General features: G+C 29.3%; 95 protein-coding genes, 2 pseudogenes and 1 other annotated feature. Of the genes and pseudogenes, 74 read left to right on the forward strand and 23 right to left on the reverse strand.

What is annotated here, in order from left to right:
• Positions 1–147: 147 nt before the first annotated feature.
• Positions 148–462 (reverse strand): DUF5661 family protein, encoded by a 315-nt coding sequence (locus HBE96_RS03620; protein WP_169296401.1) that lies wholly within the window; start codon positions 460–462, stop codon positions 148–150.
• A gap of 368 nt (positions 463–830) precedes the next feature.
• On the opposite strand from HBE96_RS03620, the gene HBE96_RS03625 reads away from it, so the two are divergent.
• The 5 genes from HBE96_RS03625 (at position 831) to asnA (ending at position 6,037) form a co-directional block, all read left to right on the forward strand.
• A complete protein-coding gene (locus HBE96_RS03625; RefSeq protein WP_169296402.1) occupies positions 831–2,072 on the forward strand; it encodes an ammonium transporter in 1,242 nt (413 codons plus the stop codon).
• A 69-nt stretch (positions 2,073–2,141) separates the two neighbouring features.
• Positions 2,142–2,525 (forward strand): P-II family nitrogen regulator, encoded by a 384-nt coding sequence (locus HBE96_RS03630; RefSeq protein ID WP_169296403.1) that lies wholly within the window; start codon positions 2,142–2,144, stop codon positions 2,523–2,525.
• Positions 2,522–3,856: a type I glutamate--ammonia ligase gene (gene glnA, locus HBE96_RS03635; protein ID WP_169296404.1), complete on the forward strand. Its 1,335-nt coding sequence runs from the start codon at positions 2,522–2,524 to the stop codon at positions 3,854–3,856. The genes HBE96_RS03630 and glnA overlap by 4 nt, the downstream gene beginning before the upstream one ends.
• A gap of 42 nt (positions 3,857–3,898) precedes the next feature.
• A complete protein-coding gene (locus tag HBE96_RS03640; protein WP_169296405.1) occupies positions 3,899–4,468 on the forward strand; it encodes an ANTAR domain-containing response regulator in 570 nt (189 codons plus the stop codon).
• Between the two features lie 226 nt (positions 4,469–4,694).
• Positions 4,695–4,941: a binding site (T-box leader), on the forward strand.
• Between the two features lie 73 nt (positions 4,942–5,014).
• A complete protein-coding gene (asnA, locus tag HBE96_RS03645; RefSeq protein WP_169296406.1) occupies positions 5,015–6,037 on the forward strand; it encodes an aspartate--ammonia ligase in 1,023 nt (340 codons plus the stop codon).
• A gap of 310 nt (positions 6,038–6,347) precedes the next feature.
• Here the strand turns inward: asnA and HBE96_RS03650 are convergent, their stop codons facing one another.
• Together HBE96_RS03650 and HBE96_RS03655 are read right to left on the reverse strand one after the other, a co-directional pair.
• On the reverse strand, positions 6,348–7,736 hold the full coding sequence (locus HBE96_RS03650) for a DUF4179 domain-containing protein (protein WP_169296407.1): 1,389 nt from the start codon (positions 7,734–7,736) through the stop codon (positions 6,348–6,350).
• A gap of 13 nt (positions 7,737–7,749) precedes the next feature.
• Positions 7,750–8,283, reverse strand: coding sequence for an RNA polymerase sigma factor (locus tag HBE96_RS03655; RefSeq protein WP_342590148.1), 534 nt, complete (start codon positions 8,281–8,283; stop codon positions 7,750–7,752).
• 174 nt (positions 8,284–8,457) lie between these two features.
• On the opposite strand from HBE96_RS03655, the gene HBE96_RS03660 reads away from it, so the two are divergent.
• The 21 genes from HBE96_RS03660 to HBE96_RS03760 all read left to right on the forward strand — a co-directional run bounded on the left by HBE96_RS03660 (position 8,458) and on the right by HBE96_RS03760 (position 33,070).
• On the forward strand, positions 8,458–9,360 hold the full coding sequence (locus HBE96_RS03660) for an ABC transporter ATP-binding protein (protein ID WP_169296408.1): 903 nt from the start codon (positions 8,458–8,460) through the stop codon (positions 9,358–9,360).
• A complete protein-coding gene (locus HBE96_RS03665; RefSeq protein WP_169296409.1) occupies positions 9,353–10,084 on the forward strand; it encodes a hypothetical protein in 732 nt (243 codons plus the stop codon). The genes HBE96_RS03660 and HBE96_RS03665 overlap by 8 nt, the downstream gene beginning before the upstream one ends.
• An 11-nt stretch (positions 10,085–10,095) precedes the next feature.
• On the forward strand, positions 10,096–11,586 hold the full coding sequence (locus HBE96_RS03670) for an ABC transporter permease (protein WP_169296410.1): 1,491 nt from the start codon (positions 10,096–10,098) through the stop codon (positions 11,584–11,586).
• 18 nt (positions 11,587–11,604) lie between these two features.
• Positions 11,605–12,471 (forward strand): ATP-binding cassette domain-containing protein, encoded by an 867-nt coding sequence (locus HBE96_RS03675; RefSeq protein ID WP_169296411.1) that lies wholly within the window; start codon positions 11,605–11,607, stop codon positions 12,469–12,471.
• A gap of 116 nt (positions 12,472–12,587) precedes the next feature.
• Positions 12,588–13,574 carry a hypothetical protein gene (locus tag HBE96_RS03680; protein WP_169296412.1) on the forward strand — a complete coding sequence of 329 codons (987 nt, stop codon included), beginning with the start codon at positions 12,588–12,590 and terminating at the stop codon, positions 13,572–13,574.
• A gap of 170 nt (positions 13,575–13,744) precedes the next feature.
• Complete coding sequence (locus tag HBE96_RS03685) at positions 13,745–14,308, forward strand: RNA polymerase sigma factor (RefSeq protein ID WP_169296413.1); 564 nt, start codon at positions 13,745–13,747, stop codon at positions 14,306–14,308.
• Entirely contained in the window at positions 14,289–15,155 is an 867-nt protein-coding gene (locus tag HBE96_RS03690; protein ID WP_169296414.1) for a hypothetical protein, read from the forward strand. The genes HBE96_RS03685 and HBE96_RS03690 overlap by 20 nt, the downstream gene beginning before the upstream one ends.
• 196 nt (positions 15,156–15,351) lie before the next feature.
• Positions 15,352–15,948, forward strand: a complete 597-nt coding sequence (locus tag HBE96_RS03695; protein WP_169296415.1) for a class I SAM-dependent DNA methyltransferase — start codon at positions 15,352–15,354, stop codon at positions 15,946–15,948.
• A gap of 730 nt (positions 15,949–16,678) precedes the next feature.
• A complete protein-coding gene (locus tag HBE96_RS03700) occupies positions 16,679–17,029 on the forward strand; it encodes a PadR family transcriptional regulator (RefSeq protein WP_169296416.1) in 351 nt (116 codons plus the stop codon).
• On the forward strand, positions 17,016–17,933 hold the full coding sequence (locus tag HBE96_RS03705; RefSeq protein ID WP_169296417.1) for a permease prefix domain 1-containing protein: 918 nt from the start codon (positions 17,016–17,018) through the stop codon (positions 17,931–17,933). The genes HBE96_RS03700 and HBE96_RS03705 overlap by 14 nt, the downstream gene beginning before the upstream one ends.
• A gap of 325 nt (positions 17,934–18,258) precedes the next feature.
• Positions 18,259–19,308 carry a carbamoyl phosphate synthase small subunit gene (locus tag HBE96_RS03710; protein WP_169296418.1) on the forward strand — a complete coding sequence of 350 codons (1,050 nt, stop codon included), beginning with the start codon at positions 18,259–18,261 and terminating at the stop codon, positions 19,306–19,308.
• 46 nt (positions 19,309–19,354) lie between these two features.
• Positions 19,355–22,561, forward strand: coding sequence for a carbamoyl-phosphate synthase large subunit (gene carB / locus HBE96_RS03715; RefSeq protein WP_169296419.1), 3,207 nt, complete (start codon positions 19,355–19,357; stop codon positions 22,559–22,561).
• 310 nt (positions 22,562–22,871) lie between these two features.
• The gene (locus tag HBE96_RS03720) at positions 22,872–23,447 is read left to right on the forward strand and encodes a helix-turn-helix domain-containing protein (RefSeq protein ID WP_169296420.1); all 576 of its coding nucleotides are present in this window, start codon (positions 22,872–22,874) and stop codon (positions 23,445–23,447) included.
• 21 nt (positions 23,448–23,468) lie between these two features.
• Positions 23,469–24,371 (forward strand): trans-4-hydroxy-L-proline dehydratase activase, encoded by a 903-nt coding sequence (locus tag HBE96_RS03725; protein WP_169296421.1) that lies wholly within the window; start codon positions 23,469–23,471, stop codon positions 24,369–24,371.
• Positions 24,372–24,377: 6 nt separating this feature from the next.
• Positions 24,378–26,756, forward strand: coding sequence for a trans-4-hydroxy-L-proline dehydratase (gene hypD / locus HBE96_RS03730; RefSeq protein WP_169296422.1), 2,379 nt, complete (start codon positions 24,378–24,380; stop codon positions 26,754–26,756).
• Between the two features lie 78 nt (positions 26,757–26,834).
• Positions 26,835–27,641: a pyrroline-5-carboxylate reductase gene (proC, locus tag HBE96_RS03735; RefSeq protein ID WP_169296423.1), complete on the forward strand. Its 807-nt coding sequence runs from the start codon at positions 26,835–26,837 to the stop codon at positions 27,639–27,641.
• 263 nt (positions 27,642–27,904) lie between these two features.
• Entirely contained in the window at positions 27,905–28,462 is a 558-nt protein-coding gene (locus tag HBE96_RS03740; RefSeq protein ID WP_169296424.1) for a class I SAM-dependent methyltransferase, read from the forward strand.
• A gap of 191 nt (positions 28,463–28,653) precedes the next feature.
• Positions 28,654–29,337 carry a response regulator transcription factor gene (locus HBE96_RS03745; RefSeq protein ID WP_169296425.1) on the forward strand — a complete coding sequence of 228 codons (684 nt, stop codon included), beginning with the start codon at positions 28,654–28,656 and terminating at the stop codon, positions 29,335–29,337.
• Positions 29,334–30,431, forward strand: a complete 1,098-nt coding sequence (locus tag HBE96_RS03750; protein WP_169296426.1) for a HAMP domain-containing sensor histidine kinase — start codon at positions 29,334–29,336, stop codon at positions 30,429–30,431. Before HBE96_RS03745 ends, HBE96_RS03750 begins: the two co-directional genes overlap by 4 nt.
• A 103-nt stretch (positions 30,432–30,534) precedes the next feature.
• Positions 30,535–31,164 carry a TVP38/TMEM64 family protein gene (locus HBE96_RS03755; RefSeq protein WP_169296427.1) on the forward strand — a complete coding sequence of 210 codons (630 nt, stop codon included), beginning with the start codon at positions 30,535–30,537 and terminating at the stop codon, positions 31,162–31,164.
• Positions 31,165–31,462: 298 nt separating this feature from the next.
• The gene (locus HBE96_RS03760; protein ID WP_169296428.1) at positions 31,463–33,070 is read left to right on the forward strand and encodes a gamma-glutamyltransferase family protein; all 1,608 of its coding nucleotides are present in this window, start codon (positions 31,463–31,465) and stop codon (positions 33,068–33,070) included.
• A 60-nt stretch (positions 33,071–33,130) separates the two neighbouring features.
• Here the strand turns inward: HBE96_RS03760 and HBE96_RS03765 are convergent, their stop codons facing one another.
• Entirely contained in the window at positions 33,131–33,853 is a 723-nt protein-coding gene (locus HBE96_RS03765; RefSeq protein ID WP_169296429.1) for a hypothetical protein, read from the reverse strand.
• 428 nt (positions 33,854–34,281) lie between these two features.
• Between HBE96_RS03765 and HBE96_RS03770 the strand changes: the two genes are divergently transcribed.
• From HBE96_RS03770 to HBE96_RS03800, 8 genes are all read left to right on the forward strand, one after another.
• The gene (locus tag HBE96_RS03770) at positions 34,282–35,433 is read left to right on the forward strand and encodes a GGDEF domain-containing protein (RefSeq protein WP_169296430.1); all 1,152 of its coding nucleotides are present in this window, start codon (positions 34,282–34,284) and stop codon (positions 35,431–35,433) included.
• Positions 35,434–35,675: 242 nt separating this feature from the next.
• A complete protein-coding gene (locus HBE96_RS03775) occupies positions 35,676–36,320 on the forward strand; it encodes a type I phosphomannose isomerase catalytic subunit (RefSeq protein WP_206154821.1) in 645 nt (214 codons plus the stop codon).
• An 11-nt stretch (positions 36,321–36,331) separates the two neighbouring features.
• On the forward strand, positions 36,332–36,616 hold the full coding sequence (locus HBE96_RS25955) for a cupin domain-containing protein (RefSeq protein WP_206154822.1): 285 nt from the start codon (positions 36,332–36,334) through the stop codon (positions 36,614–36,616).
• A gap of 539 nt (positions 36,617–37,155) precedes the next feature.
• A complete protein-coding gene (locus HBE96_RS03780) occupies positions 37,156–40,275 on the forward strand; it encodes a methyl-accepting chemotaxis protein (protein ID WP_169296431.1) in 3,120 nt (1,039 codons plus the stop codon).
• A 208-nt stretch (positions 40,276–40,483) separates the two neighbouring features.
• A complete protein-coding gene (locus tag HBE96_RS03785) occupies positions 40,484–41,605 on the forward strand; it encodes a C40 family peptidase (protein ID WP_169296432.1) in 1,122 nt (373 codons plus the stop codon).
• 24 nt (positions 41,606–41,629) lie between these two features.
• A complete protein-coding gene (uvsE, locus tag HBE96_RS03790) occupies positions 41,630–42,589 on the forward strand; it encodes a UV DNA damage repair endonuclease UvsE (protein ID WP_169296433.1) in 960 nt (319 codons plus the stop codon).
• 942 nt (positions 42,590–43,531) lie between these two features.
• On the forward strand, positions 43,532–44,506 hold the full coding sequence (locus HBE96_RS03795; RefSeq protein ID WP_169296434.1) for a glycosyltransferase family 2 protein: 975 nt from the start codon (positions 43,532–43,534) through the stop codon (positions 44,504–44,506).
• Positions 44,496–47,570, forward strand: coding sequence for a GtrA family protein (locus HBE96_RS03800; protein WP_169296435.1), 3,075 nt, complete (start codon positions 44,496–44,498; stop codon positions 47,568–47,570). The genes HBE96_RS03795 and HBE96_RS03800 overlap by 11 nt, the downstream gene beginning before the upstream one ends.
• 57 nt (positions 47,571–47,627) lie before the next feature.
• Here the strand turns inward: HBE96_RS03800 and HBE96_RS26605 are convergent, their stop codons facing one another.
• Positions 47,628–48,665, reverse strand: coding sequence for a PocR ligand-binding domain-containing protein (locus HBE96_RS26605; RefSeq protein WP_169296436.1), 1,038 nt, complete (start codon positions 48,663–48,665; stop codon positions 47,628–47,630).
• 510 nt (positions 48,666–49,175) lie between these two features.
• On the opposite strand from HBE96_RS26605, the gene pepV reads away from it, so the two are divergent.
• Together pepV and HBE96_RS03815 are read left to right on the forward strand one after the other, a co-directional pair.
• Positions 49,176–50,567 (forward strand): dipeptidase PepV, encoded by a 1,392-nt coding sequence (pepV, locus tag HBE96_RS03810; RefSeq protein ID WP_169296437.1) that lies wholly within the window; start codon positions 49,176–49,178, stop codon positions 50,565–50,567.
• A gap of 346 nt (positions 50,568–50,913) precedes the next feature.
• Positions 50,914–51,306, forward strand: a complete 393-nt coding sequence (locus HBE96_RS03815; RefSeq protein WP_169296438.1) for a bacteriohemerythrin — start codon at positions 50,914–50,916, stop codon at positions 51,304–51,306.
• Between the two features lie 160 nt (positions 51,307–51,466).
• Here HBE96_RS03815 and HBE96_RS03820 read toward each other — a convergent pair whose 3' ends face one another.
• From HBE96_RS03820 to HBE96_RS03835, 4 genes are all read right to left on the reverse strand, one after another.
• The gene (locus HBE96_RS03820; protein WP_169296439.1) at positions 51,467–52,363 is read right to left on the reverse strand and encodes a cyclic di-GMP-binding domain-containing protein, MshE-related; all 897 of its coding nucleotides are present in this window, start codon (positions 52,361–52,363) and stop codon (positions 51,467–51,469) included.
• A 4-nt stretch (positions 52,364–52,367) separates the two neighbouring features.
• Positions 52,368–52,748, reverse strand: a complete 381-nt coding sequence (locus HBE96_RS03825; protein WP_169296440.1) for a response regulator — start codon at positions 52,746–52,748, stop codon at positions 52,368–52,370.
• 834 nt (positions 52,749–53,582) lie between these two features.
• The gene (locus HBE96_RS03830; RefSeq protein ID WP_169296441.1) at positions 53,583–54,863 is read right to left on the reverse strand and encodes a right-handed parallel beta-helix repeat-containing protein; all 1,281 of its coding nucleotides are present in this window, start codon (positions 54,861–54,863) and stop codon (positions 53,583–53,585) included.
• Between the two features lie 25 nt (positions 54,864–54,888).
• Positions 54,889–59,730, reverse strand: a complete 4,842-nt coding sequence (locus HBE96_RS03835) for a DNRLRE domain-containing protein (RefSeq protein ID WP_169296442.1) — start codon at positions 59,728–59,730, stop codon at positions 54,889–54,891.
• A gap of 160 nt (positions 59,731–59,890) precedes the next feature.
• On the opposite strand from HBE96_RS03835, the gene HBE96_RS03840 reads away from it, so the two are divergent.
• The 12 genes from HBE96_RS03840 to HBE96_RS03895 all read left to right on the forward strand — a co-directional run bounded on the left by HBE96_RS03840 (position 59,891) and on the right by HBE96_RS03895 (position 72,820).
• Entirely contained in the window at positions 59,891–61,618 is a 1,728-nt protein-coding gene (locus HBE96_RS03840) for an ABC transporter transmembrane domain-containing protein (protein WP_169296443.1), read from the forward strand.
• A 46-nt stretch (positions 61,619–61,664) separates the two neighbouring features.
• The gene (locus tag HBE96_RS03845) at positions 61,665–63,461 is read left to right on the forward strand and encodes an ABC transporter ATP-binding protein (RefSeq protein WP_206154825.1); all 1,797 of its coding nucleotides are present in this window, start codon (positions 61,665–61,667) and stop codon (positions 63,459–63,461) included.
• 70 nt (positions 63,462–63,531) lie between these two features.
• Positions 63,532–64,764, forward strand: coding sequence for a DUF4317 family protein (locus HBE96_RS03850; RefSeq protein WP_169296445.1), 1,233 nt, complete (start codon positions 63,532–63,534; stop codon positions 64,762–64,764).
• Positions 64,765–64,928: 164 nt separating this feature from the next.
• Complete coding sequence (locus HBE96_RS03855; RefSeq protein ID WP_243186829.1) at positions 64,929–65,516, forward strand: TetR/AcrR family transcriptional regulator; 588 nt, start codon at positions 64,929–64,931, stop codon at positions 65,514–65,516.
• 16 nt (positions 65,517–65,532) lie between these two features.
• Complete coding sequence (locus tag HBE96_RS03860) at positions 65,533–66,081, forward strand: flavodoxin family protein (RefSeq protein WP_169296446.1); 549 nt, start codon at positions 65,533–65,535, stop codon at positions 66,079–66,081.
• A 7-nt stretch (positions 66,082–66,088) separates the two neighbouring features.
• Positions 66,089–66,679: a CDP-alcohol phosphatidyltransferase family protein gene (locus tag HBE96_RS03865; RefSeq protein ID WP_169296447.1), complete on the forward strand. Its 591-nt coding sequence runs from the start codon at positions 66,089–66,091 to the stop codon at positions 66,677–66,679.
• Between the two features lie 28 nt (positions 66,680–66,707).
• Positions 66,708–67,046: an arsenate reductase family protein gene (locus HBE96_RS03870; protein WP_169296448.1), complete on the forward strand. Its 339-nt coding sequence runs from the start codon at positions 66,708–66,710 to the stop codon at positions 67,044–67,046.
• A gap of 303 nt (positions 67,047–67,349) precedes the next feature.
• Positions 67,350–68,357 (forward strand): FAD:protein FMN transferase, encoded by a 1,008-nt coding sequence (locus tag HBE96_RS03875; RefSeq protein WP_243186830.1) that lies wholly within the window; start codon positions 67,350–67,352, stop codon positions 68,355–68,357.
• A gap of 23 nt (positions 68,358–68,380) precedes the next feature.
• Positions 68,381–69,982, forward strand: a complete 1,602-nt coding sequence (locus HBE96_RS03880; protein WP_169296449.1) for an FMN-binding protein — start codon at positions 68,381–68,383, stop codon at positions 69,980–69,982.
• A 438-nt stretch (positions 69,983–70,420) separates the two neighbouring features.
• Positions 70,421–71,410 carry an ABC transporter substrate-binding protein gene (locus HBE96_RS03885; RefSeq protein WP_169296450.1) on the forward strand — a complete coding sequence of 330 codons (990 nt, stop codon included), beginning with the start codon at positions 70,421–70,423 and terminating at the stop codon, positions 71,408–71,410.
• Complete coding sequence (locus tag HBE96_RS03890) at positions 71,382–72,125, forward strand: ABC transporter permease (protein ID WP_169296451.1); 744 nt, start codon at positions 71,382–71,384, stop codon at positions 72,123–72,125. The genes HBE96_RS03885 and HBE96_RS03890 overlap by 29 nt, the downstream gene beginning before the upstream one ends.
• An 83-nt stretch (positions 72,126–72,208) precedes the next feature.
• A complete protein-coding gene (locus tag HBE96_RS03895; protein ID WP_169296452.1) occupies positions 72,209–72,820 on the forward strand; it encodes an ABC transporter ATP-binding protein in 612 nt (203 codons plus the stop codon).
• A 174-nt stretch (positions 72,821–72,994) separates the two neighbouring features.
• On the opposite strand, the gene HBE96_RS03900 is transcribed toward HBE96_RS03895, so the two are convergent.
• Positions 72,995–75,640: a LuxR C-terminal-related transcriptional regulator gene (locus HBE96_RS03900; RefSeq protein ID WP_169296453.1), complete on the reverse strand. Its 2,646-nt coding sequence runs from the start codon at positions 75,638–75,640 to the stop codon at positions 72,995–72,997.
• A 341-nt stretch (positions 75,641–75,981) separates the two neighbouring features.
• Here HBE96_RS03900 and HBE96_RS03905 point away from each other — a divergent pair, with 341 nt between their 5' ends.
• From HBE96_RS03905 to HBE96_RS03925, 5 genes and pseudogenes are all read left to right on the forward strand, one after another.
• Complete coding sequence (locus HBE96_RS03905) at positions 75,982–76,152, forward strand: carbon storage regulator (RefSeq protein WP_169296454.1); 171 nt, start codon at positions 75,982–75,984, stop codon at positions 76,150–76,152.
• A 240-nt stretch (positions 76,153–76,392) separates the two neighbouring features.
• A pseudogene (locus tag HBE96_RS26940) lies at positions 76,393–76,843 on the forward strand (flagellin N-terminal helical domain-containing protein); the annotation flags it as partial.
• Positions 76,844–78,402: 1,559 nt separating this feature from the next.
• Entirely contained in the window at positions 78,403–78,876 is a 474-nt protein-coding gene (locus HBE96_RS26945) for a flagellin (protein WP_425350701.1), read from the forward strand.
• Between the two features lie 304 nt (positions 78,877–79,180).
• Positions 79,181–80,530 carry a Kelch repeat-containing protein gene (locus HBE96_RS03920; protein ID WP_169296455.1) on the forward strand — a complete coding sequence of 450 codons (1,350 nt, stop codon included), beginning with the start codon at positions 79,181–79,183 and terminating at the stop codon, positions 80,528–80,530.
• 351 nt (positions 80,531–80,881) lie between these two features.
• A complete protein-coding gene (locus HBE96_RS03925) occupies positions 80,882–81,073 on the forward strand; it encodes an alpha/beta-type small acid-soluble spore protein (protein ID WP_169296456.1) in 192 nt (63 codons plus the stop codon).
• 435 nt (positions 81,074–81,508) lie between these two features.
• Here HBE96_RS03925 and HBE96_RS03930 read toward each other — a convergent pair whose 3' ends face one another.
• The 4 genes and pseudogenes from HBE96_RS03930 to HBE96_RS26825 form a co-directional block, all read right to left on the reverse strand.
• On the reverse strand, positions 81,509–82,390 hold the full coding sequence (locus HBE96_RS03930; RefSeq protein ID WP_169296457.1) for an SPL family radical SAM protein: 882 nt from the start codon (positions 82,388–82,390) through the stop codon (positions 81,509–81,511).
• A gap of 14 nt (positions 82,391–82,404) precedes the next feature.
• Positions 82,405–82,573, reverse strand: a pseudogene (locus HBE96_RS26185) (VOC family protein); the annotation flags it as partial.
• Positions 82,574–82,602: 29 nt separating this feature from the next.
• Positions 82,603–83,313 carry a zinc ribbon domain-containing protein gene (locus HBE96_RS03940; RefSeq protein ID WP_169296458.1) on the reverse strand — a complete coding sequence of 237 codons (711 nt, stop codon included), beginning with the start codon at positions 83,311–83,313 and terminating at the stop codon, positions 82,603–82,605.
• A gap of 114 nt (positions 83,314–83,427) precedes the next feature.
• A complete protein-coding gene (locus HBE96_RS26825; RefSeq protein ID WP_169296459.1) occupies positions 83,428–84,372 on the reverse strand; it encodes a WYL domain-containing protein in 945 nt (314 codons plus the stop codon).
• An 842-nt stretch (positions 84,373–85,214) separates the two neighbouring features.
• Between HBE96_RS26825 and HBE96_RS03950 the strand changes: the two genes are divergently transcribed.
• Positions 85,215–86,537 carry a hemolysin family protein gene (locus HBE96_RS03950; RefSeq protein ID WP_169296460.1) on the forward strand — a complete coding sequence of 441 codons (1,323 nt, stop codon included), beginning with the start codon at positions 85,215–85,217 and terminating at the stop codon, positions 86,535–86,537.
• Between the two features lie 87 nt (positions 86,538–86,624).
• On the opposite strand, the gene HBE96_RS03955 is transcribed toward HBE96_RS03950, so the two are convergent.
• The gene (locus HBE96_RS03955; protein WP_169296461.1) at positions 86,625–87,062 is read right to left on the reverse strand and encodes a DUF1259 domain-containing protein; all 438 of its coding nucleotides are present in this window, start codon (positions 87,060–87,062) and stop codon (positions 86,625–86,627) included.
• Positions 87,063–87,397: 335 nt separating this feature from the next.
• Here HBE96_RS03955 and HBE96_RS03960 point away from each other — a divergent pair, with 335 nt between their 5' ends.
• The 10 genes from HBE96_RS03960 to HBE96_RS04005 all read left to right on the forward strand — a co-directional run bounded on the left by HBE96_RS03960 (position 87,398) and on the right by HBE96_RS04005 (position 95,490).
• Positions 87,398–87,538 carry a hypothetical protein gene (locus HBE96_RS03960; RefSeq protein ID WP_169296462.1) on the forward strand — a complete coding sequence of 47 codons (141 nt, stop codon included), beginning with the start codon at positions 87,398–87,400 and terminating at the stop codon, positions 87,536–87,538.
• A 293-nt stretch (positions 87,539–87,831) separates the two neighbouring features.
• Positions 87,832–88,314 carry a Fur family transcriptional regulator gene (locus HBE96_RS03965; protein ID WP_206154823.1) on the forward strand — a complete coding sequence of 161 codons (483 nt, stop codon included), beginning with the start codon at positions 87,832–87,834 and terminating at the stop codon, positions 88,312–88,314.
• A gap of 95 nt (positions 88,315–88,409) precedes the next feature.
• The gene (locus tag HBE96_RS03970; protein ID WP_169296463.1) at positions 88,410–88,838 is read left to right on the forward strand and encodes a flavodoxin; all 429 of its coding nucleotides are present in this window, start codon (positions 88,410–88,412) and stop codon (positions 88,836–88,838) included.
• A gap of 36 nt (positions 88,839–88,874) precedes the next feature.
• Positions 88,875–89,480, forward strand: coding sequence for a DUF3793 family protein (locus HBE96_RS03975; RefSeq protein ID WP_169296464.1), 606 nt, complete (start codon positions 88,875–88,877; stop codon positions 89,478–89,480).
• 73 nt (positions 89,481–89,553) lie between these two features.
• Positions 89,554–89,763: a FeoA family protein gene (locus HBE96_RS03980; RefSeq protein ID WP_169296465.1), complete on the forward strand. Its 210-nt coding sequence runs from the start codon at positions 89,554–89,556 to the stop codon at positions 89,761–89,763.
• A gap of 18 nt (positions 89,764–89,781) precedes the next feature.
• Positions 89,782–90,003, forward strand: a complete 222-nt coding sequence (locus HBE96_RS03985; protein WP_029159555.1) for a FeoA family protein — start codon at positions 89,782–89,784, stop codon at positions 90,001–90,003.
• A gap of 15 nt (positions 90,004–90,018) precedes the next feature.
• The gene (feoB, locus tag HBE96_RS03990; protein WP_169296466.1) at positions 90,019–92,169 is read left to right on the forward strand and encodes a ferrous iron transport protein B; all 2,151 of its coding nucleotides are present in this window, start codon (positions 90,019–90,021) and stop codon (positions 92,167–92,169) included.
• Between the two features lie 34 nt (positions 92,170–92,203).
• Positions 92,204–92,356 carry a FeoB-associated Cys-rich membrane protein gene (locus HBE96_RS03995; protein WP_169296467.1) on the forward strand — a complete coding sequence of 51 codons (153 nt, stop codon included), beginning with the start codon at positions 92,204–92,206 and terminating at the stop codon, positions 92,354–92,356.
• 94 nt (positions 92,357–92,450) lie between these two features.
• Positions 92,451–93,740, forward strand: coding sequence for a cell wall-binding repeat-containing protein (locus HBE96_RS04000; protein ID WP_169296468.1), 1,290 nt, complete (start codon positions 92,451–92,453; stop codon positions 93,738–93,740).
• Positions 93,741–93,762: 22 nt separating this feature from the next.
• Positions 93,763–95,490: a hypothetical protein gene (locus HBE96_RS04005; protein ID WP_169296469.1), complete on the forward strand. Its 1,728-nt coding sequence runs from the start codon at positions 93,763–93,765 to the stop codon at positions 95,488–95,490.
• 254 nt (positions 95,491–95,744) lie between these two features.
• On the opposite strand, the gene feoB (HBE96_RS04010) is transcribed toward HBE96_RS04005, so the two are convergent.
• The 7 genes from feoB (HBE96_RS04010) to HBE96_RS04040 form a co-directional block, all read right to left on the reverse strand.
• Entirely contained in the window at positions 95,745–97,895 is a 2,151-nt protein-coding gene (gene feoB, locus HBE96_RS04010; RefSeq protein WP_169296470.1) for a ferrous iron transport protein B, read from the reverse strand.
• 54 nt (positions 97,896–97,949) lie between these two features.
• Positions 97,950–98,189: a FeoA family protein gene (locus HBE96_RS04015; RefSeq protein WP_169296471.1), complete on the reverse strand. Its 240-nt coding sequence runs from the start codon at positions 98,187–98,189 to the stop codon at positions 97,950–97,952.
• 133 nt (positions 98,190–98,322) lie between these two features.
• Complete coding sequence (locus HBE96_RS04020; RefSeq protein WP_169296472.1) at positions 98,323–99,234, reverse strand: AEC family transporter; 912 nt, start codon at positions 99,232–99,234, stop codon at positions 98,323–98,325.
• 146 nt (positions 99,235–99,380) lie between these two features.
• Entirely contained in the window at positions 99,381–101,342 is a 1,962-nt protein-coding gene (locus HBE96_RS04025) for an FtsX-like permease family protein (protein WP_169296473.1), read from the reverse strand.
• Positions 101,329–102,096: an ABC transporter ATP-binding protein gene (locus HBE96_RS04030; protein ID WP_169296512.1), complete on the reverse strand. Its 768-nt coding sequence runs from the start codon at positions 102,094–102,096 to the stop codon at positions 101,329–101,331. Before HBE96_RS04030 ends, HBE96_RS04025 begins: the two co-directional genes overlap by 14 nt.
• 166 nt (positions 102,097–102,262) lie before the next feature.
• Entirely contained in the window at positions 102,263–103,315 is a 1,053-nt protein-coding gene (locus HBE96_RS04035) for a sensor histidine kinase (protein WP_169296474.1), read from the reverse strand.
• 19 nt (positions 103,316–103,334) lie between these two features.
• Entirely contained in the window at positions 103,335–104,024 is a 690-nt protein-coding gene (locus HBE96_RS04040) for a response regulator transcription factor (protein WP_169296475.1), read from the reverse strand.
• Between the two features lie 124 nt (positions 104,025–104,148).
• Here HBE96_RS04040 and HBE96_RS04045 point away from each other — a divergent pair, with 124 nt between their 5' ends.
• Both HBE96_RS04045 and HBE96_RS04050 read left to right on the forward strand, forming a co-directional pair.
• Complete coding sequence (locus HBE96_RS04045; protein ID WP_169296476.1) at positions 104,149–104,559, forward strand: DUF5391 family protein; 411 nt, start codon at positions 104,149–104,151, stop codon at positions 104,557–104,559.
• 229 nt (positions 104,560–104,788) lie between these two features.
• Positions 104,789–105,355, forward strand: coding sequence for a nitroreductase family protein (locus HBE96_RS04050; protein WP_169296477.1), 567 nt, complete (start codon positions 104,789–104,791; stop codon positions 105,353–105,355).
• A gap of 53 nt (positions 105,356–105,408) precedes the next feature.
• Here the strand turns inward: HBE96_RS04050 and HBE96_RS04055 are convergent, their stop codons facing one another.
• The gene (locus tag HBE96_RS04055) at positions 105,409–105,783 is read right to left on the reverse strand and encodes a metal-dependent transcriptional regulator (RefSeq protein ID WP_169296478.1); all 375 of its coding nucleotides are present in this window, start codon (positions 105,781–105,783) and stop codon (positions 105,409–105,411) included.
• 408 nt (positions 105,784–106,191) lie between these two features.
• Here HBE96_RS04055 and HBE96_RS04060 point away from each other — a divergent pair, with 408 nt between their 5' ends.
• The 8 genes from HBE96_RS04060 to HBE96_RS04095 all read left to right on the forward strand — a co-directional run bounded on the left by HBE96_RS04060 (position 106,192) and on the right by HBE96_RS04095 (position 115,287).
• Positions 106,192–106,542 (forward strand): helix-turn-helix domain-containing protein, encoded by a 351-nt coding sequence (locus tag HBE96_RS04060; protein ID WP_169296479.1) that lies wholly within the window; start codon positions 106,192–106,194, stop codon positions 106,540–106,542.
• 238 nt (positions 106,543–106,780) lie between these two features.
• Positions 106,781–108,151, forward strand: coding sequence for an MATE family efflux transporter (locus HBE96_RS04065; protein WP_169296480.1), 1,371 nt, complete (start codon positions 106,781–106,783; stop codon positions 108,149–108,151).
• 592 nt (positions 108,152–108,743) lie between these two features.
• Positions 108,744–109,340 carry a TetR/AcrR family transcriptional regulator gene (locus HBE96_RS04070; protein ID WP_169296481.1) on the forward strand — a complete coding sequence of 199 codons (597 nt, stop codon included), beginning with the start codon at positions 108,744–108,746 and terminating at the stop codon, positions 109,338–109,340.
• Between the two features lie 57 nt (positions 109,341–109,397).
• A complete protein-coding gene (locus tag HBE96_RS04075) occupies positions 109,398–110,117 on the forward strand; it encodes an alpha/beta fold hydrolase (protein ID WP_169296482.1) in 720 nt (239 codons plus the stop codon).
• 3 nt (positions 110,118–110,120) lie between these two features.
• Positions 110,121–110,633: a hypothetical protein gene (locus HBE96_RS04080; RefSeq protein ID WP_169296483.1), complete on the forward strand. Its 513-nt coding sequence runs from the start codon at positions 110,121–110,123 to the stop codon at positions 110,631–110,633.
• Positions 110,634–110,664: 31 nt separating this feature from the next.
• Entirely contained in the window at positions 110,665–111,633 is a 969-nt protein-coding gene (locus tag HBE96_RS04085; RefSeq protein ID WP_169296484.1) for a helix-turn-helix domain-containing protein, read from the forward strand.
• Positions 111,634–111,761: 128 nt separating this feature from the next.
• The gene (locus HBE96_RS04090; protein ID WP_169296485.1) at positions 111,762–113,546 is read left to right on the forward strand and encodes an ABC transporter ATP-binding protein; all 1,785 of its coding nucleotides are present in this window, start codon (positions 111,762–111,764) and stop codon (positions 113,544–113,546) included.
• A complete protein-coding gene (locus HBE96_RS04095) occupies positions 113,539–115,287 on the forward strand; it encodes an ATP-binding cassette domain-containing protein (RefSeq protein WP_169296486.1) in 1,749 nt (582 codons plus the stop codon). The genes HBE96_RS04090 and HBE96_RS04095 overlap by 8 nt, the downstream gene beginning before the upstream one ends.
• The last annotated feature ends 56 nt before the right edge of the window (positions 115,288–115,343 follow it).

Below are 115,343 nucleotides of genomic sequence, written 5' to 3' on the forward strand. Positions count from 1 at the left end.
AATTTTGAGCTTAGAATAATTAAAAACATTTAGCAGTGATGAAACACTTATTATATATCACGTAGTAAAAGTTAAAATACAAACTACTACCGCACTTCAATATCTTAGTTGCGTCGCATTATTTTTATATTAAGTCAAAACTTTATATTATTTGTGTTTTCTTTCATGTTTCTTTTCATTTTTTTTGCTACATCTTTGCATATCTTTCTTTGCTTTCTTTTCCATTTCATCTAATCTAGTATAATAATCTGGTATTTCAAGTAAATGTGCAAGGGCAATTCTTCCTGATATTACTGGACTGTCACTAGTTACATTAGTTGTAGAGCCAAATCTTGATCCGTGTTCTAATTCAACATTTATTCCCATGTAAAATTGTTCAAAATCTATTCTTCTCCAATCTATCCTTAGAATTGAACCCACTTCTCTAGCAACATTTTTACTAAAATGTAATTTATCACTCATAATATGCTTCTCCTTTTATCATCTTTATATTTTAAGGTTTATACTGCTAATACATATTATTCAAATGAAGTTAAAATGCTACAATATCTTTAAGCTGAGATTTAATAACTCACAGATTAAATATTTTTATTAAATTATCATTTTAAGAGCTATTTATTTTTAAATTTGATAAAAAACCATATTGACATTTATCAATAAAGGTAATATAATCTTAAAATACAATATAAAAGTTAATAGTTTTAAAAGGCAATGGCGTCTGAAATAATGAGGATTTTCAATTCTCTTATTTGCAGGCGCTTTTTATTTTTAATCTATTTCTTTAACAAGGTTTAATTAATTTCAAAAATAAAAATTAAGGGGGCGTGAAAATGAACAATATAAACGCAGCAGATACAGGTTTTATAATTTTTGCAACCACACTAGTTATGTTAATGACTCCAGGATTAGCTTTATTTTACGGAGGAATGGTTAGAAGAAAAAATGTACTTAGCACAACAATGCAAAGTTATGGGGCAGTTGCAGTAATATCAATACAATGGGTATTAATAGGTTATACCTTGTGTTTTGGAAAAGATATTAGCGGATTTATAGGAAATTTTCAATGGTTAGGATTAAATGGGGTAGGTTTTAAACCTAATGCAGATTATGCAGCCACTATACCACATCAATTATTTATGTTGTTTCAGCTTATGTTTGCAATAATAACTCCTGCTTTAATATCAGGTGCCGTTGCTGAAAGAATGAAGTTTTCTGCATTTATAATATTTATTTTAGTTTGGTCAACACTAGTTTACGATCCAATTGCACATTGGATGTGGGGAGTTGGAGGTTGGATAAGAAACTTAGGTGCCTTAGATTTTGCAGGTGGAAATGTTGTGCATATTAGTTCAGGTATATCTGCATTAGTTGCAGCTATAATGCTTGGAAAAAGAAGAAAGTTGGAAAGTATTACACCTCACCATATACCAATGACAATTTTAGGAGCAGGTATACTTTGGTTTGGTTGGTTTGGGTTTAATGTAGGAAGTGCATTATCAATTAACGATGTAGCACTAAATGCTTTTATAACTACTAATACCTCAGCAGCAGCGTCAGCTATATGTTGGAGTTTTTGTGAATACTTATATAGAAAAAAGATAACATCACTTGGACTTGTAAGTGGAGCAATAGCAGGACTTGTAGCTATAACACCAGGAGCAGGTTTTGTAACTCCACTAGCATCTATATTAATAGGTAGTATAGGAGGCTGTATATGTTTCTGTTCTGTAACATTTATTAAACAGAAGTTTAAATATGATGATTCATTAGATGCTTTTGGATGTCATGGTGTTGGAGGAATATGGGGAGGAATAGCTACTGGAATATTTGCTTCAAAGGCTATAAATTCAGCTGGAGTAGATGGATTATTATATGGTAACCCAAAGCTTCTTGGAATACAATTAATAGCTATTGCGGTAACTATTATATATGCGGCAGTTATGACATTTGTAATATTAAAGTTAATAAACATGTTCTTAAAAATAAGAGTAAGTGAAGAAGAAGAGAAAAATGGATTGGATGTATCAATACATGAAGAAGAAGCGTATGGTTCTACAGGGACACAATTTTAATTCTATAATTTTTTAGTTTGAATATTTGGATATATGATATATAATAATAAAAAAAGAGGAGGAATATAAATGGATAAAAAGTTGACTAAAGTTGATATTATTACTTCTCCAAGCAAGTTTGAAGATTTAAAAGATGAATTAAGTAAAATTGGTATTGCAGGTATGACAGTTTCTAATGTACTGGGATGCGGAATGCAAAAAGGTCACAAGGAATTTTATAGAGGAAGAACTGTAGATATTAATTTACAACAGAAAATAAAAATAGAAATTGTAGTTTGCGAAGTTCCAGTGGAAACTGTAGTTGAAACTGCAAAAAAAGTACTTCATACAGGTAATTTTGGAGATGGAAAGATATTCATTTACGATGTAGCTAATGTTATACGCATAAGTAATGGAGCAGAGGGAAGAGATGCTCTTCAGTATGAAGATAAAAAGGCAGGGGAAAAAATTTGAAAAACCAAGGTGCTAAAGAGGAACTTTTAAGAAAGGTTAATGACCTGGATATAGAATTTATACATTTACAGTTTACAGATATAATGGGTGTTATGAAAAATGTGTCTATTACAGTGGACCAATTGGAAAAAGCATTAAATAATAAGATGATGTTTGATGGATCTTCAATAGATGGTTTTGTGAGAATTGAAGAATCAGATATGTATCTAAGTCCTGATTTATCAACTTTTACTGTTTTTCCATGGACAAATATTCATAAGGAAGCACGATTAATATGTGATGTATACAATATTGATGGTACTCCCTTTGAAGGCTGCCCGAGAAATATATTGAAAAAATTAATAAAAGAAGCTGAAGAAATTGGATATAAAATGCAGGTTGGGCCGGAGTGTGAATTTTTCCTATTTCATACAGATGAAAAGGGAAATCCATCTCTTGAAACTCATGATGACGCAGGATACTTTGATCTTGCACCTATAGATTTAGGGGGAAATGCAAGAAATGAGATGACTATGGCACTTCAGCAAATGGGATTTAAAATTGAAACATCACACCATGAAGTGGCACCAGGACAGCATGAAATAGATTTTAAGTATGAGGATGCACTTAAAACAGCAGATAATATTATGACTTTTAAAATGGTGGTTAGAATTATTGCTCAGAGACATGGACTTCATGCTACGTTTATGCCAAAACCTAAATTTGGTATTAGTGGTTCAGGTATGCATCTTAATATGTCATTGTCTACATTAGATTTAAAAAATGCTTTTTATGATGAAACAGGTGACCTTCAGCTTTCAAAAATTGCCTATTACTTTTTAGGTGGATTAATGAAACATGCTAGAGCTTTTACAGCTTTGACTAATCCTACAGTAAATTCTTATAAAAGATTAGTTCCTGGATATGAGGCACCAATATTAATTGCATGGTCTGCAAGTAATAGAAGTCCATTAATTAGAATACCAGCAGCAAGAGGTGCAAGTACAAGAATTGAACTTAGAAGCCCTGATCCTTGTGCTAATCCATATTTGGCTTTAGCTGCAACTTTAAAATCAGGTTTGGATGGAATAAAAAATAAAATAGATCCTCCAGATCAAGTTACTAGTAATGTTTATGAAATGGAAAGTGATGAAATTAAAGAAAGAGGCATAGAATTAATACCTACTAATTTACATGAGGCAATAAAAGCTTTATCAGAGAATGAAGTAGTAAAAGGGGCTTTAGGACATCATGCTTACAGAAGGTTTGTTGAGGCAGCGTTATATGAATGGAATGAGTATTCTAAGCATGTATCTCAATGGGAGATTGATAGGTATTTAAGAAAATTTTAACTCATTGCTATCAGATAGATTAGTTCGTTTCGGAGTGATATTATGAATAGTTATAAGATAGTAGTTGCTGATAGTGACAGTGCATGTAGAAAAATTGTTAGCGATCTCCTAAAAAAAAGGGGATATAGTGTTTATCAAGCAGCTGGTAGTGCTGAAGTTTTAAGAGTTAGCAGAAGTATATATCCACATTTGGTAATTATGGATATTAATTTACAGGGGATTAATGCATATGAAACAGCTAAAATAATAGAAGAAGATAGGGTGTCCAGTGTCATATTTATTACTAACAATACCAATTCTGGATTTTATGAAAAGCTAAAGGTAATGAATATATTTGCATATATAATTAAGCCCATAAATTCAGAACAGCTATATCAAACTGTGGAGTTTAGTATAAATAATATTAGTAAAGTTAATAGTCTTCAAGAAAAAATTCAGCATCTGGAAACTGAATTAATCAATAGAAAAAAGATAGATAAAGCAAAGGGAATAGTCATGGACAGACTAAGGGTTTCGGAAAATGAAGCTTATAAATATTTAAGAAAAAAAAGTATGGATATGTGTATATCTATGGACGTACTAGCAGATAAGATTATAAAAAAGTATGGATAAAAAATGCTTCTTAGGTTTTTTAAGGAGCATTTTTTAATGCAGTTATATGGAAAATTATATAAAAGCTTAATAAGAATTTATTAATAAAATTGAAATAAAAGTAACAATAAGCAATTAAAATGAAGCATTAAATTAACATTGTTTAATAAAATTATTTATAAAATATTAAATTAATATATTGACATATTAAAAAAATACTATTATAATCAAATTCATAGAATTAATACTAAATACTGTGAAGAGAAGAGTAGCTATATAAGGATTTTTAGAGAGTCAAGGATGGTGGGAACTTGATATGAGGTTTATAGTGAAGAACATCTCGGAGTTTCTAACCGAAATTTTTTAAGAGTAGGCTTAGACGGAATCAAACCGTTATGAATTGAATAGTATCGAATTTTATTCTGTACTTATTTAAGAGAGCTTTTAAGCTAATATGGGTGGTACCGCGGAAATATATGTCTTTCGTCCCTTTGTGGGATTGAAGGACTTTTTTTATTTAGTATAATCATAATAATTTAAATAACTAGATGCAGGAGGAATAAAATTATGGAACTAATGTATAGCTCATTAATAAAACCAAAGGGATATAAGTCAAAAAATAACATAATAGAAACTGAGAGGGCAATAAAAAAGGTCAAAGACTTTTTTCAAAATAGATTGTCAGAGGAACTTAATCTTACTAGAGTTTCAGCACCTATATTTGTAAAATGTGCTACAGGAATAAATGACAACTTAAATGGAGTAGAAAGGCCTGTATCCTTTGATGCAAAGGCAATAGATGATTCAAATATAGAAATTGTTCAATCACTTGCAAAGTGGAAAAGAATAGCACTTAAGAGATATGGCTTTGAAGCTGGAGAAGGACTTTATACAGATATGAATGCTATAAGAAGAGACGAAGAATTAGACAACCTTCATTCTATGTATGTTGATCAATGGGATTGGGAAAAAATTATAGATAAAAAGGATAGAACAGAAAAAACTTTAAAAGCTACAGTAGAATCTATATACAAAGTGTTTAAAGACACTGAAAACTATGTAAATAGTTTATATCCTACTGTTGAAAAAATACTTCCAGAGAAAATTACATTTATAACTACACAAGAATTAGAGGATACATATCCAGACTTAACTCCAAAACAAAGAGAAGATGCTATAGCAAAGAAATTAGGAGCTGTGTTTATATCACAAATAGGTAAAACTCTAAAATCTGGAGAAAAGCATGATGGTAGATCACCAGACTATGATGATTGGAAATTAAACGGAGATATATTATTCTGGTACCCTATTCTTGATAGAGCTGTTGAATTGTCATCTATGGGAATAAGAGTTGATGAAAAATCTCTTGAAGAACAATTAAAAATAAGCAATTGTGAAGATAGAAAAGAACTTCAATATCATAAAATGCTTCTTGATAAAAAACTTCCATATACAATTGGTGGAGGAATAGGACAATCAAGAATTTGTATGTTCTTCTTAAGAAAAGCACATGTAGGAGAAGTACAAGCAGCAATATGGCCACAGGAAATGATTGAAGAATGTGAAAGTGAAAGTATATTCTTGTTATAATATTAAATGTGAAAATCAATGAATCTTGATTGGCGAGAATTACGGTAAGTAGATATGGGATAAATATTAGTTGTTTTAATAGAAAATATATTTGCAGTTTATGTATAATAAGCTGCAAATATATTTTTTTATTATATTATGAAATTTTTGAATTTTAGTTAATAGTATAACTTGGATTTGCAAGTAATTTTTATAATTATTGATATGACCATATTCTATTGCAAGAAAAATTTTATGAAAAAATTAAGTGTCATCAATAATTTTGGGGTTTACTTGCCAATTAAATATATTTATAGAAACATAATTTTGATTATTTAATTTTAATAGTAAACTTCATATCTTCTTTAACTGTATATTTCTTTTCAAGATCGACAGCTTTTAATTTAAATTGGTCATTTTTATTCAAAACAGGTAATTCTGCTGTATATTTATGATTTAAAGGATCTACTTCTTTTACAATATCCTTAGTTAAATTATACTCTTTACCATTAGAATCTATTATATCCAATCCGTAAGGAGATATTGCAGAGAGAAGATTAGTACATTCATAGTGAAGTAATGTTTTGTCATTTAAAAATTCTACTCCAGTTACTTTATATTCACCCATTTTTCCTTCTGATAGAGTAGTACCATTTGAAATTAATGGGGTTTCTTTAGTAGCAAAATGAAATACTCCATTGTTATGATTACTTTCCAATTTTAAGAAATCCTCTGAATTGATAACATAAGGTACAAAAGTTAAAGTTTTGCTATCTTCATATACATTTCTAAAAAGAGTTTGTGAATAATAAGTATGAGTATTTGCTGAACCGCTTGTGCTGCTTCCCTTAGTTGATAAATTTCTTCCTTTATCATCAAAAACAATGTAACCGGCATTTGAATTATTATCTTCTGTTTCTGAAGTTCTTAAAGCTGTATTTATTGGGGTTACTAAAATTTCATTTACTTTCAAACCTGGTCTTAAAGAAGATAAATCTATATTGGGCTTTATGGATTTTACATTAGACTTAATTTTTTCATTGGATACTTTAAATTTGAAATCCCAATTTCCTGTAATATTATTGGAAAGCTTCTTTATATTAAAATCCATTAGAAAATTATCTGGTATAGTAACGTTTCCACCTACTATGAAATTACGATGCTCTTTTGGAAGATAGTCCTTTGCCATATCAATACTAGCTACTCCAATATAAGTTTTTTTATCTTTGAATTTACCAGTGTCTCCTCCGCCAAAACCTATGTCTTTTCCGTTAATTTTCATACTTGTTTCATGTATTATAACAGGCATATCTTTAATTTCATTTTTACTTTGAATAGTATAACCAATGTTTAAGTTTATACCATCATAAACTATGTTGTTTATTGTTACAGTAATATCCTTAGAGGTTTTACTCATATTTAGATCAGAACTGTATGTTACATAATCTTTATTAATAATATTATTTTCACTTAAAAATTGAAAAACTGAACTTTCTACAGGCAAATTTCGTGCAAGAGCAGGATTTGCTGTAGCAATACCTATTCCACACAATATCATAATTGTTGCTGTAACTGTATATTTTTTTAAAGTCCTATTTTTTCTTTTAGGTAAATTATCTAAAGTATCTTTTATTTTTAAATTTAGGCTTTCTGATAATACAAGTTTTTCATTTTCTGCCTTTTCCTTCAATATATCATCAAAGATTGAATTCTTGTCCATTTGAAAATACCTCCTATTTTTCTTTCAATATCTCATAAAGTTTATTTCGTGCTCTTGAAAGTCTGGAACGAACGGTTCCCTCAGGAATATCTAAAATTTTTGCGATATCCTTTTGAGGAATGTCTTCAAAATAAAAAAGGGTTGTTACAACTCTTAAATCCTCAGAAAGAGAGTTAACAGCACTAGTAAGTTCTAACTTAGAAAATTCAGTTGAAACTTTAGCATCACTTTCAACTTCTTCTATAGGAATGACCCTATGGTTAGATCTTAATATGGCATTACATTCATTTATTAAAATTCTTATAAGCCATGTTTTAAAATATTCATTTTTCTTCAAATAAATTATGCCTTCATAGGCTTTTATTATAGTGTTTTGAAAAGCATCTTCTACATCCTGCGGGTTATTCAGAATGCTTACAGCTATTCTATACATAGATGCTTTATTACTTTCTATTATTCGTATAAAAGCATCTCTATCACCTTTTTTAGCTAGCTTTATATACGTTTTTATATCTTTACTAGAATCCATTTTTGAAACTAATTCCACGCCTTTACCTCCTTTTGTCTGTTTCCCTTAGCTAAGGAACTTTACACTTATTAGATGAATAAAGCATACCAAATGTTCACAAAAAAAAAATTTTTTTTAAAAACTTTTAGTTTGCTTTTTTCGTATTAAATAATTGAGATACAAAAAATTATTTAATTTAGGAGGTCATAGAAAATGAAAGATATAATTGCGTTTGAAAATGTGTGTAAAATATACAATAAGAAGTTTTATGCATTAAATAATGTAAATTTAAAAATTGGAGATGGAATGTTTGGACTTTTAGGTCCTAATGGAGCAGGTAAGAGTACACTTATGAAAAGTCTTATTACACTTATTATACCAGACAAAGGCAGTATCATGGTGAATGGTTATGACACAAGAACCCATTCGCTGGAGGTTAGAGATATAGTAGGATACTTGCCGCAGGATTTTTCAATATATCCTAATTTAACTGCATTTGAATTTTTAGATTATATGGGTCAAATTAATAATATAGGCAGCAAGAAAACTAGAAATAGAAAGATAGAAGAAGTATTAAATAAGGTAAATCTTTGGGAGGCAAGAAATAAAAAGGTTGGGGGTTTTTCAGGTGGAATGAAGAGAAGACTTGGTATTGCCAATGCTATATTAAAAGATCCTAAAATTTTAATTGTAGATGAACCAACTGCAGGTCTTGATCCTGAGGAAAGAGTTCGCTTCAGAATGCTTCTTGTAGAGCTGAGTAAACAAAAATGTGTTATTTTATCAACTCATATTGTTGAGGATATATCAAGTTCTTGTGAAAGAATAGGACTTCTTAATAAAGGTAGTATAGAATATTTAGGATCTCCAATGGATTTTATTCTAGAGGCTAAAGGAAAAGTAAGAGAATTTAAAGTTTTAAGTGATGAAGAAATACTAAAATTAAAGGATAAATATGAAGTTATTTCTGTAAAAAGGACATCCTCTGGCAAATTTTTAAGAGTTGTAGGTGAGGATTTTCAAGAGGAGGGTTATGGAATAGATATGGAGCCTAATCTAGAGGATGCTTATATGTATTTTATGAAATATGGAAAAGGAGAAAAGAATTATGCTTAAACAGATTTTTGTAATAACAAGACAGGAATTCAAAAGTCTTTTAAAAAGTTGGATTACAATTATTTGCATTATTGCATTAGTAATAGCACCTATTTTTGTATATAGTCCTATTGAAAGTAAAGAGGTGTGGAATAGTCCATATGCTGCATATCAATGTAATCATGCATTGGTTATTTTAGGCGTTATGGTTATACCTATTATAGTTATGTCAATTTACTATAAGGATGAAATAACGCAAATGCCAGTAATAATTTTTTCGCAGCATATTACAGGAAAAATATATGCTGTAGGTAAATTTTTGGGTTCCTACTGCTATTGCTTATTTTTCTGTATTTTAGAAAATGTAATATGGATGTTAATGCCTTTATATTTTAAACAAGCATTATATTCACCAATTCCGTTTTTTAAATATTTTATGCTTTATTCAGTAACTTCATATTTAGCAATGACAGCTTTTGCATATTTTATTGACATTATGTTTAATATTAAGCCTTTAACAATATTCATTCCTATGCTTTCATTTTTATCTTTAGGTGGTGATAATACTCCTAAAATTAGTTTAATGATATCTGGAATTTATATGGAGAATTTATACGTTGGAAAGGCTCTTTCGTCTGATACGGTAAATCTTATTATTATAAATAGAAGTTTTATAACAGTATTAGGTATTATATTAATTTTAGCTTCCATATTGAAGTTTTCTACCAAAAAATTTGTGAGATAGAAGGTGATTTTATGATTTTAAAATATTATTTAAAACAGCAGCCTAAAATTATGTTTGGAATTGCAGCAGTATTTATGTTAATAGTTTTGGCATTTAATATAAGCAATATGGTTCAAGAATGGTATATTTTGAGTTCTATAATAGCTCTTTTAACTATTTTTTTTACTGGAAATATTTTTTCAAGTGAAATTGAGAATAAAACGGATTTTCTTATTTTTACCTCAAGAACTCCAAGATATAAAATATTGATACAAAAGTATTTATCAGCTTGGATTATATGTGAAATTGTAGTTGCTGCTATATATATATCTGCTGTGATTATGGAATTTGAAAAGTCTTTTTTTGGACTTATGGCTTTAATATTATATTCTACAGTTTTAAGCTTAATAGCGCTTTTATTTAGTAACATTACGGGGAAAACTCTAGTTGGTTATGGTGCAGCTTTAAGCTTATGGTCTTTGGAGATGATGTTAAATACTAACTGGCATGAAAGTCATCCTCTATTAGCACTTAATATAAATTTACTGGAAAAGTCTGTTCAAGTTTGGTCAAATATATTATTTATGATTGTGCTAATATTAGTACTTGTTATTTTAAATCTTTTCCTTGTAAGTAAAGGTGAACATTTAAGAAAAAATCTTGTATATAAAGGCACATCAATTGTAATAATAATCTCTTTAATTTGTTTGTTTTCATATAATTATTTTTTCTTAAAATTAGAGTTTTGGAATGATAACAATTGGAAGGTGTTAAAGGAAGAAAATATTATTTTACACTATAAAAATTTAGATAATAAACGTGGGGCAGAATTATTAAGAATATGCAGTGCAGAAGTAGCAAGTCTTGAAAATATGTATCATGAAAATATATGCTTTAGTGAATTTTACACATTTAATGTAAAAGATAAAATCTCTTTAAAAAAGGGGTACATGAATAATGCATATGTAATGCCTATAAAATCTTTAAAATCTTTTAATAGTGTTGATTATCACGGAGAATATTGGTATCAAAGTGTAAGCAGAATTTTAATGGAGCCAGTATTTAAAAACATTAAGAACACTAATGAAAATGAAATATTAAAAGATGCCTGGGAAAATTACATTTACTTTTCATATATAAACCATAATATAGAAAATAAGCTAAAGGAAAATATTATGCTTGTTCAGCCAATTTATTATAGCAAAGGAGATTATGCAAAAGGATTAGAAGATGATTTTAATAGCGTTAAAGAAAGTGAAAAAGAAAAACACAGTATTCACAGTTTGGGTACCATGTCCCGGGTTTTATTGTATAAACTAGACAAGGAAAATCATGAAGATATGATAAAGTTATTAAAGGATATACAGAACAGTAAAAAAAGTCTTTCCTATAACGATATACAAAATATTATAAAGAAGTACTATAAGAGCAATTCTGTAAATGAAGTTCTTAAAATTTATAATGAAGTTAAAATTTATCATGAAAAGTATTATAATAACAAAGGAGTAGTAGTTGAATCTTAATATACAGGAAGTGATAAAGTGGAAATTGAAATAAAAAATCTTAATAAGAATTATGGTAAAAAGGCTGCTTTAAATAATATATCCTTAACATTAAAAAATGGTATTACAGGAATTTTAGCACCTAATGGAGCTGGTAAAACTACGCTTCTTAGAATTTTAGCTACTATAAGTGCTACAAACAGTGGAAATATATTTTTTAATGGAAAAGATATATTTGAAATGGGAAAAGGTTATAGAGATATAATAGGATATTTACCTCAGGATTTTGGGGTATATCCTAATCAAACTGCAGAGAAGTTTTTGAGGTATTTTGCTGTTTTAAAGGGAATAAGTAAAGAAAAAATGGATTATAGAATAGATGAAATTTTGGACATTGTATCTCTTTCACATGTGAAGAAAAAGAAATTAAAGACATTTTCAGGAGGTATGAAAAAGAGAATAGGAATTGCACAAGCGCTTTTAAATGATCCTAAAATATTAATATTGGATGAGCCTACAGCTTCTCTAGATCCAGATGAGAGAATAAAATTTAGAGATTTTTTAATTACAATAAGCAAAAGCAGATTGGTTATTTTATCAACTCACATTGTATCAGATTTAGAAGCAGCAGCTACAGATATAGTATTTATGAGAGAAGGAGAAATTATTTCACATATATCACCTGAAGAAGCTTTATCAGAATTAGAAGGTAAAGTTTATGAAGTATTGACAAGTTTGGAAATGGTACCAGAATTGAAAAAGAAATATATCGTAAGTCACAGCATGAACAAAAAAGATGGTATAGCAGTTAGAATATTAGGTGAGAAACCAGAAGAAAAGTCAACAATAGTGGAGCCTAACTTAGAGGACGTTTATACTTATTATTATAAAGTGAAACTTTTTTAGATAATTATGAAATTAAGGCATTCTTAGAAGAACTTATCCAGTGGCATACCAGCCGTTAGATATAACCTAAAGGGATGGTTGCCATCAGATAAATAGTTTAAATTAGGAGAAATACAATGTTTTTAAGTGTATATAAAGCTGAACTCTATAAAATAATAACATCTTACAGATTTAAAATAGCTTTGGTAGGAATACTTATGTTGTCTACTTATAATATTTTAAGTGAGTATAAAAAATTTCCAAATTACAACTCTATATATGAGGTTAATAAGAAGGCATATAGTACTAAAATTGATGATTATAAAAAAAATTTAGAGGAATTAAATAATGGAGTTCATTCAGCGTTTTATGATAATGCTACGCCTAATGAATTGAAAACGGAGAAGTATATAGATAAGTTTTATTTACAGTTTTATGAAAATCATAAAATTCCATCACTTAAAAAAGACTTTTCCTGTGGATTATATAAGTGTATTTTCGATTATTATTACTGGCTTCCTATAATATTTTTATTTTGCTGTGATATTGTATGTATTGAAAGAAGAAAAAATATTATAGAAATGCAGTTTTCTTCATATACAAGTAGACAAACTTTATATCATTCAAAGTATATGGCTATATTAACAGCTATGGGCTTGATATTTCTTTCTAATTTATTATTTTCTTTTATTTTCAGTGGGTGCCTAATGGGATTTTCCGATTTATCTGGCTCTATGAGATCTATATTAGAGTATGGAACTGCAGTTGTAGAGAGAAGTATAAAGGAATTATTGTTATTAAAGATTGCTTTTGCATTTATAATTTGTGCATCAGCAGCAGTAATGTTTATTTTTATTTCAACAGTTGCTAGAGATGCTGTAACTTCTTATATAATAGGAGCACTAATGGTAATTAATGCTGCTGATTTTTATTTTACTATAGAAAATGGCATAGGAATTTCAAAATACTTTTTCATTTCATTTTATTATGTAAGTGAAGGATATATAAGAGGAGAACCTACCTATGATATAAAAATTGGATTAGCAACTTTTTTAGTTCAAAATGTTATTTTATATTTATTAGGAGTTCACATTTATAAAAGTATAGAATCGGGAGGCAATTGATTTATATATGATATAAAATTAACAAGCTCATAAATTTTATGATGCCATTGGATTAAAAGTAAAAAGTACACATATGGAGTTTAAATTAGATGAAATTTAATATACATAAGAAAGGAAGTGAGTTTTAGTGAGGGGGTTGTATTTGGGTATTCAATCACTAAAAATAAATTATGGATTCTATAAGTGATGAGGAGTTATTTGAGGGAGTTAAAGCTGGAAAAAAGCAAAATATGGAATGTATTGTAGGTCGTTATTATAAAATTATTTTTAGATATATATACAACAAAATAAGTGACTATCATATGGCACAAGATTTATGTCAGGAAGTGTTTTGCAAGATTTATGAAAAAAGAAAAAATTATTCAAGAGAATATTTATTTAAGCCTTGGCTATATAAAATTGCATATAACTCTATTATTGATTACACTAGAGGAAAAACTTATAAGAATAGAAATAAAGTTATGGCTTTAGATGAGAATATAAAAGAAAAAACTAATGTTATTGAGTATAAACTTTTTAATAACAATATAGATGATATGCTTGAAGGGCTTAGTGATGCACAAAAGGAAGTAGTTAGGCTTAGATTTTGTGAGCAGTTATCCATTGAGGATATTGCCATTATTACGGATAATAACATAAATACAGTAAAAAGTAGATTATATCAAGGTATAAAGTTGATAAAGAGCAGACTGAATAAAGTAGGAGGTGGTTTAGATGAAGCAAAATCTCAATAAGGATATTTTAAAAGATATAGAGCATGAAAATGCAGATGAAGAAATAAGTTTACAGGATATTGAGGATATTGAAGCTTTTTTTAGTACACAGCCTGAAATAGAACCACCAAAAAACTTGTTTAATAATATAATGGAGGCAGTAGAGCTTAAGTATGAAGAAGAAAATGTTCAAGTAGAAACACATAGTAAGGAAAATGCATGTATCAGCATAAAAAAATTGCTGTTTAATATAAGACATCAAAGTTCACTTCTTGATGCAAGATTTTGGCTAGCTTCATTTATTATTTTGGTATTAGGATATTTTATTTTAAGATATCCTCAAGGATTTACATTTATGCTTATAGCACCTACAGCTTCAGTGTTATCTACATACTATTTGTATAGGGGTAGTTATTATAATGTGTTTGAAATGGAAATGGCTTGTAAATATTCATTATATGAAATTACATTAGCAAGAACTGTTATAATACTTGTATATAACATAGCTTTTGTAACTGTTATGGCAGTTATTAATTATACAATGTGGCATGTTAGCATGTGGACTTTTTTAATTTTAACCTGGCTTTCTCCACTTTTAATATCCTATTGTATTGCACTTTACTTTTTTTATAAAAAGGGATTAATTCATAGTATTATAGCAAATATAAGTGCTTGGTTTATATATGCTATATCCATTAAAGTTTTTTCGAAAATTAATTATAATAATGGAGATTTTGAAAAAATAATTCAAATGTATAATAATTTAAATTATGTTATTGTAAATTTAATCTTGATTTTAATTTCAGGTATTATGCTTTATAATATATTGAAAAGTATGAAAAAAATCTATGGATCAAGTGATTCTTAGACTCAGATAGAGTTTGCCTGTGAGGAATACCTCTTACATGAGCAAGCTTGTAAAATGCCATTTAGACATTTAACCCATCTGAGTCTTAGAAGAACTTATCCAGGCGCGTAGCAGTGCTTATTCCCCCATTTGAAGAAGGTGGGGGGATTAGCAATGGTAGCGATCGGATAAAATCACTTAAGGAGGAGAGGATATTATGGATAACAGAGAGTTTTTTAACAACATAGCAGAAAAGTGGGACAGCATGTGTTGTCATCCAGAAGAAAAAGTTAATCATGTTTTTGACAAAATTAAGTTAGAAAAAGGAAACTATGTTCTTGATATAGGAAGTGGTACAGGCATAATTATACCTTATATCGAAAAAGAAATTGGTGAAGGTGGAAAACTGGTAGCTTTAGATTTGTCCGAAAAAATGATAGAAGTATCCAAGAAAAAGAATGATTATAAAAATTTGAGTTTTCATGTGGGAGACTTTAATCTTTATAATCCTTCGGAAAAATATGATTGTATAATAGCTTATTCATGCTATCCTCACTTTAATGATAGAGAGGCTTTTTTTAAAAAAGCCAATTTTCTTCTTAAGAAATATGGAAAAGTAGTTATTGCTCATATTGAAAGTAGGCAAAAAATAAACAGTAGACATAATGACATAGAAGAGCATATTCATTCTAATGATCTTGTGGAAGTAAATGAAACTTCTAATGTGATGAAAAAGTTTGGATTTGATACAATGTATACTGAAGATAATAAAGAATACTACATATGTATTGGGAAAAAATCAAGAGAAGTTTGATTTAAAGTATAATTTGTAACATACAATTTATTATAAATCAATAAGTTGTTATATTATGAGGTTAATGGCAATGGACAAAAAATACTGTGTACTAATTTTACTAGTGCACAGTATTTTTTTGTATATTCTCAGCTTCAGTAGTTTAAGAATAATGAGATACAAAGTGCAGTGAAAGTTTTGATTTTAACGTTTACTACGTGATATAGGATAAGCGTTTATTCACTGCTAAATGTTTTCAATTAGTCTAAAGCTCAAAGTTTATGAAAACCTAAGAACTTTGCCAAACTCGGTTCCCTCAAACAAGGCTAAAGTTCTAAGGTTTTCCTTAACGTTTCGCTAAGACTAATAAGAAAACAATTTAGCTAATGTGAATAAACGCTTATCCTATATCCCTACGTAAAAGTTAAAATCAAAACTAGTAACTTCAGTTGTACATGTAATTATTGATAATTTTATAATTTAGATCTTAAAAATTAGGGCGAATGCTGCTATTTTATTATACTAAATTTAAAACAGATTATTTTTTATTTTAACTAATAGATACTATTTACTGCTTTTACAAGATGTGCTTTAAGTTATATTTAAATGTGTGAATACTTTATTTGATAACTTTATAGAAATATTTTACATAAACTACTTGATAATATAAAGTACATAGTGATACAATATAAATAACTTAATAATATAAAGTACTTGATTAAATAAAGTAAGTTATAAAGGGGGTAAAGTGTTGGAGTTTCAAAAGGAACTATTAAAAGGTTATATTGACATAATTATAGTATCAGTTCTTCAGAAAAAACCTATGTATGGATATGAAATTTCAAAAGCCATAAAGGAAAAAACAAATGATAGATTTGAAATGAAAGAAGCAACATTATATGTATCTTTAAAAAGACTTGAAAAGAGAAATTATTTAGAAGGATATTGGAATGATGATAAAGGTACGGGGGGAGGAAGAAGAAGATATTACAGAATTACAAAGGATGGCAGAGAATTTTTTAAAGAAAAAGTAAGTGAGTGGGACTTGTTAAAAGAATTATTAAGTACCTTTATGGAGGTGTATCGTGATGAAAAAGATTGATATGTATGTTGATGAAATTTGCCATAACTTTGATGAATCAGATGAGGAAATAGAAACTATAAAAGAGGAGATGAAATCTCATTTATATGAAGAAATAGAAGAATTAAAAAAGCAGGGATTTAGTGAGGAAGAAAGCATAGAAAAGTCAATAAAGGCTTTTGGAAAAGAGAACAATGTAGTAAAAGAAATGAATACTATTTGGAAAAAGGAAAATGAGTTTACAAAGATTATTTTAAAAGGTGCTCTTGCTACGTGTATAACTGCATGTTTATTTATGATTGTGGGGGTATTCTATAGAAGTAATAATTCAGTATATGTAAATAGCACGTCAGAATATACAATAAATGAAGTGCTAAAACAGATAAGTGATAATGATAATTTTAAAAAAGATGAAATTGATAAAGTTTTAAATAAATTTAATAATAAAAATAATGATGGATTGTATTATGTAAGAATAGAAAAGCTTAAGAGTACAGAATATGAGTATAAAAAGGACATATCTAAAAATATGATTGAAAATGCCTATGAAGGTAAAATAATTAAAGGAAACATTGGAATTTATTATAAGGAAACAGATTTACAAAAGGAAAAAGATTTAAAAAGCTTATATAAACTTATAGAGACAAAACAAAATCCAGTTAATGTAGCATTTAAAGAAATTGCATATATACTATTCTTATTTTCGGGCTTTATTTTATGTATGGCTTTTTATAGTTATATAGGAGAAGTTAGCAAAATTGTTTGTGGTATAGCTATTTTAGATTTTGGACTTTCAGGATTTATAATAGCATCGGTTGATTTTCCTGGAAACGTAAAATTGGCTACAATTTGTATATGGACAGCTTGCTTATTAGCATTTATAATATTTAAGATATGTTTTAATAGAAAGAAAAATCCTGAGTAAATATATAATCAAAATTATGTATATTTATGCTTGACATATCTTAAATTATAAATTAAAATTATGAATAAGGAAAAATCAAAGTAAAGAAAATACACTTTAAATTGGTCCAGAGAGGCCAGAAAGAGGTATGATGATGTGTTTTTGTTATATAAAAATAAAATGTATAAATTTGAATATTGTTTTTAAGGGTAATAGGAAGATTGTTTTTTAAATAGGTAATCTTTTTATTACCCTTTTCGTTTAAAGGGTATTATAAGGCCTTCATCAAAGTGTGTTTTATTGAAAGTGTATTTTTACTAGAGAAAAATTAAGGGAGGGCTATTATATGAAAGCAAGACTTATATTAGAAAATGGAACAACATTTTATGGCAATGCATTTGGCTACTTAAAGGATGGTATTGGCGAGGTTGTATTTAATACTGGAATGACAGGATATCAAGAAGTTCTTACAGATCCTTCTTACTATGGTCAAATTGTAACAATGACATATCCCCTTATAGGTAACTATGGAATAAACTTAGATGATATGGAATCAAAAACACCAAAGGTTAAGGGATTCATAGTTAGAGAAAAGTGTAACGCATCAAGTGATTTTAGATCTGAATTGGAATTAGAAGATTACCTAAAACAAAATAATGTTATAGGCTTAGAAGGAATAGATACGAGAGCTTTAACTAAAATTTTAAGAGATAATGGTACTATGAAAGGCATAATTACATTAGAAGATGTTACTTATAGTGAAGTTAAAAGTAAAATAAAAGCTTTTTCAAATAGAGGAGCTGTTCAAAGCGTAACTGTTAAGGAGAAGTACGTATTAGAAGGTAGTGGCAAACACATTGCTATTATGGATTTTGGAATAAAACAAAATATAATAAGATCATTTTTAAAAAGAGGCTGCAAAGTAACTGTTTTACCAGCAAGTACAAAAGCAGAAGAAGTTTTAGAATTAAATCCTGATTTAATTTTCCTATCTAATGGGCCTGGAGATCCACAGGATTTGAAAGATGTAATAGAAAACATAAAGAAGATGGTAGGTAAAAAGCCTATTGTAGGAATATGTTTAGGACATCAACTTTTAGCTTTAAGCCTTGGAGGAAAAACAGCTAAACTTAAATTTGGACACAGAGGCTGCAATCATCCAGTTAAAGATTTAGAAGAAAATAAAGTTCATATAACTTCTCAAAATCATGGTTATTATGTGGACCTGCTTCCAAAGGATATGGAAGTAACTCATGTAAGTGTTAATGATGGGACTATAGAAGGAATGAAACACAAAAATTTACCTATATTCTCAGTACAATTCCATCCAGAAGCATGTCCAGGACCTAAGGACAGCGATTATATATTTGATAGATTTATGAAGTACGCAGAATAAAAAGTATAGGTAGTATTTAAATACGTAATTTTGGGAGGTAGCAGATATGCCATTAAATAGAGATATAAAAAAAGTTTTAGTTATAGGTTCAGGTCCAATAGTTATAGGACAAGCAGCAGAATTTGACTATTCTGGAACTCAAGCTTGTGAAGCATTGAAGGAAGAGGGAGTAGAAGTTGTATTAATAAATAGTAATCCAGCAACCATAATGACGGATAAAGAGACAGCGGATAAAGTTTATCTAGAACCATTAACAGTAGAGTTTGTTGAGAAGGTGTTAGAAAAAGAAAGACCAGATAGTTTACTTGCAGGTATGGGCGGACAGACAGGACTAAACCTAGCAGTGGAACTTTATGATAAAGGAATACTTGATAAGTATAATGTAAAGGTAATTGGAACATCTATAGAATCAATAAAAGAGGGTGAAGATAGAGAACTCTTTAGAAATATGATGAATAGAATAGGTCAGCCAGTTATTGAAAGTGAAATAATAACTGACATGGAGAGTGGTAAGGCCTTTGCAAATAAAATAGGATATCCAGTTATAGTTAGACCAGCTTATACTTTAGGTGGTACTGGTGGCGGAATAGCAGAAAATCAAGAAGAATTAGAAGAAATATTGGAATCTGGACTTCAATTGAGCACTATAGGTCAAGTACTTCTTGAAAAAAGTGTTAAGGGATGGAAAGAAATAGAGTATGAAGTAATGAGAGATAGCTTTGGAAACTGCATTACAGTATGTAATATGGAAAATATAGACCCAGTAGGTATTCATACAGGAGATAGTATAGTGGTAGCGCCAAGCCAAACTTTATCAGATAAAGAATATCAAATGCTTCGATCTGCATCTATAGATATAATAAATGCTGTAGGTATAGAAGGCGGCTGTAATGTACAGCTTGCACTAAATCCCAATTCTTTTGAATATGCAGTTATAGAAATAAATCCGAGAGTAAGTCGTTCTTCAGCATTAGCTTCTAAAGCAACTGGTTATCCAATAGCAAAAGTAGCAGCAAAGATAGCTTTAGGATATGGCTTAGATGAAATATTAAATGCAGTTACCCAAATGACCTATGCTTGCTTTGAACCATCACTAGATTATGTAGTAGTTAAAATTCCAAAGTGGCCTTTTGATAAATTCCAGGGAGCAGATAGGGTACTTGGAACAAAAATGATGGCTACTGGAGAAATTATGGCTATAGGAAGTAACTTTGAAGCAGCATTTTTAAAAGGAATAAGATCTCTAGAAATAGGAAAGTATTCATTAGATCATAAGAAATTTAAAGAATTAAGTATGGCAGAATTAAAGGAAAGAGTTGTGTCGCCTGATGATGAAAGAATATTTGCCTTAGCAGAAATGCTTAGACGTGAATATAGAATAGATAAGATTGTTCAAATAACAGGTATAGATAAATTCTTTATTGAAAAGTTTAAATGGATTGTTGAAGAAGAACAAAGATTGAAGCTTAGCAGAATAGATGACTTAGATAAAGAATGGTTTTATAAATTAAAGAAGAAGGGCTTTTCAGACAAAGGTATAGCAGATATGCTCAAAGTAAGCCCTGAAGATATATATAAACTCAGACATATATGGGGTATAAAACCAGTTTATAAAATGGTAGATACTTGTGGAGGAGAATTCGAAGCTCTTTCACCATATTATTATTCAACTTATGATACTTATGATGAAGTGAAGGTGTCATATGAAAAGAAGGTAATGGTTATTGGATCAGGACCAATAAGAATAGGGCAAGGTATAGAATTTGATTATGCTTCAGTGCATTGTGTAATGGCTCTTAAAAAGTTAGGAATAGAAACAATAATAGTAAATAATAACCCAGAAACTGTTAGTACGGATTTCAATATATCTGATAAATTGTACTTTGAACCACTTACAGAGGAAGATGTATTAAATATAATAGAGAAAGAAAATCCTAGTGGAGTAATTCTTCAGTTTGGAGGACAAACAGCTATTAAGCTTGCAGAGTTCTTAAAAGAAAAAAATATACCAACACTTGGAACTACTGCAGATCAAATAGATATGGCAGAAGATAGAGAAAAGTTTGATGAGTTGCTTGAAAAATTAGAAATATCAAGACCTAAAGGAAAAGGAATCTGGAGCATAGAAGAAGGATTGGAAGAAGCTAAAAAACTAGGATTTCCAGTACTTGTAAGACCTTCATATGTAATTGGAGGACAGGGTATGGAGATAACTCATGATGAAAAAGAGCTTATATACTATTTATCAAATGCTTTTGAAAAGGATAAGAAAAACCCAATACTTATTGACAAGTATTTAATGGGAAGAGAAATAGAAGTAGACGCTATATCAGATGGAGAAGATGTTTTAATACCAGGTATTATGGAACATTTAGAAAGAGCAGGGGTACACTCAGGAGATAGTATAACTATTTATCCAAGTCAGAATATAAGTTCTGATATAAAGGGAAAAATACTTCAGTATACTAAAAAACTTGCTCTAGGAATAGGTATAAAGGGTATGATAAATATACAATTTATAGAGTTTGAAGGAAATCTTTATGTAATAGAGGTTAATCCAAGAGCATCAAGAACTGTACCATATATAAGTAAGGTTAGTAATGTACCTATAGTAGATTTGGCTACTAAAGTAATGCTTGGACATAAACTAAAAGATTTGGGTTATGGCGTAAATGTATATAAAGAACCAGAACTTGTATCTGTAAAAGTTCCAGTATTCTCAACACAAAAGCTTCCTAATGTTGAAGTTTGTTTAGGACCTGAAATGAGATCTACAGGAGAAGTTTTAGGAGTTGGAAAGACAATAGAAGAGGCTCTATATAAAGGTTTTGAAGCGGCTAATATGCTTGCTAAAAAAGAGAAGATCACTGTACTTGCTACTATAAATGATCATGATAAGAAGGAATTCTTATCAATAGCAAAAGAAATGCACAAATTAGGAGTTAGGTTTGTGGCAACTAAAAATACAGCAAAGTTTTTAAAAGATGCAGGTTTAAAGGTTAAAGAAGTTAGAAAGCTTTCAGAAGAACATCCTAATATAATAGATGCCATAAAAAATGGAGAAGTGGATTTGGTAGTAAATACTCCAACTAAAGGAAATGATTCCAAAAGAGATGGTTTCCATATAAGAAGAGCTGCTATTGAAAGAAATATAGGAGTAGTAACAGCTTTAGATACTCTTAAAGCAATGGTAGATGTTAAAATCAAAGGCATAAAATATGAAAATTTAGAAGTATTTGACTTAGCAAAATAAGGTTTAGTTTAATGAAGAAGAGTGATGATGGTTATAGCCATCATCACTTTTTTATATTAGTAGAAGTTTCAATTTTAAATTTCATATATATGAAACTTAAAAATAAATTTTTGAATATATAATGAATATATAAACCTTATATTGATTTTTGTTTACAAATATGAAAATATTTTTAATATATTAAAAAACAAAGTAGACTTTCTAATAAGTGCATATTATAATATTATTGTAAATATTAAGAAAATTACGATGAATAAGAAAATAAAATGATATTTTATTTTTTATGGTTAAGAGGAAATGAGGCAATATTATGATAGAAGATGTAGGTAAAAAAATAAAAGAACTTAGAACTAACAAAAATTTGACCTTGAAGGAATTAAGTGTAAAAACCAATTTATCTATTGGATTTTTATCACAATTAGAAAGAGGGCTGACAGCAGTAGCTATAGATTCTTTAAACAATATTGCAAAGGCTTTAGATGTTAATTTATCGTATTTCATAAATGAAGCAAACCATAATAAAAAAATTATACTTAGAAGTTATGAAAAAGAAGTATTTCAAGTGGAAAATAATCAATTCATACATTATCATTTAACTAATGATATAGAAAATAAAAATCTTTTACCAAGGTTAATAGAAATACTTCCAACCAGCAGTAAAGAAAGTTTAACTTCTTATCAGCACGAAGGTGAAGAATTTGTTTATGTTTTAGAAGGAATCCTCACATTGTTTATCAATAATGAGCAGCAAGAATTGTTTCCTGGAGATAGTGCTCATTATGATTCAAACCTTGTTCATAATTGGGCAAATTATACAAGTAAAATAGTTAAGCTACTTACAGTACATACTCCGAATATGTTTAAGAAGGAAACTGAAGAAATGTAGTACATTAAAGGGGGAATGGATGTGAATTCAAGTACTATAATAAATATCCAAAAATATTCTATACATGATGGACCGGGTATTAGAACTACAGTTTTTTTTAAGGGCTGTCCACTTAAATGCTGGTGGTGTCATAATCCTGAAACTCAAAATCCCCGGCATGAAATAATGTTCTTCGAAGAAAGATGTACAGGATGTGGTATTTGTGCAAAAAGGTGTCCGCAAAATGCTATTTCCATTAAGGAAGGTCATTCTGTTGTTGATGAAGAAAAGTGTATACTTTGTGGAAAGTGTACTGATTTTTGTCCAAATACTGCAAAAGAGTATGTAGGCCGAGATGTTACAGTATCAGAACTCATGAAGGAAATAATGAAAGATGAAGTATTTTATGATGAATCTGGTGGAGGTGCTACATTTTCAGGAGGAGAACCACTAATCCATATAGAGTTTTTAAATGAGATTTTAAAAAAATGTAAGGAAAAAGGAATTCATACTACAATTGATACCAGTGGCTGTGTGCCTTGGGAGAACTTGGAGCAGATATTAGATAAAGTAGATTTATTTTTATATGATATAAAACTTATGGACAATGAAAAACATATTAAATATATTGGCTCAGAAAATACTAATATTCTTGAAAACTTAAAAAAGCTTTCAGATAATGGGTGTAGAATATTTGTTAGAATGCCTATTATTGCAGGAGTTAATGATGATGATGATAATATAAATTCAGCTATTGAATTTTTATCCCATATAAATGCAGAACAGATTAATTTATTGCCATACCATAAAATGGGCATGGATAAGTATAGAAGACTAAAAATGACCTATAAATTAACTGGAATGGAAAAACCATCAGAGAAAAGTATAGAAGAAATAGCAGATAGGTTTAAAAGATTTGGAATGAAGATTAAGATTGGGGGGTAATTAGTTATGATCACTGAAAGAGTAAAAAAATTAAGACAGCAGAGTTTAAATGCAATTCCATGCATTTCAATGGAAAGAGCGCAAATTGAAAGTGAAGTTTACAAAAAATATGAAGGTAAGGTATCTATTCCTGTGCTTAGGGCGTTGGTTTTAAAAGAACTAATGAGCAAAAAAAAGCTTTATATTAATGATGGAGAATTAATAGTTGGAGAAAGAGGAGAAGAACCTGCAGCAACTTCAACTTATCCAGAACTTTGTTGTCATACTCTAGAGGATTTTGAGATAATGGACATGAGAGAAAAGATATCCTTCAAGGTAGATGAAGAAGCTAAAAAGATACAAGAAGAAGTCATAATTCCATATTGGAAAGAAAGATCCATGAGATATAAAATTTTAAACAGCATGACTGAAGAATGGAAGGATTGCTATGCAGCAGGATTATTTACGGAATTTATGGAACAAAGAGGTCCAGGTCATACTGCAGGAGATGGAAAGATATATAAGAAGGGATTTTTAGATTTTAAAAATGATATTGAAAAAGCTATTTCAAAGCTTGATTATTATGAAGATGATGAAGCTTTAGATAAAAAAAATCAATTGGAAGCTATGAGTATAGCTTGTGATGCAATAATGATTTTAGGTAAACGATATTCAGATTATGCTAAAGAATTAGCACAAAATGAAAAAAACGAGGAAAGAAAAAAAGAGCTTTTAAAGATTTCAGAAGTGTGTAAAAGTGTACCAGCAAATGCTCCAAAAAACTTTAGAGAAGCTCTTCAGATGTATTGGTTTGTTCACTTATGTGTTATATCAGAATTAAATCCATGGGATGCTTATAATCCAGGAAGATTAGATCAACATTTAATTCCATTTTATGAAAAGGAAGTGGAAGAAGGTACTTTAACTCGTGAAAAAGCAGAAGAATTACTGCAGTGTTTCTGGGTTAAATTTAATAATCAACCAGCACCTCCTAAGGTTGGAGTAACTTTAAAGGAAAGTGGAACCTATACGGATTTTGCTAACATTAATATAGGTGGAGTAAGAGCAGATGGCCTAAACGGGGTTAACGATGTAAGTTATCTTTTACTTGATGTAATAGATGAAATGAGATTATTACAACCAAGCTCCAATGTACAGATAAGTAAGAAGAGTCCACAAAAATTTGTAAAGAGAGCTTGTGAAATTTCAAGAAAAGGATGGGGGCAACCATCAATGTTTAATGCTGATGCTGTAGTTCAAGAGTTAGTTAGAGCAGGTAAAACTATAGAGGATGCTAGATGTGGTGGAACTAGTGGATGTGTTGAAGCAGGAGCCTTTGGCAAAGAAGCTTATATTTTAACTGGATACTTTAATCTTCCAAAGATACTTGAAATAACATTAAATAATGGTGTTGATATAATGACAGGTAAAAAACTTGGTGTTGAGATAGGAGATGTTACAAAATTTGAAAGTTATGAACAAGTATTTGATGCTTTTAAGAAACAGCTAAAACATTTTGTTGATATAAAAGTTAAAGGAAATAGGATAATTGAAAAATTATATGCTACATTAATGCCAGTTCCATTCCTTTCTATAATAACAGATGATTGTATTTCAAAGGGAAAAGATTATAATGTAGGTGGTGCAAGATATAATACCAGCTACATTCAAGGAGTTGGTATAGGAACTATTACTGATAGCTTATCAGCCATAAAATATCAGGTATTTGATAAAAAGAATATAACTATGAAGGAATTAATGGAAGCATTAGAGAATAACTTTGAAGGTCATGAAGATATTTTAAATTTAGTAAAGAATAAGACCCCTAAATATGGCAATGATGATGATTATGCAGATGATGTAATGAGAACAATATTTAATGTTTACTACAATGAAGTAAATGGAAGAAAAAATGGAAGAGGTGGAGTTCATAGAATAGATATGCTTCCAACTACATGTCATGTTTACTTTGGTTCAGTTATGGGAGCTAGTGCTAATGGAAGAGGCGCTCATGTTCCAGTTTCAGAAGGCATTTCACCTGAAAAAGGTGCAGATGTAAATGGACCTACAGCAGTAGTTAAATCAGCATCTAAGATGGATCATTTGAGAACTGGAGGAACTTTATTAAATCAGAAATTTGATCCAAGTGTAGTACAGGGAGAAGAAGGATTAAATAATCTGGCAAGCTTGGTAAGGTCATATTTTACACTAGATGGACATCATATTCAGTTTAATATAGTAAGTAGAGAAACTCTTTTGAAAGCTCAAAAAAATCCTGATGACTATAGAGATCTTATAGTTCGTGTTGCAGGATATAGTGATTATTTTAATAATCTTGATAAGGTATTACAGGGGGAAATAATAGAAAGAACTGAACAATCCTTTGATGGATGTTCTGTTTGTTAATTTAATATATTTAGGAAAGGAAGTGAACTTTAGTAAGAAATTAATATTTATGGTATGTTTTCTTACTAAAAATAAGTTATGAATAAAGTTATAGGTTTTATAGGTTGTGGAAATATGGGTGGAGCAATGATAGGTGGAATAATTAAAGCAAATTTATCTTCCCCAGATAGTGTAATAGTAGGAGATTTAAATGAAAAGAGTTTAGAAGCATGTGCTGAAAAATATGGCATAAAAATTACTACAGATAATAATGAAGTAGCTAAAGTTTCTGATATTTTAATTTTATCAATAAAGCCTAATTTGTATCCAGTGGTAATTGAACAGATAAAAAATCAAATTAAGAAAGATGTAATAATAGTAACCATTGCAGCAGGAAAGGCTATAAGTGGCACTGAAGAAGCTTTTGGAAGAAAGTTAAAGGTAGTCAGAGTAATGCCAAATACTCCAGCTTTAGTAGGAGAAGGAATGGCTGCATTATGTCCAAATGAAATGGTAACTAAAGAAGAAATAGAAGAAATAGTCAGCATTTTTGAAAGTTTTGGCAAAGCAGAAATAATACCTGAAAAATTAATGGATGCTGTAACATCAGTAAGTGGTTCGTCACCAGCTTATATATATATGTTTATTGAAGCTATGGCAGATGCTGCTGTACTGGATGGTATGCCAAGAGCTCAAGCCTATAAATTTGCAGCACAATCAGTGCTTGGTTCAGCAAAAATGGTTTTGGAAACAGGAATGCATCCAGGAGAATTGAAGGATATGGTTTGTTCACCAGGAGGAACTACAATAGAAGCAGTAGAAGTATTGGAGGAAAAAGGCTTAAGAGCTGCAGTTATGGCTGCTATGAAGAGCTGCACAAAAAAATCTAAGGAAATGTCAAAATAAATTTATGCTTAGTTATTTAGAGGCACTTATAGTTAGTGTCTTTTTTTTATTTAGTAGGAATTTAAAACTTTTTTCTGAAAAAACAAGTTGTTAGGTATTGAAAATAAAGTTGTAGCATATTCACCCTCTATACAATAAATATACTATACTTTCTATGTATAGAGTAAAATTAGAAATTCTTAAGAATTCTTAATATTTTTTTGCGTAAAAGCTTAATATTTCCATTTTATACTTGTCTCATATTAACATAGGGGGAAGATAAAATGGAAATTAGTAATTTTATAAAACAATATATAAAAAATCCTAAAACAGTAGGAGCCATAGCGCCAAGCTCAGAGAAATTAGCATATAGAATGGTTGAGGACATTGATTTTTTAAATGCTTCCTGCATTGTTGAATATGGACCAGGGACAGGGGTTTTTACAGAAAAAATATTAAATAGAAAAAAGGATAGCACCATATTTATAGTTATAGAATATAATGTGGATTTTTATAAAATTTTAAAAGACAAGTTTAAAGATAGAACAAATTTCATACTTATAAATGATTCAGCAGAGAACTTGAAAGAATATTTAGATAAGTATAGTATTGATAAAGTTGACTATATAGTTTCAGGGCTTCCATTTGCAAGTTTACCACATGACATGAGCAAGAAAATATTATCAGTTACAAAAGAAACATTAAAAGGCAAAGGAGAGTTTATAACTTTTCAATATACTTTGTTTAAAATGAAGCTTTTTAGAGCATATTTTGATAAAATTAAAATAAAGAAGGTACTTTTAAACCTGCCACCAGCTTATGTTTTGAAGTGTAAAAACTAGATAAAAGTATGAAATTTTATCTTCTTTTGCTGTTGCAGAAACATTATTTGTGGAGTATGCTCAAAATTAATATTAATAATTTTACAAGTGGACTATATACAAAACATATTTCTATCAAAGTTATAGTCATTGGATGGAAAATTTGTTGGTTATTTAAAAAGGATGATTAATTCAGAAGAAGGAATGTGTGTATGAATATAAATATTTTAGTTGTAGATGATGATAAGAGTATCCGTAATTTAATCAAGGTTTATCTTGAAAATGAAGGATATAACATTTTTGAGGCCTCTAATGGAGCTGAAGCGTTAGTTATGATTAATGAAAATGACTTTGATTTAGTTATTTTGGATGTTATGATGCCAATTTTAGATGGTATAAGTGCATGTATAAAAATTAGAGAAAGCTATACCATGCCCATAATATTTTTATCAGCAAAAGACGAAGAAATTGATAAAATACAAGGATTAACAGTAGGTGCTGATGATTATGTTTCTAAACCTTTTGGTTCTATGGAGCTTATAGCTAGAGTAAAGGCTCAGCTTAGAAGGTATAAAAAGTTTAATGCGGAACCTCAAAATAGCAGCATTGTTACTATTGAAGATTTAACTATTAATTTTTATACTCACGAAGTTACAGTGAGAGGTGATAAAGTTAAGCTTACACCAAAGGAGTTTGATATATTAGAATGTTTAGCTAGGAACAGAGGCATGGTATTTTCAGTTCAGAAATTATATGAGGTTATTTGGAAAGAGGAATTTGTAGTATCGGACACTTCCATTGTGGTTCATATAACAAATCTTAGACAAAAAATCGAAGTGGACCCTAAAGGACCAAAATATGTAAAGACCGTTTGGGGAGTTGGATACAAAATATGAAGAAAATAATAATGAATAAGTTAGGAATCAAATTATTGATTTTGATTCCTATTGATATGATACTTAGTTATCTTTCTCTTATGCTTTTGGCAAGTATATTAGGCAAAATAGTTGGTATGGATAACGTAAAACCCGATTTTTTTGCTAAATATGGATTTTATATAGCAATTCTAGGTTTCATATTAGAATTAATAATTTTTGTAACTATTTTTCTCATTGCAATTAATGGAAGAATGAGGTATTTGAAATATATAAGTAAAAGTGTGACTAATATAAAAACTCAAAAATATTTAAATCCTATAAATGTAAAAGGCAGTGATGAAATTGCTCAGTTAGCTAAAGACATAAATATCATGTCTGAAAGGCTTAAAGAAAATTATGAAAAAGAAAAGAAGCAAGAAGAAGCTAAAAATGAATTAATTGTGGCCGTTTCACATGACTTAAAAACTCCTTTAACATCCATAATTGGATATTTAGAACTTTTAAGTGACAGTAAAGAAGCTTTAGAAAAACATCGGCAGGAGTTTTTAGAAGTAGCTTATAAAAAAAGTAAAGATTTAAAAAAATTAATTGATGAGCTTTTTGAATATACAAAACTTTCAAATAATTATATCAAATTAGATAAAGTTCCATTTAATATAGCGGTTTTAGTAAATCAGATATTAGGGGAGTATATTTTATTTTTATCTGAAAAAAATATAGAGGTTAAAATTGAATGCACTAAAAATGAATTAGTGTGTGAAATTGATGTGCAGAAGTTTATTAGAGTTATTGAGAATTTGATAAAAAATGCTGAAAAATATAGTTATAGAAATTCAATTTTTATAATCAGAATGTGGGAAGAAGATGAGAATATTAGACTTTCATTTATTAATGAAGGTGATAATATAGGTGAAGATGATCTGGTAAAAATATTTGATGAAATGTATAGAATTGATAAATCTAGAAATGCTGAAATTGAAGGTTCTGGGCTGGGGCTGCCTATTTCAAAGAAAATTATAGAGCTCCATGGAGGAAGAATTTGGGCAGAATGTAGTGGTAATATAATTAGTTTTAATATTGAATTACCTAAGAAAAATCTTAATAATTCTTAATGTTTTTCCTTACCTTTATTTAATAAATAGTATATATAATAAATTTCATAGTTAGAAAAAAGAAATATATAAATTTTTAAATACAAAAATAGAGGTGGGAATAATGAATAAGTTATTTAAAGGTATAATTTTTTTATGTTGGATAGCAATTTTAGTCGTATTTTTCAAATATCAATTGTACATTGATGGAGGAAACAAAATCACTAAATTATTACAAGCATATCCTAAGTACAGTGCTTTATTATTTTTAATAATTGCTTCATTTAGAATTTTTACTCTTGTTCCTTGTACTGTTTTTATTATCAGTGCTGGAATATTATTTAATCCTGTAGAAGCATTTATTTTAGTTACTATAGCAAATTTATTAAGTGAGATTTTCTTGTTTCTATTTGTTAAGGCTACAATTGGTATGGGTTATCAAGAAAAGATAATTAATAAATATCCCAAAATATATTCACTAGTTCAAGATAATAATGTTAAAATATTAGCACTAGGGGTTTCCTCTCCTGTAGTACCATCAGATATAGTATGTTTCTTTTCTACATTAACTGGAATGCCTTTTAGTAAGTATGTTTTAACTATATTTATAGCTGATACACCTGTTATTCTTTTATATACTTTTCTAGGTATAAGCATGAAATATTCTTTGTATGTATTTATTACTACACTTATTATTATAATTTTGGTGAGCTATGTAAATTGCAGAAGATGGAATAGCAAAGTCAATTTATAAAATATCATTATATAACGAATTAAGAAAGCTATGTATGCTTAATAGTATATAGTTTTCTTTTTTTATTTAGTAGAAGTTTAAAACTTTTTTACTCAAAAAACAAGTTGTCAGGTATTTAAAATAAAGGAATTTGAGGTTTGTGTAAAATGTTACAAGAGGTAATTTATATTATCAACATGCAATTTTTCAAATACCTTCAAGGAAATCTGATGTTAATGTAGAATGCTTATATTAATATAATATGAAATACATTTAATAAACATGATGCAAATTTCGTTTAGTAAAGGGGGATTAAAAAATGGATTATGATGCTTTAAGTTATCGGTATCCATCCAACAGAAATGTAATATATGGAAATAGGGGAATGGTTGCTACTGGACAACCACTTGCAGCACAAGCAGGCTTTGAAATATTAAAAAAAGGTGGAAATGCAGTTGATTCTGCCATAGCTACTGCGGCATGTTTAACGGTGGTGGAACCTACAGCAAATGGATTTGGTGGTGATGCATTTGCAATTGTATGGATTGATAACAAAATGTATGGGTTGAATTCAAGTGGTCCATCACCTAAAGGAATTTCATTAGATGAATTAAATAAAATGGGATATGATAAAGTTCCTAAATATGGCTGGTTTCCTGTTACTGTACCGGGTATTCCTAAAGCATGGTGTGAGCTGTCTAAAAGGTTTGGAAAATTGCCACTTACAGAAGTGTTAAAACCAGCCATTTATTATGCTGAGAATGGTTATCCGGTTGCTCCCGGTACATCTGAGTTTTGGAAATATGCTATAGTTAATTATTCAGCTTGTAAAGGAGATGAATTTAAATATTGGTTTAAAACTTTTACAATAGATGGCAGAGCACCTGGTGCTGGTGAAATTATGAAGCTTCCATATCATGCAAAAACTTTAAAAAGTATTGCAGAAACTAATGGGGATGAATTTTATAATGGAGAGTTAGCAGAAAAAATAGATGCTTTTTCTAGAAAATATGGTGGTTATATTAGAAAAGAAGATTTACAGCTTTTTAAGCCTGAGTGGGTGCGGCCAATAAGTATTAATTATAAAGGATATGACATATGGGAACTACCTCCAAACGGACAAGGTATTGTACCTTTAATGGCATTAAACATATTAAAAGGATATGAATTTAAAGAAAGAGAAAGTGCAGAAACCTATCATAAACAATTGGAGGCAATAAAAATAGCCTTTGCAGATGCTCAAGATATAGTTGCGGATAAAGCTAATATAGAAATAGAAAAATTTTTATCAGATGAATATGGGAATGAAAGAAGAAAGCTTATACAGGATGCTGCTATTATACCTGAGCCTAATAAAAAAATGAGAAATTTAAAAGGTGGTACAGTTTACTTATGTACAGCGGATAGGGAAGGTAACATGGTCTCCTTTATTCAAAGTAATTACATGGATTTTGGATCAGGCTTGGTAGTACCAGATACCGGAATAGCACTAGCTAACCGTGGTAATTGTTTCTCAACTGATCCTATGAATATTAATTGTGTTGGAAGTAGAAAGCGTCCATATAACACTATTATTCCAGGATTTATAACAAAAAATCATAAGCCTGTTGGTCCATTTGGAGTTATGGGAGGTTTTATGCAGCCTCAAGGACATGTACAAGTAGTTATGAATATGATAGATTTTCATATGAATCCTCAAGAAGCACTTGATGCACCAAGATGGCAGTGGATTTTAGATAAGAAAGTATTACTTGAACATGAATGTTCTAAGAATCTAGCAAGAGAGCTGGCAAGAAAAGGTCACAATGTACAAATAGAGCTTCAAAGTGGTTTGTTTGGAAGAGGAGAAATAATACTTAAGGATGATGACAATGTGTTATGTGGTGGAACTGAGAGAAGAACAGATGGTCAAATAGCAGTTTGGTAATGCTAATATTTTTGAGAGGACAGAGGACAACTGTCCTCCTAAAAATGATTAGCATTATGGTTACTTGGAATCTTTACTATCCTTAGTATCAGATTTAGTAGTATCGTTGGTACTACTAGCTTTGCTCTGCAATTCGTCAAATCTTCTCATGACTTCTTTACAGGTATCCTGGCAAATTTGAGGCAAATCACTATTTGTTGCTTTTTTAAAATCAAATCCTGCTTCTTTAAATCCTTTTTCCACTGCAGCTCTCATTTGTTGTAGTCTATTAGGATCATCTCCTGCTAGAGCTTTTGCCATAGTCATAATACGATCTGCTACTGCGTTTACAGAATATGCGCCTCCTTCTGATATTGCCTTTTGAGCACCTTCTGGAGTTGTTGCCAGCGGAGGATATGCATTTTCTACAGAGCCAAATATTTTAGTAAGTAAATCTGAAGTTGTCTTTGACATTCCAGGAACTCCGCTTTCAGTGGATTTCCCAAGAAGCTTATTTTGATTAGTTATTGTATCATTTATAAATTTTTTTATAAGATCTGCTTTAGAATTTTGCTCATTTTCCTTTAGAGCTGTAATTTCATCTGTAGAAAGTTTCTTTTTTACAGGTTTGTAAGTAGAAGGTTCTGTATTACTTTCTGTTGATTTAACAAACTTATCAGTTCCTAAGTTTTGTGTCTTACCTTCAGCTTTTTCAGCATCACTGCTTTTACTGTCTGTTTTTTTAGTATCATTTTTAGCAGTATAAATTGATGTGTTAATACTTTTAACTGCTGTAATATCCATTTAATAATGTACCCCCTTATTTTTTTACTATTATTTATTTTATCGTCCAATTATGCATATTATTAACGATTAATCCAAAGTAAGCCATGAAGTTATTTTCATTTAAAATGACACATTGAAATATTAAGAAAACATGATAAAATAAGACTATACTGTATCATTGAATACCATAATGTGTAAGTTTATTTATGTGATGACTATCATCCGTAAGACTGCTATATTATTTAAGTGATGGATACTTGGAATCTTGAAGTTTAGAATTCTTGTGTTGTTATATAATGACTGGTATGCATATAGATAAGGTCTTCTAAGACTCAGAGGATAAAGTCTCTAAATGGCATTTTATAAACTTCTGCTCTGGAAAGAAGCATTCCTCATAAGCAAATTCGACCTGAGTCTAAGAATCTCTTGATTGGAGTGGAATTATATTGAATTTATTTTTAAGAATAGATAATAATATTATTGCAATTGTTGTATCTATTATATTTTTAAAAAATATAACAAATTCTCTTGATAAAAAGGAGACAAAAAACAGAGTTTTTGTTGCCATTTTTACGCTAAATACTATACAGCTAATTGATGAAACATTAACTTGTATAATAAATAGACAGCCATATACATGGTTGATACCTATAAGTGCCATACTACATGTTTTTTTATACACATTAGCACCTATAATTACATATATGTGGTATGTTTTTGCTAACTTATGGATAAATAAAAAAACAAACTATAAATGGAAGAATAACATTTTTCTTTTATTACCTGTAATTATAAATACTTTTCTAGCGATTCTAAGTCCAATTTTAAAATTAGAATTTTATATTGATAATTCTAATATATATCAAAGAGGTTTTTTGTTTTTTGTTCCTTCTGTTATGTCATATTTTTATTTGTTTTGTGGCTTTATAATTATTTATACTAATAAAAACAAACTCACTAAAATAGAGTTTTTACCTTTACTCTTGTTTGGTGTGTTTCCATCAATAGCTAGCCTTATTCAAATAATGTTTTATGGACCTTTGCTTATGTGGAGTTCAATTGCATTTTCTTTGATTATTCTTTATTTATATATACAACAGCAGATGATACACATTGATCATTTAACTGGAGCGTGGACACGTGAGAAATTTTATAATTATTTAAACTATAGAATTAAGCAAAAAAAACCAAAAAATTTTTCAATAGCATTTATAGATCTTAATGATTTCAAAAAGATAAATGATACTTTCGGGCATAATGAAGGAGATCATGCTTTAATAAATGTAGTACTTATAATTAAAGATATATTGAAGAAAGATGATTTTATTACTCGATATGGCGGAGATGAATTTGTTCTATTTCTTAATGTAGATAGCAAGCAAGAGGTAGAAGAGTTGATTACAAAAATTTACGATGCTTTAGCCAATTACAATAATAATTCAAATGTGGACTATGAGTTGAATTTAAGTTGTGGATATGAACTTTATGATTTTAGTAAACCAATGACTGCAGATGAATATATTGATTATGTAGACAAATTAATGTATAGAGATAAAAATATTAGAAAGTTAAAAAATAAAGTATTGCCAATTGATTAGAAAGTTGCTAAGTAAATGCTTAGCAATTTTTGTTTATATATATTCTTATCACATAACTGTTTTTGTTTCACTATAAATTTTTTATAACTATATTTTTAAAGAAACTCTTTAAAAAAAATTTATGATTTTTTACATTTTTACGAAACTTTATATAACTGTTCACATAAGTTAGAAATTAGATAGTTGTGAATATTTTTTAAGTTGTGTTAAATTAAATTTAATCACTTAAAAGGGGGATAAAAGTGGAAAAGATTATTAAGTTAGATCCTATATTTAAATATAGAGTTTGGGGAGGCACTAGATTAAAAGAATATTTTAAATATGATATACCAACTGATAAAACTGGAGAATGCGGGGCTATTGCTGGCCATAAAAATGGAGATTGTACTATAAAAAATGGGGAATTTAAAGGAAAAACTTTATCATGGTTATATGAAAATCATAGGGAATATTTTGGAGGAATTAAAGATAAGGAATTTCCTCTCTTAGTAAAGTTGATAGATGCTTCTAATGATTTATCAATACAGGTGCATCCAGATGACGAATATGCAAATTCAATGGAAAATGGGGGGAGTGAGAAAACCGAAGCCTGGTATATTATAGATTGTAATGAAAACACTTTATTAGAATATGGACATAAGGTCAAAACAAAGGAAGAATTAGCTGAATATATCCATAATGGAGAATGGGAAAGTTTATTGAACTTCTACAATATAAGTAAAGAAGATTTTTTTTATATACCTTCAGGAACAGTTCATGCTATATGTAAAGATACATTAGTATATGAAATACAGCAGTCTTCTGATATAACTTATCGTGTTTATGATTATGATAGGGTAGATAAGAAAACTGGTAAAAAAAGAGAACTACATGTAAAAAAGCTGTAGATGTAATAAAAGTGCCAGATGAATGCAGGGATAGCATGACTCCAATAATAGAAAATAAAAATGGCTATACAAAAATAGAATATGTAAATTCAAAGTATTTTAAAACTGTAAAATTTGATGTAAATGAATGTGCGAATTTAGAATATAAAAGTGTTTTTGCATTGGTTACTGTACTGGACGGAAATGGTACCTTAGATAACGAAAAAATAGGAAAAGGTGATAATTTTATAATTCCATTTGGATATAATAATTTTAAAGTTGAAGGAAAAATATCCTTTATTGTTTCTAGCATATAAAACATAAATGCTAAAGTAAGAAAAATCTTCGATTAATACGGAGATTTTTTTCATGATGTAATATATTATTTTAAGCACTTAGTTTTCTTCAAAGAATTGCTATTAAGGCATTTGTAACATTATTTACCTGTTTATTTTCATAATCTTTTAACGATAAAAATAGCAAAGTATAAAATATTATTAACTTCGAAAAAATAACAGTATGTTTCTTGAATTGTAAAATAATACAAAAAATATTTCATAATTTTTTTGTATTTCATAAAATAAACCCGAATAGAATAAAAATTTAGAAAATTTTATATATAAATGCAGGAAAAGAAAAAATAATATAGAATAATGTATTAAAGTATAAAATTATAAAATAAAAAGTAAAAAAATATATTTAAAGCAAATCTGAGTTTAAGTAAATTATTTTATCATTTCAAAAAAATTTTAGAAGAATAGGAAATAGAATGAAAGGGGAGTATAAACGTAAATGAAATAAAATTATCAGAATATTACAAAATTAACTTTTGCAAAAATTAAGGAGGTATGGAAATATGAAATGGTTTTCTGATTTGAAAATTAACACAAAATTGATGATTGGTTTTATGTTAGTAGCATTAATGTATACAGTAATAGGTATTTGCGCTATTAATCAATTAATGCCATCTCCTAATCATACTAGTTTTGATCCTAAGAAAGCTATGCTGATAATGATTGGAATGATTATTTTTGTTATGATAGTATCCATGTTAATTGGATTGTTTATTTCAAAATTGATTGGAACTCCTTTGAAAAGAGTATTATATGTAATTGAAGAAATGAGTCAAGGAAACCTTGGTGAAAGATTGAAAATAGATGCAAATGATGAAATAGGACAAATAGCTAAAGCAATGGATAATTTTGCAGATGAATTACAAACAAAGGTTATTGGTGTAATGGATAGTATCTCTCAAGGAGATATGAGTATGAATATAGTTGTAAAAAGTAAAAAGGATGAAATAGCTCCTGTTTTGAAGAAAACTGTAGAATCTGTAAGAGCTTTAGTAGAAGATGTAAATATGTTATCACAATCAGCTATAGAAGGTGAATTTGAGGCAAGGGTAGATGCAGCTAAGCATCAGGGTGACTACAAAAAAGTTATAGAAGGTATAAATGGAACTTTAGACACGGTGGTTGATAAAGTTGTATGGTATGAAGCTATTATAGATGCTATTCCTTTCCCAATTCATGTAACAGACAGTAATATGAGCTGGACATATATGAATAAGTCATTTGAAAAGCTTATGATTGACCAAGGCGTTATTAGAGATCGTAAATCAGGTTATGGACTAGCTTGTAGTCATGCAGGCGCAAGTATTTGTAATACTGAAAACTGTGGAATAAAACAATTACTTAGAGGTAAGGCAGAAAGTTTCTTTGAATGGTGTGGTATGAGTAATAAACAGGATACTTCATATCTGAAAAATAGAAAAGGTGAAAATATTGGATATGTTGAAGTTGTAACAGATTTAACGTCAATTATGCGAGTTAGTGATTATACCAAAACTGAAGTTAAGAGAATTGAAGAAAACTTAAAACTATTATCAAAAGGACAAACTAATTTGGATTTTAATATTAAAGAACCAGATAAATATACTGTAGAAGTTAATAGACAATTTGAGGGAATAAATAACAGTTTAAAAGATGTTAAAAATGCAATTGATGAACTTTTAGTTGATACTTCAATGTTATCAGAAGCAGCTATACAGGGTAGATTTGAAACAAGGGCAGAAGTAGTGAAGCATCACGGCGATTACAAAAGGGTTATAGAAGGTATAAATGGAACTTTAGATACAGTGGTTGATAAGGTTACATGGTATGAGGCTATTATAGACTCTATTCCTTTCCCAATTCATGTAACAGATAATGATATGAATTGGACATATATGAATAGATCCTTTGAAAAGCTTATGATTGACCAGGGAACTATTAGAGATCGTAAGTCAGGTTATGGACTAGCTTGTAGTCATGCAGGTGCAACTATTTGTAATACTGAAAAATGTGGAATAAAGCAGCTTCTTAGAGGTAACCCAGAAAGTTTCTTTGATTGGTGTGGCATGAACAATAAACAAGATACTTCGTACCTAAAAAATAAGAAAGGTGAAAATGTTGGATTTGTGGAAGTTGTAACAGATTTAACACCTATAATTAGAGTTTCTAATTATACAAAAAATGAAGTTAGTAGACTTGAAGAAAATTTAAAATTATTGTCAGAAGGAAATACTAATTTTGATCTTAATATTAAAGAATCTGATAAGTATACTGTAGAGGTTAATAAACAATTTGAAGGAATAAATAACAGCTTAAAGGATGTTAAAAATGCAGTGGATGAACTTATAGTTGATGCTTCAATGCTATCAGATGCAGCTCTTGAAGGTAAATTAGATATTAGAGCAGATGCTGAAAAGCATGGTGGAGATTTCAAAAAAATAGTAGGGGGCATAAATGATTTAGTTGAAGCTGTGGTAAAACCTATAAAAGAAGTTACTAATGTTATGAGCGAAATTTCAAAGGGTAATTTGGAAGTTTCTGTTAACGGAGATTATAAAGGAGAATTTTTAGCATTAGCAGAATCTGTAAATAATACAGCTAGAGATTTAAGACATGTTATTCAAGAAATATCAGATGTCATAGGGCAAATATCTGAAGGTAACCTTGCTATTGATCATATAAGAGAATTTAAAGGAGATTACGTAAGTATTTCTAATTCACTAAATACAATTCTAGAATCTTTAAATGATATAATTGGTGAGATGAATACTGCGTCAGAACAAGTATCTACAGGTTCTGGTCAGGTTTCAAGTGGTAGTCAAGCTTTATCTCAAGGAGCAACAGAACAAGCAAGTGCTATTGAAGAGTTGACTTCTTCTGTAACTGAAATTGCATCACAAACTAAAGAAAATGCAATTAATGCAAATGAGGCAAATAAATTGTCTCTTAAAGTAAAAGAAAATGCCGAACAAGGAAATGTGGCAATGAATGAAATGTTAAAATCTATGACAGATATAAATGAATCTTCAGCTAATATTTCCAAAATAATAAAGGTAATAGACGAGATAGCTTTTCAAACTAATATACTTGCACTTAATGCAGCAGTAGAAGCAGCAAGAGCAGGTCAGCATGGTAAAGGATTTGCAGTAGTTGCTGAAGAAGTAAGAAATCTTGCAGCAAGAAGTGCAAATGCAGCTAAGGAGACCACAGCACTTATTGAAGGATCAATAGATAAGGCTAAAAAGGGAACTGGAATTGCAAATGATACAGCAAAAGCTTTGTATGAAATAGTAGATGGTGTATCAAAAGTAACAACTCTTGTAGCTGAAATAGCGGCATCTTCTAATGAGCAGGATACTGGTATCTCACAAATAAACTTAGGGCTTGAACAGGTATCACAAGTAGTTCAAACAAATTCAGCAACAGCTGAGGAAAGTGCAGCAGCTAGTGAAGAACTTTCAAGCCAGGCAGAAATTCTTAAAGATATGGTTTCTAAATTTAAGCTTAGAGGCAGTAATATGAATTTACTTAGAAAAGAAATAAAACACCGTAATAGAGAAATAGATTTGTCTTTCAAAGAAGCGTCAGTTGCATCAAATAAACCTAGAATTGCGCTTAGTGACAAGGAGTTTGGTAAATACTAAATCATTAAAATATTAAAGTGAAAAGTTTGAATTTGAAAATTAATTAATTTTCTATTTTAACTTTTCACTTTTTTATATTTTATAAATATTGTTTCATCCGTAAATTTTTGCTGGATACTTTTATTGTTTATTTTTTATAAACTTTGCACATTCTATGGATGTGAATTATTTTTGAAGCTTAAATGGAATTAGTATTTGGAGGAAGATTATGGATTGGTATAATAATTATAGGTTAGTTAAAAATGATGGTGGATATACAGTTGTAATAAATTTAAATCCTAATTCCACTGAATTTTCAAAAGAATTAGTAACAAATTTTAAAGAAAATATACTTGAATTAGATGATCAAATTAGAAAATTAGTAGAAGAAAAGTTTTCGGATGTTAAAGTAAATTCTATAAAACTTATGATTGGTACGGTTATGATAGCATCAGTTCCTTTTATGATGCATACAAAAGTGCAGGCCGCAGATGGAACTAGCACTATTCCTACTTCACAATCAGGTAGTATTACTACTTTAAATGGAATTGGAATAGTAACAGCTTCTAAGTTAAATGTGCGTTCAGGATCAGCAAGCACATATTCAATTATATTTACATTATGGCAGGGAAACAAGGTAACTGTAATAGGAAAGTCAGGTGACTGGTATCAAATAAAATCATCAGATGGAAGAATTGGCTGGGTTAGTTCACTATATTTAAAAGTAGATATATCTGAGCAGACTTCTGTACAGCTAAATGATATTTCAAAAATAGATGCAGCTGGAGTAGTAACAGCTTCTAAATTAAATGTACGTTCAGGACCAGCAAGTACATATTCAATTATTCTTGCACTATGGCAGGGGAGTAAGGTAAATATAATAGGGAAGTCAGGTGATTGGTATCAAATAAAATTATCATATGGTAAAATAGGTTGGGTAAACAGTGCATACTTGCAAGTAGCCGTACGTCAGGAAAAAATTAACATAGTAATATCTACAGCAAAGTCCCTTTTAGGAACTCCTTATGTTTGGGGAGGAGAGTCATTACAGGAAGGGGGTTTTGATTGTTCAGGTTTTGTATATTATACATTTAAGAAGGCTGGTTATGACTTAAATCGTATTTCATCTGATCAAGCAAAACAAGGTACTGAAGTTTCAAAAGAAAATTTACAGCCTGGAGATTTAGTGTTTTTTTCATTTGAAGGAAACGGTGTAGTTAATCATGTAGGCATATATATTGGAAATGGTCAAATGATACATAGCCCAAAGACAGGTGATGTAGTAAAGATTACAGATATAAATACATCTTACTGGCAAAGTTGTTTTGTAATTGCAAAAAGAATTATTTAAAAAAGTAGAAAGTAAGGTGTTAATGTGAAAATCAGGTTAGGATATGTTGCTATTGCCCTTAATCTTCCCAAAGTTACGTCTTCAAGTTCATTAACCTATACTAATTATGAAAGACAGGGAAGTGATGAAAAAAAGTTAAATAAATTAAAATCAGTAACACTATCCAATTTAGATGATTTATATAAAATTCTTAGGTATAATGTTGAAAATAATATACATTTCTATAGAATAACATCTGCATTAGTACCTTTATCAACACATCCTCATGTTGAAAACTGGAATTATAGAAGTATTTTTAATAAAGACTTTAAAAGAATAGGTGATTTTATAAAACAAAATTGTATGAGGGTAGATACACATCCTGATGAATTTAATGTTTTAAACAGTATAAGAGAAGATGTTGTGGAAAATACTAAAAGAAATTTATGGAGTCATGCAAATTTATTTGAAGATATGAAATACAATGAAGGTAAAATGATCCTCCATGTTGGCAGCAGTCAGGGAGGAAAGGAAGCAGCCATGAATAGATTTATAAATAATTTTAAAGAATTTCCCAAAGATATAACTAGCAGAGTAATATTAGAGAATGATGATAAAACTTTTACTACTAAAGAGGTTTTAAAAATGTGTAAAATATTAAGCATTCCTATGGTGCTGGATGTTCATCACCATATTTGTAACAATGAAAATGATTTGTTATTACCAATGATTAAAGATATATTTAATACATGGAATAATGAAGCCCTTCCACCTAAGGTTCATTTTTCAAGTCCAAGAGAAGGTGAAAAGGATAGAAAACATTCAGACTTTATTAATCCTCATCATTTTATTGAGTTTTTAGAAGGGTGTAGAGATTTTAATACTGATTTTGATATAATGCTGGAAGCCAAAAAGAAGGATTTAGCTTTGTACAAATTAGCAGAAGATATAAGGAAAATAAAAAAGAACTGGAAATGGTTAGATGAAACCACTTTAGAAATATAATACAGATGAGAAAGGGAGATGTTACCATATTCTCAGCTATATCATATGTTTTTTAAGGTCTTTTTCAACAAAATCCTCATTCCACGAAATCTAAGATAAAAAATTTCTAATATTGATTTTATGTTAGCTGACATAAAATCAGAAATGTCACTTATCTTTCTTACAATAGTCTTTAGTCACCATAAAAGTTAAAAATAATATTAAGGCATCTTCAAGAAATAACAAGTCCATATCTAGTCTATTTTTTTGTAGTACTGCGTTGACAGAACTCTTAGGCAGCTTAAACTATCTGCGGAACCTGTCTCATTGTCTTACAAAAAATAACCATCGCATATAGCACTTGTTATTTTCTTTTAGATGTCTAAATACTGAAGTAGAGGTGCTACAAAACATAGTGTTATTCTTAATTTAATTAAAAATTTGTATATTGCTCATGATTTTATAGAGAAGGAAAAATGACAGTATAACTTAAAAAATATAGACGAATATGATATAATGTGTATGCAAATTTACAATAGTGCAAATTTAGATGTTATAATGTAATTATATAATTTATATGAATGATATCTATTTAGAATAAGCCTAATACACATTTAGCAACGTATAGATACCTAATATGATTAATGTCTTACTATAAAAATTATACTTTTTTAAAGTAATTCAGTAATTAAATTAGACTTAAATTTAAGAATAACTGCATAGCTGCATTAAATATTTTTTTATAATTTTATTCCATGGCTACCCACTTGTGACACTCCTATTTTCTTTAGGTTGGTAGAGGCTAATACGCCTATGGATAGGTTCTTCTAAGACTCAGATGAAGGGAGGTTAGATGCCTAAAGGACATATTTGATGATAATCAATTTGTTAAGTGCCATAAGAAAACTCCACCTGAGTCTTAGAAGAACTTTATAATAAAATATTTAGAAGGAGAGAATTAGTATGAAATTAACTGTGGTGATACCTTCTTATAATGAAGGTAGTGCTATTAAAATAACCTATGATAAATTAATAGATATATTAAAAAATTATTGTGAGACACAGAAATATGATTATGAATTTATTTTTGTTGATGATGGAAGTAAGGATGATACTTTAAATGTAATTAAGCAATTTCAAAGCTTTGACACCCATGTTAAATATATTTCTTTTACAAGAAATTTTGGTAAAGAAGCTGGTATTTTAGCTGGACTTGCTTATTCTAGTGGAGATGCTGTAATTTTAATGGATGCAGATTTGCAACATCCACCAGAATTAATTCCCAAAATGGTGGAGTATTACCTTAGTGGATATGATCAAGTAGTTGCAAAACGAAATAGAACTGGAGATTCGAGATCAAAAACCTTTTTCTCTAAGTTATATTATAAAATAGTTAATCATTTAGTGGATGTAAAACTTGAGGATGGTGTAGGAGATTTTCGCCTTTTAAGCAGAAGAGCTGTAAAAGCTCTGTTATCTATGCATGAATACAATAGATTTTCAAAAGGAATGTTTTCTTGGATTGGCTTTAATGTAAAGGTAATTGAATATGAAAATCAACAAAGGGTTACAGGAACAAGTAAGTGGAGTTTTACAAAACTTGTTCAATATGGTATGGATGGAATACTATCATTTAATAATAAGCCTTTAAGATCAACATTATATTTAGGCTTCTTAATGGTAGTTCTGGGAATAGCATATATACTATATTCTTTGATTCGCGTTTTAATAGTTGGAATTGATACACCAGGATATTTTACTATAATATCAGCAATTTTAATTATGGGAGGTGCACAACTTCTCTCAATTGGTGTAATAGGTGAATATATTGGCAGAATTTATTATGAAGTAAAAAAACGTCCACATTTTCTTATTGGAGAAACAAATATTGAGAAAGTAAAGGAAAAACGCTACCAGGAGGACAAATATGAAGCATAAGGTAAAGCAATATTTTAACAACTTGATAAATAAAGAAAGCAGTATTTATAATTTTTTGAGATTTGGTATAATTGGAGTCATTAATACTATTCATTATTATATATGGTATCTTTTTTTACTTTGGTTAAAGGTTCCTTATGTTATAAGCCATACCATTGCTTTTACTTTTAGTATGATTGGATCATATTTTCTTAATTGTTTCTTTACTTTTAAAGTAAAACCAACTTTGAAAAAATTTATTAAATATCCACTGACTACTTTAGCTAACTATTTAGTCTCCACATTTTCTTTGATTTTGTTGGTTAAAATTTTAAAAGTAAATCCTTCAATTGCAGCACTTTTAGCGTCTATAATACCAATACCAATAACATTTATAATGACACATAAAATATTAAGTTCGGATTCACATAATGGGAAAAAGCCCCAAATATCTATAACTAAAAATTTATTTGCTATTGCTATTTTATTCTTCTTTTCTTTAGCATGTCATTTATATATTCATCAAAGTGGAAAGATGTTTGGGAAAATCGGATTAGATAATGCTTCTCAGCTTATGTATTTTGTAACGTTTTTACAGAAATCTTTTATATCTGGACAGCATTTTTGGTCCTGGAGTTATGGATTTGGAGGAGACATTTTTAGTGAATTTAGTTATTATTATACTACAAGTCCCTTTTTTTATTTAATGCTTATACTTAGAAAATTAGGAATTGGAACTTTAACTTTAGGTGGTACTGTTCATTGGAGATTGATATTTAGTATTTTTAGGCAGTTTCTATCTATGACAATTTTATACTTATTATTAAAGTATGAGAAAAAAAGTACATATACATCTTTAATAGGGTCTGCTGTATATGGTGGATGTATTAGTTTTATATGGTTTTCACTTTTCTTCGATTTTATGGCAGATGCCTATGTATGGTTACCTCTTACCGTTTTAGGATGGAGGATATATGAAAATACTAAAAAGTGGTATCTGCTTGTTATCAGCGCAGCATTAACTGTGGCCAATAGTTTTTATTTTGGATTTATTAGTTTTGTTTTCTATATAATATTTATCATTGTATTTACCAAGGTTAAGGGAAAAAATATTAGGGAAAAAATAAGTTCATTTTTTAATAGCATTTTAAAATATGCTGTATTTGCTGCAATGGCAGTAGGATTATCAGCAGTAGCTTTTATTCCTTCAGTTTTAGCATTTTTAAAAACAGATCGTTTTTCAACTGAGACTAAAACTCCTTTGTTCCATACTCTTAACTATATGCTTACAATACCTGATAGATTCTTTTTTTATGCTAGTGTTTTAGGATTTCCATTAATTATTTTAATTATCTTTGTACTGCCATGGAAAAAGCTTTCGTGGGTGACTAAAAGAAAAACAGTGCTTGTAGGTATATTTTTTCTTATGTTTTTAACTCCTTATTCAGGAGCGTTTTTTAATGGACTTTCGTACTCTTCTGATAGATGGTTTTATTTGTTTATTTTTGCAGTAGCTTATGCACTTCCAGATTGGCTGGAGGAAAATGATAAATTTAAGAAAGTAGGTTTTGCTTTTTTCTCTGGGATTACTATATTATCAGTAGTGCTTTATTATTCAAAACAATTAAAAGGATTTGATTTTACAATCCAAAATAGAGAAATAACTAACATTGTAAATATTGTAATTTTATCTGCAGGACTTATATGTCTTTTAGCAGTAGCTTTAAAGAGGTATGTTTCAAGAAAGTGTATAAAGCTTATTTTAAATTGTATTATAGTTTTATGTGTAATGGTGGGTCTTATAACTAATAGTAATAGTTATTTAAGCATTGCAAAACCTGATATGACAGGTGATTCGCTAAAAAACTCTTGTATGGAAAATGAAGAAGAGAAACAAATATTTAGTAAATTAACTCCAGATAAAAGTGAATTTTATAGAGCGATTTTTAGAAATGCGCCTCAAGAAAATGCACCAATGAGCTATGGTTATTATGGTACGAGTACGTACAATAGTATGGTTGATGGAAATCTTCATAAATGGTTAAAGGTTGATCATGATATTTTAAGTACATTTGTAACCCCTAGTGCATATAAGAATTTTGATGATAGATTATTCTTAGGAACTTTTTTTGGAAGTAAATATATAGTTGATAGTAAATATGATACTCCATTTAGTCCTTATGGATATGAACTCATTAAACAGACAGATAACTATAATGTGTATGAAAATAGATATAATGTAGGGTTTGATTTATGGTACAGCAATACTATGGATAAAAACACTTATAATAATATGAATGTAGCACAAAAAGATGCAGTGCTGCTTCAAACAGCTGTAGTTGATAAAAGTGTATCTGGATTAAATCATTTTTTAATTGATAATTCAACTAGTGAAATTGCATTAGATTGGTCAAATGCAGTTACTAAAAATATGAAGTATAAGGATGGAGTTCTAGAAGCTTCCGATAATGCATCTATGAATATTCCAATTAAAAATAGTAAGAAAAATGATAATGGTGAAATATTATTTTCAATGAATTTAAAACCTTCAGATGGACAGGAATTTAGATTAATTGTTAATAATAAAATTACAATTAAATCGGAAGAACAATACCCTTATGTATATCCTATTTATCAATATAGTTTCTGTTTTGATAGAAGTACTGATGTGTTAAAATTAAACATTTCAAAAGGAAAATATAAAATTACTGATGCTCATGTATGGTTTAATTCATATGACTTTTATAAAGATTGGGTAAATGAAAGAAACAAATATAATATGGAAAACTTATATGTAGATGGTGGAAAAGTTAAAGGAACAATAAAGAACAATGAAAAGGGGATAATGGCATTTAATATACCATTTAATAAAGGTTGGTCAGCAAAAGTAGACGGAAAGAAACAAGAATTAATAAAAGTAAATGGAGTTCTTATGGGGTTAGTTTTAGAACCTGGCACTCATAATGTGGAAATGACATATATTACTCCTGGACTTATAATTGGAAGCCTTATAACTGCTGCTGTACTTATTTTTATAATAATTTTTTACATTATAAGTAACAGAAGAAAAAAGTATGTCCAATAATAAAAAATAAGTTTAGTATTGAAAATTAATTTCAATACTAAACTTTCTTTTTTGTCTCTATATATTTGAGTCTAAAGATTCAGCTAGCTCCATGGATATATCTATTTTTTGCATAATATCTTTTATATATTGTTTATGATGTTCTACTACTTCACCAGTTTTGCTAACACCATCTTCTACTGACTCCATTCCATTTCTTATACTATTTAATATAACTTCTATTTTTTTTGCAGAATCCACGCTTACAGAAGCTAATTTTCTTACTTCATTAGCAACTACAGAAAATCCTTTACCCTGTTCTCCTGCTCTTGCTGCTTCTATGGAAGCATTCAAGCCTAACAAATTAGTCTGATTTGCTACGTTTCTTATAAAGTTTAATATATCATCAGTTTCATTAACCTTTTCTTTTGACTTAGTAGAGGATTTAAGTAGAGAATCAGAAGTTTCTACAAGGGATTCTACCTGTGATGATAAACTGTGAATTCCATCAGATAGAGCCTGCATATTCTTTATTAAATTTTTAGCTATATCTTTAAATTTATCTGACCTAATAATTGAAAGTTTCTTTTCATATCCCATTTGTGATAGAGCATTTGCAAATATAAAAATTAAATTTGCTGCAGCTTCTATCTTATCTCTAGATACAATTGGAATTTTTCTTAAAGCAGTTATGTACTCATCTTCATTAACGCCTATTTCCTTAGCTATTTTTCTGAACTTTTCTTCATCAGGAGGATTGTCTAATACTTGTCCACCTACTATGGAACCTATTTGAGCACCATCTACAATTATAGGTGCTGCAAAATCCACTAGTCCAGCGTGGCAACTGTAAATGGAAGGTTTATTAGTTTTTGAAGCTGTTTTTCCACCTTCAATATCACAGTTTAAACATCTTTCATTTCCTTCTTTTGAGCCCCTAGTATATTTCATGCAAAAGTCTGAAAAGTTACTAGGATTTGTAATATTACCTTCTTTGTTGTCTACAGAAATACTAGCCATACCCACTGCTTTTGCAAAATTATCTTGAAATTGTTGTAGTAATTTTAAATCAATAAGTGAGCCTACAGTAAAAGAAAAATCTTTGTTATAATTCATAGCCGATTACCTCCAGTGTAATATAATTTTAGAAATTATTATAACAGAATAAAACTTTTTAAATAAAGTTAATGATATTAAAAAGTTAGAAATTAAATAAAATAAAAAATATTATGATTAGTTGAATTAATTATATAATAATACAAAATATTCTACAAGGTTTAATTGTAAACAATTCAAAATTGAATTTTATTTAATATATATTAATGATTAATGGAGAAAGATTCATAAAGTGAATAAAAATTGATAGATTTTGTAGTTAAAAATGAAAAAATTATTAAAAAAATTGTCATAATGTTGAATGAATTTTATCATTCAATATTAATCAATTCAACAAATAATTCAAATATATTGAAAAAATATGAAAAACAGTATACAATATAATTATTGCAAATGTACTATAAAATTATGCTGAAAAAGAATAAGATGGCATTTGTACATTTAAAATGATTTTATTTAAAAATTTAAATTATCCTTTGTAAAGGGTATTAAGAATAAGGGGGAAAGAATATGGAACTTAACAAAAAAATTGATGAAATGAAAGAAGAGCTTATTAAAGCAAGTCAAGAATTAGTAAAAATTAAGAGCACTGAGGAGGAAGGAAAACCAGGTATGCCTTATGGTGAAGGTGTAGCAAAAACATTAGATAAAGCTCTTGAGATTTCAGCTGCTCTTGGATTTCATACATACAAAGAAGAAGATGGATATTATGGATATGCAGAGTATGGTGAAGGAGAAGAATATGTAGCAGTGCTTGGTCATATGGACGTTGTTCCAGAAGGAGATAATTGGATTCATCCACCATATGGAGCAGAAATTCATGATGATAAAATATTTGGAAGAGGTACATTAGATGATAAAGGTCCAACAATGGCAGCACTTTTTGGATTGAAGGCTATAAAGGATCTTAACATGCCTCTTTCAAAAAAGGTTAGAGTTATTTTTGGAACAAATGAAGAAACAGGAAGCGCTGAAATGCACGTTTATAATAAAAAAGAAAAGGCACCAGTGTCTGGATTTACACCAGATGCTATGTATCCACTTATAAATGCAGAAAAGGGTATAAGAAGAATACATGTTGTTAAAGCTTTAGATTCTTGTAATTCTGATGTTAGCGTTAAGTCATTAAAAGGTGGAATAAGACCTAACATGGTTCCTGATAAATGTGAAACAGTAATAGCTGCAAAGGATACTGAAAGTATAGTAAAAGCTGTAAAAGAATTTGCAGATAAAATGGGATATAATATGAAAGCTGAAATTGTTAATGCAGATGTAGTTTTACACACATTTGGAGTATCAGCTCATGGTAGTATGCCTGAACTTGGAAAAAATGCTGTAATGTATACACTTCAATTCTTAGGAACAATTATTAAAGAAGATTCTGCTCTTGGAAGCTATGTTGATTTCTTTAATAAGAATGTTGGATTAGAAACTGAAGGTACTTCACTTAAAGTAGCATGTGAAGATAAACCATCAGGAAAGTTATCATTAAATGTTGGAGTGGCTGATATTAATGAAGAAAAGGCAGACATGTGGTTAGATATAAGATATCCAGTTACATGTAAAGGCGAAGAAATTATGAATACTCTTTCTGAAGAATTTAATAAGTGTGGCGCTAAAATAGAAAGAGTAGAAGCTCAAGATCCTCTTTATTTTGCAGAAGATAGTAAATTAGTTACAACTCTTCTTAAGGTTTATACTGAACAAACAGGTAAAGAAGGAAAAGCTTATGGAATAGGTGGAGGAACTTATGCTAAAGAGCTTCCTAATATAATTGGATTTGGTCCAATATTCCCAGGAAAACCAGATCTTGATCATCAAGCTAATGAGTATATTGAAATTGAGGATCTTATAATGAATGCTAAAATATATGCTCATACAATATATGAACTTGCTAAGTAAATAATTTTTATAAATCAAAGTATATTTAAAACTTTTATAATATAAGGCATCTGAAAGGAAATAATAAGTCCAACATGCGACGAATATTTTTTGAAGATGCCTAAGGCTTGAATGTAATAGTTATAAAAATCACTGTGAATTTTATTGAATTCTAATAAAATTTCATAGTGATTTTTTATATATTGAACTTCTACACACAAAGTTTTGACTTAGTATAATAAGCACATTGAGACAGAATTTTTTATACTGTGAAATATTGTATAATGATGTGAAGCTTTATCAAAACATGTTATAATTAAACATATAAAATTCATAACAATAATTAATATAATGGAGGTATTAACAAATGTTAGTTTGGAAAGACAAATATTCAGTTGGGGTAGAATTAATTGATGAGCAGCATAAGAAACTTTTTGAAATAGGAAATAGAGCACATGAATTACTAAAAAATGATTTTTATGTAGATAAGTATGATAAAATTGTTGAGATAATTCAGGAATTATGTGAGTATACAGAATTTCATTTTAAGGCTGAAGAAGGATATATGCTGAAAATAGGTTCAAAACAATATGAGACACAGAAAGTTGAACATGATGCTTTTATTAAAAAGATCAATTCTGTAAATTTGGACAAGATAGATAATGATCAGCAAAAGTCTATTGAAGACTTGTTGGCATTTGTTTTTAATTGGATTATTGATCATATATTACAAAAGGATAAATTGATAAACGAAAAATAGTTTTTATAAGTACTTATTTTAAGTTTATAGAATAAGCATTATACAAAACAACTACAAGTAACCGAAGAAACTTTCATCTGTATTCCTGCATAACAAATATTAGGCGGAATACAGTTGAAAGTTGATTCGGTTATTTGCTTAGCATTCTGATTCAGTTATTCTACACAATAATTGAATCAGATCTTGAAATAATAAAGTCAACTTTTCCAAATGAAAATACAATAGGAATACAATAACCTTCAATAAGGTCTATTAAGCTATCGTTAACATGAAGTTCTTGTGGACTCAATTCAAGTTCAATATTATTTTCAGACATATTTACAATAAATATTCCATTAGCTAAGTTTAAAAATTCTCCTATGGATTCTTGAACATATTCATCGTTTACAGTGAAATCTTCTTGGGCATATTTTTGAGCAAATTTTATTAAAGTTTGTTCGTCAGCTGAAATACAACTGCATAGTTCAAAATCTCCACTAATATTTTGAGAAGCAATATATTTAAAATCATATTTAGTGATAGGTTTAATTTCTAGAGGCCTAAAATCGCTATCAACAAATCTAATAACATTTTTAAGTAAAAGAGAAAAGTATTTTTTATAAAGGGCGCCATAAGAGCAATTATTAAAGGTATAAAATTTATCCATAATTTCGTCTAAATTTTCATTTATTAAAAAGTTAAAATCTTGGTCAGTAATACTATAAGACATTTTATAATTACTAAGAGCTTCTTCAAATTGAGAAAGAGTCATGTAATTTTTATCTAAAATTGCCTGTCTAACAAGCATATCTTTTGATTCTTGTTTAAAAAGTAACAATTCTAATTGTTCTTCATTTAAAAGACTCATTTCAATTGAAAGTTCTCCGAATTTTTTGTTTATTTTGTATTGCATATTATTTACTTCATTAACGTTATCATCAGTCATAAATCCTGAATTGACAGCCAATTCTCCTAATTTAACGTGTATAGATTTTTGTAAGTCCAATACATGTTTTAATTGATCAGGGTTAAGCAATTTTTCATTTAAAAGATAATTGCCAAATAATTGTGTAAGCATATGATTATTGCACCTCCTTTTTAAACTCCTTTAAAACACTTTCAATTTTCATATCTGCAAAGGGTTTTTGTATAAATTCACAAGCACCTGATTCTAGAGCTTTTTTGAGTAATGTTTTAGTACCTGATGATGATGATATTATAACCTTAGCGTTTTTATCAAATTTAATTATTTCACTTAAGGCTGTAATACCGTCCTTTACTGGCATAACTATATCCATAAAAACTAAATGAGGCTTGTTTTTAATATATATGTCTACAGCACTTTGTCCATCTGATGCTTCAAAAACTTTAGTACAGCCATATTTAAATAAGGATTCTTTTAATTTTCTTCTTATTAGACTTGAATCATCACAAATAAGAACCTTTAATGAATTTAGTTCCATTATGTTTATTTTCCCCCTCTATGTTAGGATATTTTTGTTAAAAGTAAATTTTCTATTTATATAATATTATACATTAATATGAAGCACTATACAATAATGTATATTATTATACAAATTTATACCACAAATTTCATAAATAATTTATAAATACCAATATAACATAAAAATAATTAAACTTAGTATTAAAACAGCTATTAGATTAATTAAATATTCAACCTTTGCATATGTAGTTTCTGAGTTAATAAAAGCGCAGCTTTCATAATAATTATTTTTCATTTATATATTTTAAGTTAGTTATTCTAATCACAACTTAAGGCGTAGCCTGTAAGTAGTAGGTTTATTTCCAATTTTAAATCTATGTGTTATATAGTGTTTTGTTTGATTTTTTTTAATTTTCACAATTATATTATACTAAAATGAATATTTTTGATTTATTTTTCTATCTTGAAGGCTTCCGCCTGAATTTTTAAGAGCTAAGTTATAAAATTATCAATATTGATATGTACAACTGAAGTTACTAGTTTTGATTTTAACTTTTACGTAGGGATATAGGATAAGCGTTTACTCACATTAGCTAAATTGTTTTCTTATTAGTCTTAGCGAGAAGTTAAGGAAAGCCTTAGAACTTTAGCCTTGTTTGAGGGAACCGAGTTTGGCAAAGTTCTTAGGTTTTCATGAATTTTGAGCTTAGAATAATTAAAAACATTTAGCAGTGATGAAACACTTATTATATATCACGTAGTAAAAGTTAAAATACAAACTACTACCGCACTTCAATATCTTAGTTGCGTTGCATTATTTTTAAACTGCGAAAGCTGAGTTGAATACAAATACTTAAACAGGTGATATAGTTATAACTTTAGTTCCTACTACTCCAGACATATCCTTTGCGGTTGCTTTTACAGTAACTGTATCTGCTGTTGAATAGGAGCTAAGCACACCATTTTCATCTATTGAGGCGCTATTCTTTATGCCACATTCCACAGACCAAATCACTCCAGGAACTGTTGGATTAGATGGAGATATACTTGCAGTCATATTTAATTTGCTGTTGAAATCCATGCTGTCAAATAGGCTAGTAACAGTAATACTGCTAACAGGAGTAGATAAAGTTGTCATAGACTCATCCATAAACCAAGGTGCTAATTTTGGTGTTGAATTTTCAAAATTAAGTGTAGTTGGATTAGTTGTTCCCCAATAGTTTTTGGTGGAATCAAAGTTATCAAGAGAATTAAGGCTTATTGTATTATCTTTTAGAGTATTAAATTTTAATTCCATAGTCCAATTATCCAAGCCATTCAAAGATGCACCACAAGTATTATTAGTACATTTGTTCTTGATGATATTAAGATCAGCCTGGTTTACATATATACCACAAGCACAATTTTTTATAGTATTTCCTTCAAAAGTACCTGGACCATATATAAGGCCCTCTACTCCATTACCAGTAAAATCTAAACCATCAATTTTATTATTTTTAATAGTTATATTACGTGCCGAAATAAAACCAATACCAGCTGCATATTGACCTGAATGGAACCCTTCTACTACATTTTCTTCAAAAGTAATATTGCTTGCACCATTTAAAGCTTCTAATGCACAAAATTGATTTGAACCTGGTTCACCAGGGGTGCCAGTTATTTTGCATTGTTTCACTATACTATTGATGGTTTTACTTCCTAAAAATAATACTCCTATGCCACAAGTACCATTTCTATCAAAGGTAATATTAGATATTTCTACATTTTCACAGTCATGGCAATATACTATGGTAGTTCCTATAGTTTTTACTCTAACAATGGTTTTTGAAATATAGTTTCCACTGCTATCTGTGGTATCTGAACCTTTTATTATTACTGGAAATGTTATTTCAAAGTAATCCTCATAAAAAGTACCTTCTTCTAAATAAATAGTTGGTATATCAGTGGAGGTAGCTAAATATGAATTATTAGGCGAATTAATTTTTTTATTATAATTGGATTCTTCTTTTACTTCCTCATCTGAAAATACAAGGTTTTTTAACAAAAACCCTTCCTTTATTTTAGAATCTATTTTTAATTTACATTCTTCATTGGTGGTAACACAAATTTCACTTAAGGCTTTATTGCTTATCATAATGCATCTCTCCATAATATATAATTTAACTAAATTCTTTTGCTTTTTCTAAGGCTTCTTGAATATTTGAAAAAGCACTGTAACCGTAGATATAAGACCCACTATTACCATCTGTATAGCTAGAATTTACGTGTATATCAGTTTTAACATTGCTTAAAGTAGTTTTTGAAGCATTAACATAATAAGGTATAAAGTTTGCTGAACCTATTATTTTAGACTGTATAGTAGGCTTATAAGCAGTTCCCCACCAATTTTTAGGTGCCTCAGTGGTTGTAGTGAGGTTATTTTCAATTAGTTTACCATTTGAAACTTTATTTGTTATGCTATTATCAGCTATTTTAATAGTTGATAAGTCAGCACTATCAAAACTTAGATTAGAGATCACATTATCAGTTATTTCATTGTTAATTATAGTTATATCAGAAGGCACCTTACCTGTGGTGCTATGAATTCCTTCAGCTGTAGAACTGAAATAGATTCCATATACAGCATTTTCATGAATTTTATTATTTTGCACATTTATATTTTTTGAGGTATCTATCCAAATACCATATCCTTTAGAATTGTATATATCATTGTTATCAATTATAAGTTTACCTTCAGAAGCTTTAACCGATTCAATAATCATTCCATGATTGTTATATCCTGATATTTGATTATTAATAATTGTTAAACCTTTAAAATCTATCATATCATCTAAGTGCCTTAGATCATCAGGAGGATAAAGAAAAGCTTCAGCATCATATCCCATATAAATTCCATAGTTGCTGTCTTTAGGTGAATAGATTATATTGTCTGATATGATTATATTTTTATAGGATTTTTTATCTTGTTTATTTTCAATGCCTATATTCCAATCTCTGATTTCAAAGCCTATGATTTTTACATCATCTGCTGATATAGTGATAGCTGTTTCTGTGGCTATTTTTTCGTTTTTTTGTCTTAATATAACACCAGAACTGCCCTGTAATGTTATAGATCTCTTTATTTCCAAAGCTTCATCGTATATTCCTGGAAGTAAATTAACTTTTATTATGGAATATACAATTATAGAAAACTTTAATACTTTAGTATCATCTATTGTAACTATTTTGTTATCTACTGGTCCATTGATGTTGTTTATACTTTTGCCAGTTATAGGAATGCCTTCAAAAATTCCATCTAATTTAATAGTTGTAATATTTGATTGAGTCAGTGCAAATACTACTGCTAAAGAGTTATTTGCTTCAGCCATACTAGGGTCGGTTTGTTCAAAACCTTTTACATCAATAGTACTTATATCTGTAACTCCACTTTGTATATTAACATGAGTGATGTTTTTTCCATCAATAGTTAAATTATTAGAATTTAAATTTAAAGTTTCAACACCAGATCCATTATCTAAAGTTAAGCTTGTATTTCCAGCATCAATTTGCACTGTTTTAGCAGTTCCACCTCTCTTTATTTCAACATTTGTATTAGAGCCATCTATTGCTAAATTGATAACTGATGCTCCTTGATCAATTAAAATACTTGAATGTTCTTCTTGAATATTTAAATTAGTAACTGTAGCATCTTGCTCAATTGAAATGTTAGAATACTGTGATTGTACTTCTAAATTAGTAACTTCAGAGCCAATTATTTGTAGTATTTGAACTGGTGTACCTTGTGATGGAGGGTTAAGAATAATTTCTCCAACTATACTTTTTATAGGTGTACCAGATGAAGTATCTTCATCTAATATAACTCTTGCATTACCAAAGAAACGCAATATAGGAGTGTTTATTCCATATAAATGAATACTATTAACATCTCCTGAAAGTACTCTTGTTCCTAAAGTAGCAGTTACATTATGAAGGGATATACTTGCATATGGTCCTATATCTATAATTAATTCTCCATCTATTTTTAAATTATTCAGTTCATTTTTATCAGCACCATTACCCAATGTTATATCATTACCTGCTTTTAAAGTTGTTAAAGTGAATTTATTATTTCCATTACTATCTAAAATAACGTATTTATTTATAGAAAGAGCCTTGGTCAAAGTTATATTATTTAATAAAGATATATGACCTACAGAATCATCTGAAAGTGCATCTATTAATTCTATTTCAGTACTTACAGTAACATGCCTTAAGGTTTTTTTAGATATTGTTATTTTATACACATTGGTTACTACTTTATCTTGAGACGTACATTCAACTAAAATTTCATCATTAATTTTGAAATTATATGAATTCCATTGAGTTTTATCAATTACAGTAGTTTCTCCATTCCTTACTACTTTTACTACTACAGTTTCATTAGGTTCACCTTGTGTTATGCTAATACCTGTTGTAGTATCAGTGCTTACTAGTAAAATTGTACCATTAGGATTTGTAGCTGTTATTAAAGCTTGGCTTAAATCTACACTATAGTTTTCTATTTTTATAGAACTTAAATTAGCATTATGGCTTTCAAGTACACCATTTATTAAGGTTTCATCAGTATCAATAAAATATATATAACTTTCCTTTAAATTATTTTTTACATCAGATATTAAATTACCTTTAAATTCAGTAGTAGATTTTTGAAGTCCTTGAAGTTCTATTGCTGCACTAAATATACCATTTGGTTCCTGTGTTTCTATTGGTGTAAGAGGATTATTCCATACATTATCTACTACATTACTTGTAACATTAATATTAGTTGACATAAAGAATTGTTTAGTTTCAGTATTAAAGGCTTCTACAAATATACCATATCTTGCTGTATTAATTATAGTATTTGAAGCTGCATTTAAAGTGTTGATAGGTGAAGGAAATGTTGTAGTTCCTTCTCTGTAAGCTATTATACCGTCACCGCAGTATCGTTTACCTTCAGGTCTTATTATATTCTTGATTATATTGTTATAAATACTGCAGCTATCTCTATGAACATATATACCATTTTGCGCAAAGTTATTTCCATCTACAGTTAAATTTTCAATGGTTACATTACTGCTGTCTGCTGCAATAACTGCACTATAAGGGGTAAAATTTAAATTACCTATATTAGAAGCTGCTGATATTGTGACTTGTCTAGAAATTCCACTTAGTATAACAGGTCTTTTTATTTCTATTGGATTAGATATATTTAATATATTTTGCAAAACATTAATAGTACCTATTTCTGTCCAATTTGTGAGTACATCTCTTAAATCAGTTTCCGTTGGAACACCGTATATTACATGATACTCTGGTAAGTCAGTAATATTAGTATATGTCACACGTTTATGCCAATCAAAATCTATAAAGCTGCTGCCTGTAATGTTTATATTGGAAGGTATACCTTGATTATTAATTATTGAAATACCTATAAAATCGTTACTAGGTGAATTTTCAAATTCTGAACTTATATCCATATTGCTGCAGCTGTCTTCAATTGTAACAGAAGCTTTGCTGTTATCTTTAAATTTAGTTTTAGATACTCTACAATTTGTAGCATTATTAAATACTAAAGCTTCATTATTATTTGTAAATTCACATTCTGTAATGTCTATATTAGCTAACATCTCAAAATAAAGTGTAGTATTAAAATTCCTCATGTGCACATTCTTAAAACTTATTGAACTATTCATTAAAAATTGTCCTATAAAATTAATACCATTTGTATTTGGTGTTAAACCTATAATGTTTATATTTTCTAAAGTAATTTTTATATTATCTAAGGATGAAATATACATATACATATCAGATAAAATTAAATTAGTAATAGGTTTACCATGTTCATCAATCATCCCTGAAATAGTGATATTTCTTGAAGCATCAATAGTGTGGTTAAATATAGTAAAATCACCTGCTGGAATATTGATATTAGTTATAGAAGCATCATCTAATGCATTAGATAATTCTTCATCATCGTTAACCTGACCAACTACCTTAAAAGATATGCTATGAGAATTTTGAACAGATTTAGGATTCACACGTATATTTGCAGTTCCAGTTTTATTTACCGTAATTTGCCCACTTTCATCTACTGGTATATTAATATTATTAGAAGTATAATTTAAAGCTACTGAATTTTTATTTGTAACATTATCCTGTGCTAGAACAGATTTTCCTGTATGCAGGAACAATTCAGGTTCTTTTATAATTACTAAGGATATTCTATCATATTCTCTTGGAGATGAAGTGCCAATTACCTTGTACTCATCATTAACAACCTCTATGGTTTTTTCTGAAAACCACACTAATCCATCATCACTTATTTCCAAGACAGTTAGAGTTTCTTTCGTTCCTAATTTTTTTACTTTATAAGCGGCAGAAAAATTATTACCAAGCTGATATAAATTGCAGCTTTCTATTGATACATCTTCATTTTCTTTACTATCAGTAACTAATTTTGAATCATTATACTCAACTATAAGTTTAGGCCACATATAATCCTGATTATATTCTCTACTTCTAAACCATATAAAAGATGAAGCACTCTCAGATGCTATTACTTCTATTCCATGAACAGTTTCAGTTTTGTCATTTAGCCACTGGTTAATAATAGACGTAACATCAATATCAAAATATCCATTCATATTACCATCAGTTAATATTGAGCTGTAACCTACTTCTTCGTGAGAAGGTTGATTGTCCCAGTTAGCTTCCATTTCTTTAAAATTTTGAAGTAACTTATAAGCGGTTATTTCCTGCTGACCTGTTTTTTCTTTTTTATATACATATAATCTTAGTAATACTCTTGCAATGCTTACTTTTGAAAATATTGAAGAAATATCAAACTTTAAAAGAGTTTTATAATAATCATTTCTTGATGAAGAACTTCCAATTAATAATGAATCAGACTTGCCAAAATTAACTTTTGCATTATACTTACTTATACAAGTATCTTCTATGGGTAAAAGTATTTCTATCAAAAATATCATCTCCTAAATTTATTGCTTTGATGTGTATAGCTTTAGTCATATTACATAGTATGCTGATGAGGTTTTTTGGATATAAAGATTTGAAATTATATTATATAATTAAGTAGCCATTTATAAATAAAAATTATAAAATTAAAAAGAGGTGAATAAAGTGAAATTCTTAATAAAGTACATAAAAAGCTACTGGAAATTGTTCATAGCAGCAGTAATGTTCTTAACTATTGAGGCTCTGTGTGATTTAATGCAGCCTGCAATAATGTCTAAGATAATAGATATAGGTGTTGCAAATAGACAAATGGAATATGTAATGAATAAAGGGTTCATAATGCTTTTAATTACAGCATTTGGTGCACTAGCAGCTTGTGGTAGAAATATTTTATCTAATTATGTATCTCAAAAATTTTCAGCAGAACTCAGATTAGATTTGTTTAAGAAAATACAAAGCTTTTCCTTTGATAATTTAGATAAATTTAAAGGGGCATCCCTTGTAACCAGATTAACTAATGATATAACTCAGCTGCAGAATTTTTGCAATGGACTTATGAGAATTTTCGTTAAAGCTCCTCTTATATGTATAGGAAGTATTATAATGGCTGCTAAGCTTAATTTACATATGTCCTTAGTGTTAGTTGTAGCAGTACCAGTTGTAGCAATCCTTATATTTACTAACATGCAAGTTGGTTATCCATTTTTCGTTAAGGTTCAGAAGGCTTTAGATAAGGTGAACACTGTAATGCGAGAATATTTATCTGGGGTTCGAGTAGTTAAAGCTTTTAATAGGTTTGACTATGAAATTAAGAGATTTGAAGATGCAAATAGTGATTTATCAGCAGTATCTACTAATGCAATGAGATTAATGGCTATCTTTTCTCCAAGTATACGACTGACGGTAAACTTAGGTATAGTAGCAGTTATTTGGTTTGGAGGAGTTGGTGTAAATAGTGGAAGTATGCATGTAGGAGAAGTAATTGCTTTTATTAACTATATGACACAAATTCTTTTTTCTCTTATGATGATATCTTTTGTTTTTACAGTATTTGTTAGAGCTAGGGCTTCTGCTGAACGTATAGGGGAAGTATTTATTGAAGAAAACATGAGAAAGGATTTTGAAGATAATGTAGAAGATGCTGGAACAAAGGGTAGGGTAGATTTTGAAAATGTTTATTTTTCCTATAGTATGAGTAAAGGAGAAACTATAATTAAAAATATTACCTTTACTTGTATGCCTGGAGAAACAATAGGTATTATAGGTGCTACTGGATGCGGAAAAACAAGTCTTGTTAATTTAATACCTTGCTTTTATAATACAACTAGTGGGTCAGTTAAAGTAGATGGAATAGATGTAGCTAATATAAATTTAAAAAGCTTAAGAGAAAAAATAGCAATTGTACCTCAAAAATCAATATTGTTTACAGGTACTATTAAAGATAATATACTCTGGGGGAAGGAAAATGCTTCAGAGGAAGAAATAAAAAATGCAGCTATTATGGCTGAAGCTCATGAGTTTATTTCAGCATTTCCAGAAGGTTATGATACTAAAATAGGACAAGGCGGTGTGAATTTTTCAGGAGGCCAAAAACAGCGTATTTCCATTGCCCGTGCATTAATTAGAAAACCAGATATTTTAATATTGGATGATTGCACCAGTGCTTTAGATTCAGCAACAGAATCAAAAATCAGATTAACTTTAAAAAAGTACTTAAAGAATCTTACATGTTTTGTAATATCACAGCGTATTACAAGTGTTATGGAAGCTGATAAAATAATTGTAATGGATAATGGTGAAATAGTTGATATTGGTAAACATGACAAGCTTATAAAAAGTTGTAGTGTTTATAAGGAAATATTTAACTCACAGATAGGTAAAGAGGTGATGTAATGTGGCTCGAGAAAATAAAGGACCAATAAGCGTTGGAAGGAACATAATGGGAAGACCAGGTAAAAGTCATGGTAGAATGATGCCTGTGGTTAAACCTAAAAACTTCAGAGCTACTTTATCTAGATTGTGGAAATACTTTGGCAGCCAACGTAAATTTTTAATGTTGATATTTATTTTTATTATAATTGATGCTGCACTCTCACTTGCAGTTCCATATATTATAGGAAAATCTGTAGATGCAATGTCAGAAATAAATGGGAAAGTGAATTTTCAAGTACTCAAAATAATGGCTATTACACTTATAGCAGCATACATTGGTGATACAGTTATTACATTTCTTCAAGGTTGGATTATGGCGGGAGTATCACAAAGAATAGTTATGAATTTACGCAGTCACCTTTATAAAAAACTACAAAGGCTGCCAATATCATTTTTTGATATACATACCCATGGTGAGGTTATGAGTCGTTTATCTAATGATATTGAAAATGTAAGCAGTACCATATCCCAATCTACAGTGCAATTAATGTCTGGAATTATAAATATAATAGGTTCGTTTTTGATGATGATAATTTTAAGTCCTATACTTACACTAGCTAGTGTAATAACTGTACCTATGGTGCTTCTACTTACTCGTACTATAGCCAGAAAAACAGCACCTCTGTTTAAAAATCAACAGATAGAACTTGGAAAACTTAATGGCCATATAGAAGAAACAATATCAGGTATTCATGTAGTAAAAGCTTTTAATCATGAGGAAAAAGTAATTGAACAGTTTGAAAAAACTAATTCAAAATTATGTAAAGTAGGTATAAAAGCGCAAATATTATCAGGATTTATAATGCCACTTATGAATGTAATTAACAATATAGGATTTGCTGTTGTAGCTGGAGTTGGCGGTGTACTTGCAGTAAAAAATTTAATTACTGTAGGTATTATAGCAAGTTTCCTAAGTTATTCAAGACAGTTTTCAAGGCCACTAAATGATTTAGCTAATATATTTAATACACTGCAATCCGCTGTAGCAGGAGCAGAAAGAGTATTTGAAATACTTGATGAAGAAGAAGAAGCTTTAGATGTATCAGAAGCTAAAGTTTTAAAAAATGTAGAAGGAAATGTACAATTTGAAAATGTTAGTTTTGGTTATAGAGAAGATGTATCTGTATTAAAGAATATAAATTTTAAGGCTCCAAAGGGCAGTACTACAGCTATAGTAGGACCTACTGGTGCAGGAAAAACAACCATTGTTAATTTGCTTACAAGGTTTTATGATATAACTAGTGGTAGAATTTTAATTGATGGTATAGATATAAGAGAATATAATAGAGATAGTTTGAGAAAATGTTTTGGTATAGTGCTTCAGGATACTTATCTTTTTTCTGGAACCATAAAGGATAACATTAGGTATGGGAAGCTAGATGCTACTTCTGAAGAAGTGAAGGCAGCTGCAGCTATGGCTAATGCAGATGTATTTATAAATAGACTTTCCAAAGGATATGATACATTTTTACAGGACAGTGGAGAAAATTTAAGTCAGGGACAAAAACAGTTAATTGCCATAGCTAGGGCTATTTTGTCTAATCCTTCTATATTGATTTTAGATGAGGCTACAAGTAATGTAGATACACGTACTGAAATGAATATACAGGATGCAATGATAAAGCTTATGAAAGGACGTACAACTTTTATAATAGCTCATAGACTTAGTACCATTAGAAATGCAGATACTATAATGGTAATAGATGGAGGAAAAATAGTAGAAAAGGGAAATCATCAGGAGCTTATTAAAAATAAAATAATGTACCATAATATGTATTTTAATCAGTTTAAAAATATTGAATAATTCTGATATAATTATATAGTATATATTCAAAAATTATAGTATTACAAATAAAGAAAGAGGTTTAATGAACATGAATAAAAAGGATTTAGCAGACATAAGAAAAGAATTTAAACTTGGAGCATATATGCTACCTATAAAAGAGGTATATAGCGTATACTTAAAAAAAGATAATGGTGAGATTATAACAAGAGAATTAAATCATTTTGAAATGATGGATATAGAAAAACAGGAGCTTTACTTAGAGAATTTTAAAAAAATATTAACAGGTACCATGGATTCCAAAATATTTGAACTGGATTTTAAAGATAAAAGTACAATAGAACAGCTTAGTAGTGATGAGACTTTAGATGGCGAAAGTGACCAGGAAGAGAATATAGATAGTACTCAGCAAGTTTTGTATAAGGCATTAAATGATAATAATGAAAGTATTGTATCCTACGCAGACACAATAGTAAGTAAGATAGCTGAAAATTATACTTATGACACAGACATAGTTATAAATTTTTTGAAGGCAGAATATTATAAAGGAAACAAGAAAAGAAGTATGGAAGCTGATGAGTCCATAGATGATTTTGTGCAATCCATAGAATTTATATTATGCAGCGTAAATAAGGTGGATGTGCCAAAAAAAGTATTAAAACTTGATTATTCAGATTTAACCTTTAAACCAAATTCAGCATTAGATATGGTAATAAATTTAAAATCTCCACTTGATGGTTTTATGTTTCCAAGCATCTCTGCAGATTATGAGGATGTAAATAAGGCAGTTTATTATTCATCTAGAGCTAAACAAATGAACAATGTTTTTGTAGAAGAAGTATTAGGATGCAATGTTAAAGCTACTGCTATAGAGGAAAAAGAAACTTTTCATGCTATATTAAATACAGTGGTAGGGGATAGCATAAAACCAGATACTATGCAGGAAATATATGAAAGAATGAATGAAAAACTAGAACTGGAAGAAGAAATTGAAGATGATGAAGAACCAACTGTAAATATGAAGGAAGTAGAAAATGTTTTAAAAGAAAGCGGAGTAGAAAATACTGAAGTAGTAAAAAGCGCTTTTGAAGAGATATGTGGAAGTGATTATGAATTTAAAGTGAAAAATATAGTGCCTGATTTTAAGAGTAAATCTATAAAAATAGAAAATGAAAATACTAATATAACAATAACTCCAAGGGATTTAAGTGCTGTGAAGCAGATAAGAGATAAAAGAGGGAGAAAGTGCCTTCTAATAGAGTTAAATGAGGATGTACAAATAAATGGTTTTAAATTAGAAACAGAAGAAGTAGATTATATATAATTAAAAAAAGTATATGAACAGCCCTTTGCATTAATGCAGAGGGTTTTTCTTTAAGTGTATATTATTAATTTATGAATAATTTGAATGCCATTTTATTGACATGCAAATTTATTTTTGCTATTATATTACCAATGGTAATTAACGTTGGTAAAGGAGTAAATAAAATGAAAAATATTAAAAATAATTTAAGTAGGGAAATAATTATAGAGAATACATTGGCCTTAATAGATGAAAATGAAGGAAGCAAAAATGTAACTTTAAGAGATATTGCAAAAAAACTCGGATGTGCTCATACGAACCTATACAATTATTTTAAGAGCTTGGAGGAAATTTTTTGGGAAGCACTTGGACAGGCACTACTAAAAATGGTGTATTATTCCGAAAGTAATTTAACTGTTAAAATTAATTGTGAAAAAGGGCTTTATGAACTTTTGGATAATCTCATTGACTTTTCAATGGAGCATCCTGGTTGGTATAAACTTATATGGTTTGATACTATAGGTGGAAATCCTCCTGATGAAGTAATTAAAATGTTAAACAAGCCAGGGAAAGAACTTATTGAAATAATTATGAAAGTAAGTAATGATAAACTTTCAGAGGAAAAGGCAAGTTTAATTGCAAATATATTACATGGATATTTACATGGTGAATTGTGTAAATGGATAAACAACCGAAGCTTTATGAATAATAGACAGGAAATAAAAACAAAACTTTTATCAAATATAAAGTACATATATAAATTGATGGCTTAGCAAGGAGGAGATAAGAATGTTAAAGAAAATTTTAATCGGGGTTGTAATTTTAGCAATAGTTACGGTTGCTAGTATGGTGCTGATGGTTGGATACGCAAATAAAATAAAAGGAAGCAACGAAAAGATACTTACAAGTAAAAATGCATCTCCTAAAAAGGCATTAATCATTTTTCAACCTTCATTATCTGATGTTACAAGTTTAATGGCAAATTCAATAGCCAAAGGACTAAATGATGAAGGTTATGAGGTTACATTGAATTATCCAGAAAAAGATCTAAAATATAATATATCAAAATATTCCATAGTGATTTTTGGTTCACCAAACTATGCAGGAAAACCACTTACAGTAGTAACAGATTATATGTCAAAAATAAAAGACCTTTCATCTAAGAAAGTTATAGCATTTTCAACTGGAGCAGATGCTTCGAAAAAAGATGAACTTGAAATTATGGAAAAGTCTCTTAATGGTACAAAGACATATAAAAAAGTAAAGTTTCTTTCAAGTTCAAAAAAGGAAAGTGAAAGTAAAGCTTATAATTTAGGTAAAGAATTATCGAAGGAATAGTGAAATTATGAAAAAACTTATGATGAAACTTCCCAATATCATAACATTACTTAGAGTAATATTATCAGTATTTTTAAATTTCTACATTGTTAAACATTTTGGTGATATGTTGATACCTATAATAATTACTTATATAATATTTTTAACTGATTTTTTAGATGGCAGGATTGCTAGATTTAATGGCAGTGTATCAAAATTAGGAGCTGTTTTTGATGTAGCTGCAGATTTATTGTACATTATCATTTCATATATGGTATTATATATTCTACATATTGTGCCATTGTGGTTTTTATTTGTTATATTATTTAAATTTGCAGAGTTTATTATTACTTCATATTTTATTAAAAAGACTTGCAGCAAAAAATCTATATTTATTTTTGATTTTTTAGGTAGAATTGCTGCTGAAATGTTTTATGTTATTCCTGTATTTTCTTATATAACTTTTCATATTATGAATGCTAGATATCTATATATAGTTTATTCATTTATGTACATTATAACTTTTGCTGCAATTGTTTCTTCTTCATACCGTATTTGGACTTGCATTGTAAGTTTGAAAAAATGTGAAGATAAGCTAGAAATTAATAAAGTTGGATAAGACATTCCTAGAAGGGAGCATTTAATTTATGAATATTCAAATTTTCGGAGTAAAAAAATGTTTTGATACAAAAAAGGCAGAAAGATATTTTAAAGAGAGAAAAATTAATTATCAATTTATTGATTTAAATGAGAAGGGATTAAGCAAAGGAGAACTTAAAAGTGTTAAAGAAGCTGTTGGATTAAACAATTTAATAAATACTAAAGCAAAAGAATATACAAGATTAAATCTTGATAAAATTAGAGACAGCAATATGAAAGAAGAAATACTTTTAAATAATCCTAAAGTTTGTAAAACTCCAATAGTACGTAACGGTAAACAAGCTACAGTAGGATATGAACCAGAGATTTGGAAGGAATGGGAGTAATATTATATTTCAACTTAAAAATAAAGCTATAATTAGTTTAGTGAGCTAATATGGCTTTATTTTTTTATTTAAAATTTGTTTTCCTATTTCTCAGCAAACTCTAAGGAAACTCTAAACTTAAATTAAGGTAAGTAATATAGAATATATTTATCGGATAACAACCTGTTATAATATTCCTGATTTTTAGAGAGGGAATAAGTAGAACCTAACGCTTTGGATAAAGATTTTTAAGAGCATAAGGTGAAGGTCTTTAGTATGGTATTAACAGCGATTTAAAATATATCAAAAGGGGGTACGAATAATATGTTTAATTCTAAAAATCTGCTTAGCATATTTTCAAAAAATATTAAGAAGGATGAAATGCTAGCCTGGAGGGAATTTTATTCTCTTGGAACCATAATACAATTGAGAGCATATGGAAATAAATCTGAAATAGCAATAAGTGAAGCTATGAAAAGAGTTAATGATATAGATGATAAAATGTCAGCATTTAAAGATTATAGTGAGCTTTCAAAAATCAATAGAAGTGCTGGTAAATGTTATGAGAAGGTTAGCTGCGATACTTATTTTGTAATAAACAAAGCAGTAGAATACAGTAGAATGTGTCATGGAACTTTTGATCCTACAATTAGGCCAATAGTGAATTTATGGAACATAGGTAAAGAAAATTTTAAAATACCAGATAAAAGTGAAATTGCAAATAATCTTAATCTTGTTGACTACAAAGATATATGCTTAGATGAAAAAGATGTTTCCATTAAGTTAAAAAAAGAAAATCAAAAACTTGATGTTGGAGGTATTGCCAAAGGTTATGCAGCAGATGAAGTTAAAAGAGTACTTGAAAAATACCATATAAAAAGTGCATTGATTGATCTTGGGGGTAACATACTTGCTGTAGGTAATAAAGTTGATGGAAGTAAGTGGAATGTTGGCATTCAAAATCCCTTAAAAGAAAGAGGAGAATTTGTAGGAGTACTAAGTGTTTCAAACAAGTCTGTAGTTACTTCTGGAAATTATGAAAGATATTCAATAAAGAATGGAAAAAGGTTTCATCATATAATAGATTCCAGAACAGGGTATCCTTCAGAAGGTGAAGTTATAAGTACTACTATAATATCTGATTATTCTATTGATGGTGATGGATTATCAACTGGAGTTTATATTATGGGAGTTAAAGATGGAATGGGATTAATAGAATCTATAAATGGAGTAGAAGCTATATTTATAACTGAAGATAAGAAAGTGTATACCTCATCAGGTATTAAAGATAAATTTAATATTACTAATATAGAATTTTCGTATGGAAAATAAATTTTGCAGGAGGAAAAACTATTATGAAGAAAAAAGTATCTAAATTACAAATATTAAGAAGCATAGTACAAATTATATGCTTAATTGTACTTCCAGGATTATTTACTTTAAGTTTTAGTGAAATTGGAAAACTTTATTCCATGATTATAAAGGGGAATTTTAATTTCGTTCAGGCATTACCAGGTTTAACTGCAGCAATTGCAGTACTTCCGATAACTATATTGTTTGGTAGATTCTTTTGTGGATGGGTGTGTGCTTTTGGAACCTTTAATGATTTTATATACATGGCATTTCAAAAGGTGTTAAAAAAACAATTTACAGTAAATGAACAAGTAGATTCTATTTTAAAATATGTAAAGTATTTGGTTTTAGCACTTATAATATGTTTTGTATGGACAATGGGAAATAGTACATTAAATAATTATAGTCCATGGAATGCTTTTGCACAAATAGGAAATTTCCCCAATTCCATATTTCAGTATACTTTTGGATTTATACTATTAATATTTATAGCAGTAGGTGCAATGTTTATTGAAAGATTTTTCTGCAGATATTTATGTCCTCTTGGAGCTATATTTTCAATAGTATCAAAAATTAGGATTTTTAAAATAAAGAAACCTAATGATAAATGCGGAAAATGCAGATTATGTACAAATAATTGTTCAATGGGTATAGAACTTTATAAGGTTAATAAAGTAAGTAGTGGAGAATGTATAAATTGTTTAAAATGTATAGACGTTTGTCCAAGAAAAAATACACAAGCAAGTGTTGCAAATCAAGAAATTAATCCAGCTTTTGCATCAGCAGTAGCAATAGCTGCTTTTACAGGATTATATGCTGCTAGTTCTGCATTAGGTGGTTCTGTTAAAAGTAATATGGCTGTAAGCACAAACACATCTAATAGTACAACTATTTCAGCTTCAAATAATGTGAATAATTCATCACAAGCACAATATAAGGATGGAACTTACACAGGTGTTGGAAATGGATTTAGACCTGACTTAAAGGTTTCTGTTACAGTTAAAAATGGTAAAATATCTGATATACAAATATTATCCCATAATGAATCTAGAGGATATTATGAAGAACCTTTTAATGTAGTACCTAAAGAAATAATAGAAACTCAGTCCACACAAGTAGATGCAGTATCAGGAGCTACAAGAAGTAGTAATGGAATAATGCAAGCAGTAGAAAATGCATTAAGTGGAGCAAAAGCAAATAGTAATTCAACAACAAGTACTAATAAATCAACAGATAACAGTAGCAATGATTCTGAAAATATAGAAAGTAATAGCACAAATGAAAGTCAAAATTCATCTTCTACAAGTAATAGTACATCTATAAGTTCAACTAAGGGACAATATAAAGATGGAACTTATACTGGGGTTGGCCGTGGATTTAGACCAAATTTAAAGGTTTCTGTTACAGTATCAGGTGGAAAAATAAGTAACATAGAAATAGTATCTCATAATGAATCTAGAGGTTATTATGAACAGCCTTTTGACATAGTTCCAAAGGAAATTATACAATCTCAATCAACTAATGTAGATACAGTTTCAGGAGCTACAAGAAGCAGTAATGGAATTATAAGTGCAGTAGAGGATGCACTAAGCCAGGCAAAATAGTCATTTTATAAAAATAATGTGACGCAAGGGGGCAGTGGAAGTTTGTATTTTAACTTTTAATCCATGATATATGGTAAGTATTTTATCACGGCTAAATATTTTAATTATTCTAAAGCTCGAAATTCTTGAAAGCCTAAGAACTTTGTCAAACTTGGTTACCTCAAACAAGACTAAAGTTCTAAGGCTTTCAAAAGTTTTGAGCTAAGAATAATACTAAAACAATTTAGCTAATGTGATGAAACACTTACCATATATTCAATGCAGACTCCAACTAAAAAGTTGTGTATCAATGTGCTTATTTTGTTAAAAGGTATATTAAAAGTTTGAATATAACTTTTAATAATTGCAAAAAATTATATATCCCTAGATTTGTTAACTATAAAGTTTTGTTATATAATTATAGATACATTAATATTTATAATTAGAGGGGGATACATAATGAAAAAGTCAGTAAAAGTTTGGATTACAGCTTTAACTTTAATGCTTCTAGCATTGTTTGCAGTAGGATGCGGCAATAAGCAAAGTGCTGAACAGCCAGCTAAAAAAGAAAAAATTAAAATAGCAGCTTTAAAAGGACCTACAGGCATGGGTATGGTTAAACTCATGGATGAAAATAAGGAAGATTATGATATTTCTATGTTTGATTCACCAGATCAAATAGTATCTAAAGTTGTAAATGGTGAAATAGATGGAGCAGCAGTACCTTCTAATTTAGCACCAATTTTATATAGTAAGACAAAGGGTAATATTCAATTAGTAGGAATAAATACCTTAGGAATTTTATATGTTGTTGAAAATGGAAGTACCATAAAGGATATAAAGGATTTAAAAGGTAAGACTATTTATGCCAGTGGAAAAGGCGGAACACCAGAATTTGCCTTAAACTACATATTAAAGAAAAATGGAATAGATACAGAAAAGGATGTTAAAATTGAGTATAAAGGACAGCATAGTGATGTAGCTGCATTAGTAGCTTCACAGCCAGGAACTATAGCAGTATTACCAGAGCCATTTGTAACTACTACAAAGATGAAGGTTAGTAATTTGCAAATTCCAATAGACTTGACGAAAGAGTGGGAAAAGGTATCTGGAACTGATAGTAAATTGTTAATGGGGACGTTAGTATTTAAAAAAGATTTTATAGATAAAAGAGGAAAAGATGTAGATGAATTCCTTACAAAATATAAAAATTCTGTAGACTTTGTAAATAAAAATAAAGCAGAAGCAGGAAAATTAGTAGAGAAATATGGAATAATGCCAAAAGCTAAAGTAGCAGAAATGGCTATTCCAAAATGCAACATAGTATTTATTAGTGCTAAAGATGGAAAAGCTTCTTTAAATAACTTTTATAAAGTTTTAAAAGAAAGTGATCCTAAATCCATTGGAGGAAAAATGCCTGATGAAAATTTCTACTACAAAGGAAATTAGAAAAATAAGTATATTAATATTTTGGATGTTAATTTGGGAGCTTTGCTCCCTTTTTGTTAATAATTCTTTACTACTTCCTTCACCTTTGGAAGTAATAGAAGTTCTAGTTCAACTTGTTAAAAAAATTTATTTTTGGCAGTGTGCTTTTAATAGCGTTTTAAGAGTTATAGCAGGTGTATCTTTATCCATAGGTATAGGCATATTCATTGGAATTATTGCAGCTACTAATAAATTTATTGAGGAATTGTTGGAACCCTTAATAGTATGCATAAAGGCTACTCCAGTTATGTCCATAATAATATTAGCTTTAGTTTGGTTTAAAGCTTCCAATGTAGTTATATTTACCAGTGTGCTAACATGTTTTCCTATAATATATACTAATGTATTAGAGGGAATAAAAGCTGTAGATAAAAACTTAATTGAGATGGCTAGCGTTTATAAAGTTAAAAATAAATACATAATAAAGGATATATATTTACCTTACATAAAGCATTATATTGTTTCAGGAGTTCTAATGTGTTTAGGTATGGGATGGAAAGTTTCCGTAGCTTCAGAGGTTCTAAGTATACCAAAGTATTCTATAGGCTTAAATCTTTTAAATGCAAAGTCAACTTTGGAAACTGCAGAGCTTTTTGCGTGGACAATTGTAATAGTAGCACTAAGTTTTATTTTTGAAATAGTATTTAAATATTATATAAAAGGACAAGAGGAATAATTTATATTATTAAAAATTTATTATGTAAAAGGTAAATAGTTATTTATAAACAAAATTATAAAAAATGATTAAGGGTGTAATTTATGGAGTACATAGATGATTACGAAGTAAAAATAAAAAACTTATGTAAGTATTATGATGAACATAAGGTTTTGGATAACTTAAATATAAATTTCAGAAAAGACAATATTACTGTGATTTTAGGACCTTCTGGTTGTGGAAAGACCACATTGTTGAATATTATAAGTGGCTTAATAAAAGCAGATAGCGGAGAAGTGATTTTAAATGATAAAGGGATATCTTATATATTTCAAGAAGATAGACTTATTGAGCAGCTTACAGTTTATGAAAATATAGCTTTTGTGCTAAAGTCTATAATGAATAAGGATGAAATGAATAGTGTTATAGATAAATATTTAAATTTGGTTAAGCTCACAGAATACAAGGATAAACTTCCAAGTAAGTTAAGCGGTGGAATGAAAAGAAGAGTAGCTATAGCTAGGGCTTTTGCGTATAAAAGCAAGTTGCTTTTAATGGATGAACCCTTTAAGGGATTAGATCAAAAATTAAAAAAAGAAATAATAGAGCAATTTTTAAAGCTTTACAAGCAGGATAAAAGAACAGTTATATTAGTAACTCATGATATGGAAGAGGCAAAGCTCTTGGGAGATGAAATTTACTCATTAGACAAATAATATAACTGAAAGAGAAGGTAAGGCTGTAAAAAATGAAGGGATTGTAATTTAGCTTTGAAGAATAATGATTATTATAGAAATGTAAAATACACTAAAACTTAATTATTAAGATTTAGTGTATTTATATATGATATAGGTAAAATACATATTATACAAATTGTATTTATAAACAGATTATACATAACATGTATTATAAAATTTTATTGCTTGAGCTCTATTTTTAGCATTGAGCTTGTTGAAAATGTTATTTAGATGTTTTTTTACTGTACTTTCTGATATGTATATTTTTTGAGATATTTCAATATTAGACATACCCTCTGCTACCAGTTGAAGCACTTCTTTTTCTCTTTTACTTAAAGGATCATTTGCGTCTAATTCTTTTGTATTACCAAAATCATTCATGGAGTTCATATATTTAAGTAATTTGCAAATATGACTCTTTGTTTCTTCATCTAATATTATATTTGAGTCGTTCAAATCTATAACTATATTTTTTATGTAATAAGCATAGTCAAAGAAAATTCTTTGATAATGTTTGGGAAATCCTATGTTTAAAGCTTGTTTTAAGTTTACCAAAGCCTCTTTTTTATCACCATTAGTATATTTAATTATTGACATTAAAATCAAAAATTCTATTTGACTTGTTAATCTTTTAGAATTAAAAATAGAATCTTTCATTTTATTTAATAAATCTATTGCTGAATCTAATTTATTCTCTTTAAAAAGAATAAATGCAACTGCAAAATGCTGGGACTCATATGCAAAATAATCTATACTTCTTTTTACAGGAAAAAATTTAAGCATCAAATTTTTAGCAATGTCCATCTTATCCATTTTATCTAACAGAATTACTATATGATAAATATTTAGAGAAAGTAAAAAGGTATTATTATATTTATTAACTAAATCATTTATTTTAAGAACTATATCAAAAGCTTCATCTGTTTTGTTTTGTTCAATTAGTATTTTTGAAAGAAGAGTATATTCACCAATTAAGTCATCATATTGATTGCTCATTAAAGTTAAATTAATAGCTTTATTTATATAATATAGCGATTTATCCAGGTCATTTAATTCATAATTGATTTTTGCAAGACCTTCATAAAATTCATCAGCTATATAATTTAAAGGTTTATCAGTATACAGTATTTTATTAAGATTATCTCTAAATATTTTGCCTGCTTCATACAAATTTCCAGCTAACAATTTATTAAGTCCAATTCTATATTTAGCAGTAAAATAAAGATAAATATTTTGTTTTTTATGAAGATATATAGTATATTCTTTATAATATGCTTCAGACTTATCAAAATCACCTACGAAAAAATAAAGATCTCCTAAACTTGCATTAGCAATTTCTTTGAATAATTCAAGAGTAGGCTGTGATTCAGTATAATTTTTTGCTAAAGATAATCCATACTCTAAATCAAGACGTACAATGGCACTTGCAACTCTAATAAAAAGTATTTCGTGAGAAAAATCCTTAAAATGATCACTATTAATATCAATTCCTTTTAAAAATAGTATGGATTCATCTCTGTCCAATTTTCCAGTTAAAGCCAAAGCAAGACAGTAGTAAATTACTATAGTAGGTTCTTTTAGAAGAATGTCTATTGGTAACTTTTCAACAACATAGATTAGTTTTATGAATTCTCCATTTGATAAAAAAATGTTTAAATTTTTTTCTAAGATTTCAAGACATTCTGCATATTCATGAATTTCTAAATAGTATTCAAAGGCGTCGATTTCCATATGATTTTTAGTACACCAATTAGCAGCTTTAACATATAAACTTTTTATAATACTAAAATCTTCTTTAAAAAGTTTATCTTTTAGGAAAGATTTTAACAGTGGATGATATTTTAAAATTCCTGTTTCGTTAGATTTAGTAATAATGTTGCTTTTAAGTAGAAATTCAAGTATATCTATGTTAGAAGCCTTGTCCACTAAATATGTACATAATTTATAATTTAAATTATTTAGGATAGATGTTTTAATCATAAAATTCTGTATATCCGTATCTAAATCATGGAATATTTCCCTATCAATATATTCATATATGGAATAATTGTTATTAAATATGTTTTCTATAGTGTGCATAAACAAACTTTTACCATGTAAATCTAGTGCTAATAATTTTAAAATACTTGGCCAGCCTTCTGCAAATGACGAAATTTGATTAATTTCTTTATTATCTAAATTGAGATTGTAAATTTCATTAAAAAAATATTTAGTTTCTTTAGAAGTAAATTTTAAATCATAAACATTTACTTCTAAAAAAGTGTTATTCAGTTTTAATTCACTAAACCCTAAAACTGGAAGAGTTCTTGATAACAAAATAAAATGCATATTATCAGGTATTAAAAAGTAGCTATTTATAGCTCTTTCAAAAATATTTTTTTCTTTAAGAAGTTCAAAATTATCAATTACTATAAATACATGTTTTTTAGCATTTAAAATACTTTCCATAAGCTCTGATAATTTTGAAAATAATAATTCACTATTATTAATGAATTGTTTTTTATCACTTATGGTCATAGATAGATATCTTTCTAATACTTCTATTATAGGATACCAAAAGTCAATGGCTTCACATTTATTCTTTTGTATATTTATCCATAGTGCATTTGAAGAATAATCATTTCTTTCAATCCATGATGAAACTAATGTTGTTTTACCATAACCTGCTGGTCCATGGATAAAGGTTAATTTTTTTGAAACAACTTGATCTAAAAGCTTAAACAAGTCATATCTAATTACTAAATCATCTTCATAACTTATTTCATCTATTTTATTAAGAATAGCTACTGCTGAATTCATTTTTTCCTCCTTGGCATAACTAATTATCATAGGTAACCTTTTTAATTATTGTAGGTAAATTTTTAATATTTATAAGGAAAATACCAAAAATATACTATAAAAAAGAAAGTTCCATATTAACTTTTACGCATTTAATAGTATACCAAAGAAGTACTTTTTTTGAAATAGAACCAAAGATGTACTTATAAAGAATTGGTATATATGAATATAGAACTTTTGGTTCCTAAAGAATAATTTTACTAATACACCTTAAATTAAACTTTTGGACAATATCTTCATGTTAAATTGAATGCTAATATAAGCACATACCAAAGAACACTACATTTCAAGGAGGAAAAAATATGTTAGTAGTAGGAAGAAAACAAGGCGAATCTATCATAATAGGTAATGATATAAAAATAACTGTAATGAAAAGTAATTCTGGTGCAACTAGGCTTGCTATTGAAGCACCAAAATATATGCCAATTTCTCGTGAAGAATTATATGCAGATTATAAAGACAAATTCGATTAGTTTTAAACAAATCATATGCAAGCAATGGGTGATTTTTAAACCATTGTTTACATATAATTTGTTCATTAAAGGTTTTAATAATAAGTACAAGCTTACATAGTGTTATATGAAATTTTTTAATAACCGATGTAATTAAGTTCATATTTAGAACCTATAAGTACAAATTACAATATTTAAACTAAAAAGAAAAAGTGGAACAGGGAAGTCCACAAAATTTAAGCTCACAGGGAGGGTTTTATAATGATAATTAATCACAATTTAAACGCAATGAATGCTCACAGAATGATGAATTCTAATATAGGTGCAGCAGGAAAGTCAATGGAAAAATTAAGCTCAGGTTTAAGAATAAACAGAGCTGGAGATGATGCAGCAGGTCTTGCTATATCAGAAAAAATGAGAGGACAAATCAGAGGCTTAGATCAAGCATCAAGAAACTCACAAGATGGTATTTCAATGATTCAAACTGCTGAAGGTGCTTTAAATGAAGAACATAGTATTCTTCAAAGAATGAAAGAATTAGCAACTCAAGCAGCCAATGGTACAAACACTAAAGAAGATACTAGTTCAATTCAACAGGAAATAAATCAATTAACTTCTGAAATTAATAGAATAGGAAACACAACTGAATTCAACAAGCAAAAAGTTTTACAAGGTGGAGACGTTGATACTAGTAAGTTAGGTACAGCAGCAAGTGCAGGAGCAGGTGCATCAGCAGGATCAGCAAAAGAAGCTGTGAAGGCAGCAGATGCTGCTTTAGCAAGTTCAGTAAATATGACATCAGATTTAAATAGTGGTATTAAAGTTAACGGACAAGCAGTAGCGCTTACTAATGTAAAAGCATTAAGTACATCTACTACTTATGATCTTAAAACTAATGGGGATAGTGTAGTTGATGCATTACAAAAAGATATTGATGCAGTATCAAGTTTAAAAGACAAATATAAAGTTTCAATAGATTCAGCATCAGGTAAACTTAGCATTAGTTCTGTAGGAAAAGGATCAACTGAAAAAGTTGATTTAACAGGTTCAGATACTGGAGTAGCAGGAAAACTTGGATTTACAACATTAACTTCTGTATCAGGATCAGATGCACCAGCAGCAACACCAAGTACAACAACACCAGCAAAAAGCCAATTTAAAACAGTATTACAAATAGGTGCAAATGAGGGACAAGCATTTTCAATAACTATTGGAGATATGAGAGCGGAAGCACTTGGAATTTCACAAAAAATAACAGCAGCATCAGCAGCAGGATCATCAAAAGGAGCAGCAGGATCAGCAAAAGAAGCTGTGAAGGCAGCAGATGCTGCTTTAGCAAGTTCAGTAAATATGACATCAGATTTAAATAGTGGTATTAAAGTTAACGGACAAGCAGTAGCGCTTACTAATGTAAAAGCATTAAGTACATCTACTACTTATGATCTTAAAACTAATGGGGATAGTGTAGTTGATGCATTACAAAAAGATATTGATGCAGTATCAAGTTTAAAAGACAAATATAAAGTTTCAATAGATTCAGCATCAGGTAAACTTAGCATTAGTTCTGTAGGAAAAGGATCAACTGAAAAAGTTGATTTAACAGGTTCAGATACTGGAGTAGCAGGAAAACTTGGATTTACAACATTAACTTCTGTATCGGGATCAGATGCACCAGCAGGATCAGTATCAGTGTCAACATCAACAGCATCAACTGCTACAGCTAAAAAAACACATGGTAATAGTGGTGAGATAAGTGTTACAGATCAAACAAAATATACTGGGAAATCAGATGCAACATGGAAAATAGTAAATAATGGAACTAAGTTTACTATTGATAAAGGTGATGGAAATGTTACAGATCTTACATTGGATGCTAACAAGAAGGTTACTGTTGATGGACTTGAATTAGATATGTCAAAGGTAAGTTCGCCACAAGCTAATGATGCATGGGAAGTAGCTGTAACTGCTGCTAAATCAGCATCAACAACAACATCAACAACAACAGTAGCAACAGCAGCAAAAGCAAGTGCTGTAAAAATAGGTGACAACAGCTTTACAATTGATGCAGGTAAAGGTAATGGAGCAGATGGAAATATTGCTATAGAAATTAAACAGTCTGCAAATGCAGGAGAAGATTCAACAGCAGTATTTTCTAATGATGGTAAGACATTAACTCTTACTTTAGATAAGGGTAAAACTTTCACTTCAGATGATATACAAAAATTAATTTCATCAGCTAATAAGGATGATAACAAACCAACATATTTAGATATGACAAAGTTTACTGTAAAAGCAGATGATGCTGCAAATGATTCAATTGATGCATCAAAATTATCAGGTACTACAACAACAAGTTTAAGTGGTGGAGCATCTTTACCAACTTTCACTTCTTCTAAAAAAGCAGAAGTAACTAATGGAACAGATGATGTGGTAGTGGAAGCAGGATTAGATGTATCAGATCATGATCATGCAACACATGCTATATCTGTATTAGATAAAGCACTAGCAATGGTTTCAACTGAAAGAGGTAAGCTAGGTGCAATGCAAAACAGACTTGAGCATACAATAAATAACTTGAATACATCTTCTGAAAACTTATCAGCAGCTGAATCAAGAATCAGAGATACTGATATGGCTAATGAAATGATGACATATTCAAAGAGTAATATACTTAGCCAAGCTTCTCAAGCAATGATAGCACAAGCTAAATCACAGCCTGAACAAGTTCTTCAGTTATTAAGATAATTTTAAATATAGATTAAAGAAATACAGAGGGTTTCCTCTGAAAAAAGGGACTGTCGCAATAAGAATAAATACTACAATATTATTGTATGTAAATTTCTTAATTCGGCAGCCCTTTAAATTTAGTATGTAACCATAGTAGATATAATTAGCGGTAAGAAATACAATATATAGGGAGAGAAATTATGAAGTTAAAAGGAATAAATAGGCTTTTTTATCAGTTTTATTAGGATTTATTTGTGCATTTTCATTTTCCAGTTATGCTTTTGCTGAAGGTAACTTAGGTACTTGGACAACGAAGGCATCTATGAGTGTAGCTAGAAGTGGTCTAGGGGCAGTATCATTAAATGGTAAAATATATGCAATGGGTGGTTACGATGGTAGTGGTTTTGCTATTGGTTTAAACTTAGTTGAGGAATATGACCCAGCGACAGATAAATGGACAACAAAAACACCCATGAAGGTGTCTAGGTATGAACTAGGAGTAACATCATTAAATGGTAAAATATATGCAATAGGTGGTTATAATGGTAGTGTTTTAAATTTAGTTGAAGAATATGATCCAGCAACAGATAAATGGACAACAAAACAGCCCATGAGTGTACCTAGGTGTGGAGTAGGAGTAGCATCATTAAATGGTAAAATATATGCAATGGGTGGTCACAATGGGAATAGTAGTAGATTAAATTTAGTTGAGGAATATGATCCAGCAACAGATAAATGGACAACAAAAGCACCCATGAGCGTACCTATGGATGGAGTAGGAGCAACATCATTAAATGGTAAAATATATGCAATAGGTAGTGGTATAAATTCAGTTCAGGAATATGATCCAACAACAGATAAATGGACAACAAAAAAGCCAATGAGCACATCTAGGTTTAATATGGGAGTAGCATCATTGAATGGTAAAGTATATGCAATAGGTGGTTGCAATGGTAGTAGTTTTTTAAATTCAGTTGAGGAATATGATCTAGCAACAGATAAACGGACAATAAAAACCCCTATGAGTACAGCTAGGCGTTGTCCAGGAATAGCAACATTGAATGATGAAATATATGTAATAGGTGGTCAGGATTGTGATGGAAGCGAGAATCTTCTAAATACTATGGAAAAATATACACTACCCCCAATACCCATGGTGGCACTAACTGCAACATCTACTGATGCAAAAGTTAATCTTTCATGGAATTCAGTTGAAGGAGCAACAACTTACAATATAAAAAGATCAGAAACAGCTGGTGGACCATATACACAAATAGGAAATGTAACAACAAATGTTTATACTGATACAAATGTAACAAATGGTAAAACCTATTATTATGTTGTAACAGCAGTAACTGGAACTTCAGAAAGTGCAAATTCAAATGAAGCAGCTGCAACACTAGCAGCATCTTCAATACCCACAAACCCTAAGCAAATGGGGAATAGGGCTATTCTGGAAATAAAAATGATTAATGGAGAAATCCAGGAATATGATTTATCATCATCAGGACTTAGTTCATTTTTAACTTGGTATAATGATAGATCAGGTGGAGCAGCAAAAGCTTATTACATAATGGACAAGAACTATAATGTTAAACCATTCTTATCAAGACAATTATATATACCCTTTGATAAGATAATGGAATATGAAGTGAAAAGTTATAATAATTAGTTTTAAGAAGAGGCTGTCATACATATACAAAAATTCAAAATAAAATATTGTGTTAGAAGACATCTTTGTGAAACTAAAATTAGCTTAAAAATTTTTTAAAAACCCATTCTATAAAACTGGGTAAGTGTTTTCATTAAGTTTTGATGAAATAGCCTATAAATTATTTTTTATATTAAATAGAGAGTATAAATTTAAAAATTTCATAACTGAAGTTTTTAAATTTATATATTTTGACAATAGAAATTATATAGCTCAAAAGTGCCTTTAGTTTCCTGGAATAATTCTTTTCAAAAAACGCAAAATAAGACCATAAAGTGTAGTACAAATCTTATTAAAGAGGAGGAATATACTATGTCAAACAATAATAGAGTTTTAGTACCAGAAGCTAAAGAGGGATTAAACAAATTCAAAATGGAATCAGCAGCAGAAGTAGGAGTTAACTTAAAACAGGGCTACAATGGAGATTTGACTTCAAGAGAAGCTGGCTCAATAGGTGGAAATATGGTTAAGAAAATGGTTGAAGCTTACGAAAAAGGACTATAATATATTTAAAGCCAGATAGGTCATTTACTATCTGGCTTTTGTTTTAGTTACTCAACTTTCGCACATACAATTTTGACTTAATATAAGCATAGTGCGACGCAACTAGATATTAAAGTACAGTGGTAGTTTGAATTTTAACTTTTACTACGTGATATATAATAAGTGTTTCATCACTGCTAAATGTTTTTAATTATTCTAAGCTCAAAGTTCATGAAAACCTAAGAACTTTGCCAAACTCGGTTCCCTCAAACAAGGCTAAAGTTCTAAGGCTTTCATGAACTTATCGCTAAGAATAATAAAAAAACAATTTAGCTAATGTGATGAAACACTTATTATATATTCCTACGTAAAAGTCAAAATCCAAACTAGTTACTTCGGTTACTTGCTTTGCAATATTTTTAAACTGCGAAAGTTGAGTAGTTATTTTAAGCATAACTATTTTTTATTTAAAAAACTAAGCTGAATACTTGATAATTTGCTTTCGTATGAAGGCATTTTAGTGGAAATGCCATATTTATAACAGTTTTCAAGAAAGATATTTTTAAGTTTAGCTGCATTATTAGCACTGCAGGAATAATAATTTTTAAATCTTTTTTCATATTTAGATCTCAAATTTGGAAATAATTCATCTAGCTTAGAATAGTAATAATCCCTTTGTCTGTCTCTTAATGTCATTCCAAAAGCAGGATAAATGAATTTAACACCATAGTATTTTGCCATTTTTATAATTTTAATTATATTTTCTTCATTGTCTTCAATGAAAGGAAGTATTGGCATCATGGTTATACCAGCATGTATACCTAAACTTGAAAGTATTCCTAGTGCTTTAAACCTATCAGACGATACTGGAGCCCTAGGTTCTATTTTTTGTGAAAGCAAGTCATTAAAAGTAGTAATTGTAATAGCAACTTGAGCATATACATTATTTATTTCCTGAAGTATATCTATATCCCTTAAAATAATATTACTTTTTGTAGTAATATGAACAGGATAATGATTATCAGCAATTACCTGAAGAGATTTTTGTGTAAGTTTATATTTTTTTTCAATAGGCATATATGGATCACTCATAGCACCAGTTCCAATTGTACCCTTTATTCTTTTTCTTGAAAGTTCTCTTTTTAATAATTCTACTGCATTTATTTTAATATCAATGTCATCAAAATTTTCAATTTGGTAACATTCGCTGCGGGAATCACAATATATGCATCCATGCTGGCAGCCTCTGTAAATATTCATAGTGTATTTAACACCAAACCAGGCACTAGGATTTTTACTTGTAATCAGAATTGTTTTTGCATTTATTTCTCTTATCATACAAATACCTCTTATTAATATATAGGACAAGTAATTTCTATATTATTTCCTTCACTATCTGTAAATTCTAAAACTTTATTTTCACCTATAACTGTTAAGGGAAAAACAATTGTACAATTTAATTTTTTAGTTTTTTTAAAGTAAATCAATATGATTTACTATGAAGCTAGGTAAACAATTATTTTCTTATGATTTAATCCTTCCGCAATAAATTATTTTACAGCTACATATATATCTACTTCAGAATTTTCGATGCCATCATATTTCTTACCATAAAGCTCAAAATCTCCACTATAGGTCCTTTGAAGATTTGAGTTCCATATGTAAGACCAAGCAGCTCCGATTTTATCTTTAGCAGTAACTATACAGTATTTTGAAGAAGGTAATATTTTATATGTCATGTCTTGAGGTATAGAGTTTATATCACTAACTTCATATCCAATTATAAAAGAGTATAGTCCAAATTCTTTATTTTCATAATCACAATATAAACCTAAAATTTCATCAGGATTTGTTTTGTTTAATATTTCATCTCCAAATTTTTTATCACTAAACTCCTTCCAAAGCTCTGAAATTGCTTTTATACACTCACCATCTTTGTTGGTGGTTCTTATTTCTTTTCCAACTATTATCATCTTATTTTTTTCTGTTATTCTTGTTTTGGGCTCTTCTTTTCTCCATCTTTTTAAAGCAGGTAAACAATTTTTCATTAGGTTTCTTGCTTCATTTTCATCCATACCTTTATCTTTCATAAAAGGCATACATGCATCTATCATTTGTTCCATAGTTAAATCCGGCTGCGTAAAAGCACCATTTTCATAGCAGTAAATACAGTATTCCTTGTTTTTTTCATTATTTATTTCAGTGCCATAAACCTCTTCGTTCATGGGCATTCCACAGCTTTGACAATATTTTTGTTCCATAAATTTTCTCCTTATCGATTTATTAAAATTGGCTATATCACAAAGTAAAAGTTAAAATCCAAACTACTACCCTTGTGATCTATGGTTTTATTATATAGGAATACTTTGACAACATTATGTCAGGTTTGAATACAAAAGGCTGATTTTTTTACATTTGTCCTTTATAATTTCTCTTATATGATTAGGTTCTATAACTTCCACGTATTCTCCATAGCTTAAAATCATAGAATAAACCCATTCATCTTCGAAAAAATATGTGTCTATAATTATACTTCCATCTTTTTCAAACTTCATTTCATCCTTATGAAATGAATCTTCTATTCTATATCTAACCTTTGGAGAGAATTTTAACTTAACTCTTACAGGTATTCTTTGGACTTTATTATCATTCATATATTCCTTATATGAGATTCTATTTGCTTGTATTTCTTCATCCAGGAGTTTTAAATTTTCCATTCTTGATAATTTGAACAACCTATAATCATTTCTTAAATTGCAGAAAGAAAATAAGTACCAGTAAAAACCTTTAAAAACAAGAGTTAATGGTTCAACTTTCCGAAAGTCATGTTCACCTTTTGAATTTCTATAATCAAAGGAGAGGCATTTTTTATTTTCTAACGCATATTGTACAGTTTTATATTTTAAAACTTCATCTTCGCATTTTTTAAAACCCCAGGGAGAATTATCTATTACCATTTGTTGAAAATGCATATCAAATATTGACTTTTTTTCATCAGGTACAATACTTTTTACTTTTTCAATGGCTATTTCAACTTTTTTATCATTTATAAATTTGTTCATATTTTTTAAAGCATCTACTATAGAAATCATATCCTCTAATGTTAGAAATTGATGACTAATTTTATAATTATCTAAAATACAAAAACCTCCATTATTTCCAGCTTGAGAAACTATGGGGATTCCAGACATGTTAATTGCTTCAATGTCTCTATAAATTGTCCTTACAGAAACTTCAAATTTCTCAGCAAGCTCTGCTGCAGATATTTTTTTCCTATTTAAAAGTGTAACAACAATTGCTAGTAATCTATTAATTTTCACAGAATGTTAATCCTCCATATGTTTTAAGTATTTTCTTTATTATACCAAATTTAAAAATAATGCGAAGCAAAGTGCAGTGAAAGTTTTGATTTTAACTTTTACTACGTGATATAGGATAAGCGTTTACTCACTGCTAAATGTTTTCAATTAGTCTAAAGCTCAAAGTTAATGAAAACCTAAGAACTTTGCCAAACTCGGTTCCCTCAAACAAGGCTAAAGTTCTAAGGCTTTCCTTAACTTCTCGCTAAGACTAATAAGGAAACAATTTAGCTAATGTGAGTAAACGCTTATCCTATATCCCTACATAAAAGTTAAAATCAAAACTAGTAACTTCAGTTGTACATATTAATATTGATAATTTTATAATTTAGATCTTAAAAATTCAGGCGGCAGCCTTCAGGATAGAAAGATAACTCAAAAAATATTCATTTTAGTATAATATAATTGTGAAAATTGAAAAGAATCAAGCAAAACACTATATAACACATAGATTTAAAACTGGAAATAAACCTACTACTTACAGGCTACGCCTTAAGTTGTGATTAGAATAACTAAATTAAAATATATAAATAAAAAATAATTATTATAGAAGCTACGCTTTTAATATAATAGGGATAATAGTATATATGTAGACTGAAGTAAGAAGAAACGTTAAGCTGTATTCCTGCACAACATATATCAGCCGGAATACAGCTTAACGTTTCTTCGGTTACTTGCGTCGCATTATGCTTATTATACTAAGTTAAAATTTAAATTCCTTTTACATGCTTGACTAGATAAATTTAAACTTTTATGTTATTATTATACTTAGGATATATTACATTTGAGGAGGAATTATTAATATGGAATCAGACCCTAGTCCCGACCCGAGTATAATGGGGCAATTTATTTTAATAGCTATTTTAACATTAATCAACGCATTTTTTTCTTTAGCTGAGATAGCACTGGTATCAGTTAATAAGAATAAGATTAAGTTAATGGCGAAAGAAGGAAATAAAAAAGCTCAACTTTTAGAAAAATTTATTAAGGAACCAACAAAAGCGTTATCTACTATTCAAGTAGGGATTACTCTTGCAGCGTTTCTTTCTAGTGCATCGGCTTCTACAGGTATAGCAAACAAGTTTACAGGATTTTTATCTAATATTGGTGTGCCTTACAGCAGCCAGATATCAATAGTTATTATAACTATTGTATTATCCTATGTAACATTAGTGTTTGGTGAACTATTTCCAAAAAGGATAGCTCTACAAAAACCAGATGTATTTGCAATGAGGTCTATAGGAGTAATTGTGTTTCTATCTAAAATTACTTCACCTTTTGTAAAGCTGCTTTCTGGATCTACAAATGTCTTAGTTAAAGTATTTGGATTAGATAAAAAAAATACACAAGAAACCATATCTAAGGAAGAAATAAGATCATTAGTTGAAGTTGGAAGAGAATATGGTGTTATTAATGAGACAGAAAAGCAGATGATAAATGGTATATTTGAATTTGACGATAAAGTAGCTAAAGAAGTTATGACACCACGAACGGATGTATTTTTAATTAATGTAAATACTCCACATGACGAACTTATGGATAAGTTAATGGAAGAAAAATATTCAAGAATTCCTGTATATGAAAATGATACTGATAATATAATAGGAATTTTGTATATGAAAGATTTGTTTATTGAAATCCATAAAAATGAGCATAAGGATATTGACATAAGGAAAATGCTTCATACACCATATTTTGTGCTTGAAACTAAGAATATTGATGAGCTATTTAAAGAACTTCAAACTACTAGAAATCATATGGCAGTGTTAATAGATGAATATGGTGGATTTTCAGGAATAGCAACTATAGAAGATCTTATAGAAGAAGTTATGGGTGAAATAGATGATGAATATGATGATAATGAGCCAGATATTAAAAAAATTGACAATGATACCTTTGTTGTTAATGGTTCTATATCAGTTGATAACCTGAATAATTATCTTAATTTGAAGTTAACTTCAGAGTATTCTGATACTATAGGTGGTTTTGTGGTAGATTTATTAGGTCATATACCACATAATGGCGAACAAAAAGCTGTTAATTATAAAAATATAATATTTAGAATTGAAGAAGTAAAAGATAGAAGAGTTGAAAAAGTAAAAGTTTGTATGACAAAAGAAGCCTAATATGGGCTTCTTTGTTTATTAGAAAATATAATCAATTAGCAGCAAAAAGTTTTATTTTTGCTGCTAATATTATATTACAAGGATAATTTAACACTGGTTCTGAGTAGTTCTTAAAACACGAAGAGCTCTAGCTACTTTTCTTGCAAAATCTAAAGGTTTATCAATAGATTCGAAATGAATATACATAAGTCTTGGTCTATCAAATAACCAATGATTATGAAGTGCAGTAACTAATAAACCTTCTCTTCTAAGTGCAGTAATAAAGTCATTAACTTCTTCCTCAAGAATAACAGTTTCTCCTAAATTGAGTGCATTTCCAGCTTCATCCATTGATCTAATATCAAAAGAAAATAATGCAGATAAAGCTAATGGAGAACGAGTTCTTCTACCAAGTATTCGTGCACGTATATTTCTATTAAAACCTACAGCACAAACGCGTTTGTTAGAAGTTATAATTTCTGCTCCAAGTATTTTGGCAAATTCTTTACAAAGAGAATTAGATTTACAATGTGAATGGTTACTCATTTTATTCACCCCTTAGTTATTTTGTAGAAAATCAAATTTTAGTTTGAGTTTGATTTTCTATGTAGACTTAAGTGTTTAACCCAATAATATACTATGGTCAACATCAAAAAATGTGCATAATAAAAATGCTTTATATTTTTATTAAAATGCTTATATATTTACGCAATATATTATAAATAAAATATAATTTTTCGATTATGTATTGACAAAACAATTGAATTTGATTATCATTATCAATAGAGAAGCGATTAAAGATAATATTCTTGATTGGTTATTATGTAAGTTAAATTTCAAAATAATAGAGTTATTTTAGATGAAGAAAGAGGGTGAACTTTATGATTATTGGACTTTTAAACTTAGTAAAAAATCATAGCAATTATTCTTTAAAAGAAATGGCTGAATTTTTCAAAACAGATGTTTCAGTTATAGAGATAGAACTTAAATATTTGAAACAAAGTGGGTATTTGAAAAGATAGATAATTAAGTTGAATATTATAGTGGTTGTGGTTAGTTAGTAATACATTTTGATTAAACTGTAAATAGAAAAGGATATTTATATTGATTGGTGTGATAATGATATTTGTCAGTAATTAAAATATATAAATAATACTGGGGATATATTTATTTTTTCAAGAAATGATTGAGAATGATTATCTATGTCACTTTGGCAAATTTGAGCTTAGATAAAATAAATAGAGTATATGTAGTGTGAATAACAAAAGAGATTTTTTATATTTAAAGTATTTAATTTTGGAAAGTAGTGATATATATGAAAAAAAGAACTACTGATATAAGTTACATAAGTGAGAAGTTAATAAATAGTGGATATAAGATTACAAAGCAAAGATGCGAGATTATAAAGATAATGTATGAAAATGATGTACATATGAATGCTGATGAAATATATGAAAAAGTAAAACATAAAAAAATAGGGCTTAGTACAGTATATAGAAATCTTATGATATTAGAAACTGTTGGAGTAATAAAAAGAATTAACACGGCTAATATAAGTTATTATGAATTACAAGCTATGGGAGAAATTGATGTACATGCAAAGTGTATAAAATGTAATAGAGTGGTTGACATAAAAAGAGAGAAATTAGCAGAGAATTTCAAAGAACTAATAAAAAATATTAAGCAAGAACGAAAAATTATGATTAATAGTACAAGTATTGTGTTATCAGTAATATGTGAAAAATGTAAAAAACAAATCATATCAAATAGGAATTCTAACAAAGGAAGAGATGGTTGACAATATGATAAATAGTTAGTTTAAAATAATTCAATATATAAATGGATAAAGTACATCAGTGCTTATCTAAAATGCTTTATAAGGAGGAGACTAATTTGAAAAATGTAGTAATTATTTACTGGAGTGGTACAGGTAATACAGAGAATATGGCAATAGGTGTTATGGATGGTGCAAAGTCAGAAGGTGCAAATGTGAAGTTACTTAGTGTACAAGGAGCAAAGGTAGAAGATGTTTTAAAAGCAGATGCAGTAGCTTTTGGATGCCCATCTATGGGAACAGAACAGCTTGAAGAATCTGAAATGGAACCATTTGTTGAATCAATTTCAGATGCAATTGAAGGTAAGGATACTGCATTATTTGGTTCATATGGATGGGGTAATGGTGAATGGATGACTGACTGGCAAGAAAGAATGGAATCCTATGGAGCAAGAATTATAGAAGATGGACTTATAATTAATAATGAACCAGATGAAGAAGACATTGAAAAATGCAAGGAGTTAGGTAAACTTTTAACAAAGGCTTAAGAAATATATTAAACATAAAGTAATGGAGGATGTTTTATGAGTAAAGAAGAGTTGAAAAAATTTTTTATTATTACAAACAATTATGATGACCTAGAATATTTATTTTCGGTAATAGTGTGTAGTGCAGGACCAACTATAAAAAAACATAAAGCATCTTCTTTAATTACTTTTGGTAAGAATAATAGAAATTTAAACAGCATATGGGAAAAATATAAAAATGAAGTTAAAGAGAGATTAGATATTGATTACTTTGAATTAAAAAGGAATGAGAAAAGTACAATAGTGTTATTTTTCAATAAAGAAAAAGTTAGGATTAATGTAAGAGAAATTAAGAACATAGAGTTCTTAAAGAGGTTTGGATACAATGAAAATATGAGTGTCGAACAGTGTTTAACTCTTCTAAGTAAAAGATTTGAACATATGTGTCCTCATGAAATTGGTATTTTCTTAGGATACCCAGTAGAAGATGTAGTATCTTTTATTGATTGTCCTAATGCTGAATGTAAAATGACAGGATATTGGAAAGTATATCATGATATTAAAAAGGCTAAAGCTATTTTTAATAAGTATGATGAAATAAAATGTACTATCATGAAATTAATGATGCAGGGTATTAAACCAACAGAATTGTTAAAAAGTTAAATTAGTATGATCAAGAATTTTTCCTGAAAGTGGAGATTTAAGTGTGTAAGATATGATGAAGGAGGAAAGGACTATGCCATTAATATTAGCGTGTAAAGGAAATGAAATGAATATTAGAAAAATACTTGGTAATGATGAGACAAGGAGATTTTTAAATAGTCTAGGATTTGTAGTTGGAGAAACCGTTAAAATTGTTTCGGAAATTGGTGGAAACATAATAATAAATATTAAAGACAGCAGGATTGCCTTGGATAAAAGCATGGCAAGTCGAATAATAGTTTAGACAAGGGAGGTCATTTTAATGAGCACATTAAAAGAAATAAAGTGTGGACAGACCATTAAGGTTAAGAAAATTGACGGAGTAGGAGCTGTTCGCAGACGTATTATGGATATGGGCATTACAAGAGGCTGTGAAATTTATGTACGTAAGGTAGCCCCACTTGGAGATCCTATAGAATTAACCATTCGTGGCTATGAATTATCAATTCGTAAAGCCGATGCAGAAATGATTCTTGTAGAGTAATAAGGAGGAATGAAAATGACAATCAAAATAGGACTTGCCGGTAATCCAAACTGTGGAAAGACAACTATGTTTAATGAACTTACAGGTTCATCACAGTATGTTGGTAACTGGCCTGGAGTAACAGTTGAAAAAAAAGGTGGTAAGCTAAAAGGAAACAAAGATGTTGAAATTGTAGATTTACCAGGTATTTATTCTTTATCACCATATACCTTAGAAGAAGTGGTAACACGTAATTTTATGATAAATGATAAACCAGATGCAGTAATTAATATAGTGGATGCATCGAATATTGAAAGAAATCTATATTTAACAACTCAAATTTTAGAACTTGGAATCCCAACAGTTATAGCACTTAACATGATGGATGTTATAGAAAAAAATGGAGATAAAATTGATATAGATAAGTTATCAAAAACTCTTGGCTGTCCAGTTGTTGAAACATCTGCTCTTAAAGGCAGTGGTGTCTTAGCTGCTGCGAAAAAAGCAATTGAAATTGCAAAGAATAAGAATAAACCAGCTTTTGAATTAAATTTCTCAAAGGAAGCCAAAAGTGCTTTTCAAGAAATAGAAAAAATTATTATAAAAAGTATTCCACATGAAGGAATTGAAACGACCTGGCTTACTATCAAACTTTTTGAACGTGATGAAAATATAATTGAAAAGTTAAATATCTCAAAAAGTATATTAGATGAAATAGAAACTATAATACAAAAATACGAAGCTGAACTAGATGATGATAGTGAAAGTATTGTTACAGGAGATAGATATGCTTTTATAGGAGATGTGGTTTCAAAATCTATTAAAAAGAATAGAAAGGGAAGTGAAACAACTTCAGATAAGATAGACAAAATTGTTACAAATCGTTTTCTAGCGCTACCAATTTTTGCAGCTATTATGTTTGGAGTATACTACATAGCAATAAGTACAATTGGAACTGCAATGACTGATTGGGTAAATGATACGTTATTTGCAAATATCATTCAAGGTAATGTTTCAAATTGGTTAGCAAGTGCACATGTTGCTGATTGGTTACAAGGATTAGTAGTAGATGGAATAATTGGCGGAGTTGGATCAGTACTTGGGTTTGTTCCACAAATAATGGTTTTATTCTTACTATTATCAATTTTAGAAGATTGTGGATATATGGCAAGAGTTGCTTTTATTATGGATAGAGTTTTCCGTAAGTTTGGACTTTCAGGAAAATCTTTTATACCAATGTTAATTAGTTCAGGGTGCGGTGTTCCAGGTGTTATGGCAACTCGTACTATGGAAAATGATAGAGATAGAAAAATGACAATAATGTTAACAACTTTTATACCTTGTAGTGCTAAATTACCAATTATTGCATTAATTGCGGGAGCACTTTTTGGTGGAGCCTCTTGGGTAGCACCAGCAGCTTATTTTTTAGGAATAATAATGATTATCATTTGCGGAATTATATTAAAGAAAACTAAATTATTTTCTGGTGAACCTTCACCATTTGTTATGGAACTTCCACAATATCACATTCCAAGTGCTAAAGGTGTTTTAATGCATATGTGGGATAGAGGAAAAGCATTTATTATTAAAGCAGGTACAATAATTTTTGTTTCTTGTGGTGTAATATGGTTTTTACAATCATTTAATTGGTCACTTGCTATGGTTGATGCAGGGGAAAGTATGCTCGCAAGTATTGGAACTGCAATAGCTCCTATTTTTAAACCTCTTGGATTTGGTACTTGGCAATCAGCTGTTGCAACAGTTACTGGTTTAGTTGCTAAGGAAAATGTTGTTGGAACTTTTGGAGTTTTATATGGTATAGCTGATGCAGCAGAAGATACTCCAGCTCTTGTAACAAACGTTGCAGCGATGTTTACAGTTGCTAGTGCTTTTGCCTTTGTAGTATTTAATATGCTTTGCGCTCCTTGTTTTGCAGCAATTGGTGCAATAAGACGTGAAATGGGTTCATGGAAATGGACTTGGATTACTTTAGGATTTCAAACTTTTACAGCTTATATAACTGCACTTGTTATAAATCAAGTTGGTAGTTTCATCATAGGTAAAGGAACTTTAAGTGGGGCTATAATTTCAATAATAGTAGCAATTGCAGTAGTTGCAATAGCTATAACTACAGGAAAAAGATCTATGAAGAAAGAAATTAAAGGACAGGTAAGCTATACAAGATAATATATTTTAAATTAAGGATAAGGAGTGAGTTTTTATGGTAGCAACAGTTTTAATAGCAGGTATTATATTTGCATTAATGGTTTTGGTTATAGTAAAGCAAGTTAAAAAGGCTAAAAATGGAGAAAGCGGTTGTGGCTGTGGTTGCAGTAACTGCTCTTCATCTAGTGTATGTCATAGTAAAAAGTAAAATATAAAATACAAAATAAGGACTAATGGTAAATCCAAGGGTCCTTATTTTATGTTTATATTTTTATTAAACAGATTATATAAGGAGGTTTAATATGAGTTCAAAGAAAATTGGAAGTTTAGCAATGATAATATTGATATTTTGTTCATCTACTGTTTTTGCAGATTCTTCATACAAATTAAATGAGAAAAGAATTTTTGGAAAAGATAGGTATGAGACTTCTGCAATGATAAGCAAAGATAACTGGAATAGTTCTTCTGATGTAATATTGTGTAATGGAGAAAATTTTCCAGATGCGCTTTGTTCAGTAACACTTGCTAAAAAATATGATGCTCCTATTTTATTAGTAAGCAAAAACGCAATTAATGAAAATGTTATGAAAGAATTGAATAGATTAAATCCTAAAAAAATAACAATTATAGGTAAAGAAGGGGTTATAAGTAGTGAAATTGAAGAAAAAATAAAAAATTTCTTACCTAAAAAGTTGCAAATAGAAAGACTTGGAGGAATGGACAGATATGAAACTTCAAAAATTATTGCAGATAAAGTTGGACAAAGTAGAGAAATAGTTTTAGTTTCAGGAAAAGCACCTTCAGATGCATTAACTATAAGTTCAATAGCAGCTAATAAAAGTATGCCTGTATTATTAGCAGATGAAAATGAAGAAAGCATACAAAATTATGTAAAAAATAACAATGTAAATAAAGCATATATAATAGGGGGCGAATCTTGTGTACCACTAGAAATGGAAAGAGTTGCTCCAAGTTTTGAAAGAATATATGGAAAAGATCGTTATGAAAGTAATCAAAAAGTAATAAATAGGTTTCGGGACAGTATAAATTTTAAAAGTGTGTATTTAACTATTGCTAGCTTTAATGGAGTTGATCAATTTGCAGATGCATTATCCTCCGCTCCTTTAGCAGCAAAAGATTGTAGCCCAATAATTTTTAGCGATAATACGAATAAAGAACTTTTAAACATTATACAATCTAAAGTTAATAAAGACAGTACTATAATAGCTATAGGAGGAGAAAAACTTGTATCTAATGATACAATTAATAATTTAATTAAAAGTATAAGTTCAAATCAATCAAACAATTCTAGTAGTTCTGGCGGTTCAAATAATTCTAATGTTAAAGCTGATTATACATTATCTTTAGAACAATCATTTCCAGGCGCATTTACATATGATTTAAAGTTTACATCTATTAATAGTTCAAATAACTTAAAAGAATATCAATTACTATATGATGGTAAAGTCATAGCTGAAGATAAAGATGGTGATGGAGTAGTAAGGGTTTTAGCTATATTTTTAGGAAAAGATATTGATAAAAGTAAGTTTCAAATCTTGAAACAGGGAGAATATATTAATTTTAATATATAAAAATAATAGGAGGGACAATATAATGATAAAAAGAAAAACCATAGCATTTGCATTATCATCAATAATGATATTATCAATGGCAAAACATGTCTTAGCAGACAATATTAGTGAGTTAAACAATATATCAGATAATTCTTTAGTTATCGGTAAAAATTTATTTCAATTAGATAATATGGATAATTCTAATTACAATTTAAATACTTTTATAAAAGCTTCAAAAACCGTAGATGATAAAAATGGGGTTTACTACAAGTATAATGGAAAATGGTATACTGGAAATGATATCGAAAGTTTTACTAACTTAAAAAATGGTACTCCATTAGATACTATTCCTAATGATATTTTGCAGGTAAATGGTGAAGATGTAGAAAACTATAAAAATCATGATTCTGCTTTTGATTGGTATCAAGATGGTGATTACAGTCATGATGAAGATGGAGATAATGAATCAATAGAACAATTTGTTGTAGTTTTTAATAAAAACATTAATCCTAATAAGGGAACTTTAAAAATTATAGTCCCAGATAATGAAAAAAAAGATCCTTATGGAATTGACAAGCTTGGAGAAATTAATATAAATTTAGATGGTAAAAGTAAGCCTGAAATGTTGCAAAATGTAGAAGGGGGAAGTCCTGTAACTTGTTATGTTATAAAAAATAAAGAGAATACAGACAGATTAGTTCTTGAGTTAACAGAAGATTGGACAAGAATTCTTAATACAGAGAAAACTGGTTTAAATTATTATGATAATAAAATTAAAGGCTTAAGGCTTGTGGCAGAAGGATTAGAAGACCAAAATGGAAATAAGATAATAGACAATAAAGGATCAGATAAATTAACTGCAAAACGAGATATACGTCTTGCTAAAGATAATGAAAAACCAAAGGTGGTGCATGAAAAAACCATATATACATATATTGGAGAAAATGGTCTTCAAAGTGCAGGAAATACAAGATTGGTATTTAATGAGCCAGTACAAATATTTACAGAGGATATGGTAAGTGCTTTAAAAAAGGCAAATACTAAATTACCTGCAGTAGTAGGATATAATCCTTTAACTCCAAGTCAGGAGCAGCTTAAGGATAATGAATATGGATTACCAGTGTTTTCAGCTGAATATTATAAAGTAGACGATAATGGAAAAAATGTGCTTGATAGTAGTGGAAAACCTATAACAATAAAAGGTAAATATGCACTAATGGGAGATATATTAGAATCAGGTGCAGAATCACATGAAAATGGAGAAAAAATTGCATTTCGATTAGATCAAATTCCATTTAAATATGACTTTGATTCTAATAATAAAGGAATTACCAGGTTTAGGGACATAGGTTCTTTTCTCATAAATCCAGTAACATCTTTGACAGAAGGAAAATGGAAATTAGTTGTTAAAAATTTTACAGATGAAGCAGGAAATACAATGGAAGACTTTATGTCTGATTCTATAGAAGTCAAACCTTATTTTTCAGTAGAGAAATTAACTGAGGATGGTATAAAGGTTCATTTTACAGATCCTTTTGCAGGTAATAAAATTTTAGGAAACAAGGTGATTATAGTAATTACTAAGGATAATAAAATTGTGGCTAGCACTTATCTTGAAAACCTACAGAATGGACAAACTGAGGCGGAAGGTAAATTCAAAGAGCCAATAAAAGATTTAAAAGGTACATATATTATAAATAATATTGAATATACAGTATCAGAAAAAGATTTAAATGTATCAGAAAATACAAAAGATAAGTTGAAGTAATTGAAAAGTAAAAAATCTTTTATACAAATATTAATCATTTTAGGATGAGCTGTTACAGATGTTGTAACAACTCGTATTATAGGAAAAAATAAAATATAATATAATTAGGGCTGTCACCTTACTGGCAGTCCTAATTATATTTTAGGAAAAAATTATTTTTATACGTAGTAATTTAATCCTTTTTAGGTAGTAAAATAAGACTAATATATATAGATGAATTATTCTAAAATTTATTTGATACTTAAAATTTTAAATTATAATAAGCCTATTAACCTTACAGTAGTTGCAACTATAAAACAAATGGTAATTCCAGTAATAGTTGGTACAATAAAAGAAATAAATGTCCATTTCCAGCTTTGAGTTTCTTTTTTTATAGTTAGACAAGTGGTAGCACAAGGCCAGTGCATTAATGAAAACAGCATAACACATATAGCAGTTAAGGAGGTCCAACCGTTTGTAATAAGTAGATTTCTTAATTGATCTAAGCTGTCAAGTTCAAGCATACTTCCAGTAGACATATAGCTCATAATTATTATAGGAACAACTATTTCATTTGCAGGGAAACCTAAAATAAATGCCATTAAAATATAACCATCTAATCCAATAAGTTTTGCAAATGGGTTTAAAAAATTAGCACAATAAGCTAAAATGCTTGTATTGCCTATTTGAGTATTGGCCATTATCCAAATAACTAATCCTGCTGGTGCTGCTATTACAACAGCACGACCAAGTACAAATAGAGTTCTATCAAATATTGATCTAATTATAATTTTTCCTATTTGAGGTTTTCTATATGGTGGCAATTCTAAAGTGAAATTAGAAGGAATACCTTTTAATATGGTTTTTGATAAAAGTCTAGATATTATTAATGTCATTATAACTCCTAGAATAATAACTCCAGTGAGAATTAGTGTAGATATTACCGATTGAAAGGGACTTACAACAACTCCAGTAAAAAACATAGTGATAATTGCTATTAGAGTAGGAAATCTTCCGTTACAAGGTACAAAATTATTAGTTATAATAGCAATAAGTCTTTCTCTTGGAGAATCTATTATTCTGCATCCTATTATGCCAGCTGCATTACAACCAAAGCCCATACACATTGTTAATGCTTGCTTTCCGCAGGTACATGCTTTTTTAAAATAGTTATCAAGATTAAAGGCTATTCGAGGCAAGTATCCTAAGTCCTCCAGTAATGTAAAAATAGGAAAAAATATAGCCATAGGAGGAAGCATAACAGATACTACCCAGGCAAGAGTTCTATACATGCCCATAACTAGAAGTCCATGTACCCAAGGAGGAGTACCTAACCAAGCAAAAAAATCTGTTAGTTTGTCTTGTATCCAAAATAGACCAGTAGCGATTAGGTCAGAAGGAATGTTAGCTCCAGTAATGGTAATCCAGAAAACTATACTTAGAAGAAGAATCATAGTTGGAATTCCAAATTTTTTTGAAGTAAGGTATTTATCTATTTTTCTATCAATATGATTATAGTTACTATTTTTTAAGGAAACAACTTTAGTACTAATTGTCTCTGAAGTTTTTACAAGCTTACAAACAATTTTGTCACGAAAAGTATCAGAATTAATATCATGTTCATTTAAAAAGGTTCTTGTTTTATAAACCTGTTTCATAAGTTCATAATTTTCAGTTAGATTAAAATTTAGGTATTTATTAATGGAGGATAATAAGGTTTTATCTCCATCTATGAGCTTTAGTGCTACCCATCTAGGATTAAGTGAATTCTTAATTACTAAGTCAACTAAATTTTTAACCTGTGATATGGAATTTTCTATTACTTCATCATATACAATGTTAATGGTGTTAGTAGTAATGTTATTAAATGCAACATCAAAAACTGCATTCATTAATTGAGTTAAATCTTTTTCTTTAGTAGCACTTGTTCCTATTACAGGAACTCCAAGACATTTAGATAATTCTTTTAAATTTATAGTTATTCCTTTTCTTTCTGCTTCATCCATTAAATTAACGCATACTACTACCTTTGAAGTTATTTCTAATGTTTGCAGAACAAGATTTAAATTTCTTTCTAAACATGTAGCATCTACTACAATTACTACTGTATCTGGATTTCCAAAGCAAATAAAATTTCTAGCAACTTCTTCTTCAATGGAATTTGACATTAAAGAGTAAGTTCCAGGTATGTCTACTAAAATAAAATTGGTGTTTTTATACAAGTAGTTTCCATGAGCATTTGTTACAGTTTTACCAGGCCAATTACCTGTATGCTGATTTAAACCTGTTAGATTATTAAAAACAGTACTTTTTCCTACATTAGGATTTCCAGCCAGTGCTATTATTTTATCATCTGGTGAGTTTTTAGTGATTTTGAGCTCATTCTCCAAAATTTTTATTCCAGTTGAAGTGCTGGTTAAACACATTAATATTTCCTCCTTAAAAAGTGTTAAATTTATATATTATTTATAAATATAAACTTAAAGAGTTTCTACTAATATCATAGAGGCTACTTCAGTGCGTAGAGCAATTACTGCTCCTCTGATAAGATAAGCAATAGGATCACCAGATGGACTCTTTTGTAAAGATTGTATAACAGTATCATCGATTAAACCTAAGTCCAATAATCTTCTTCTTATTAAACCATCAGAAGTAAGTTTCTTTACTATACATTTTTCACCAAGTGGTAATAGATTTAATGGAATATAATAATTATTCATATAAAAATAACCTCCATACATAATAAAATAAATTACTTTAAGGAAAAAAACTTTCCCTACACTAAAATATGATAGATATTTTTAAAGTGTTACTAAACATATAGTTTTTTATTAAAATATTAGTTATTAAATGCTACAAAAAAAATTTAATTACTAAGGGTATAGTAATTACAGATAAAAGAGATGAAAATGATACTATAAAAGCAGAATAATCTTTATTTTTGTTGAAGTTTTCTGCAAAAATTGTGGTTAATGCACCTGCAGGCATAGCTTGCATTAATATAAAGGTTTTTAAAACCATAGAATTTTCTTTAAATAAAAGGGATATCCAATATAATATTAATGGTAAGAGTATGAGTTTTATCATTGAACCATAATACATACTCTTGTCCTTAATAATCTTTTTAAGTTCACTTCTAGATAATAAACTACCTATTATAAGCATAGATATTGGCGTTGTAAGTCCTCCAACCATTTTTGTAGTGCTCAACAGTATAGGAGGTATTTTTATTGAAAATATCATAATTAAAAGTCCTATTACTGAAGAAACTACTCCAGGATTTTTAAGTGACTCTTTTAAGCCTTTAAGATCACTTTTATTATTAAATAACATTACTCCGTAGGTCCATACAAAAATATTAAATATCATATTAAAAATGGCAGCATATACTACTCCTTCATTTCCAAAAACGCTTTGAGCTACAGGAAATCCCATAAAGCCACAATTTGAAAAGACCATTGCAAACTCAAGAACATTTCTTTTGCTTTTATCAACTTTTATAAGCAAGGGTTTTACTAACAGTGGAGTTAGTATAAATATTGCAAAGCTATAGATAAAAGCCTTTACAACATTGTTTGCAACATCAGGTCCATAGGATATACTGAAGGAGGAAATAACCAAAAATGGAGTTGTTATTTCTATTAATAGCTTGGATAAACCATTTGAAAAATTTTCATCTATAATATTTTTCTTTCCACCATAGAAACCTACCAGGGCAACTAAAAATAAAGATATTATTTGAGTTATTACTGTGTTTACTTCCATAAATTAACCTTCTAACTTTTTTTTATAATTCATATTGACATATTATATATGATAGAATCTTGTACAAATAATTCTATCATATATAAATAAGATATAGATTGTCAAATACTAAATTTAAAGATAGAAAGGTTTTAAATGGTTAATTACTACTGCCAGCTATTTATTTGTTTTACATACATTGATCTTGAAAAGAAAAAGTAAATTGTTTGTAGTAGAAAATAAATTCCTACTATAATCATTAAATAAAGGCTAAGGCTTGTTTGTAATATATTGCTTAAAGCCTTTATTGCAAAACTAGTATGAATAAAGGATACTGCAAAAGGGAGAAAGAACATTATAAAGCACTGAGTACTTACTATTTTCTTTATTTCGTCTATAGACATTCCCATTTTTTTAAGAGCTGTAAATTCATGTTTATCATTTTGAATTTGATTAAATAATTTAAAGTATATTATGCTGCAGGTTGCTATGAAGAATAATACTGAAATAAATGTTCCTATGAAGAAAAATGTGGACATGACTTCCATCATTTTAGAAAAGCTTAATACTCTTTCAGAAAAACTACTTTCCATTTCCTTTGAAATTTCGCTTTTTATCTTTGATACTGAGTTTACTGCTTTAAATCCATTTTTTATAGTATAACCATAATAAACTTGAAGACTATCATCCTTAATATCAGCTTTAAGTTTATTAAAGTCATCATCACTTATTACTGCAGTATTGGAGTTCTTGTTATCCTGATTAATTATTCCACCATTTATTTCATTTTTAAGCTTTAAGTTTATGGAAGTGCTTTGAGTATTTAATTTTAAATAACTTTTATCAGCAAATAATTCTGTATCTTTAGTTGCAATGACATTATGATAGTGAATAATTACTTCACCACTATTTAATTTAATGGAGTGTTTCTTTTGTTCATTTGCTAAAGTATTATAATCAGTATTGGACATAATATAGAAATCTTTTCTATTGATGAGTTCTTCAAAATTTGAGTGCTTATTTGAAGATAAATCATTATTAGTTGCTTTTATAAGTATAACTTTATTTTTGTATTCTATTTCATTTCCATAGGATTTAAAAACTTTTTCTACTTCTTTAGGGGATATTACATTGTGTGCATTTAATCCATTTTCAATAAAACTTATGTCCTGTGGGTAGTCTATTATAGTTTGTTTTTGTACAGTTTTTTGAAATGAATATACACTTGCAGAAGCTGTTAAAGTTACAGCTGAAAGTATTGAAACAGCAAATAGTATTTTGGTATTGTCACTAAGTTTATATATTATTTGAGATAAAGTTATCATATTGATGCCTTTATAAAAAATTTTATTATTATTTTTAAGTTTACTTGTAACATATATACTGAATTGAGAGTATAGCATATATGTGCCGGTTACTACTACAATTAAAATAGGGAACATAGTGAGTACAATAGCTTGACCTGAAAAAACTGCTAAAATATATCCAAAGCCAATTAATATTGTAGATAAAATTGCTTTTTTACTAGAAAATTTAGGTACTGGCTTTGCAACCCTTGAGCCTTTTAAAAGCTCTATTATATTATTGCTTTTTATCTTATAACTTGATCTAAAACAAGTTACTTGAAACAATATTAAAAAACACACTGAGGTTAATAGTACAGCTTTAATTGATATAGTAAGTGGAATTTCAGCATTTAAAATCAAAATAGCTGAAATTGACATAAAAAATAGCTTAGAAAAAAGAGTACCAAGTATAATTCCTGTGCTTATAGAGAATAAAGAAACAATGAAGTTTTCAAACATAACATAGTTTCTTACTTGGCTTTTTGTCAGTCCAAACATCGATAAAAGTCCAAATTCTTTTTCTCTGGATTTTAAAAAACTTGATATGGAATAGTTAGTAAATACAACTGTGAATATGAGTATTACAAACTCACAAAGATAAACTATTTCTATCATAATTGCTCCAGCTTGGCCCATGTTTTTTAAACTGGAAGCTTTAGGACTTAAAAGAAAATTTGCAAATATGAAAAATACCATAACTACAAAGGTATTACTTAAATAGTACATTATAAATTTATTTAAATTTCCTTTTATATTTTTAACAGCAATGTTATGCAATGTCATTGTAATGACCTCCTATTAAAGTAAGTGAATCCATGATTTCCTTAAAGAAAGCTTGGCGATTACCTCCTTTTACAATTTCCAAAAAGAATCTTCCATCCTTAATCATTATTATTCTTTTACAAAAGCTAGCTGCAAAAGGATCATGAGTAACCATCATTATAGTTGCTTTTCTTTCATTATTTAAGTTAGTCAAAGACTCCATAACATCCTGAGAAGCTTTAGAATCAAGATTTCCAGTAGGTTCATCTGCAAGTATTATAGAGGGATTATGAATTAGTGCTCTAGCACAAGCGGCTCTTTGCTGCTGTCCACCTGAAGTTTCATAAGGTCTTTTATCTAAAATCTTTTTTATATTTAAAAGTGAAGCAATATCAGCTACCTTTTTTTCTATTTCATGAGTATTTGTTTTGTTGAGTACTAATGGAAGTATTATATTTTCCTTTATTGATAGGGAATCTAGTAAATTAAAATCTTGAAATATAAATCCAAGTTCTTTCCTCCTAAATAGTGCAGCTTTTTTTTCATCAAGTTTTTCTGGATTAACTCCTTTTATGAAAAGTTCTCCTGAAGTTGGAGTATCTATTGTTGCAAGAATGTTTAAAAGAGTGCTCTTTCCACTTCCAGAAGGGCCCATAACTCCTACAAATTCTCCTTCATCGATGCTAATATTAAATTTATCAAGGGCTTTTACTTGTAGGTTTCCTTTTTTATCACCATAAATTTTACTTATATTTTCAGCTTTTAATACTGACATATTATCATTCCTTTCATCTATTAATTTCATGACTGTTATCCATAATATTCTCATTCTTTTAGATGAGGAATATCTTGAATTTTATGTATATATTATAAAAAAATTAGAGAAATCAATGTATCGATTTCTCTTTCAAATACAATTTTAATCTTACAATATTGAAAGATTAAAATTTAAACAAGTTTTTACCCTTGAAAAATACAATAGAAAAGGTGGAACCTTTGCCTTCTTTTGATTCTAAAAGAATTTCATGACCAAGTTTATCACATATTTTCTTTGCAAGGTACATTCCCATTCCTGTGGATTCATCACTTTTTCTTCCATTCTTACCTGTAAAGAAAGCATTAAATACTCTATTTAAATCTTCTTTTGGTATACCTATTCCTTCATCACTTATTGATAATATAATTTTTAAATTTTCATCTTTGATTTTAAAAGTAATATACTTGCTGTCCTGAATTTTCAGTTTTGAATATTTTATAGCATTTATAACTATTTGATTTATTACGAAGTAAATCCATTTTTTATCTGTTTCTACTGTTATATCTGCATCAGCTGTAACTTTAGGGAATACATGGTTTCTTATGAGAGACTTCTTATTGTCATTTAAAACATTTCTAACAATGGATATAATGTTTAAGCTTTCTACATTAAAATCAAAATTAAATTCATTAACTCTTGCATTACAAAGCATCATATCAAGACCATGAGATAACTTTTCATTTTCTTCTAATATACTGTCAAATACAGCTCTATTATCTTCATTTATTTCATCTTGAAGTATGAGATTCATAACAGATACAGGAGTTTTCATTTGGTGTACCCACTTATTTATAAAATTTATGTATTCCTTGTGTGTTTCTTCATATTTTATAGTTCTTTCACTACATATTTTATAAGTTTTAAGCAGAAGTTTTTTAAACATTTCATGCTCATTAGTGCTGCAACTTCCTATATTAAGTATATTATCTAGATCTTCCTTTGAATTTAACATTATTTTAAGTTGATTATAAAAATCTCTATTTTTTAAATAATCATATATCAAAAATAATATGAAAAAGATTATTGAAATTAACCAAGCATAAAGTATGTTATTATTTATAAGTTCAATTTTGTTTATAATTAAAGTAAGATACAGTACAAGTATAACTGCAGCAGTGGATAAAAAATAAATCACTGCAAAAGGTATTTTATCTTTAAGAAAGTCTTTAAAATTCATTTATTTCACCTGCTTTGTTTTACCAATTTGGTACTATTTTATAACCTTGTCCACGTTTGGTTTCAATTACATTGGTAATTCCAATTTCCTCAAGTCTTTTTCTTACGCGAGTCATGTTAACAGACAGGGTATTATCATCAACAAAATCTACATCATTCCATAAAACCTCCAGTAAGCTTTCTCTGGAAACAATTTTATTTTCATTCTTAAGAAGGGAATATAGAAGTTGGAATTCCTTTTTACTAAGCTCTACTTTTTTATTTTTATATTCTACTACATTTTGATTTAAATATAAAAAGAGTTCATTTGATTCAAATACTTCACTATTGATATTTTCTGAGTAACGTCCATAAACTCTTCTTATAACTCCTTTTATCTTTGCAATGAGTACATCATAGGAAAAAGGTTTGGTTATATAATCATCCCCTCCATTTTCGATAGCCATAACTTGGTCCATATCAGAATTTCTAGCTGAAAGGAATATTATAGGAACATTAGATATTGTTCTTATATCTCTGCACCAGTAAAAGCCATCGTACAATGGTAAATTTACATCCATAAGAACAAGGTGAGGATTATTTTTTATAAACTCATTTTTTATATTAGAAAAGTCATCTACAGAGTAAGTTTTATATCCATACTTTTGCAGATGATTTCTTACAAGATTGTCTAATTTTTTATCATCTTCAATTATCATTATGTTATACATTTTATACACCTCTCAAAGCAATGTCATTTATCTTTCTATTGTATCATAAATAATATAATAAAATTGACAATTTGTTTCCTTGTGGAATAAGATGGATATAGAATGAAGAAAGGAAGTTAATATAATGATAAAACAAAAAAACAAGTGTAAAATTATACTTATAACATTAGTAGCTACAGCACTTTTTTGTTTACTAGTAGGTATAAGCTCTATTTCGCCACTTGCTAACTCTGGACCTAATGCTAATAAATTTAATTCTATTGGTATGTGGTTATCTATAGGTATTGTTTCATTACTTTATATATTACCTTTGATTGTTTATGCATTAGGAGTAGATGTAATGAAATTTGTAATAGCAGTTTTTTTAGCTATTGGAATGTTAGCAGATTTTTCACTGATAGTGTTTATTTTTATTTTCAACTCATTTACTAAAAATTTATTATATTCACTAATAGGAGCTATTTCTATTACATCATTAATTGTAAATGTTATTTGGTTTTTTGTAGTTTTTTCTTTATCATCAAAGAGAAAGTAAGTGTAATTATATTATAATGAGTTATAGGCAAATAACAAATTCACAGGTTTTATATTATTTGCATTTATAGTATCACTTGCTTTTGTGCAATCAAATAGGATTATGTATATAGTTTGTGCTGTTGCAAATATTTTTGCTATTGAGGAATTACTAATTAATTTATTTTCAAATGAATTACAAATAAATAGAAAAAGTATATTTAAAAAATATAAGATTTAGGAGAGCTAATATGGATACAATAAAAGTAATAGAAGAACGAAGAAGTATAAGAAAATACAAAAACAAAGTAGTGCCAAAAGAAATAATAGAAAAAATACTTAAATTAGCAACTAAGGCTCCTTCAGGTAAAAATCGTCAACCATGGAGATTTGTTATTATACAAGGTAAAAAAAAAGGTGAGTTAGTAAATATAATGAGTAATGTGGCAAATTTTCATAAGGAACAAAATAAAAATGTTGGAAGCTTAGAATTAAGTATTAATTCTATTGATGAAGCATCAATAGTGATTCTAGTATTCAATGCATTTTCTAAGTTTGAAGAAGACTATAATCACTACAGATTACTTACGGATACTCAGTCAATAGGTGCAGCTGTACAAACAATGATTTTTGCTGCACAAGATTTTGGATTAGGTAGTCTTTGGATTTGTGATGTTTTTTATTGTGATAATGAAATATGTTCTTGGTTAAATCGTAAAGATGAACTTGTGTCAGCAGTTGCTATAGGATATCCAAATCAATGTCCATATCCACGTCCGCGTAAGTTATTTCAAGAAGTTACAGAATGGATATACTAGAAAAACAATAGATAATAATTTAATCCTAATTAGTTTGCTTTTGTTAATGATTTTTAATGTTTAGGCAGTGTCATTATATATTTTTTTATCTTATCAAAACTTTCATCACTTATTACATGTTCAATTCTACAAGCATCTTCTAGTGATGTTTTTTTATTTACACCAAGAAACATCAAAAAACTTGAAAGAGTTTCATGTCTTTCGTACATTTTTTCTGCAATGGCAAGACCAGCCTTTGTAAGAGAAATGTACCCATCCTTATCCATTTCAATATATCCATTTTCTCTTAATTTTTTCATGGCAATACTAACGCTTGCTTTGGTATAATTGAGTTCATTTACTATATCAATAGAGCGTACAGCATTAAGTGTTTTTTGTAATATTAAAATTGTTTCAAGATAGTTTTCTGCAGATTCTTGAATTTTCATAGCAATTTCACCATCTTTCTATTACCAATTTGTGACTAAATTAATTTTATAGTAACATAAATAGTCTAGGGATTCAATTATAGAGTTAATATACATTTTATATTCTGTAAAGTAAGTCGTATAAGGTTTCTTTATTTAGCTTAAAATATTATATTCGTTGACAAAGAAAATGATTTTCAGTATCATTTAACCTAGCATATATATTTTAGCATTATTTTATTATGAGGCGAGTTTATATTAATGCAAGGGAGTGATATTATATTGAGAAAACTTGAGGAAGATAAAGAGTTTTTTAATTGGATAGTAGAAAAAACAGAAATACAAAAAGATTGTAGAGTATTATAGACAGTCATAGAACATATTTTTAAAGAATTATTTGTTCTTCCTAAGCATTACAAAATTCATCTAATGAAAGTAAAAGTTATAGAGCTTTTGCTTTATTTGATATCTGATTTAGATTATGAAAAAAATGAAGCTGTGTATTTTTCTAAAAGTTCTATAGAAAAAATTAAAGAAGCAAGAAGAATTATCATAGGAAATATAGATAAGCACATTACAATTAAGGAAATTTCACAAAGAGTTAATATGAATTCAACAGATTTAGAAAGAGGATTTAAAAATGTTTATGGAGATACTATTTTTTCTTATAGTAGAAGTTATAGGATGAAGAAAGCTAAAGAATTACTCTCGGATGCAAAGTTATCAAAAGCATTTAAAGATACTTTCAGTATTACACCAGTTGAATACAGAAAAAGATAATAATTTTTAATTGGGCCTTTTGCTTTAAGCTAGGCCCGATTTTTTTTCTTAAAAGTATTATATTTAGTATGAAAGGCGGCATTAGCTATGGCAGATAATAAGAAACAAATGAAAATAAAAGGATACATACTTTGAATTTTTTGTCCAAATAGTATAAAGGTGACCATATGGAGCAGAAATAAAGAGCAGGATAATTTATAGTGTGTATGTATAAAATTTAATACGTGGAGGTAAGAAAATGAAAGATACTAGATCAGAATTATTAGAAAAAAGTCCGCTTCAGCTTATGATAAAGCTTTGTGTGCCAGCGGTTATAGGAATGCTGGTGATTGGACTTTATTCCTTTGTGGATGCTATTTACGCTGGACAGATGCTTGGACCTAATGCCATGGGAGCTGTTTCTGTAGCTTATCCCTTTACACTAATAAACAGTGGAATTTCTACTTTAATTGGTATGGGTTCTGCTTCTGTATTATCAAGAGCTATAGGAAAGAAGGATAAGAATACAATAGATAAAATTATGGGTAACTTATTAATACTTATAATAATTCTTTCAGCTATTGTTACAGTTTGTGGAATTATATTTACTAGAGAACTACTGATAATAAGTGGTGCAAAAGGGGAAATATTAAATTTAGCAATACGTTATATGAGGATTATATTTATGGGATCAGTTTTCGTGAATTTTGCTCAAAGTGCAAATATGATTATGAGAGCTGAAGGTTCTATGAAAAAAGCTATGAGCTTTATGGCAGCTGGTGCTATTATAAATATTATTCTGGCACCAATTATGATTATTGCCTTTGGTTATAAAGTTGAAGGAGCTGCTTTTGCAACTGTATTATCACAAATTATACAAGCTGTTATTACGATGATATATTTTATAAGAAACAGTAAAAACATACGTTTTCATAGTGTTAAAATTGAGTTTAGTTTGCTTCCAGAAATATTTTCAATAGGTTTTTCAGCAATGTTAATGCAGGTAATGATGTTTATACAACAGACTGTTATTTATAAGGTGGCTTCAAGCTATGGTGGGGATTCGCAAATTATTTTAATTGGAGCTGCACTTAGAATGCAAGCATTATCATTTATTCCACTATGGGGAATGAGCCAAGGCTTGCAGCCAGTTATAGGTACAAATTATGGAGCAAAATTATATGATAGAGTAAAAAAATCTGCCAATACTTTTATAGTAGGTGCAACAATCTTATCATTATGCTTTTGGATTCCATTTCAAGTTTTTCCATCACAGTTATTGTCACTATTCATTAAAGATGCTTCCATTGTATCAGAAGGAATAGATTATTTTAGATTGATGTATAGTATTTTCCCAGTACTAGGTTTTTGGATTATGTCAGTAACCTTGTTCCAATCTTTAGGTAAAGGCAAAAATGCTAGTATATTAGTTATAGCTAGGCAAATTGCTTTAATTGTTCCACTTATTATTTTACTGCCAAGATTCATGGGAACTAAAGGGGTATGGGCAGCAGTTCCAGTAACTGATGGGATTGTATTTGTTATAACGTTAATAATGATACTTAAACAATATAAGAAAATTGGTAAAATAAGTGTAGATAATGAAAAGATAGTAAAAAATGTGGTTTAATAAGATATAATGAAGAAAAAAGAATAAGATTATAGATTAGAATAGTATAAAGTTATGTTATTTGAGTTAACCTTGTTCAAATGGAACAATTACGACTTATTGGAATAGAAAATATATAAAACTGACATTAAAATATATTTATGAGTGCAGTAGTCACTTAAAAAAATTATGAGGTTGTGGAACTAAAAAATTAGCGCCACAACTTTTTGTCTAAAAAAATAAATATCCCCATCAGAAGAGTGAAAGATTTATAGTAAAATTATATTTAAATTGTAGAAATTATAAACTAAAACTTCAACTAAATATTGAGTATATGATTCCAAATAATGATTTAGTCGGTGTTAGTATAATATTGTAGATACATAAAGCCGAACACATTAAAATTAATAAAAGAAGAATGTGTTAATGATAGTAATAGGTAAAAATCAACAATAACTAGATTTGTAAATAAAGAATTGTTCTATTAGGCATTGAAGTTACATGAGAAATGAAGTTGACATTACTCTTTAAAAATGATATTCTCATATCAGTGACTATTATTATAATAATAGTCATATAAAAATATTTTTTAGTCAAATACAGGAGGGATAATATGTCGCCTAGAAAATTCGACTGGCATGAGAGGGAGAAATCTAAAGCTCAGATGCTGGAGGCAGGATACAAATTAATACGTCAGTATGGAATGACACATACTTCAGTGGAAAAGGTAGCGGAGGCAGCGGGATTGGGGAAAGGCACATTTTATAATTTTTTTCCCAGCAAGGAATATTTTGTTTACGAAGTTATTCAGCATATGCGCAAACAGCTTATGGAAGAATTTGAACAGCTTTTAGATGGTCGGGATAAGTTGCCTCAGACACAGGCAAGAGAATTTTTAAAACAGATTATTTTCAGTGACCGCAGCATTTACAAATATCTGACCTCGGAAGATGAAGAAAAACTCAGAAAAGCTTTGCCACCGGAGTGTTTTTTGGATACAGAGCGGGAAGCAGCAGTTATGGAACGGCTTTTTGAACATATGGAAGGTGTACGTTCAGACATGAACAGGCATCTGGTAGCAAACCTTATAAAAATTATGGCTTTGGCGCAGATGAATCAATCGGAGCTGCATACCGATGCACTGAAAGAAACTTTGGAAAGTATGTACAGCCTACTATTTTCTTGCATCTTTGTAGAAAATAAGGATTAATTGATGGATTTTTAGCATCTTGGAGTTAAACACATTGAACTGAAAAGGAGGAATACTATGAGAATAAATACCTATGGAACAGAAACACAGCATTGTGTGCTCCTGTTGCACACCATGTTTACAACAGGAGCTCTATTTGAAAAAATCATTTCTGAATTGCAAGATTATTTTCTTGTGGTTCCCACATTGGACGGATATGATCCAACCAACACAACTGAATACCTTGGTTCAGATTCGGAACTAGAGCAAATTGAAACATTTCTTAGTGAAAGAAATATTGTGGAACTGACGGCGGCTGGCAGTTCTTTGGGAGCCATGTTGGTATGGAAATTGTGGCAGCGAGGAAATATTCGTATTCGACGCTTGATTTTGGATAGTCCGCCTTTTGACGTGCCCAGTGCAGCAGCTTCAGTTTGCGCTAATGGCTTTTGGCAACTGGTTTTAGGTGTTCAGGCTGATCCCGACGCTCAATGTATCTTTGACGAGCAGTATGGAGAATTTGGTCCTATGATGCGTAAATCCTGCCTGACTTTGACGGAAAATACCATACGCCAAAGCTGTGAGACCTGCTTCGGGCCTCAGCTACCAAATTATGTCCAAGCGGGTGACACCAAAATTCTGCTGATTTATGGAGAGCAGGATCCTAATTATAAGGCAAATTGCCGAAAGTTAGACCATAGAAAGGATATTTCCGTGGTTGTAAAACCTGGTTATAGGCACTGTGGCTTCTTAATGAAGGAACCACTAGAATTTGCCAAATTATTTAAGGAGGAATAATTTATGACTCTAATTTCACAAGCACTTTTAGAAGGACTTATTTGGTCCATTCTTTGGATAGCTTTATTAATTCCTATGTTTTTCCATTTTCCATGGCTTCTGGTTCATGATTATCCGGAGGATGCACGTAAAGCTGCAAGACTTTCAGAGGTGACTCCAGCACAACATAGAAATGGGAAGTTGTTTACTATCGTCAGCTATGTGATCTTGTTTGGCACGCTGATGTCTGCTGGACTGTTGCATTATGGAGGACATCAAGCATCCTTTGGTGCAGTATTTTTGCACCTTTGGATTATTTGCATGATGTGGAATGTGGTAGATCTACTGATTCTTGATTGGCTGATTTTTTGCACTATTACTCCAAAATGCTTCATCCTGCCTGGGACAGAGGGATGCAAAGGATACAAAGATTATAAATTCCATTTTATTGGTTTTATAAGGGGTTGCGGTTATATGACATTATGTGCACTGGTTTTTGCAGTTATTGATTTTGTGATACTGAAAAATTTAATCTAGTAAATCTACATATGATGGGAGAGAAGGTTTCATGAAGTTTCAAGAAGAAAAAGAAGAAGAACAGATGGTTCTTTTAACAGAAACTAAAGAATGCAGTATTTTTCAGATGAAAAATGATACTGGAGAAGGTATTATGACCATGTATCAAGTGTTCCCAGGAGTAAGCATTTCTTATAATGATTATCACATGGAAAACTGTGAGTCTACTTACGAGACAAGCCGAAATTTGTTCTGTATTGATCATTGTAGAGAAGGGAGACTGGAGTATGCATACACGAAGGGAGCCTTCTCTTATTTTGAGGCAGGAGATCTAAAAATAGATCGTAGAATTGCACATCAGGGACATTTTGAATTTCCGCTAGCTCATTATCATGGACTCACAGTTACCTTTGATATGGATCAAGCAGAGAGTTCATTAAAGGAAGAAATTAAGGACTTTCCTGTTAAGTTATCTGTTTTACAAAAGAAATTCTGCAATGGAAGGCATCCTTTTGTTATTCATAATGCTCCTACAATTGAGCATATTTTTAGTGAACTTTATATGGTACCGAAGAAGATTCTCATACCATATTTCAAAATAAAAATATTTGAAATGCTGCTCTACTTGGATGTGTTAGAGCTTCCTAAAAATCTTCAAGAAAAACCATATTTTTATAAAAATCAGGTGGAAAAAATTAAGGCAATGCGGAAGTTGATGACAGAAAATCTTCAAAGACATTATACACAGGAAGAACTGTCAAAGTGTTTTGCCATTCCGCTAACTCCCATGAAGAACTGTTTTAAGAATGTCTACGGCAGCCCAATAAACACTTATATGAGAGTATATCGCATGAATCGGGCTGCTGTTTTACTGAAAAATCAAAGTCACATGAGTATTACCGACATTGCTGGGAAGGTTGGTTACGATAGTCCGAGTAAGTTTTCAACTGCATTTAAAGCAGTGATAGGAAAATCGCCTTTAGAGTATCGTAAAATATTTAGTCCAAATGGAATAAAGTAGTCGGTATGGAGAAGAAAAAAGCATAGAAAAGCCTTATGATATGGGTGGTCAGTGAATTCTGACGATCCATTTTTCACGTAAGAAAATATTGGAAAACTACAATGTATTAAGAAAGGAGATTTTTATAAATGGAAAAGAAAAAAGAAAACTGGTTTTCCTCTCTGATGAATTATGCTAATGGAAGTAAGGGGAAAATTACGATGTCTATTCTGTTATCTGTAATAAGCATCCTGTCAGGTCTTGTACCATATTATTGTGTGTACAAAATGATTGAATTATTTACAAGAAATGAAGTAAACAGTGCTTTATTAGTTTGGTGGAGTGGAATAATTCTCATAGCTTATGTGGTAAAAGTTGTTGCCTTTGGACTTTCTACTGGAATATCACATCATGCTGCATATCATATTCTTGAGAACCTTAGACTACGTGTATCAGATGCATTTATGCATGCACCGCTTGGAGAGGTGACAAGCCATTCTATTGGAGAAATTAAAAATATTATGGTGGATAAAATTGAGAATATCGAACCTCCCTTAGCTCACATGATTCCTGAGGGAGCTGGACATGTCATACTGCCAGTGGTCAGTCTTATGGGACTATTTATTGTAGACTGGAGAGCAGCACTTTCTTCACTTATTACCTTTCCACTGACACTAGTTTGCATGGTACTTACCTATAAAATCAGCGGTAAAAATTTTAATAAGTATAATGAATCCAACAGCTATATGAATAGTACAATTGTTGAGTATATTGAAGGAATTCAGGTTATTAAAGCCTTTGGACGGGAAGGAGCATCCTATGAAAAATTTGCTGGTGCAATTACGGATTATCGTGATTTTATCATAAAATGGCTTTCTTCTACCTGGATTACCATGAAGCTTTCCTTTGCACTTTTTCCTGCAACGCTGCTTGGAACACTTCCAGTTAGTTTGTTGTTATATAGTAAAGGAAGTCTTACTCCAGCTGAGGTTGCACTTTGCTGCATGCTATCTATGTCCATGATTAGTTCCCTTGCACAACTGGAGGTGTTTAGTGAAGGCATAAGAGAGATGCAGTTTACTATAGAAAATTTGCAACAGTTTTTGAATATGCCATCACTTCCAGAATCAAAAGATTATGTGAAGCTTATAGGACATGATATCAATTTTAGGAATGTAACCTTTTCCTATGATGGAAATGAAGACAATGAAGTGCTGCATGGAATCCATATGAAGTTGCCTCAGGGAAGTTTCACGGCACTGGTAGGACCTTCAGGTGGAGGAAAATCAACGATTGCCAAGCTTCTTGCACGTTTTTGGGATGTAAGTTATGGAGCAATTGAAATTGGTGGTGTGAATATGAAAGAAATTCCGCTTAAACAGCTTGCAGATACTGTTAGTTTTGTTACACAGGACAATTTTTTGTTCAGTTGTTCTTTACTTGAAAACATTCGCTTAGGTAATCCAAAAGCATCAGATGAGGAAGTATATAGAGCGGCAAAAGCGGCTCAGTGTGAGGAATTCATTCAAAAGTTGGAAAAGGGTTATGAGACACCAGCGGGAGAGGCTGGAAATAGATTGTCAGGGGGAGAAAAACAGCGTATTGCTATTGCCAGGATGATATTAAAAAATGCACCTATTGTCATTTTGGACGAGGCTACTGCCTTCACAGATCCGGAAAATGAAGAAAAGATTCAGCAGAGTATTGCAGCGCTGACTAAGGGAAAAACGCTTTTGGTGATTGCACACCGCCTTTCTACAATAAAGAATGCAGACAATATTGTAGTTTTGAAAAACGGAAATATTGTTGCTCAAGGAAAGCAAAATGAATTATTGAAAAGCTCACCATTATATGCTGATATGTGGAAGGCTCATATAGGTGCGAAATCATGGGCCATTGGAGCTCATGGAAGGGAAGTGGGTGCAAGTGTTTAAAGCTATAAAACGAATCATAAATTGGTGTGGGAAATTTAAAGGTAAGTTATATATAGGATTTATATTTTCTTTTTTTTCAGCATGGTTTGCTGCTATGCCGGTAATCATGGCAGCATATTCAGTTGGCATGTTGATTGAGGAAAAAAGAGGAGGTACAAAATTTGATACGAAATGGATTGGAGTCAGCGTTGTGCTGATGCTGCTGTTTGTATTTCTTCGTTTTCTATTTGACTATCTAAGAGCCAAATTTCAGGAGGCAATCAGTTATGAATTGGTTTCAAGAGACAGACTTGCCATTGGTGAGTTGTTAAAGCGTGTATCCCTAGGGTATTTTCAGAAGGTGAATACAGGAGATATATTGAACTCTATCACAACAGGTCTACATACACTAGAGAATATGGGAATTCGTATGATTGATAATTTTATAGGGGGATATTTAAATTTTCTATGCATTTTAATATGGATTGCTGTAATTAATCCAATGGTATCATTGATTGTAATCGCAGGAGTGATAGGTTCATTTCTGTTCTTGTTGGTAATTTCAAAGTATAGTATGAAAAATGCTCCTGTATCTGCCAAGGTAGACCGCAATCTTACCAATGCTGCAATCGAATATGCAAGAGGATTGCCTGTAGTAAAATCCTTTGGTCAGGATGGTGCTGCAATGTCTGCCATGAAAAAGGCGTGTGGAGAGAGTAGAAATATTCATTTAAAAATTGAATGGGGCTTTGTACCAGCAAACTGCCTGCATCTACTTGTTTTAAAAGTGGCTTCTTTGGGACTTATTTTGGCATCATTATATCTTGGATGGACAAATCAGATGACAATCTCTAATATGCTATTATTGACTTTTCTATCGTTCAGCATATTTGCTTCCATTGAACCAATTAGCGATAGTGCACATGTATTAGGTGTCATTGAAAACGCCATGAATCAATTAGATGCACTAAAGTCAGAGGAATTTATTGATGATGGTGGTAGAAAAGTGCAGCTTACACAGTATGGAATAAAGTTTCATGATGTTTCCTTTGGATATGATTCAAGATTGATATTAAAGCATATTAATTTCACAATTCCAGAAAAAACAACTACTGCCATTGTTGGACCATCAGGAAGTGGAAAAACCACAATTTGCAATTTGATAGCTAAATTTTATGATGTAAATAGCGGAAGTATCAAAGTAGGTGGAGTTAATATTAAAGAATTCACCTGTGACAGTTTGATGTCAAATATTTCAATGGTATTTCAGAATGTCTATTTATTTAATGATACCATTCGAAATAATATCTGCTTTGGAAAACTAGAGGCCACAGAGGAGGAAATGATAGGTGCAGCAAAGAAGGCATGTTGTCATGATTTTATAAGGGCATTACCGGAAGGATATGATACAGTAATTGGAGAAGGCGGTGGAACGCTTTCTGGTGGTGAAAAGCAAAGAATATCTATTGCTAGAGCAATTCTTAAAGATGCACCAATTGTTATTTTGGATGAAGCTACTGCTTCTATTGATCCTGAAAATGAACACTATATTCAAGCAGCAATTTCAGAATTAACAAAAGGAAAGACTATTATCACTATTGCACATCGTTTAGCAACCATTGAGAATGCAGACCAAATTCTTGTGGTTGATAATGGAAAAATTGTTGAAAGTGGAACACATAATGAATTAGTCAAAAAAGATGGAATTTATAAGAAGTTTGTTAAGATACGTGAAAGGGCAGAAGGGTGGAATATTGCCTAAGGAAGGTTTGTTTTTATATGATAAAGAAATATATATAATAAACACAAAATTTAGAA

The organism is Clostridium muellerianum (genome assembly GCF_012926525.1).
GTDB lineage: Bacteria > Bacillota > Clostridia > Clostridiales > Clostridiaceae > Clostridium_AM > Clostridium_AM muellerianum.

Excerpts from the sequence above, each read along its gene's own strand:
- HBE96_RS03620 (WP_169296401.1), bottom strand. The coding sequence starts at position 462 with ATGAGTGATAAATTACATTTTAGTAAAAATGTTGCTAGAGAAGTGGGT.
- HBE96_RS03625 (WP_169296402.1), top strand. The coding sequence starts at position 831 with ATGAACAATATAAACGCAGCAGATACAGGTTTTATAATTTTTGCAACC.
- HBE96_RS03630 (WP_169296403.1), top strand. The coding sequence starts at position 2,142 with ATGGATAAAAAGTTGACTAAAGTTGATATTATTACTTCTCCAAGCAAG.
- HBE96_RS03640 (WP_169296405.1), top strand. The coding sequence starts at position 3,899 with ATGAATAGTTATAAGATAGTAGTTGCTGATAGTGACAGTGCATGTAGA.
- asnA (WP_169296406.1), top strand. The coding sequence starts at position 5,015 with ATGGAACTAATGTATAGCTCATTAATAAAACCAAAGGGATATAAGTCA.
- HBE96_RS03650 (WP_169296407.1), bottom strand. The coding sequence starts at position 7,736 with ATGGACAAGAATTCAATCTTTGATGATATATTGAAGGAAAAGGCAGAA.
- HBE96_RS03660 (WP_169296408.1), top strand. The coding sequence starts at position 8,458 with ATGAAAGATATAATTGCGTTTGAAAATGTGTGTAAAATATACAATAAG.
- HBE96_RS03665 (WP_169296409.1), top strand. The coding sequence starts at position 9,353 with ATGCTTAAACAGATTTTTGTAATAACAAGACAGGAATTCAAAAGTCTT.
- HBE96_RS03670 (WP_169296410.1), top strand. The coding sequence starts at position 10,096 with ATGATTTTAAAATATTATTTAAAACAGCAGCCTAAAATTATGTTTGGA.
- HBE96_RS03680 (WP_169296412.1), top strand. The coding sequence starts at position 12,588 with ATGTTTTTAAGTGTATATAAAGCTGAACTCTATAAAATAATAACATCT.
- HBE96_RS03685 (WP_169296413.1), top strand. The coding sequence starts at position 13,745 with ATGGATTCTATAAGTGATGAGGAGTTATTTGAGGGAGTTAAAGCTGGA.
- HBE96_RS03690 (WP_169296414.1), top strand. The coding sequence starts at position 14,289 with ATGAAGCAAAATCTCAATAAGGATATTTTAAAAGATATAGAGCATGAA.
- HBE96_RS03695 (WP_169296415.1), top strand. The coding sequence starts at position 15,352 with ATGGATAACAGAGAGTTTTTTAACAACATAGCAGAAAAGTGGGACAGC.
- HBE96_RS03705 (WP_169296417.1), top strand. The coding sequence starts at position 17,016 with ATGAAAAAGATTGATATGTATGTTGATGAAATTTGCCATAACTTTGAT.
- HBE96_RS03710 (WP_169296418.1), top strand. The coding sequence starts at position 18,259 with ATGAAAGCAAGACTTATATTAGAAAATGGAACAACATTTTATGGCAAT.
- carB (WP_169296419.1), top strand. The coding sequence starts at position 19,355 with ATGCCATTAAATAGAGATATAAAAAAAGTTTTAGTTATAGGTTCAGGT.
- HBE96_RS03720 (WP_169296420.1), top strand. The coding sequence starts at position 22,872 with ATGATAGAAGATGTAGGTAAAAAAATAAAAGAACTTAGAACTAACAAA.
- hypD (WP_169296422.1), top strand. The coding sequence starts at position 24,378 with ATGATCACTGAAAGAGTAAAAAAATTAAGACAGCAGAGTTTAAATGCA.
- proC (WP_169296423.1), top strand. The coding sequence starts at position 26,835 with ATGAATAAAGTTATAGGTTTTATAGGTTGTGGAAATATGGGTGGAGCA.
- HBE96_RS03740 (WP_169296424.1), top strand. The coding sequence starts at position 27,905 with ATGGAAATTAGTAATTTTATAAAACAATATATAAAAAATCCTAAAACA.
- HBE96_RS03745 (WP_169296425.1), top strand. The coding sequence starts at position 28,654 with ATGAATATAAATATTTTAGTTGTAGATGATGATAAGAGTATCCGTAAT.
- HBE96_RS03750 (WP_169296426.1), top strand. The coding sequence starts at position 29,334 with ATGAAGAAAATAATAATGAATAAGTTAGGAATCAAATTATTGATTTTG.
- HBE96_RS03755 (WP_169296427.1), top strand. The coding sequence starts at position 30,535 with ATGAATAAGTTATTTAAAGGTATAATTTTTTTATGTTGGATAGCAATT.
- HBE96_RS03760 (WP_169296428.1), top strand. The coding sequence starts at position 31,463 with ATGGATTATGATGCTTTAAGTTATCGGTATCCATCCAACAGAAATGTA.
- HBE96_RS03765 (WP_169296429.1), bottom strand. The coding sequence starts at position 33,853 with ATGGATATTACAGCAGTTAAAAGTATTAACACATCAATTTATACTGCT.
- HBE96_RS03780 (WP_169296431.1), top strand. The coding sequence starts at position 37,156 with ATGAAATGGTTTTCTGATTTGAAAATTAACACAAAATTGATGATTGGT.
- HBE96_RS03785 (WP_169296432.1), top strand. The coding sequence starts at position 40,484 with ATGGATTGGTATAATAATTATAGGTTAGTTAAAAATGATGGTGGATAT.
- HBE96_RS03795 (WP_169296434.1), top strand. The coding sequence starts at position 43,532 with ATGAAATTAACTGTGGTGATACCTTCTTATAATGAAGGTAGTGCTATT.
- HBE96_RS03800 (WP_169296435.1), top strand. The coding sequence starts at position 44,496 with ATGAAGCATAAGGTAAAGCAATATTTTAACAACTTGATAAATAAAGAA.
- HBE96_RS26605 (WP_169296436.1), bottom strand. The coding sequence starts at position 48,665 with ATGAATTATAACAAAGATTTTTCTTTTACTGTAGGCTCACTTATTGAT.
- pepV (WP_169296437.1), top strand. The coding sequence starts at position 49,176 with ATGGAACTTAACAAAAAAATTGATGAAATGAAAGAAGAGCTTATTAAA.
- HBE96_RS03815 (WP_169296438.1), top strand. The coding sequence starts at position 50,914 with ATGTTAGTTTGGAAAGACAAATATTCAGTTGGGGTAGAATTAATTGAT.
- HBE96_RS03820 (WP_169296439.1), bottom strand. The coding sequence starts at position 52,363 with ATGCTTACACAATTATTTGGCAATTATCTTTTAAATGAAAAATTGCTT.
- HBE96_RS03825 (WP_169296440.1), bottom strand. The coding sequence starts at position 52,748 with ATGGAACTAAATTCATTAAAGGTTCTTATTTGTGATGATTCAAGTCTA.
- HBE96_RS03830 (WP_169296441.1), bottom strand. The coding sequence starts at position 54,863 with ATGATAAGCAATAAAGCCTTAAGTGAAATTTGTGTTACCACCAATGAA.
- HBE96_RS03845 (WP_206154825.1), top strand. The coding sequence starts at position 61,665 with ATGGGAAGACCAGGTAAAAGTCATGGTAGAATGATGCCTGTGGTTAAA.
- HBE96_RS03850 (WP_169296445.1), top strand. The coding sequence starts at position 63,532 with ATGAATAAAAAGGATTTAGCAGACATAAGAAAAGAATTTAAACTTGGA.
- HBE96_RS03855 (WP_243186829.1), top strand. The coding sequence starts at position 64,929 with ATGAAAAATATTAAAAATAATTTAAGTAGGGAAATAATTATAGAGAAT.
- HBE96_RS03860 (WP_169296446.1), top strand. The coding sequence starts at position 65,533 with ATGTTAAAGAAAATTTTAATCGGGGTTGTAATTTTAGCAATAGTTACG.
- HBE96_RS03865 (WP_169296447.1), top strand. The coding sequence starts at position 66,089 with ATGAAAAAACTTATGATGAAACTTCCCAATATCATAACATTACTTAGA.
- HBE96_RS03870 (WP_169296448.1), top strand. The coding sequence starts at position 66,708 with ATGAATATTCAAATTTTCGGAGTAAAAAAATGTTTTGATACAAAAAAG.
- HBE96_RS03875 (WP_243186830.1), top strand. The coding sequence starts at position 67,350 with ATGTTTAATTCTAAAAATCTGCTTAGCATATTTTCAAAAAATATTAAG.
- HBE96_RS03880 (WP_169296449.1), top strand. The coding sequence starts at position 68,381 with ATGAAGAAAAAAGTATCTAAATTACAAATATTAAGAAGCATAGTACAA.
- HBE96_RS03885 (WP_169296450.1), top strand. The coding sequence starts at position 70,421 with ATGAAAAAGTCAGTAAAAGTTTGGATTACAGCTTTAACTTTAATGCTT.
- HBE96_RS03890 (WP_169296451.1), top strand. The coding sequence starts at position 71,382 with ATGAAAATTTCTACTACAAAGGAAATTAGAAAAATAAGTATATTAATA.
- HBE96_RS03895 (WP_169296452.1), top strand. The coding sequence starts at position 72,209 with ATGGAGTACATAGATGATTACGAAGTAAAAATAAAAAACTTATGTAAG.
- HBE96_RS03900 (WP_169296453.1), bottom strand. The coding sequence starts at position 75,640 with ATGAATTCAGCAGTAGCTATTCTTAATAAAATAGATGAAATAAGTTAT.
- HBE96_RS03905 (WP_169296454.1), top strand. The coding sequence starts at position 75,982 with ATGTTAGTAGTAGGAAGAAAACAAGGCGAATCTATCATAATAGGTAAT.
- HBE96_RS26945 (WP_425350701.1), top strand. The coding sequence starts at position 78,403 with ATGACAAAGTTTACTGTAAAAGCAGATGATGCTGCAAATGATTCAATT.
- HBE96_RS03920 (WP_169296455.1), top strand. The coding sequence starts at position 79,181 with ATGAGTGTAGCTAGAAGTGGTCTAGGGGCAGTATCATTAAATGGTAAA.
- HBE96_RS03925 (WP_169296456.1), top strand. The coding sequence starts at position 80,882 with ATGTCAAACAATAATAGAGTTTTAGTACCAGAAGCTAAAGAGGGATTA.
- HBE96_RS03930 (WP_169296457.1), bottom strand. The coding sequence starts at position 82,390 with ATGATAAGAGAAATAAATGCAAAAACAATTCTGATTACAAGTAAAAAT.
- HBE96_RS03940 (WP_169296458.1), bottom strand. The coding sequence starts at position 83,313 with ATGGAACAAAAATATTGTCAAAGCTGTGGAATGCCCATGAACGAAGAG.
- HBE96_RS03950 (WP_169296460.1), top strand. The coding sequence starts at position 85,215 with ATGGAATCAGACCCTAGTCCCGACCCGAGTATAATGGGGCAATTTATT.
- HBE96_RS03955 (WP_169296461.1), bottom strand. The coding sequence starts at position 87,062 with ATGAGTAACCATTCACATTGTAAATCTAATTCTCTTTGTAAAGAATTT.
- HBE96_RS03960 (WP_169296462.1), top strand. The coding sequence starts at position 87,398 with ATGATTATTGGACTTTTAAACTTAGTAAAAAATCATAGCAATTATTCT.
- HBE96_RS03965 (WP_206154823.1), top strand. The coding sequence starts at position 87,832 with ATGAAAAAAAGAACTACTGATATAAGTTACATAAGTGAGAAGTTAATA.
- HBE96_RS03975 (WP_169296464.1), top strand. The coding sequence starts at position 88,875 with ATGAGTAAAGAAGAGTTGAAAAAATTTTTTATTATTACAAACAATTAT.
- HBE96_RS03980 (WP_169296465.1), top strand. The coding sequence starts at position 89,554 with ATGCCATTAATATTAGCGTGTAAAGGAAATGAAATGAATATTAGAAAA.
- HBE96_RS03985 (WP_029159555.1), top strand. The coding sequence starts at position 89,782 with ATGAGCACATTAAAAGAAATAAAGTGTGGACAGACCATTAAGGTTAAG.
- feoB (WP_169296466.1), top strand. The coding sequence starts at position 90,019 with ATGACAATCAAAATAGGACTTGCCGGTAATCCAAACTGTGGAAAGACA.
- HBE96_RS03995 (WP_169296467.1), top strand. The coding sequence starts at position 92,204 with ATGGTAGCAACAGTTTTAATAGCAGGTATTATATTTGCATTAATGGTT.
- HBE96_RS04000 (WP_169296468.1), top strand. The coding sequence starts at position 92,451 with ATGAGTTCAAAGAAAATTGGAAGTTTAGCAATGATAATATTGATATTT.
- HBE96_RS04005 (WP_169296469.1), top strand. The coding sequence starts at position 93,763 with ATGATAAAAAGAAAAACCATAGCATTTGCATTATCATCAATAATGATA.
- feoB (WP_169296470.1), bottom strand. The coding sequence starts at position 97,895 with ATGTGTTTAACCAGCACTTCAACTGGAATAAAAATTTTGGAGAATGAG.
- HBE96_RS04015 (WP_169296471.1), bottom strand. The coding sequence starts at position 98,189 with ATGAATAATTATTATATTCCATTAAATCTATTACCACTTGGTGAAAAA.
- HBE96_RS04020 (WP_169296472.1), bottom strand. The coding sequence starts at position 99,234 with ATGGAAGTAAACACAGTAATAACTCAAATAATATCTTTATTTTTAGTT.
- HBE96_RS04025 (WP_169296473.1), bottom strand. The coding sequence starts at position 101,342 with ATGACATTGCATAACATTGCTGTTAAAAATATAAAAGGAAATTTAAAT.
- HBE96_RS04030 (WP_169296512.1), bottom strand. The coding sequence starts at position 102,096 with ATGTCAGTATTAAAAGCTGAAAATATAAGTAAAATTTATGGTGATAAA.
- HBE96_RS04035 (WP_169296474.1), bottom strand. The coding sequence starts at position 103,315 with ATGAATTTTAAAGACTTTCTTAAAGATAAAATACCTTTTGCAGTGATT.
- HBE96_RS04040 (WP_169296475.1), bottom strand. The coding sequence starts at position 104,024 with ATGTATAACATAATGATAATTGAAGATGATAAAAAATTAGACAATCTT.
- HBE96_RS04045 (WP_169296476.1), top strand. The coding sequence starts at position 104,149 with ATGATAAAACAAAAAAACAAGTGTAAAATTATACTTATAACATTAGTA.
- HBE96_RS04050 (WP_169296477.1), top strand. The coding sequence starts at position 104,789 with ATGGATACAATAAAAGTAATAGAAGAACGAAGAAGTATAAGAAAATAC.
- HBE96_RS04055 (WP_169296478.1), bottom strand. The coding sequence starts at position 105,783 with ATGAAAATTCAAGAATCTGCAGAAAACTATCTTGAAACAATTTTAATA.
- HBE96_RS04060 (WP_169296479.1), top strand. The coding sequence starts at position 106,192 with ATGAAAGTAAAAGTTATAGAGCTTTTGCTTTATTTGATATCTGATTTA.
- HBE96_RS04065 (WP_169296480.1), top strand. The coding sequence starts at position 106,781 with ATGAAAGATACTAGATCAGAATTATTAGAAAAAAGTCCGCTTCAGCTT.
- HBE96_RS04070 (WP_169296481.1), top strand. The coding sequence starts at position 108,744 with ATGTCGCCTAGAAAATTCGACTGGCATGAGAGGGAGAAATCTAAAGCT.
- HBE96_RS04075 (WP_169296482.1), top strand. The coding sequence starts at position 109,398 with ATGAGAATAAATACCTATGGAACAGAAACACAGCATTGTGTGCTCCTG.
- HBE96_RS04080 (WP_169296483.1), top strand. The coding sequence starts at position 110,121 with ATGACTCTAATTTCACAAGCACTTTTAGAAGGACTTATTTGGTCCATT.
- HBE96_RS04085 (WP_169296484.1), top strand. The coding sequence starts at position 110,665 with ATGAAGTTTCAAGAAGAAAAAGAAGAAGAACAGATGGTTCTTTTAACA.
- HBE96_RS04090 (WP_169296485.1), top strand. The coding sequence starts at position 111,762 with ATGGAAAAGAAAAAAGAAAACTGGTTTTCCTCTCTGATGAATTATGCT.